This is a genomic window from Oribacterium sp. oral taxon 102, from assembly GCF_013394775.1.
Taxonomy (GTDB): domain Bacteria; phylum Bacillota; class Clostridia; order Lachnospirales; family Lachnospiraceae; genus Oribacterium.
This window is the reverse complement of record NZ_JABXYT010000001.1, coordinates 377,844-493,186: the sequence shown is the minus strand read 5'-3', so window position 1 is coordinate 493,186 and position 115,343 is coordinate 377,844. Positions and strand designations below refer to the sequence as shown.

At 45.4% G+C, this 115,343-nt stretch carries 117 protein-coding genes and 5 pseudogenes (2 of these 122 cut by a window edge); 108 read left to right on the top strand and 14 right to left on the bottom strand.

Features of this window, described 5'->3' with window-relative positions; genetic code table 11:
- From HW273_RS02255 to adhE, 9 genes are all read right to left on the bottom strand, one after another.
- Positions 1-495, bottom strand: partial view of an L-fucose/L-arabinose isomerase family protein gene (locus HW273_RS02255; protein WP_179010242.1) — the 5' end (the start) only. 1,050 nt of this gene lie to the left of the window's left edge; 495 of the gene's 1,545 nt are visible here — the first part of the coding sequence; its start codon is at positions 493-495; its stop codon lies beyond the left edge, outside the window.
- Positions 496-743: 248 nt separating this feature from the next.
- The gene (xylB, locus tag HW273_RS02250; RefSeq protein ID WP_179010241.1) at positions 744-2,216 is read right to left on the bottom strand and encodes a xylulokinase; all 1,473 of its coding nucleotides are present in this window, start codon (positions 2,214-2,216) and stop codon (positions 744-746) included.
- A gap of 14 nt (positions 2,217-2,230) precedes the next feature.
- The gene (locus HW273_RS02245; RefSeq protein ID WP_179010240.1) at positions 2,231-3,388 is read right to left on the bottom strand and encodes a sugar ABC transporter permease; all 1,158 of its coding nucleotides are present in this window, start codon (positions 3,386-3,388) and stop codon (positions 2,231-2,233) included.
- Between the two features lie 33 nt (positions 3,389-3,421).
- Positions 3,422-4,960: a sugar ABC transporter ATP-binding protein gene (locus HW273_RS02240; RefSeq protein ID WP_179010239.1), complete on the bottom strand. Its 1,539-nt coding sequence runs from the start codon at positions 4,958-4,960 to the stop codon at positions 3,422-3,424.
- Positions 4,961-5,034: 74 nt separating this feature from the next.
- A complete protein-coding gene (locus tag HW273_RS02235) occupies positions 5,035-6,216 on the bottom strand; it encodes a substrate-binding domain-containing protein (RefSeq protein WP_179010238.1) in 1,182 nt (393 codons plus the stop codon).
- Positions 6,217-6,485: 269 nt separating this feature from the next.
- Positions 6,486-7,628, bottom strand: a complete 1,143-nt coding sequence (locus tag HW273_RS02230) for an ROK family transcriptional regulator (protein WP_179010237.1) — start codon at positions 7,626-7,628, stop codon at positions 6,486-6,488.
- A 16-nt stretch (positions 7,629-7,644) separates the two neighbouring features.
- Complete coding sequence (locus tag HW273_RS02225) at positions 7,645-8,292, bottom strand: DUF4867 family protein (RefSeq protein ID WP_179010236.1); 648 nt, start codon at positions 8,290-8,292, stop codon at positions 7,645-7,647.
- A 209-nt stretch (positions 8,293-8,501) separates the two neighbouring features.
- On the bottom strand, positions 8,502-9,836 hold the full coding sequence (gene gdhA, locus HW273_RS02220) for an NADP-specific glutamate dehydrogenase (protein ID WP_179010235.1): 1,335 nt from the start codon (positions 9,834-9,836) through the stop codon (positions 8,502-8,504).
- Positions 9,837-10,055: 219 nt separating this feature from the next.
- Complete coding sequence (gene adhE / locus HW273_RS02215) at positions 10,056-12,710, bottom strand: bifunctional acetaldehyde-CoA/alcohol dehydrogenase (RefSeq protein ID WP_243206721.1); 2,655 nt, start codon at positions 12,708-12,710, stop codon at positions 10,056-10,058.
- Between the two features lie 367 nt (positions 12,711-13,077).
- Here adhE and HW273_RS02210 point away from each other — a divergent pair, with 367 nt between their 5' ends.
- From HW273_RS02210 to HW273_RS01770, 90 genes and pseudogenes are all read left to right on the top strand, one after another.
- On the top strand, positions 13,078-13,989 hold the full coding sequence (locus HW273_RS02210) for a DMT family transporter (protein ID WP_179010234.1): 912 nt from the start codon (positions 13,078-13,080) through the stop codon (positions 13,987-13,989).
- Between the two features lie 201 nt (positions 13,990-14,190).
- Entirely contained in the window at positions 14,191-14,619 is a 429-nt protein-coding gene (gene rplM / locus HW273_RS02205; RefSeq protein WP_179010233.1) for a 50S ribosomal protein L13, read from the top strand.
- A gap of 14 nt (positions 14,620-14,633) precedes the next feature.
- The gene (rpsI, locus tag HW273_RS02200; protein WP_179010232.1) at positions 14,634-15,026 is read left to right on the top strand and encodes a 30S ribosomal protein S9; all 393 of its coding nucleotides are present in this window, start codon (positions 14,634-14,636) and stop codon (positions 15,024-15,026) included.
- A 477-nt stretch (positions 15,027-15,503) separates the two neighbouring features.
- Complete coding sequence (locus HW273_RS02195; RefSeq protein WP_179010231.1) at positions 15,504-15,761, top strand: hypothetical protein; 258 nt, start codon at positions 15,504-15,506, stop codon at positions 15,759-15,761.
- Positions 15,754-15,984, top strand: a complete 231-nt coding sequence (locus HW273_RS02190) for a hypothetical protein (protein WP_179010230.1) — start codon at positions 15,754-15,756, stop codon at positions 15,982-15,984. Before HW273_RS02195 ends, HW273_RS02190 begins: the two co-directional genes overlap by 8 nt.
- Entirely contained in the window at positions 15,985-16,872 is an 888-nt protein-coding gene (locus HW273_RS02185; protein ID WP_330603887.1) for a DUF6017 domain-containing protein, read from the top strand.
- A 16-nt stretch (positions 16,873-16,888) separates the two neighbouring features.
- On the top strand, positions 16,889-17,761 hold the full coding sequence (locus HW273_RS02180) for a ParB/RepB/Spo0J family partition protein (RefSeq protein WP_243206720.1): 873 nt from the start codon (positions 16,889-16,891) through the stop codon (positions 17,759-17,761).
- Between the two features lie 91 nt (positions 17,762-17,852).
- Positions 17,853-18,131, top strand: coding sequence for a hypothetical protein (locus HW273_RS02175; protein WP_179010228.1), 279 nt, complete (start codon positions 17,853-17,855; stop codon positions 18,129-18,131).
- Positions 18,118-19,512, top strand: coding sequence for a DUF5688 family protein (locus HW273_RS11465; RefSeq protein WP_243206719.1), 1,395 nt, complete (start codon positions 18,118-18,120; stop codon positions 19,510-19,512). Before HW273_RS02175 ends, HW273_RS11465 begins: the two co-directional genes overlap by 14 nt.
- Positions 19,512-19,760 (top strand): hypothetical protein, encoded by a 249-nt coding sequence (locus HW273_RS11460; protein ID WP_243206862.1) that lies wholly within the window; start codon positions 19,512-19,514, stop codon positions 19,758-19,760. The genes HW273_RS11465 and HW273_RS11460 overlap by 1 nt, the downstream gene beginning before the upstream one ends.
- A complete protein-coding gene (locus tag HW273_RS02165) occupies positions 19,654-20,121 on the top strand; it encodes a PcfB family protein (protein WP_334298217.1) in 468 nt (155 codons plus the stop codon). The genes HW273_RS11460 and HW273_RS02165 overlap by 107 nt, the downstream gene beginning before the upstream one ends.
- Positions 20,118-20,417 (top strand): annotated as a pseudogene (locus tag HW273_RS02160) (VirD4-like conjugal transfer protein, CD1115 family); the annotation flags it as partial. The gene HW273_RS02165 and the pseudogene HW273_RS02160, both read left to right, overlap by 4 nt.
- A 60-nt stretch (positions 20,418-20,477) precedes the next feature.
- A complete protein-coding gene (locus HW273_RS02155) occupies positions 20,478-22,316 on the top strand; it encodes a recombinase family protein (RefSeq protein ID WP_179010225.1) in 1,839 nt (612 codons plus the stop codon).
- A gap of 81 nt (positions 22,317-22,397) precedes the next feature.
- The gene (locus HW273_RS02150; RefSeq protein ID WP_243206718.1) at positions 22,398-22,580 is read left to right on the top strand and encodes a transposon-encoded TnpW family protein; all 183 of its coding nucleotides are present in this window, start codon (positions 22,398-22,400) and stop codon (positions 22,578-22,580) included.
- A gap of 167 nt (positions 22,581-22,747) precedes the next feature.
- Positions 22,748-23,233 carry a GNAT family N-acetyltransferase gene (locus tag HW273_RS02145; protein WP_005541782.1) on the top strand — a complete coding sequence of 162 codons (486 nt, stop codon included), beginning with the start codon at positions 22,748-22,750 and terminating at the stop codon, positions 23,231-23,233.
- Positions 23,234-23,356: 123 nt separating this feature from the next.
- Positions 23,357-23,677 (top strand): DUF3847 domain-containing protein, encoded by a 321-nt coding sequence (locus HW273_RS02140; protein ID WP_179010224.1) that lies wholly within the window; start codon positions 23,357-23,359, stop codon positions 23,675-23,677.
- A gap of 240 nt (positions 23,678-23,917) precedes the next feature.
- Positions 23,918-25,378, top strand: coding sequence for a MobQ family relaxase (mobQ, locus tag HW273_RS02135; RefSeq protein WP_179010223.1), 1,461 nt, complete (start codon positions 23,918-23,920; stop codon positions 25,376-25,378).
- A gap of 204 nt (positions 25,379-25,582) precedes the next feature.
- The gene (locus tag HW273_RS02130; RefSeq protein ID WP_179010222.1) at positions 25,583-26,482 is read left to right on the top strand and encodes a helix-turn-helix transcriptional regulator; all 900 of its coding nucleotides are present in this window, start codon (positions 25,583-25,585) and stop codon (positions 26,480-26,482) included.
- Between the two features lie 61 nt (positions 26,483-26,543).
- Positions 26,544-26,807 (top strand): zinc ribbon domain-containing protein, encoded by a 264-nt coding sequence (locus HW273_RS02125; RefSeq protein WP_026624082.1) that lies wholly within the window; start codon positions 26,544-26,546, stop codon positions 26,805-26,807.
- Between the two features lie 6 nt (positions 26,808-26,813).
- Positions 26,814-27,356, top strand: a complete 543-nt coding sequence (locus HW273_RS02120) for a ClbS/DfsB family four-helix bundle protein (RefSeq protein WP_026624081.1) — start codon at positions 26,814-26,816, stop codon at positions 27,354-27,356.
- Between the two features lie 18 nt (positions 27,357-27,374).
- A complete protein-coding gene (locus HW273_RS02115; RefSeq protein WP_026624080.1) occupies positions 27,375-28,253 on the top strand; it encodes an SPL family radical SAM protein in 879 nt (292 codons plus the stop codon).
- 117 nt (positions 28,254-28,370) lie between these two features.
- A pseudogene (locus tag HW273_RS11825) lies at positions 28,371-29,129 on the top strand (recombinase family protein); the annotation flags it as partial.
- Positions 29,127-30,335, top strand: a complete 1,209-nt coding sequence (locus tag HW273_RS02105; RefSeq protein WP_442950857.1) for a DUF4368 domain-containing protein — start codon at positions 29,127-29,129, stop codon at positions 30,333-30,335. The pseudogene HW273_RS11825 and the gene HW273_RS02105, both read left to right, overlap by 3 nt.
- Before the next feature lie 67 nt (positions 30,336-30,402).
- The gene (locus tag HW273_RS02100; protein ID WP_023353701.1) at positions 30,403-31,155 is read left to right on the top strand and encodes an alpha/beta fold hydrolase; all 753 of its coding nucleotides are present in this window, start codon (positions 30,403-30,405) and stop codon (positions 31,153-31,155) included.
- A gap of 131 nt (positions 31,156-31,286) precedes the next feature.
- Positions 31,287-31,607 carry a DUF3847 domain-containing protein gene (locus tag HW273_RS02095; protein WP_036379254.1) on the top strand — a complete coding sequence of 107 codons (321 nt, stop codon included), beginning with the start codon at positions 31,287-31,289 and terminating at the stop codon, positions 31,605-31,607.
- 237 nt (positions 31,608-31,844) lie between these two features.
- A complete protein-coding gene (mobQ, locus tag HW273_RS02090) occupies positions 31,845-33,305 on the top strand; it encodes a MobQ family relaxase (protein ID WP_179010220.1) in 1,461 nt (486 codons plus the stop codon).
- 61 nt (positions 33,306-33,366) lie between these two features.
- Entirely contained in the window at positions 33,367-33,786 is a 420-nt protein-coding gene (locus HW273_RS02085; protein WP_179010219.1) for a nuclear transport factor 2 family protein, read from the top strand.
- A 12-nt stretch (positions 33,787-33,798) separates the two neighbouring features.
- A complete protein-coding gene (locus tag HW273_RS02080) occupies positions 33,799-34,416 on the top strand; it encodes an SAP domain-containing protein (RefSeq protein ID WP_202971301.1) in 618 nt (205 codons plus the stop codon).
- 107 nt (positions 34,417-34,523) lie between these two features.
- The gene (locus HW273_RS02075) at positions 34,524-34,688 is read left to right on the top strand and encodes a transposon-encoded TnpW family protein (RefSeq protein ID WP_006627244.1); all 165 of its coding nucleotides are present in this window, start codon (positions 34,524-34,526) and stop codon (positions 34,686-34,688) included.
- Between the two features lie 41 nt (positions 34,689-34,729).
- Positions 34,730-35,167 (top strand): annotated as a pseudogene (locus HW273_RS02070) (type IV secretory system conjugative DNA transfer family protein); the annotation flags it as partial.
- A gap of 97 nt (positions 35,168-35,264) precedes the next feature.
- On the top strand, positions 35,265-37,112 hold the full coding sequence (locus HW273_RS02065) for a DUF4368 domain-containing protein (RefSeq protein ID WP_179010218.1): 1,848 nt from the start codon (positions 35,265-35,267) through the stop codon (positions 37,110-37,112).
- Between the two features lie 98 nt (positions 37,113-37,210).
- Positions 37,211-37,804: a TetR/AcrR family transcriptional regulator gene (locus HW273_RS02060; protein ID WP_026624318.1), complete on the top strand. Its 594-nt coding sequence runs from the start codon at positions 37,211-37,213 to the stop codon at positions 37,802-37,804.
- A 19-nt stretch (positions 37,805-37,823) separates the two neighbouring features.
- Complete coding sequence (locus tag HW273_RS02055) at positions 37,824-38,411, top strand: MptD family putative ECF transporter S component (RefSeq protein ID WP_179010217.1); 588 nt, start codon at positions 37,824-37,826, stop codon at positions 38,409-38,411.
- Between the two features lie 19 nt (positions 38,412-38,430).
- On the top strand, positions 38,431-39,132 hold the full coding sequence (locus tag HW273_RS02050; protein ID WP_032462568.1) for an energy-coupling factor transporter transmembrane component T: 702 nt from the start codon (positions 38,431-38,433) through the stop codon (positions 39,130-39,132).
- Positions 39,125-40,519: an ATP-binding cassette domain-containing protein gene (locus tag HW273_RS02045; protein ID WP_179010216.1), complete on the top strand. Its 1,395-nt coding sequence runs from the start codon at positions 39,125-39,127 to the stop codon at positions 40,517-40,519. The genes HW273_RS02050 and HW273_RS02045 overlap by 8 nt, the downstream gene beginning before the upstream one ends.
- A 24-nt stretch (positions 40,520-40,543) precedes the next feature.
- A complete protein-coding gene (locus HW273_RS02040; RefSeq protein ID WP_179010215.1) occupies positions 40,544-41,899 on the top strand; it encodes an MATE family efflux transporter in 1,356 nt (451 codons plus the stop codon).
- A 285-nt stretch (positions 41,900-42,184) separates the two neighbouring features.
- Positions 42,185-42,601 (top strand): sigma-70 family RNA polymerase sigma factor, encoded by a 417-nt coding sequence (locus HW273_RS02035; RefSeq protein ID WP_179010214.1) that lies wholly within the window; start codon positions 42,185-42,187, stop codon positions 42,599-42,601.
- Between the two features lie 86 nt (positions 42,602-42,687).
- Entirely contained in the window at positions 42,688-43,062 is a 375-nt protein-coding gene (locus HW273_RS02030; RefSeq protein ID WP_179010213.1) for a hypothetical protein, read from the top strand.
- Positions 43,063-43,455: 393 nt separating this feature from the next.
- Complete coding sequence (mobQ, locus tag HW273_RS02025) at positions 43,456-45,096, top strand: MobQ family relaxase (RefSeq protein ID WP_179010212.1); 1,641 nt, start codon at positions 43,456-43,458, stop codon at positions 45,094-45,096.
- Between the two features lie 80 nt (positions 45,097-45,176).
- Positions 45,177-45,890, top strand: coding sequence for a replisome organizer (locus tag HW273_RS02020; protein WP_179010211.1), 714 nt, complete (start codon positions 45,177-45,179; stop codon positions 45,888-45,890).
- A gap of 174 nt (positions 45,891-46,064) precedes the next feature.
- On the top strand, positions 46,065-47,180 hold the full coding sequence (locus tag HW273_RS02015; RefSeq protein WP_009535425.1) for a PDDEXK nuclease domain-containing protein: 1,116 nt from the start codon (positions 46,065-46,067) through the stop codon (positions 47,178-47,180).
- Positions 47,181-47,264: 84 nt separating this feature from the next.
- A complete protein-coding gene (locus tag HW273_RS02010) occupies positions 47,265-47,450 on the top strand; it encodes a transposon-encoded TnpW family protein (RefSeq protein ID WP_026624309.1) in 186 nt (61 codons plus the stop codon).
- A gap of 11 nt (positions 47,451-47,461) precedes the next feature.
- Positions 47,462-48,271, top strand: a pseudogene (locus HW273_RS02005) (VirD4-like conjugal transfer protein, CD1115 family); the annotation flags it as partial.
- Between the two features lie 183 nt (positions 48,272-48,454).
- The gene (locus HW273_RS02000) at positions 48,455-48,670 is read left to right on the top strand and encodes a Maff2 family mobile element protein (protein WP_179010210.1); all 216 of its coding nucleotides are present in this window, start codon (positions 48,455-48,457) and stop codon (positions 48,668-48,670) included.
- 110 nt (positions 48,671-48,780) lie between these two features.
- Positions 48,781-49,074 carry a hypothetical protein gene (locus tag HW273_RS01995; RefSeq protein WP_179010209.1) on the top strand — a complete coding sequence of 98 codons (294 nt, stop codon included), beginning with the start codon at positions 48,781-48,783 and terminating at the stop codon, positions 49,072-49,074.
- Between the two features lie 199 nt (positions 49,075-49,273).
- Positions 49,274-49,774, top strand: a complete 501-nt coding sequence (locus HW273_RS01990; RefSeq protein ID WP_179010208.1) for a GNAT family N-acetyltransferase — start codon at positions 49,274-49,276, stop codon at positions 49,772-49,774.
- A complete protein-coding gene (locus HW273_RS01985) occupies positions 49,771-50,310 on the top strand; it encodes a GNAT family N-acetyltransferase (RefSeq protein WP_179010207.1) in 540 nt (179 codons plus the stop codon). Before HW273_RS01990 ends, HW273_RS01985 begins: the two co-directional genes overlap by 4 nt.
- Positions 50,311-50,460: 150 nt before the next feature.
- Entirely contained in the window at positions 50,461-50,676 is a 216-nt protein-coding gene (locus HW273_RS01980; RefSeq protein ID WP_179010206.1) for a Maff2 family mobile element protein, read from the top strand.
- A 23-nt stretch (positions 50,677-50,699) separates the two neighbouring features.
- Positions 50,700-51,566: a VirB6/TrbL-like conjugal transfer protein, CD1112 family gene (locus HW273_RS01975; RefSeq protein WP_179010205.1), complete on the top strand. Its 867-nt coding sequence runs from the start codon at positions 50,700-50,702 to the stop codon at positions 51,564-51,566.
- A gap of 15 nt (positions 51,567-51,581) precedes the next feature.
- Positions 51,582-51,968, top strand: coding sequence for a PrgI family protein (locus HW273_RS01970; RefSeq protein WP_179010204.1), 387 nt, complete (start codon positions 51,582-51,584; stop codon positions 51,966-51,968).
- A 16-nt stretch (positions 51,969-51,984) separates the two neighbouring features.
- Entirely contained in the window at positions 51,985-54,372 is a 2,388-nt protein-coding gene (locus HW273_RS01965) for a VirB4-like conjugal transfer ATPase, CD1110 family (RefSeq protein WP_179012380.1), read from the top strand.
- Positions 54,373-54,375: 3 nt separating this feature from the next.
- Positions 54,376-56,007 (top strand): C40 family peptidase, encoded by a 1,632-nt coding sequence (locus HW273_RS01960; RefSeq protein WP_179010203.1) that lies wholly within the window; start codon positions 54,376-54,378, stop codon positions 56,005-56,007.
- Between the two features lie 40 nt (positions 56,008-56,047).
- The gene (locus tag HW273_RS01955; RefSeq protein ID WP_243206717.1) at positions 56,048-56,320 is read left to right on the top strand and encodes a DUF4315 family protein; all 273 of its coding nucleotides are present in this window, start codon (positions 56,048-56,050) and stop codon (positions 56,318-56,320) included.
- Positions 56,317-57,606 carry a CD1107 family mobile element protein gene (locus tag HW273_RS01950; protein ID WP_179010201.1) on the top strand — a complete coding sequence of 430 codons (1,290 nt, stop codon included), beginning with the start codon at positions 56,317-56,319 and terminating at the stop codon, positions 57,604-57,606. Before HW273_RS01955 ends, HW273_RS01950 begins: the two co-directional genes overlap by 4 nt.
- Positions 57,606-57,743, top strand: coding sequence for a hypothetical protein (locus HW273_RS01945; protein ID WP_179010200.1), 138 nt, complete (start codon positions 57,606-57,608; stop codon positions 57,741-57,743). Before HW273_RS01950 ends, HW273_RS01945 begins: the two co-directional genes overlap by 1 nt.
- The gene (locus HW273_RS01940; protein ID WP_179010199.1) at positions 57,706-58,821 is read left to right on the top strand and encodes a JAB domain-containing protein; all 1,116 of its coding nucleotides are present in this window, start codon (positions 57,706-57,708) and stop codon (positions 58,819-58,821) included. The genes HW273_RS01945 and HW273_RS01940 overlap by 38 nt, the downstream gene beginning before the upstream one ends.
- Positions 58,822-59,006: 185 nt before the next feature.
- The gene (locus HW273_RS01935) at positions 59,007-59,462 is read left to right on the top strand and encodes an RNA polymerase sigma factor (RefSeq protein WP_179010198.1); all 456 of its coding nucleotides are present in this window, start codon (positions 59,007-59,009) and stop codon (positions 59,460-59,462) included.
- Positions 59,463-59,477: 15 nt separating this feature from the next.
- Positions 59,478-60,710 (top strand): hypothetical protein, encoded by a 1,233-nt coding sequence (locus HW273_RS01930; protein WP_179010197.1) that lies wholly within the window; start codon positions 59,478-59,480, stop codon positions 60,708-60,710.
- 306 nt (positions 60,711-61,016) lie between these two features.
- A complete protein-coding gene (locus HW273_RS01925; RefSeq protein WP_179010196.1) occupies positions 61,017-63,107 on the top strand; it encodes a DNA topoisomerase 3 in 2,091 nt (696 codons plus the stop codon).
- Entirely contained in the window at positions 63,107-63,679 is a 573-nt protein-coding gene (locus HW273_RS01920) for an LPD16 domain-containing protein (RefSeq protein WP_179010195.1), read from the top strand. Before HW273_RS01925 ends, HW273_RS01920 begins: the two co-directional genes overlap by 1 nt.
- On the top strand, positions 63,660-65,012 hold the full coding sequence (locus tag HW273_RS01915) for an ArdC-like ssDNA-binding domain-containing protein (protein ID WP_179010194.1): 1,353 nt from the start codon (positions 63,660-63,662) through the stop codon (positions 65,010-65,012). The genes HW273_RS01920 and HW273_RS01915 overlap by 20 nt, the downstream gene beginning before the upstream one ends.
- The gene (locus HW273_RS01910) at positions 65,009-65,242 is read left to right on the top strand and encodes a transposon-transfer assisting family protein (protein ID WP_179010193.1); all 234 of its coding nucleotides are present in this window, start codon (positions 65,009-65,011) and stop codon (positions 65,240-65,242) included. Before HW273_RS01915 ends, HW273_RS01910 begins: the two co-directional genes overlap by 4 nt.
- The gene (locus tag HW273_RS01905) at positions 65,235-65,768 is read left to right on the top strand and encodes a DUF4316 domain-containing protein (RefSeq protein ID WP_330603878.1); all 534 of its coding nucleotides are present in this window, start codon (positions 65,235-65,237) and stop codon (positions 65,766-65,768) included. The genes HW273_RS01910 and HW273_RS01905 overlap by 8 nt, the downstream gene beginning before the upstream one ends.
- Positions 65,765-66,097 carry a plasmid mobilization protein gene (locus tag HW273_RS01900; protein WP_179010191.1) on the top strand — a complete coding sequence of 111 codons (333 nt, stop codon included), beginning with the start codon at positions 65,765-65,767 and terminating at the stop codon, positions 66,095-66,097. Before HW273_RS01905 ends, HW273_RS01900 begins: the two co-directional genes overlap by 4 nt.
- A gap of 72 nt (positions 66,098-66,169) precedes the next feature.
- Positions 66,170-67,561 carry a relaxase/mobilization nuclease domain-containing protein gene (locus HW273_RS01895; protein WP_179010190.1) on the top strand — a complete coding sequence of 464 codons (1,392 nt, stop codon included), beginning with the start codon at positions 66,170-66,172 and terminating at the stop codon, positions 67,559-67,561.
- Between the two features lie 394 nt (positions 67,562-67,955).
- On the top strand, positions 67,956-68,162 hold the full coding sequence (locus HW273_RS01890; RefSeq protein WP_179010189.1) for a helix-turn-helix domain-containing protein: 207 nt from the start codon (positions 67,956-67,958) through the stop codon (positions 68,160-68,162).
- An 11-nt stretch (positions 68,163-68,173) separates the two neighbouring features.
- A complete protein-coding gene (locus tag HW273_RS01885; RefSeq protein WP_243206716.1) occupies positions 68,174-70,954 on the top strand; it encodes a type I restriction endonuclease subunit R in 2,781 nt (926 codons plus the stop codon).
- Position 70,955: 1 nt separating this feature from the next.
- A complete protein-coding gene (locus HW273_RS11650; RefSeq protein ID WP_207718921.1) occupies positions 70,956-71,489 on the top strand; it encodes a type I restriction-modification system subunit M N-terminal domain-containing protein in 534 nt (177 codons plus the stop codon).
- Positions 71,465-73,072: an N-6 DNA methylase gene (locus HW273_RS11645; protein WP_207718920.1), complete on the top strand. Its 1,608-nt coding sequence runs from the start codon at positions 71,465-71,467 to the stop codon at positions 73,070-73,072. The genes HW273_RS11650 and HW273_RS11645 overlap by 25 nt, the downstream gene beginning before the upstream one ends.
- 10 nt (positions 73,073-73,082) lie before the next feature.
- Complete coding sequence (locus HW273_RS01870; RefSeq protein WP_179010188.1) at positions 73,083-75,257, top strand: AAA family ATPase; 2,175 nt, start codon at positions 73,083-73,085, stop codon at positions 75,255-75,257.
- Positions 75,254-76,306, top strand: coding sequence for a 5-methylcytosine-specific restriction endonuclease system specificity protein McrC (mcrC, locus tag HW273_RS01865; protein ID WP_179010187.1), 1,053 nt, complete (start codon positions 75,254-75,256; stop codon positions 76,304-76,306). The genes HW273_RS01870 and mcrC overlap by 4 nt, the downstream gene beginning before the upstream one ends.
- Positions 76,307-76,431: 125 nt before the next feature.
- Positions 76,432-77,268, top strand: coding sequence for a hypothetical protein (locus HW273_RS01860; RefSeq protein ID WP_179010186.1), 837 nt, complete (start codon positions 76,432-76,434; stop codon positions 77,266-77,268).
- A gap of 62 nt (positions 77,269-77,330) precedes the next feature.
- Positions 77,331-78,314, top strand: a complete 984-nt coding sequence (locus tag HW273_RS01855; protein ID WP_179010185.1) for a helix-turn-helix transcriptional regulator — start codon at positions 77,331-77,333, stop codon at positions 78,312-78,314.
- A 99-nt stretch (positions 78,315-78,413) separates the two neighbouring features.
- Complete coding sequence (locus HW273_RS01850) at positions 78,414-79,910, top strand: hypothetical protein (protein WP_179010184.1); 1,497 nt, start codon at positions 78,414-78,416, stop codon at positions 79,908-79,910.
- Positions 79,911-79,961: 51 nt separating this feature from the next.
- On the top strand, positions 79,962-80,498 hold the full coding sequence (locus HW273_RS01845; RefSeq protein ID WP_179010183.1) for an adenylate kinase: 537 nt from the start codon (positions 79,962-79,964) through the stop codon (positions 80,496-80,498).
- Complete coding sequence (locus tag HW273_RS01840; protein WP_179010182.1) at positions 80,488-80,982, top strand: GNAT family N-acetyltransferase; 495 nt, start codon at positions 80,488-80,490, stop codon at positions 80,980-80,982. The genes HW273_RS01845 and HW273_RS01840 overlap by 11 nt, the downstream gene beginning before the upstream one ends.
- Before the next feature lie 12 nt (positions 80,983-80,994).
- Positions 80,995-81,612: a class I SAM-dependent methyltransferase gene (locus HW273_RS01835; RefSeq protein WP_179010180.1), complete on the top strand. Its 618-nt coding sequence runs from the start codon at positions 80,995-80,997 to the stop codon at positions 81,610-81,612.
- A gap of 20 nt (positions 81,613-81,632) precedes the next feature.
- Positions 81,633-82,040, top strand: coding sequence for a GNAT family N-acetyltransferase (locus HW273_RS01830; protein ID WP_179010178.1), 408 nt, complete (start codon positions 81,633-81,635; stop codon positions 82,038-82,040).
- Positions 82,037-82,486: an 8-oxo-dGTP diphosphatase gene (locus HW273_RS01825; protein WP_179010175.1), complete on the top strand. Its 450-nt coding sequence runs from the start codon at positions 82,037-82,039 to the stop codon at positions 82,484-82,486. Before HW273_RS01830 ends, HW273_RS01825 begins: the two co-directional genes overlap by 4 nt.
- Positions 82,487-82,626: 140 nt before the next feature.
- On the top strand, positions 82,627-83,373 hold the full coding sequence (locus tag HW273_RS01820; protein ID WP_179010173.1) for a phospholipase D-like domain-containing protein: 747 nt from the start codon (positions 82,627-82,629) through the stop codon (positions 83,371-83,373).
- A 67-nt stretch (positions 83,374-83,440) separates the two neighbouring features.
- A complete protein-coding gene (locus HW273_RS01815) occupies positions 83,441-83,665 on the top strand; it encodes a PF20097 family protein (RefSeq protein ID WP_179010171.1) in 225 nt (74 codons plus the stop codon).
- Between the two features lie 26 nt (positions 83,666-83,691).
- Entirely contained in the window at positions 83,692-84,213 is a 522-nt protein-coding gene (locus HW273_RS01810) for an NUDIX hydrolase (RefSeq protein ID WP_179010169.1), read from the top strand.
- A 224-nt stretch (positions 84,214-84,437) separates the two neighbouring features.
- Positions 84,438-85,058, top strand: coding sequence for a LexA family protein (locus HW273_RS01805; protein WP_179010167.1), 621 nt, complete (start codon positions 84,438-84,440; stop codon positions 85,056-85,058).
- A 289-nt stretch (positions 85,059-85,347) separates the two neighbouring features.
- Positions 85,348-85,554: a hypothetical protein gene (locus tag HW273_RS01800; protein WP_179010165.1), complete on the top strand. Its 207-nt coding sequence runs from the start codon at positions 85,348-85,350 to the stop codon at positions 85,552-85,554.
- 417 nt (positions 85,555-85,971) lie between these two features.
- Positions 85,972-86,259 carry a helix-turn-helix domain-containing protein gene (locus HW273_RS01795; RefSeq protein ID WP_179010163.1) on the top strand — a complete coding sequence of 96 codons (288 nt, stop codon included), beginning with the start codon at positions 85,972-85,974 and terminating at the stop codon, positions 86,257-86,259.
- Positions 86,260-86,774: 515 nt separating this feature from the next.
- The gene (locus HW273_RS01790) at positions 86,775-87,560 is read left to right on the top strand and encodes a DUF6551 family protein (RefSeq protein WP_179010161.1); all 786 of its coding nucleotides are present in this window, start codon (positions 86,775-86,777) and stop codon (positions 87,558-87,560) included.
- Between the two features lie 14 nt (positions 87,561-87,574).
- Entirely contained in the window at positions 87,575-87,994 is a 420-nt protein-coding gene (locus tag HW273_RS01785) for a type II toxin-antitoxin system PemK/MazF family toxin (protein WP_179010159.1), read from the top strand.
- 87 nt (positions 87,995-88,081) lie between these two features.
- Entirely contained in the window at positions 88,082-88,321 is a 240-nt protein-coding gene (locus tag HW273_RS01780; RefSeq protein ID WP_179010157.1) for a helix-turn-helix domain-containing protein, read from the top strand.
- A 70-nt stretch (positions 88,322-88,391) separates the two neighbouring features.
- Positions 88,392-89,639 (top strand): tyrosine-type recombinase/integrase, encoded by a 1,248-nt coding sequence (locus tag HW273_RS01775; protein ID WP_179010155.1) that lies wholly within the window; start codon positions 88,392-88,394, stop codon positions 89,637-89,639.
- A 95-nt stretch (positions 89,640-89,734) separates the two neighbouring features.
- Positions 89,735-90,979 (top strand): tyrosine-type recombinase/integrase, encoded by a 1,245-nt coding sequence (locus tag HW273_RS01770; protein WP_179010153.1) that lies wholly within the window; start codon positions 89,735-89,737, stop codon positions 90,977-90,979.
- A gap of 329 nt (positions 90,980-91,308) precedes the next feature.
- Here the strand turns inward: HW273_RS01770 and HW273_RS01765 are convergent, their stop codons facing one another.
- From HW273_RS01765 to HW273_RS01745, 5 genes are all read right to left on the bottom strand, one after another.
- Complete coding sequence (locus HW273_RS01765) at positions 91,309-91,821, bottom strand: ssDNA-binding protein (RefSeq protein ID WP_179010151.1); 513 nt, start codon at positions 91,819-91,821, stop codon at positions 91,309-91,311.
- Positions 91,814-92,959: a DUF2800 domain-containing protein gene (locus HW273_RS01760; protein ID WP_179010149.1), complete on the bottom strand. Its 1,146-nt coding sequence runs from the start codon at positions 92,957-92,959 to the stop codon at positions 91,814-91,816. Before HW273_RS01760 ends, HW273_RS01765 begins: the two co-directional genes overlap by 8 nt.
- Positions 92,949-93,266 (bottom strand): DNA ligase, encoded by a 318-nt coding sequence (locus tag HW273_RS01755; RefSeq protein WP_179010147.1) that lies wholly within the window; start codon positions 93,264-93,266, stop codon positions 92,949-92,951. The genes HW273_RS01760 and HW273_RS01755 overlap by 11 nt, the downstream gene beginning before the upstream one ends.
- A gap of 294 nt (positions 93,267-93,560) precedes the next feature.
- Positions 93,561-94,073: a bacterio-opsin activator gene (locus tag HW273_RS01750; protein ID WP_179010145.1), complete on the bottom strand. Its 513-nt coding sequence runs from the start codon at positions 94,071-94,073 to the stop codon at positions 93,561-93,563.
- A 149-nt stretch (positions 94,074-94,222) separates the two neighbouring features.
- On the bottom strand, positions 94,223-94,423 hold the full coding sequence (locus HW273_RS01745) for a hypothetical protein (protein WP_179010142.1): 201 nt from the start codon (positions 94,421-94,423) through the stop codon (positions 94,223-94,225).
- 306 nt (positions 94,424-94,729) lie between these two features.
- On the opposite strand from HW273_RS01745, the gene HW273_RS01740 reads away from it, so the two are divergent.
- The 18 genes and pseudogenes from HW273_RS01740 to HW273_RS01650 all read left to right on the top strand — a co-directional run.
- On the top strand, positions 94,730-95,125 hold the full coding sequence (locus HW273_RS01740; RefSeq protein WP_179010140.1) for a helix-turn-helix domain-containing protein: 396 nt from the start codon (positions 94,730-94,732) through the stop codon (positions 95,123-95,125).
- On the top strand, positions 95,100-96,488 hold the full coding sequence (locus HW273_RS01735; protein ID WP_179010138.1) for an ImmA/IrrE family metallo-endopeptidase: 1,389 nt from the start codon (positions 95,100-95,102) through the stop codon (positions 96,486-96,488). Before HW273_RS01740 ends, HW273_RS01735 begins: the two co-directional genes overlap by 26 nt.
- On the top strand, positions 96,478-96,810 hold the full coding sequence (locus HW273_RS01730) for a hypothetical protein (protein ID WP_179010136.1): 333 nt from the start codon (positions 96,478-96,480) through the stop codon (positions 96,808-96,810). Before HW273_RS01735 ends, HW273_RS01730 begins: the two co-directional genes overlap by 11 nt.
- A 28-nt stretch (positions 96,811-96,838) precedes the next feature.
- Positions 96,839-98,050 (top strand): three-Cys-motif partner protein TcmP, encoded by a 1,212-nt coding sequence (gene tcmP / locus HW273_RS01725; RefSeq protein WP_179010134.1) that lies wholly within the window; start codon positions 96,839-96,841, stop codon positions 98,048-98,050.
- Position 98,051: 1 nt separating this feature from the next.
- Entirely contained in the window at positions 98,052-98,825 is a 774-nt protein-coding gene (locus HW273_RS01720) for a radical SAM protein (RefSeq protein WP_179010132.1), read from the top strand.
- Positions 98,826-98,880: 55 nt separating this feature from the next.
- Positions 98,881-99,816, top strand: a complete 936-nt coding sequence (locus tag HW273_RS01715) for a restriction endonuclease subunit M (RefSeq protein ID WP_179010131.1) — start codon at positions 98,881-98,883, stop codon at positions 99,814-99,816.
- 3 nt (positions 99,817-99,819) lie between these two features.
- Positions 99,820-100,863 (top strand): Eco57I restriction-modification methylase domain-containing protein, encoded by a 1,044-nt coding sequence (locus tag HW273_RS01710; protein WP_179010129.1) that lies wholly within the window; start codon positions 99,820-99,822, stop codon positions 100,861-100,863.
- The gene (locus tag HW273_RS01705; protein ID WP_179010126.1) at positions 100,863-104,240 is read left to right on the top strand and encodes a DEAD/DEAH box helicase family protein; all 3,378 of its coding nucleotides are present in this window, start codon (positions 100,863-100,865) and stop codon (positions 104,238-104,240) included. The genes HW273_RS01710 and HW273_RS01705 overlap by 1 nt, the downstream gene beginning before the upstream one ends.
- Positions 104,241-104,295: 55 nt before the next feature.
- Entirely contained in the window at positions 104,296-106,824 is a 2,529-nt protein-coding gene (locus HW273_RS01700; protein ID WP_179010124.1) for a DUF4268 domain-containing protein, read from the top strand.
- Between the two features lie 44 nt (positions 106,825-106,868).
- The gene (locus HW273_RS01695) at positions 106,869-107,606 is read left to right on the top strand and encodes a TraX family protein (protein WP_179010122.1); all 738 of its coding nucleotides are present in this window, start codon (positions 106,869-106,871) and stop codon (positions 107,604-107,606) included.
- Between the two features lie 16 nt (positions 107,607-107,622).
- The gene (locus tag HW273_RS01690) at positions 107,623-109,122 is read left to right on the top strand and encodes an ATP-binding protein (RefSeq protein WP_179010120.1); all 1,500 of its coding nucleotides are present in this window, start codon (positions 107,623-107,625) and stop codon (positions 109,120-109,122) included.
- Positions 109,123-109,148: 26 nt separating this feature from the next.
- Positions 109,149-110,588 (top strand): GNAT family N-acetyltransferase, encoded by a 1,440-nt coding sequence (locus HW273_RS11710; RefSeq protein ID WP_330603876.1) that lies wholly within the window; start codon positions 109,149-109,151, stop codon positions 110,586-110,588.
- 1 nt (position 110,589) lies between these two features.
- Positions 110,590-111,144, top strand: coding sequence for a GNAT family N-acetyltransferase (locus HW273_RS01675; protein WP_179010118.1), 555 nt, complete (start codon positions 110,590-110,592; stop codon positions 111,142-111,144).
- A 197-nt stretch (positions 111,145-111,341) separates the two neighbouring features.
- Positions 111,342-112,232 (top strand): annotated as a pseudogene (locus tag HW273_RS01670) (type I restriction-modification system subunit M); the annotation flags it as partial.
- Positions 112,232-113,323, top strand: a complete 1,092-nt coding sequence (locus tag HW273_RS01665; RefSeq protein ID WP_179010115.1) for a virulence RhuM family protein — start codon at positions 112,232-112,234, stop codon at positions 113,321-113,323. The pseudogene HW273_RS01670 and the gene HW273_RS01665, both read left to right, overlap by 1 nt.
- Positions 113,320-113,463, top strand: a complete 144-nt coding sequence (locus HW273_RS01660) for a hypothetical protein (protein ID WP_179010113.1) — start codon at positions 113,320-113,322, stop codon at positions 113,461-113,463. Before HW273_RS01665 ends, HW273_RS01660 begins: the two co-directional genes overlap by 4 nt.
- A 6-nt stretch (positions 113,464-113,469) precedes the next feature.
- Positions 113,470-114,768, top strand: coding sequence for a restriction endonuclease subunit S (locus HW273_RS01655; RefSeq protein WP_179010111.1), 1,299 nt, complete (start codon positions 113,470-113,472; stop codon positions 114,766-114,768).
- Between the two features lie 157 nt (positions 114,769-114,925).
- A protein-coding gene (locus HW273_RS01650; RefSeq protein ID WP_179010109.1) for a DDE-type integrase/transposase/recombinase crosses the window boundary here: on the top strand, positions 114,926-115,343 show its 5' end (the start). The gene runs 527 nt beyond the window's last position; 418 of the gene's 945 nt are visible here — the first part of the coding sequence; its start codon is at positions 114,926-114,928; its stop codon lies beyond the right edge, outside the window.

Below are 115,343 nucleotides of genomic sequence, written 5' to 3'. Positions count from 1 at the left end.
CCCGATCCGGACTCTCGCAATCGGCAGGAAATCATGGATATTATCTGCTACCCCCTCCGCATCCCGCACCGGGTTCTCCGGGATCCATGCCCTCGTATTCCGAAGAGCCAGATTGTAGGAGGCGTTCAGCATCCCGCAGTAGGCATCGCCTCTTCCCGCCACGCCAAGCTTGTCCTGCGATTCCTCCGCAGCAGCGCTGAACATCACCGGCCCATCGAAGTGCTTCGCAAGCAGCGTCTCCGCGATCTCCGGCCCGAAGTTTCCCAGATAGACGCAGACCGCATTGCAGCCGTGCGCCTTCACATCCTCGAGCGCATCCGTCATATCGGTCTCGCTCTCGACGATCGTGACCGGGCACTCATAGAGCTCCGCCGCCCTGTATTTCCTCCCATACGCCTCCATAACCGCCCTTCTCCGGTTGACGGCAAGCGGCGCTGGAAAGCAGTCTCGGCTGACTGCGACAAGTCCCACCTTGATCTCCGGAATATTCTTCATTTTTGTTTTCCTCTCTTTTCCTTACTCTACTGTATAAGTCCCCTGTCAAGCGGACGAACGTGAAACAAGCTTGCTTGCACGAGCGTCCGGACATTTGACAGCGCAACAGGTATGAAAGCTCCGAGTCTGCCGGACAGAGCACGACCCGGGCAGACTCAGAGCGTACTTGACCACATCTCGAAGCGATGTGCAAGCATCGCGAATAGCTGTTAGCGATGCGAAAGCTTCGAAGAAACGGAGCAGGCTCCTCAGAGCCTCGGGAAAATGTCCCGAAGCGCCGGATACAGGCTCCTGTAATTCCGATACTTTTCCTCATAGCGGGCAGCGATGAGCGGATCCGGCTCTACCGTGCCTGTCACATGAACCAGCGCCGCAGCAGCGGCACGCACGGAGGGGTATGCGCCGCAGGCAACAGCCGCCAGAATGGCGCCGCCATAGCCCGGTCCCTGCTCAGTCTCCGGAATCGTCAGACGGATATTCAGGATGTTCGCGAGTATCCGCCGCCAGATCGGACTCTTCGCACCGCCGCCGCAGAGCATGCTGGACGACGGGCAGACGCCGAGCTTCTTCGCTGCCTCCAGCGAGTCCCGAAGTCCGAATGCCACACCCTCCAGCACCGCCTGCGTCATGGTCTCCCGCCCCGTATCCATTGTCATGCCGATGAAGCAGCTCCTCGCATCCGGATCATTGTGCGGCGCGCGCTCTCCCATCAGGTACGGAAGGTAATAAACATGATTCCGGCCGAGCCTCTCCTCCGTAATGCCCGCCTGCTCCCCGCTGTACTCCCTCGTCCGGAGGATTTCGTCCATCCACCATTTATTACAGGATGCTGCCGAAAGCATACAGCCCATGAAGTGCCAGCCTCCGTCCGCATGTACAAAAGAATGCAGTGCATTTCCGGAATCGGCACGGAAGCGCTCCGAGGAGAGGAAGATGGTGCCCGAGGTTCCGAGGGAAATATTGCAGCCTCCCTGTCCGACGACGCCGCAGCCGATCGCGGCGGCGGCATTGTCTCCCGCGCCGGCAGCCACACGAACCGTCTCCGGAAGCCCGAGCGCCTCCGCCATCACAGGGCGCAGCGTCCCAATCGCTTCATAGCTTTCATAGAGCCGCGGCAGCTGCTCCGGCGCAACACCGCAGATCCGAAGCATTTCCTCCGACCAGCGCTTATTACAAACATCCAGCAGCAGCATGCCGGACGCATCCGAATAGTCCGTAGCATGCACGCCGGTCAGACAATAGTTGATATAATCCTTCGGAAGCATGATCCTTCTGATCCGCGTGAAATTTTCCGGCTCCTGCTTCCGCATCCAGAGAAGCTTCGGCGCCGTAAAACCGGCAAAGGCGATATTTCCGGTCAGCGCCGCGAGGCGTTCCCGTCCGATCTCCCGATTCAGATACTCGGTTTCTACCTGCGTCCTGCCGTCATTCCAGAGGATTGCCGGACGGATCACCCGATCGCTTTCGTCGAGCACGACCAGCCCGTGCATCTGCCCGCCGCAGCCGATGCCGGCTATATCAGCTCTGTCGATGCCGGAAACCAGCTCCGGGATGCCCGCCCGCACCGCCCGCATCCAGTCCTCCGGATTCTGCTCCGCCCAACCCGGCTTCGGGAAAAAGAGTGGGTACTCCTTCGAAACAATATTGAGAATCGCGCCCTTTTCATCCATCAGAAGAAGCTTCGCCGCAGACGTGCCCAGATCCACTCCGATATAATACATCGCATTTCCCCTCCTCATGATTTACCTGTCTTATGGTTGGATACGACATCGAAGACAACTGCCGCGAGGAGAACAGCCCCCTTGACGACATACTGCCATTGATCGGGAAGCCCGAAAATCGACATTCCCTGATTGATGACACCCAGCAGAACCGCACCGATCATAACGCCGCCGATGTTGCCGGAGCCGCCATATGCGGAAGCGCCGCCGATAAAGCATGAGGCAATGGCATCCATCTCGTAGGAGCTTCCCATATTTCCATCCACAGAACCGATTCTCGCGGAAACCAGAAGTCCGGACAGCGCCGCGAGGAGACTCATCAGAAAGTATGCCCAGAAGTAAATCCGCCTCGGGTCGATACCGGAAAGCTTCGTCGCCTTCTCATTGCCGCCAACCGCATAGAAATAACGTCCAAACACGGTAGAGGAGGTAAGGAATGCGAAAAGAAGTACGACGGCAAGGATCCAGAGCAGCATGACCGGAATCCCCTTGTACTGCATAAGCTTGGAGGAATACCAGATGATAAGCGCATCCAGAACGGCAAGCCGCGCGAGCTCTCCGCCGAGGGAAGCAGCTGCATAGCCCTTCTTGATCCTGCTTCTCCTGCCATTGAGCGTCACGATCGTCAGCAGCGCAGCGACCGCGATTCCGGCGAACAGCGCCGATACGCAGTGCCGCGGGCTGTCCAGCCCCGGAATATTGATATAGGAGGAAAAAATATTCAGATAGCTCTGGTTCTGAATATTGACCGTTCTGGAATCCAGTACCGCACGTCCCAGTCCCCGAAAGAGGAACATTCCCGCCAGCGTACAGATAAAGGGCGGCACATGAACATAGCCGATCAGATACCCCTGCGCCAGCCCGATCACCGCGCCGATCAGAAGCGAAACGGCAATCGCAAAAAGAGCGTTCACACCGGAGCCCATCAGCTTCGCCGCCGCCGCGCCGGCAAAGCAGAGCGTAGAGCCGACTGACAGATCCACATTGCCTCCCGTAAGGATACAGAGAAGCATGCCGGATGCCATGACCAGCACATAGGCATTTTGGAGGAGCAGATTGGAAATGTTCTGCGCCTGCAGCAGCCTGCCTCCGGTCAGCGCCGTAAAGAAGAGGAATACGATCACCAAAGCGATAATCATCGTATATTTTTTTATGATTGCAGATGCCTTCATAGTCCCGTGAACCCTTTCTTAAAATCAAGCCGCTCAGACAGAGGGCTTCAGAATCGTACTCATGATCTTCTCCTGCGTCGCCTCCTCCGCCTGGAACTCCGCCGCCATCATGCCCTCATTCATGACATAAATACGGTCGCACATCCCCAGCAGTTCCGGAAGCTCGGAAGAAATCATCACAACCGCCTTTCCGCTCTTCACCATATCGTTGATGATGCAGTAGATCTCATATTTCGCGCCGACATCGATCCCCCGGGTCGGCTCGTCCAGAATCAGGATATCCGGATCGGCGAACAGCCACTTGGACAGGAGTACCTTCTGCTGGTTCCCGCCGGAGAGATTTCCGACCAACTGCTGCTCGCTCGGCGCCTTGGTATTCATTGCTTCCATATACTCCCTGGCATAGCGGTTTTCGCGCGACGCATCGACAATCCCATGCCGGTCGGCAACCTTGGACAGCTTCGCCATCGTCGTGTTTCTGGCGATGGTATCGGAAAGGATCAGTCCGTTCGTCTTCCGATCCTCCGTAACATAGGCGAGCCCATGCCGGATCGCATCCTGCTCATTTTTCAGATGAACCTCTCTGCCATGAATAAACTCCTGCCCGGAGATATGGCTGCCGTAGCTCCTCCCGAACAAGGACATCGCGAGCTCCGTCCTCCCCGCGCCCTGCAATCCGGAAAAGCCGACGACCTCTCCTCTGTTGACATGGAAGCTGATATCCCTGACCATGCATTTCTCGGTATAAACCGGATGATAGACCGTCCAGTTTCTGCATTCGAAAAGCATCTCGCCGCCGGCATTATGCTCCCGGGCAGGATAACGATTGCTCAGCTCCCGCCCGACCATCCCCCGTATGATCCTCTCCTCGTCGATATTGTGCTCCGGATTTCCCATGGTTTCGATCGTCGAGCCGTCGCGGAGCACCGTAATGTGATCGGCACAGTAGGCAACCTCATTCAGCTTGTGGGTAATAATAATGGAGCTCAGCCCCTGCTTCCTGAACTCCAGAAGCATATCCAGAAGCATCTGCGAATCCTCCTCATTCAAGGAGGAGGTCGGCTCATCAAGAATGAGCAGCTTCACGTTCTTGGAAAGCGCCTTGGCGATCTCTACCAGCTGCTGCTTGCCGGTTCCGATGTCCTTAATCAGAACGTCAGACCTTTCCTTCAGGCCTACCCTCCGCATTTCCGCCTGCGCCCTGCTATAGGTCTCTCCCCAATCAATCCTTCCGAAGCTGTTTTTCCGCTCATTTCCCAGAAACATGTTCTCAGCGATCGTCAGCTCCGGGATCAGCGCCAGCTCCTGATGAATGATGACGATTCCCAGCTTTTCCGAATCATGGATATTATGGAAGCTGCATACCTTGCCGTTATACAGAATCTCTCCCGAATATTCGCCGTGCGGAATCGTACCGGACAGGACATTCATCAGCGTAGATTTCCCTGCACCGTTCTCCCCGACCAGTGCGTGGATCTCCCCCCTCTCCACCTGGAGATTGACATGATTCAGCGCTCTGACTCCGGGATATTCCTTGGTGATATTTTTCATTTCGAGAATATAATCAGACAACCTCGCACCTCACCTTATCTGAAAATATGCGGCGGAGCCCTCCCCGCCGCATATCGGTTTTCCGCACAGCACCGTCAGGCAAGCGCCTTCGGGTATGCTCCATCCATTCTGTAGTAGCCCGTATCGATCAGTTCCTTCTGGATATTGTCCTTCGTGACGGCAACCGGCGTCAGAAGATAGGAAGGAATGACCGCCCTGCCATTGTCATAGGATGTCGTATCATAAGCGCAGTCGAAGCTCCAGTTGGAATCTACAATCAGCTTCTCGTCCGGCTTCTCGCCCTTCAGGATCGCCTCACCGAGATCCAATGTCGCGACCGCCTCATTCGCAACCGCCTTATACACGCTCATCGTCTGCTTTCCGTCCACGATATTTGCCAGATTTGCTTCGTCACAATCCTGTCCGGTGATCAGCGGCCTGCCGTCCCCCGCATAGTCTGACTCGATCGCCTGTGTGACGCCCAGCGCTGTGGAATCATTGGAGCAGAGCGCGATGTCGAGCTTTGTCCCATCAGAATAGTTGGAGCCAAGAATATTCTGCATCCGCGTCATCGCCGTAGCAGTGTCCCACTGCTTGGTTCCGCACTGCTCGAAGGTATCCTGCCCCGACGGAATGCGGATCGTTCCCTTCTCAATATACGGCTTCAGGAGATCCATCGCGCCGTTGAAGAAGAAGGTCGCATTGTTATCCGCCGGATCTCCCGCCGTGACCTCCATGTTGAAGGTACTGCTTCCTGCTTCATCAAGCTTCAGCGAGTCAATGATGAACTGTCCCTGCAGCTGTCCGACCTTGTAGTTGTCGAAGGATACATAATAGCTGATCGCATCTGTGTTTCTGATCAGCCGGTCATAGGCGATCACCGGAATGTTCGCGTCCTTCGCATCGCCGAGAACCTGAGAGAGCGACTCTCCGTCGATCGCCGCTACGACGAGAAGATCCACCTCATCCGCGATCAGCCCCTCGAGATCCTTCACCTGCTGATCCACCTTATTATCGGCGTAGGTCGTCTCCGTCTTGAAGCCCTTCTCCTGAAACTGCTTCTCCAGATAGGAGCCGTCGCGGTTCCATCTCTCCAGAGACTTGGTCGGCATGGAGATCCCGACCTTCTTCCCGTCGGATTTTGTCTCTGCAGCGGACGATGCCTCCGATGCCGGGGCTGCCGAAGAGGGTGCTGCCGCGGAGCCGCCTCCGCATGCCGAAAGCGCTGCCGCCAGTGTCCCCGCCAATACTCCTGCCAATAAGCTCTTGCGTTTCATGTCGTATCCTCCTTTTCACATGACGCTTTTTAATGTTCCTTTATTAAGTAACTTTATAATGCTTCTTTTGTTCTATTTTGTCAATAATTTGCAAATATATTTTTCATCTTTGTAGCACTCGCACATATTTTATTTCGAAATTTAGGCAGAATTTCAGTTCATGTGTTGCCATTACACTGCAAAAAAAGCGTACGAAGAAACGCTTTTCGCAGCTTCCTCGTACGCTCCTGCAATGGACAGCACCCTGCTCCTCCGCGGCAGAGCATTGTTTACAGAGAATGAATGTACTGCCGGATGAAATGTCCGGCGGCGCCGATCATCCCGGCATAATGCGGACATTCGGTGATATGCAGATAGGTCTCGCAGTCCTCACTCTGATCCAGCCGTTTCAGCTTCTCCCTCAGAACATCGAGATACGGCGGCAGAAACTCCGTCAGCATCCCGCCCAGAACTACCTCCGTGTCAAACGCCATGTGCAGGTTGTGAATGGCAAGTGCCAGATAGTATAAGATATCCTCCCAGACCTCCGCGAAAGCAGGACGGCGCTCCCTTTCCAGAATCGAGAAAAATTCCTCGAGAGAGACGGCAAAATCCGTGCTGATCCGCTTCGTGCTGAGATACGCCTCCGCGCATCCGTTCCTGCCACAGCTGCACGGCTTCCCGTTCGGCACGAGGATCATGTGTCCGAACTCGCCGCAGCGGTTATGCTCTCCCCTCATCTCGCGTCCGTTGACGACGACCGCTCCGCCGACGCCGTTTTCCAGGAAAAGATAGGTGAAATTCCGAAGCGCCGTCCGATTTTCCGCCGCGGTGATCTCCACCTGCGCCGCCGCACTCCCATCATTTTCGATAAAAACAGGCAGCTCGAAACGGCTCTTGAAGCCGCCGAGATCCACATTCTGCATATTGAGCGTCGGAGACTGGACGATGTATCGCTCGTCCTCTGAAATAATCCCGGGAAATGTCACTCCCAGTCCCAGAAGCCGCTCCTGCGGAATCCCATATTTTTCTGTCAGGGCATAAATACGCATCTGCAGCATTTCCGCGATGCGGTTCAGATCCAGTTCCGAAATCCGCACGATATCGGAAGCTGTTTCCTTCCCTTTCAGATCCAGAATCACGATCCGGATATGGTTGGCAGATACTGCCGCCCCGATCGAATACTTCGACTTTGCGTCTACATAGTAGCCGATCGGCGGACGCCCGCCGGTCGACTTCTGCAGCTCGCCCTCCGAAACAACTCCCGCCTCCAGAAGCTCTGCGAGATTGGGCTGCACGGCAGGCTGGGATATCCCGACCCCCTCTGCGATCTGCGGCTTCGTCACCGGCTCCGCCGAGCTGTAAATGAACCGGTAGATCCGATTGCGCGTCTTCCGCCTGCGCTCGGTCGCAGGCACTGTCAGCTTCTCCATCCTGTCCTTCCTGCGGTCAGTCCGCGATATCCTCCCGGATATCTATATTTTCTCCATACAGCCCTGTGAGCGCGCCGCGCTTCGCCTCCCCGGACTCCGGGTGCGCGAGGAGCCACTTGTTGACCGCCGTGAGATAGCCATCCTCCTTCGAGCTTCCCGCCCGCTCCGTCATCGCGGCATTGGTTCCTCTCGGAAGGATAACCGCCACGCGGAAGCCTCTCGACCGCTGCGCCTGACAGGGCGCGTAATGCAGGGTCGTGGCATAGAGCTCCACCAGCGTCCCTGCCGGAACCAGAAATGCCTTCACTCTGGCACTGTCAAGCCGATAATCCGCATCTACCTCTTCCTGCTTCGCCAGCAGGAGCACGATATCCCCGGAGGGAAGGTTAAATTCGCTGCTTCTGTGATATTCCAGACAGTTCAATCTCGTATTGCGTCCGTTGCACCAGCCAAACTGCGCCGCAGCTCCGCCGAACAGAGACAGTGCCAGTCTCTTCGATGTCGGAAGCCCCTGCAGCGCCGGCTCCTCCGGCACATATTCCGTCCTGTCCTCAGGGCACGGCGTATGGGCATCGAGCGCCTCCAGCAGCTCCCTCACATCATAGTCCGCAAGGACTCTTCCATAAGCGCGAAACGCCGGATCATTTACATGATAAATCTTCACCGTTCTTTCCTCCATCCCGTTACCGTATCCGTCATAAAGATCTGCATAGCTTATTGCTTAAACAATACCGCAGAACGCGAAAAATGGAAAGCACTTTCTTTAGTTCATTTCAAAAGTCTGCCGTGCGGACAGCTATTTAAAAGCGCGCGGCCGTTTCCGACCGCGCGCTGATTTCCCGAATTCCAAACGATATTTCAAGCTATATTTCCTTATACCAAGCCCTGCGCTATCATCGCGTTGGAAACCTTCTCGAAGCCGGCGATGTTCGCACCCACGACGAAGTTCCCCTCATAGCCGTACCTTGCAGCGGTTTCGGAAACGTTTCTGTAAATATTCACCATGATCTCCCGAAGCTTGCCGTCCACCTCCTCGAAGCTCCAGGAAAGCCGCTCGGAATTCTGCGACATCTCCAGCGCGGATACCGCCACGCCGCCGGCATTCGCAGCCTTTCCCGGCATATACAGAATCTTCGCGGCGAGAAAGGCATCTACCGCCGCCGCGTCAGATGGCATATTGGCGCCCTCTGCCACACACCAGCAGCCATTTTTGATCAGCTGTCCCGCCTGCGTACCGTTGATCTCATTCTGGGTCGCGCAGGGAAGTGCGATGTCGCAGCGAATCCCCCACGGTCTCTCTCCCTCGACATACTTCGCCGTAGGAACCGCCTCGAGATATTCCCGGATCCTGCCGCGGCGAACCTGCTTGATCTCCTTCACGATGTCCAGCCGGATCCCGTCCGGATCATAGATATACCCGTCAGAATCGGAAAGCGTCACGACCTTCGCACCGAGCTGCTGCGCCTTCTCCGTCGCATACTGCGCCACATTGCCGGAGCCGGAGATCACGACCGTCTTGCCCGCGAGCTCCCTGCCCGCGGTGCGAACCATTTCATCCACGATATAGATCAGGCCATAGCCGGTCGCCTCCGGGCGCGCGAGTGAGCCGCCGAAGCTCAGCCCCTTGCCGGTGAGCACGCCCTCATAGAGATTGGTAATCCGCTTGTACTGTCCATACATATAGGCGACCTCACGTCCTCCCACGCCGATATCGCCCGCCGGCACATCGACATCCTTGCCGATGTACTTATACAGCTCCGTCATGAAGCTCTGACAAAAGCGCATCACCTCCGCATCCGACTTTCCGTGCGGGTCGAAATCCGCGCCGCCCTTGCCGCCGCCGATCGGCAGACCGGTCAGTGAATTTTTCAGGATCTGCTCCATGCCGAGAAACTTCAGGATAGACTGGGTCACAGACGGATGAAAGCGAAGCCCGCCCTTATACGGTCCGATCGCAGAGTTAAACTGCACCCTGTACCCGAGGTTGATGTGGTTCACGCCCTTATCATCCGTCCACGGAACCCGGAAGGTAATGATCCGCTCCGGCTCCACGAACCGCTCCAGCAGCGCGTTCCTGCGGTACAGCTCTTCATTGGCATCTACGATCGGCTGCAGGGATTCGAGAATTCTCTTGACAGCCTCCAGAAACTCCGCTTCATTCGCATGCTTTCTTTCCAGCTCGGCATATACTTCGCTTACATAGGACATGGTATTCTCCTCCTCTTTCGGAATGTCATTCCCTCCATGCTTCGGACCGCTTCCTCATCTCGCGCTTCCCGAAACGCTTCTATGAACTTAAATAATATAACACAGGAATATTATAACCCGCAACAAAAAATCGCTCACATAGCTTTTTTCTATGTGAACGAAGGAAAACAGCCGAACGCGAGGCAAGCTTGCCTCCCGTTCGGCCGCTTGACAGGGGACTTATACCGTATAATCCCGAAGGCCGGACATGATTTCTACCGGTGTCAGCTCATTCTGCTGATACTTCTTCCCGTAGAACGCCATCCTGTACATCTCCTTCAGATCCGATACCAGCGGATAGCGCGGATTTGCACCGGTACACTGGTCGTCAAACGCCTGCAGCGCCATCTCGTCCAGCGTCTTCAGGAAGTCTTCCTCAGAGACATTGTAGTCCGCGATGGTCTCCTTCACGCCGACTGTCCTCTTGAGCTCCGCGATCTTGTCGCAGAACTTCTCGACTGCCTTCTGATCGTCCTTCTCGGCAATGCCGCAGAAGCGCGCACAGTCTGCATAACGGGCAAGCGTATGCGGATACTCATACTGCGGGAAGGTTCCCATCTTCGGCGGCTTCTCGCAGGAATTGTAGCGGATAACCTCATTGAGCAGCAGCGCGTTTGCCAGACCGTGCGGAATGTGGTGGAAGGCTCCGAGCTTGTGTGCCATGGAATGACAGATCCCGAGAAAAGCATTGGCAAAGGCCATACCCGCCATACAGGACGCGTTCGCCATCTCGTCACGTGCCTTGATATTGCTCGGCTCATTGTACGCCGTCGGCAGATAGTCGAAGACCCTCTTCATTGCCTGCAGCGCAAGTCCGTCCGTATACGGCGTCGCCATCATGGAGGCATAGGCCTCGAGCGCGTGTACCAGCACATCAACACCGGATGCCGCCGTCAGTCCCCTTGGCTGCGACATCATATTATCGGTATCTACGATCGCAATGTTCGGCAGCAGCTCGTAGTCCGTGATCGGATACTTCGTATTGGTTTCCTGATCTGTGATGACAGCGAACGGCGTCACCTCAGATCCGGTACCGGAGGAGGTCGGCACAGCGATAAACAACGCCTTCTCTCCCATCTTCGGGAACTGATAAACCTTCTTTCGGATATCGATATAGCGCATCGCCATATCCTCGAACTTCACATCCGGATGCTCGTACAGCACCCACATGATCTTGCCGGCATCCATTGCCGAGCCTCCGCCGAAGGCGAGGATGCAGTCCGGCTGAAAGGCAGCCATCGCAGCGGCTCCCTCCTGCGCATTGGCAAGCGTCGGATCCGGCTGCACATGAGAGAATACCGTATAATCGATTCCCATCTCATGCAGGCGATCCGTAATCGGCTTCGTATAGCCCGCGGAGGCGAGGAAGGAGTCTGTCACGATGAAGCACTTCTTCTTGCCGTAAACCTCCTTAAGCTCCTGCAGCGCCACCGGCATGCAGCCCTTCTTGAAATACACCTTCTGCGGTGTTCTGAACCAGAGCATATTCTCTCTCCTCTCCGCAACCGTCTTGTAGTTCAAAAGATGCTTCACGCCTACATTCTCGGAAACAGAGTTTCCGCCGTAGGAACCGCAGCCAAGCGTCAGAGACGGCGTCAGCCGGAAATTGTAAAGATCTCCGATCCCGCCCTGCGAAGACGGCTGATTGATCAGAATACGGCAGGCATGCATCACATGGGCATGCTTCCGAATCTTTTCCTGCTCTCTCACATCAATGAAGAGCGATGCGGTATGTCCGGGCCCGCCATCCATCAGCAGCACCTCTGCATGCGCGACTGCCTCGTCGAAGTCCTTCGCCTTATACATCGCAAGCACCGGGGAAAGCTTCTCATGCGCAAAGGGCTCCGCCTTTGTGTAGTCCGTCACCTCGCCGATGATGACCTTCTTATCATGCGGGATCGAAACGCCCGCCATCTCCGCGATCTTCCATGCCGGCTGTCCGACGATCTTCGCATTGAGGGAGCCGTTGATCAGAATGGTCTTCCGCACCTTCTCGATCTCATCCTTCTTCAGGAAATAGGCACCGCGGTACTCAAACTCCTTCTTCACCTTCTCATAGATCCCGGCGAGCACGGTGACAGACTGCTCGGAGGCGCAGATCATCCCATTGTCAAAGGTCTTCGAGTGCAGAATAGAGGAAACTGCCTCCTGAATGTTCGCCGTATCATCGATGATACACGGATTATTGCCCGCGCCGACACCAAGCGCCGGCGTGCCGGAGGAATAGGCAGCATTCACCATGCCCGGACCGCCGGTCGCGAGAATGCAGTCCGCGTCATGCATGATCTCCGTCGTCATCTCGAGAGACGGCTCGTCGATCCAGCCTATGATATTCTCCGGCGCGCCTGCCTTGACCGCTGCCTCGAGAACAATGCGGGCTGCCTCGATCGTACACTTCTTCGCGCGCGGGTGCGGGCTGATAATGATGCCGTTTCGGGTCTTCAGGCAGACGAGCGTCTTGAAGATCGCGGTAGAGGTCGGATTCGTCGTCGGGATCACTGCCGCCACAAGTCCGAGGGGCTCCGCCACGGTCTTCGTACCGAATGCCGGATCCTCTGCGATCACACCGCAGGTCTTTCTGTACTTATATTTATTGTAGATATACTCTGCCGCATAGTTGTTCTTGATGACCTTGTCCTCGACAAGCCCCATCCCGGTCTCCTCTACTGCGAGCTGTGCCAGAGGGATTCTCTGCAGATTTGCCGCCGTTGCCGCAGCGTTAAAGATCGCGTCTACCTGTTCCTGCGTATAGGTCGCAAACCTTGCCTGCGCTTCCCTCACCTGCCTGATCTTCTCCGCAAGCGTATCCATGTCTTTCACGATAATCGTTTCCATCTTCTCTGCTCCTTCTCTCAGCCCGGACGCCGGTTCCACGGCTTTAGCTTCCTCAAAAAGCATTGACAAAGGATAAACTATCAGTTAGGGTGGCTGGCTCTTGCGAGTTCGCGTTTTTGTTAATCTTTTATCAATGCAATTGCATTATACGCCATCGTTATTTTCATGTCAACATCTCGTCATTTTTTTATCAAGCTGTTTTTACAAAAGCACAATGTACCGGAGGGCTTTCCGCCGCCGCTGTTTTCCGCTATGCTAGAGCTGTCGGCGATACGGGCATCCCTGCAGCTCCCGTCCTGCCTTGTTTATATGTTTTATATGATTTTTATTTATATTGTTTATATTATTATATAGAAAGGAACCTACTATGCCTGATCTGAAGCAGCTCCCCGAACCCGGCCCGCACAGTCGGCGGCTTCGGGGCATCCTGTATATCCTCTGCGCCGCCTTCTTCTTTTCCCTGATGTCCTTCTTCGTAAAGCTTTCCGGAGATCTGCCCTTCTGGGAAAAAGCATTTTTCCGTAACTTCGTCGCAATCTTCGTCTCCCTCTATCTGCTCCGACGCTCCGGTCATAATCTCCGGGAGCTTCCGAGAAGCAGCCTCTCCGCTCTCTTCCTGCGCTGCCTCTTCGGCACAGCCGGGCTCTTCCTGAACTTCTATGCCATCGGGAAAATGTACATCGGGGACGCCAATATGCTGAATAAAATGGCTCCCTTCTTCTCCACCCTGATGTCTGTTTTCCTGCTGGGAGAAAAGCCGAGCCGGATCGACCTCCTGACACTGCTTGTCGCACTTCTCGGCGCTGCCTTCGTTGTGAAGCCGGGCTCCGGAATCGCGAGCCTTCCCGCTCTGCTTGCACTGCTCGGAGGCTTCTTCGCCGGCACTGCCTACACCTTCATCCGAAAGCTCGGAACGCACGGTGTTTACGGTCCGATCATCGTATTTGCCTTCTCGCTCTTCTCCGCCCTCTCCAGCATTCCGATGACGCTCCTGCATTTTGCACCAATGACGGCAGCCCAGCTTCTTTGCCTGCTGCTGGGCGGCTGTGCCGCCGCAGCCGCCCAGCTCGCTGTCACCGCCGCCTATACCTGTGCACCGGCAAGGGAAATCTCCGTCTTCGATTACACCCAGGTACTCTTCGCCTCCCTCCTCGGTCTCCTTTTCCTCGGCGAACGCCCCGACCGCTGCAGTCTGATCGGCTACCTGCTCATCATCGGAACTGCCGTCGCAAAGTGGGGATATGGAATGCGGAAAGAGAAAATGCGAAAGCAGGTCTGAATTTCAACGGAAATTCGCGAAAATTCACGGACACTTCCCAAAGAATGGAATTGACAGAGAGGAACTTTTCCGCTAGAATGAATAGGCTTTGCAGATTTTCTGCATCGGAACATTAAGCAGGGCATAGGCCCGGGCTACATTAAATACTGAAATCAGTCCTGGACTGGACCAGAGTAAGTAGCCTGCACACAGGAGGTTGTTATGAATTCATACGTAGCAAAGGCTTCTACTATCGACAGAAAATGGTATGTAGTAGACGCAGAAGGCAAGACGCTGGGACGCCTTGCATCAGAGATCGCTGCCGTTCTTCGCGGTAAGCGCAAGCCGACATTCACTCCGTTCCTTGATTGCGGGGATTATGTCATCGTTGTAAACGCAGAGAAGATTCACACTACCGGTAAGAAGCTGGAGCAGAAGCTTTACCGCACGCATTCGAAGTATGTCGGCTCCATGAAGGAGACCACGCTTCGCGACATGAAGGCAAACAAGCCGGAGCAGGTAATCGAGCTCGCAGTTAAGGGTATGCTTCCAAAGGGACCGCTCGGAAGACAGATGTATAAGAAGCTTTTCGTATACGCTGGACCGGAGCACAAGCATCAGGCACAGCAGCCGGCTGCGCTTACATTCTAAGGAGGGATATCTAAATGGCTACAAATAGAAATTACGGCACCGGAAGAAGAAAGAGCTCCGTAGCTAGAGTCTACATCATGCCGGGCACTGGCAAGGTCACCATCAACAAGAGAAGCATGGATGAGTACTTCGGACTCGAGACCCTGAAGACCATCGTGAAGCAGCCGCTCGTAGCTACCCAGACCGAGGGCAAGCTGGACATCCTCGTCAATGTAGGCGGCGGCGGATATACCGGACAGGCCGGCGCGATCCGTCACGGCATCGCCCGCGCTCTCTGCGAGATGGATCAGGAGTACAGACCGCTTCTGAAGAAGGCAGGCTTCCTGACCAGAGATCCGAGAATGAAGGAGAGAAAGAAGTACGGCTTGAAGGCCGCGCGCAGAGCGCCTCAGTTCTCGAAGCGTTAATCAGACCCAACAAGAGTCGAAAAACCTCGGAAATACGCCATTTCCGGGGTCTTTTCATGCCCGTGAATCTTTGATGGCTTTTGATGGCGAATCATGGATTTTGCCGGGAATTTAGTAGTTAATACTGAGACAATAGTTAATGAATGAGACAAAAAAATGAAAATGAGCGAGAGCAAGAAGTGTCCTTGTGCTCATTTTAGACCCAGATCACGTCTCGCAGATAATTTGTCTCAAGCTACCCAAATGACCTCATATTACGGAACAGGAACGTTTGACGGATTCTGACGGAACCCGACATTTCTAATCCGGTTTTATCCGTGTTTATGGCGCTCAGCAGAAAGCTCTTCCTGCCGGGCGTCTTTGTCTTCCCAGAAGAAAAGCCTCCATACATAGCCCGGTTGCTGTACGAAACGGTAGCCGGGCTTTTTTCATTTCTGCAGGCTCTGCAGAACCATCATGAAAAAGGAGGATTATTCGATGGAAAAAGAAACGATCGTGATTGACGGCGTGCGTTACTACGCTGACCGTCCTACAAGCTGCAGAGGCTGTTTCTTCTGGAAGAACCGAAAGGCAGGGTGCTCTCTCAAGAAGGAGAACTGTTACTACCTGGCCGAGTCTCCGAAAAAGAAATCGCCCTGTAATGGCTGCTGCTATGGCCCCTGCGTCAGCTTCTGCATGAAGAAATGCATGAACGAGGTCTTTAAGACGAAGATGGAGGTGCCAGTCAATGCGTGAGAATGGAGGATTGAACTTCTACAGAAACCTCATGAAGCACAAGGTGACAGTGGACCGGAACAAGACGGCTCCCAGATGCAGGAACTGCTGCTATTTCCATCCGGACTTCAAGTACCGCAGATGCCTGTTTGCCACATGTCCTTATGGGAAGACCGACAATGAGGTGTTCCGGCAGAAGCCGCTTCCGAAGGATAAGTTCCCATGCCGGGAGGTGGTGATATGAGTGCTTGACTATATTTATGACATGGAGGCTGAACAGTACTCATTTATCAGAGTTCCAAAGATCCTTCTGCAGCATGAGACCTACCAGAGGATTTCTTCAGAAGCAAAACTGCTGTACAGCCTTCTTCTGGATCGGGTCGGCATTTCACTTCGGAGTGGCTGGAAGGATAAGCAGGACCGCGTTTATATCATCTATCCGATCGCAGAGATCATGGAAGAGATGAATTGCGGCAAGAACAAGGCAGTGCAGCTTCTGGATGAGCTTGAGCAGAAGGCCGGTCTGATTGAAAGAAAGCGGCAGGGACTCGGAAAGCCCAACCTGATCTATGTGAAAAGCTTCTACCGGACTGTGGATAACTCTGGGGAAAGACACTTCTTGAAGTTTGAAAATAAAACTTCTGGAAGTCCGAAAACAAAACCTCCGGAAGTCTCGGAATCAAACTCAATTAATAATGATTCAAAAAAGACTTATAAGAATCATACTGATCTTTCTTTCCTTCCGGGAAGCGAAGCGAAGGGAATCGATGATTACGAGCGATACGAGGATTATTTTATGACAGAACTTGAGATCCCTATCCTGATTCAAAACTACCCGACAGAGAGAGAAACCCTGGAGGGTATACTGGATCTCCTGGTTGAGACCTGTTCATCAAAAAGGAAGTCTGTTCGAATCGCCGGAGACGATAAACCCTTAGAGGTGGTAAAGAGCAGGCTGATGAAGCTGAATTCCATGCACATTCAGTTTGTTCTGGACTGTTTGAAGGAGAATACCACCTATGTCCGGGATATGAAGCAATATCTGCTGACAACGCTGTTCAATGCCCCGGTAACGATTGACTCCTACTATCGGGCCAGGGTCAATCACGATTTCCCAGGCATCCATGCTTAAGGAGGTGACATTACCGATGGATGATGAAAAACAGATGGACCGGGTTCAGAAGATCCCGATCAGTGAATTGGTCCCATTTAAGGACCATCCTTTCAAGGTGGTTGAGGATGAATCCATGCTCAGGACCACGGAGAGCATTTCGATGTTTGGCGTTCTGACGCCGCTGATCGCACGGCCTGCCGAAGACGGTAAATATGAGATTATTTCAGGCCATCGGAGAGCTCATGCTGCTGCGGCTGTCGGCCTGACGGAGGTGCCGGTCATTGTCCGGGATATGGATGATGACATGGCCAGGATCCTTGTTGTGGACAGTAACCTGCAAAGAGAGAACATTCTCCCGTCTGAGCGTGCGTTCGCCTATAAGATGAAGGCGGATGCCATGAAGCATCAGGGAGAACGAACGGATTTGCAGAAAGAAGGAACTTCAGTGCAAGTTGCACCGAAGTTGACCACAGCCATTATTGGTGAGAAAGACGGCGTAAGCAAAGATACAGTAAAGCGCTTTATCCGTCTTACCAACCTGATCCCGGAGCTTCTGGAAATGCTCGATCAGAAAAAGATCTCCTTCAATCCTGCGGTGGAGCTTTCGTACCTGAGGCCGGAGGAACAGAGAAACCTGATCGAAGCTATGGATTTCACGCAGGCGGCCCCTTCCCTCTCCCAGGCGATGCGTCTAAAAAAGCTCAGCCAGGAAGGAGAATGCAGGCTGGATGACATGTGCGAGATCCTCGGTGAAATCAAAAAGGGTGATCTGGAACGGGTCGCTTTCAAGAGCGAACAGCTCCGAAAGTATTTTCCCAAGTCCTATACGCCCAGGCAGATGAGCGATGTGATTCTAAAACTGCTGGATCAGTGGCAGAAGAAACGTCAGCGGGACAAGGCACGATGACAACTGAATACGTACCCCCAAGGCAGCGTCTTTGATGAGAATCAGAGGCGCTTTTTATTTATCAAAAAACATTAAAAGGAGAAACGAACAAATGATGAACGAAGATTCCAAGAAAAGACTGAAGGCTATGGCGGAGGCCGTTGCAAAGCTTATGAAGGAGCAGGACGAGCAGAAAGCCCGTGAGACAGCAGAGGCTGAGGACGATGATATGGATCTGGCTGCCGATATGCTTATGGAGGCGGCAAATCTTATCGAAGATGCTGCCGATCTGCTTGTACAGGTCTCTTTTCTGTTGAGAGACAAAGACATCGAAGCTGATTCCTGCTTCCCGTGCTGTGTTGTGGAGGTGAACTGCGATGATGAACTTTGATGAATTCCTGGAAGCTACCAGAACCCGTGTTCAGGAGGAGCTTCCTGATACGCAGGTGAAGATCCAGCAGGTAAACAAGCTGCAGGGTGAATCCTATGTCGGTATCTCCGTACAGCCGGAAGGCGCAGTTGCAGCCGCCACGTTCAACATCGGCCCTGCTTTTGAGCGTTACCAGGCGGATCCGTCCCAGGAGAGCGCCATCCTCGATAAGATCGCCTCTGATGCAAGGCAGGTGTCTGCCGCCATCCCGGTCTTTGAGGTCAACAGCATCACGGACTACGAAAGCGCGAAGAGTCATCTCGTAATGCAGGTTGTCCCTGTGGAGCCCAACAAGGAGATGCTGGAGAATATCCCGCATAAGACCGTTGAGGACATCGCGGTCGTGTACCGAGTGGAGCTTCCTCATCCCGAAGACAGCTCCGCTACGACCCTGGTTACGAACCAGCTGCTGGATCAGTACGGCGTCACTTCGGAACAGCTCCATGCAGACGCGGTTGCCGCCCAGCTGGCCAACCATCCTCCGGTCCTTAAGAATATGTCTGAGATGATGGCTGAGATGTCCGGCGGCATGTTCGATATGCCGGAATCGCCCATGTGGGTGGCGACGGTTGAAGGCGGCATGAACGGTGCTTCCGTGACCCAGCTCCCGGATTTCCTTCAGGAGGCTGCGGACAGGCTTGGCGGTGACTACTTCGTCCTGCCTTCCTCTGTCCATGAGGTCCTCTTTATCCGCGATGACGGATCCTTTGAAAGGGACCAGCTGGAAAGTATGGTCCGGGGTGTGAACGCCACTGAAGTCAGCGAAGCGGATTTCCTCTCCGACAGTGTTTACCACTATGACAGTGATGATCACATCTTTGAGAAGGCTGTCACCTTTGAAAGCCGAGTGGCAGAATCTCCGGAACTCTATGGCGCAGAACCCACGAGGGACACCATGACCGTACTTCTGGTTGAACCTAATCAGCATCCTCGTCCTGTGGAGATCGGAACAGAGCTGGAGGATCTTCAGGCTGCTGTCGGCGGCTATATCGAGGTGGTGTATCCGTTTGATGAGCCGGTCGGACTGGTCATGAATGAGGAAGGAAAACTCGATGGTCTGACTCTGAACAGAGCCCTCCGTGATGATAACGGCGAGATCTACGATGTGGTAGCAGGCTCTTTCCTGGTGGTCGGCCTGACAGACGAGGACTTCGGTTCCCTTTCTCCGGATCAGATGAAGGCCTTTGAAGAGAAGTTCCATTCCCCGGAAGTCTTTGTCCGGATGGGCCGTGGGATCATGGCTGTCCCCCTCCCGGACGAGAAGGTCGAGAAACAGCAGGAAAAGAAGCTAGATGTCCCCGAGCTGAAGCCGCACAAGAAAGTGAAGGAGGAAGCCCTGTGATGAGATGGATCATCCCGATGCTGTGCTTCTTCGGAGGGGCCATGTTCGGCATGCTGACCATGGCCCTGATGGTGGCAAGCAGCCGGGAAGAAGGAAAAGAGGAGGTGATGACGGATGCAGGAGGAAGTCGAAAGCAGGACAGTGAATCTGGCGATCAGCACATCGAAGCTGAGCGCACGTACCATTGTCTCGGCAGTCAAGGCCTACCTGAATCACAGGAAGAATGTGAAAGTAAAGAAGGAGCATGAGGCAGAGATCCCCACGCATGGCAAGCAGACGGTCAAAGAACTGATCGGCCAGGGTCAGGGCGTCACCAATATCGACATTGCCAAAACGGACCTCCGGGGCTTTGAAAAAGTAGCCAGGAAGTACGGTCTCGACTATGCGATTCGGAAGGACTCCTCCGTGGAACCGCCTCACTATCTGGTATTCTTCAAAGCAAAGGATGCGGATGCGATGACCGCCGCTTTCAATGAGTATTCTCAGAGAGTTCTGAGGAAGGAGGAACGTCCGAGTGTCCTTGAACAGCTCCGTAAGATCAAGGCAGCTATCCTGGCTCTGCCTGGAAGAGTCATCAACCGTGACAGACAAAGGGAGCAGACACGATGAATACGAAGAAGCTGAAAAAGATCATCATCAAAGCTCTGCCGTATGTGCTGGTGGGCCTCGTCTGTACCAATCTGGGCGAGGCCTGGCGGCTGGCCGAAGGCGCTGATGCCAGTAAGAAGCTGCTGTCGTTCTTCAGCACTCTGGGAACGGCTTTCGGAAATCCTCTCCCGAGTTTCCATCCAGCAGATCTTCTGGTCGGTGTCATCTGCGGTGGTGCTCTGTACCTTGCTGTCTATATCCGTCATAAGAATGCCAAGCACTTCAAGCACAACCAGGAATACGGTTCCGCCCGATGGGTTGCATAATATTAACTGAACAGGAGTGATATATAGACATGGAAAAAGGAGGATAACGCCATGATAGAATATGCAACCAAAATCACTGCGCTATACTCCCGCCTTTCAGTTGGTGATGAGGACAGGGACGGTGGCGAAAGCAACAGTATTGTAAATCAAAAGGCATTTTTAGAGAGATATGCAAGACAGAACAAATTGATGAACATTCGCCACTATATTGATGATGATGAAAGCGGCAGGTTCTTTGACCGTTCCGCCTATACACAGATGATAAGTGATGTAGAAAGCGGAAAAATCGGCATTGTCATTATGAAAGATATGACAAGGTGGGGACGAGATTATCTTCAAGTAGGAAACGCTATGGAAATATTTAGAAGAAATAATGTACGGTTTATTGCCATCAATAACGGTATCGACAGTAAAGACCAAAATACATTGGAATTTGCCCCATTTATCAATATCATGTCAGAGTGGTATGCAAGAGACATCAGCAAGAAAGTAACAACAGGCATTAAGACCAAAGGAGCAAGCGGAAAGCCAGTTGCAACAGAAGCCCCCTACGGCTATATAAAAGACCCTGATAACAAAGATTTTTGGATAGTCGATAAAGAAGCTGCCGAAGTCGTAAAACTCATTTTTAGACTGTTTATGGATGGAAAAAACAGAAATCAGATAGCCGTTTACTTGAAAGAGAAAGAAATACTAACCCCAACCTTTTATATGAAACAGCAAGACAGAGGAACGGCGAAAAACAGAAAGCTGAATGAAGAAAACCGTTATAACTGGAACAAAGCAACCCTAACACACATACTGAAAAGGCAGGAGTATTGTGGCGATGTAGTCAACTTCAAGACCGAAAAGCATTACAAAGACAAACGAAACCACTATGTAGATAAAGATAAGTGGCAGGTAATCAAAAATGTGCATGAGCCAATCATAGATCGAGCTACTTATGAAAATGTACAACGGATATTAAAAAACGCACCTGTAAAAAGACCAAACGGAGATGGAGAAATCCACGCTTTATCCGGACTGATGTACTGTAAAGATTGCGGTACAAAAATGCACATCCGTACCATACACAAAAGCGGAAAAGTGCAACATGTAACCTATTGCAGCGAATATGCCAAAGGAAAATCCAAACACCCGAAATGCCATTCTCCCCACCGTATTGATGTCGATGATGTGATGGAAAATCTCACAGAGGTTTTGCGAAAGATAGCACAGTATTCATTGGCAAATAAAGAAGAATTTGAAGCACTGGTAAAAAGCAGTCTTGCCAAAGAACAGACGGAAGAAATCAAAAAACAGAAAAAACGTATACCACAAATCACAGACAGAATGGAACAGATAGAAAGAGTTATGAATAAGCTGTATGAGGATAATGCACTGGGAAATATTGAGCCGAAGCGTTATGAGCAATTATCGGGGAAATATGCAGAAGAATATTACAGCTTAAAAGCAGAACAGGAGCAAATAGAGGAACGCTTATCCGAATTTGAAAACGCCAACCAAAGAGCAAAGAACTTTATCAAACTGGCAGAAAGCTACTCAGATTTTGAAGAACTTACCCCCACCGCCATCAATGAATTTATCAGTAAAATTGTAGTACATGAACGAGATGTCAAAAGAGCAAAATATGCCGTTCAGCGTATTGAAGTCTATTTCAATTATATCGGAAAATTTGAAAATGAACTTACAAAAGAGATAGAGCCGACAGAACAAGAAATGATACAGATGAGGGAAGAAATCGAAGAAGCCAAGAAAGAAAAAACAAGAGCATATCACAGGGCATATTCCAAAGAATACCGATCTAAAAATATTGAAAAATTCAGAGAGTATGAACGGATAAAAGCACGAGAATACAGGGCAAGAAAGAAGCTACAAGCGGTAACCTAAAATTAAATATCAATCAAAATGAAAAGAGGTTTCCTAGATTACAGGAAATCTTTTTTTGTGCAAGTAAAAAGGAGGAATTGAATGACAGAAAAACAAGAAGCACAGACTAAAGGTGAACGAGTCATGTCCCGAAAACCTGATGGCATTTTAATAAAAAAGATTAGAGGAAAGACCTTTGTAAGCGAGATATATTTTGATAAAGAGAGCAAGGATACCTTTCAAGATAAGCTGTTAAAGATAGTGCAAGCGGAACGGAAAGAATAAAGGAAAAAGATAATTTTTGTATCTATCTTTTCTATTATTTTTCTGTATGTCTTGATGAATTCCTGAGGGCAAGTAGGAAATCTGACAGTGGAAAAAAGCCATTGAAAATGGTATAATATTTTCAGATGATTTATAGAAAAAATTTGAAATTGTGAAGGTAAATAATAATGTTGAGATTAAAGCCTTATAATATAAACGATGCAGATATAATTCTTTCTTGGATTAAAGATGAAATAGATTTTTATAAATGGTCAGCAGGTGTTTTGGGCAAATATCCGATAACAAAAGAGAAGTTTGGGTTTGTTAATAATCTAATGGCTTTTACAGCTATTGAAGATGATAAGATAGTAGGTTTTTTTACAATGAGAAGACCTTCAAAAAGCTTTGATGAGTTGAGGTTTGGTTTTGTAATTATTGCCCCTTCAAAGCGTGGCAAAGGATATGGCAAGAAAATGCTTCAGTTAGGCTTAAAGTTTGCATTTGAAATTTATGGTACAAAAAAGGTTTCATTAAGTGTTTTTGAAAACAATGAATCTGCATATTTCTGTTACAAGGCAGTTGGTTTTGATGATGTAATTTTTGATAAGACAGAAACATATTATATTTTGGGAGAAGAATGGAAATGCAAAGAATTGATGATTGAAAATCAGTAAATCCCAGTTTTTATCTAACTTAAACAACTAAATACAAGCTGTAACATAGCAGTTCACAAAACAGTAAATCAAATCGGTTTACTGTTTTTTATTGCTCAAAATTAGAAAGAAAGGACAGGAAAAATGAAAAATATAGATGAAAAAATTTTAATGGCAGAAGAAGAAATCAAGCAGTTACAAAATAAAAGAAAAAAGCTCATCAGTCAGCAGAAACAGGAAGAGAGAAAAAAGAGGGATAGACGGCTTTATGAAAAAGGAGGAGTCTTTGAAAGTATATTTATCGAAAGCAAGGATTTTACCAAAGATGAATTCTATCAGCTAATCACATTCCCAAACATCAAAGAAGCAGTCAATCAAAAAATCCTAAAAATTATTGAGAAGCGAGAACAAAGCGAAAATCAAAATACAGAAAACCAAGAGGAAGAAACAGACACAGAGGAATAGTCCCTTGTTTACAAGGGCGCACTTATACACCCTAAAGGGTGTGTGCGTTCTCCGAAGGCTCTTGCAGAGAGCATATCAGCTAACGCTGATACAGGGGAGCTACACTCCCCTACGGAAATAAATTTCCTACCCCTTGTGTACTTCCCAAAAGAAATCGGATAAAAAGCTATCCGATTTTTTTAGGAAGTCTTATTCATCGCCACACCAAAGTATCAGAGAAACGAAAGGAGGTGTTCCCTTATGGCGATATATCATCTCAGTATCAAAATTATCTCAAGAGGCAAAGGCAAGAGTGCAGTTGCAGCTTCCGCCTATCGAAGTGGCGAAAAGATAAAAAATGAATATGACGGCATAGTCCACGACTTTACAAGAAAAGGTGGAATAGCCCATACTGAAATTCTATTACCACAAAATGCACCACAGGAATTTGCAAACCGTTCTGTCTTATGGAACAGTGTCGAGAAAATAGAAAAAAGTAAAAACTCACAGCTTGCAAGAGAAATAGAAATTGCATTGCCTAAAGAATTAGACAGGGAAAAACAGATTGAACTTGTAAGGAACTATGTGAAAGAAAATTTTGTAGATGTCGGTATGTGTGCAGACATTGCTATACACGATAAAAATGACGGAAACCCACACGCACATATCCTACTTACCATGCGACCGTTAAATGAAGATAAAACATGGGGAGCAAAATCAAAAAAGGAATATATCTTTGATAAAAATGGCGAGAAAATAAAACTTAAAAATGGAAATTACAAAACAAGAAAAATAGATACAGTAGATTGGAATGAGCAAGAAAAAGCAGAAGAGTGGCGAAAAGCATGGGCAGATATTACAAATAAATATTTGGAAGAAAACAGCATACAAGACAAAGTAGACCATCGTTCCTATCAAAGACAGGATATAGAGCAAATACCGACCATTCATTTAGGAGTATCAGCAAGTCAAATGGAAAAGAAAGGCATAGCCACTGATAGAGGAAATATCAACCGAGAAATCAAACATCAAAACAAGATACTAAAAGAAATTGCAAGAAGAATAAAAGCTTTGCTGAATTGGATAAGAGGAATAGGAAAAGAAGAAAAAGCAGAAACTGATAATCTCAAATCCACTCTCCCACCCAAAGAAAATTTGCTATCCGTTTTTGAAAATCTTATCCGTAAAAATGCAGATAACCATAATACAGATTTAGAACAATACATCGAAAGCTATCAATTCTTAAAAGAGAAAAATATCACTTCCGTATCTGAACTGAAAGAAAGTATAGTTATTTTAAGAGATAAGAACTATAAGACCACAAGAGCTATAAAAGATACCGAAAAGAAAATAGATGATAGAGTACAACTTATCGACCATGCCGAAAAATATTTGAAGCATAAAGATACCTATACAGCCTATACCAAGCTAAAGAAAAACAAACAAGATACTTTCTACAATGAACATACAGCAGAGATTATTTTATTTGAAAGTGCCAAAAAATATCTGAAAGAGCATTTAGGAGAAAACAAGACCCTAAATATATCCAAATGGAAATCAGAAATAGGTACTTTGAGGAAAGAAAAAGATACTCTATATTCTCAAATGATAGATATACGAAAAAAGGTTGAACAAGCTGAAAGTGTTAGAAGCTGTATAGATAAATTACTGCAAGAAAAGAGAGGATTAACACAGGTAAAGAAGCAAGAGTTAGGGTTGTAAAACTTAGTAAAATATAAATCTAACAATAATAATATTGGGTGAAATAAATTTAATTTTAGCGAGACGGAAGAATGAACTTTGACTATTTTTATAACAGTGAATAAGAGAGATAAGTAGTACTACCATGATTTGGAAAAATATTTAATAATATGACAACATATGTCAAGTTATTGTGGTATAATAATTATAGGAGATGTTAAAACGATGAAAGATAATAGGCTATTTAGGATACTATATTATATTTTAGAAAAGGGAAAAGTTACGGCAAGTGAACTTGCAGATAAATTTGAGGTGTCAGTCAGGACAATATATCGAGATATTGACTCTATCAGCAGTGCAGGTATTCCCATCTATGCGTTGCAAGGAAAGGGTGGTGGAATAGAAATTGCTGAAGATTTTGTGCTTAGTAAATCACTACTGTCTGAAAACGAGAAACAACAGATTATGTCAGCCCTTCAAGGATTGGATAATACCGCAATACAGCATGAGAATGAGCTTTTAACAAAACTGTCCGCACTCTTTAAAATGAAAAATACCAGTTGGATAGAAGTTGATTTTAATAATTGGCAAAACAATAAGATGTATGAAAAAACATTTAATGATATTAAGTCCGCAATTTTAAGTAAGAACATTGTTTCATTCACATATTTTAGCAGTAATGAAAAAGAAACAAGCAGGAGAGTTAAGCCTGTGAGATTACTTTTCAAGAGTCAGGATTGGTATCTATATGCTTTCTGTTTACTTAGAAATGATTTTAGATATTTCAAATTGTCCCGGATAAAGAATTTAGACATCCATACTGAAAAATTTAATGACAGCTTTGAAGATACAATACTCAAAAAAGAAATGCCATACGAGAATACAGTGCATATAAAAGTCAAGTTTGATCGTAAAGTTGCCTTCAGGGTATATGATGAGTTAAACGGAGAAATTATAGAAGATAGTGACGGAAATTTATATACTGAAATAGAAGTTCCAAATGATTACAACTTATACAATTATATTTTTTCTTTCGGAGATGGAGCAGAAGTATTAGAGCCAAAAGAGATACGAATGCAGATTAAAGAAATGATAAATAAAATGGCAGAAAAATATATAACTTGACAAATGGTGTCAAGTATATTGAGGTATAATTATCTTAAATAAAGATAAGGAGGAATAAACAATGGATATGAAGTATTGTCAGTGTTGTGCTATGCCTATGGGAGAGGGAACAGAGCTTTATGGTACAAATTCAGATGAGAGTGTAAATGAAGATTATTGTAAGTACTGCTTTGAGAAAGGCGAATTTACTTTTAAAGGAACAATGGAGGAAATGATTGAGATATGTGTTCCTCATGTAGTCGAAGCTAATAAAGATATGAATGAAGATAGTGCAAGAAAAATGATGATGGAGTTTTTCCCCACTCTAAAAAGATGGAAGGAGTAAAATGTTATGCCAAGACCAACGACAAAAAGTGATTTGATGACTGCTGCTAAGGAAAACTATGAAAAGTTAAATTTACTTATTTCAAAGATGACAGAGGAAGAGTTAAACACACCGTTTGATTTTTCAAAAGATGAAAAGAAAAAAGAAGCTCATTGGAAAAGAGATAAAAACTTAAGAGATGTTTTAATCCATCTCTATGAATGGCATCAGCTTATTTTGAATTGGGTACATTCCAATCAAAAGGGAGAAGAAAAAATGTTTTTGCCTGAACCATATAACTGGAAAACTTATGGAGATATGAATGTAGAATTTTGGAAGAAACATCAAAATACTTCTCTTGAAGACGCTACGGATATGTTTCATAAATCCCATAGTGATGTATTAGCATTAGCTGAAAAATTTACAAGTGAAGAATTGTTTTCTAAAGGTGTCTATAAGTGGACAGTAGGTAGTACGCTTGGTTCCTATTTTGTAAGTACAACATCAAGTCATTATGATTGGGCTATGAAAAAGTTAAAAGCTCATCAGAAAAATTGTAAATCAAAATAGCCGGAATAGGATAGTAAAGTGCATTTTACAAAAGTAAAAGGAATACTATCTTCAAAGAATGGAATGAATTTGTTCAGAGGCTGTACTCATGGCTGCATTTATTGCGACTCAAGAAGTAAATGTTATCAAATGAACCATAAATTTGAAGATGTAGAAGTAAAGGAAAATGGAATCAGTCTTTTGGAAGAGAGCCTAAAACGAAAGCGAAAAAAATGTATGATTGGTTTAGGCTCTATGACTGATCCATACATTAAAGAGGAACTTGGACTAAATTATACAAGACAGGCACTTGAGATAATAAATAAATTTGGCTTCGGTGTAACTCTTATAACAAAGTCAGCTAATGTTTTAAGGGATTTAGACTTGTTGAAAGAAATAAATTCAAAAGCAAAATGCGTAATTCAAATGACACTAACAACTTATGATGAAGAACTTTGTAAAAAGATAGAGCCAAATGTTTCAACAACAAAAGAAAGGGTTGAAGCATTAAAAATATTGCGTGATGAGGGAATACCAACAGTAGTTTGGTTAACTCCGATACTGCCATTTATCAACGATACGGAGGGAAACATTATTGGTATTTTAAATTATTGCAAGGAAGCAAAAGTGTTTGGAATAATATGCTTTGGTATGGGAGTTACACTCAGAGAGGGAAATAGAGAGTATTTTTATTCGCAGTTAGATAAAAAGTTTCCAAAGCTGAAAGAACGATACATCAGAGAATACGGAAACAATTATGTAGCAAACAGCGTAAACAATAAAAAACTAATGGGTGTATTTCACGAATTCTGTGAGCGGAACGGTATCGTTCATGATAATGAAGCAATATTTAACTATTTGGGACTATTTGAGGGAAAGGACATCTCAAAGCAGCTTAGTTTTTTTGATGAAGTTTGACTAACGGAATTAAATATCTATGATTATGAGGCGATAGAAAAATAAAAATCTATCGTCTTTTTCTTTGCTTAAAATTAAAAAGAAAAGCGTCAATAAATCAAAAAAGGTACTTGACAAAACGCTTACTGGGGTACTCACGCTGATATCGAGCCCTTCATGGATCCCAAGTTTGAGAACAACGTGATCCTGACGGCAACAGAACGACTGACCATGAGCAACCGTCCAAAGAATCCGGCAACAGCGAGGAACAAGAACGTCCTGATTGTCGGCGGATCCGGCTCCGGCAAGACCCGATTTTGGCTGAAGCCGAACCTCCTTCAGATGCACAGTTCCTATGTAGTGACGGATCCGAAAGGATTAACCTTTTAGGGACAGAGAAAATAACAAAAACTTGGAAAGGAGGTAATTCTCATGTCAAATACGAAAAGAACAGGACAAACAGCCCTTTATGAGCGTTTAAGTCGAGATGATGAAATGCAAGGAGAAAGCAATTCCATCACCAATCAAAAGCAACTACTTGAAAGCTATGCCAAAAGAAACGGCTTTGTAAATATCTATCACTATACCGATGATGGAGTAAGCGGAACAACCTTTGATAGAGAGGGATTTCAAAAAATGATAAAAGCAGTAGAAGAAAACAAAGTATCTACTGTGATAGTAAAAGATATGAGTAGGTTTGGCAGAGACTACCTCAAAGTAGGTTTTTACACCGAAATACTTTTCAAAGAAAAGGGAGTAAGGTTTATCGCCATCAATAACGGAATAGACAGTGAAAAACAAGCAGAAAGCGACTTTACCCCATTTCTAAATATCATGAACGAATGGTATGCAAGAGATACATCAAGAAAAATACAATCTATCTTCAGGGCAAGAATGGAAGAGGGGAAAAGAGTATCTCCAAGCGTACCATACGGCTATTACAGAAACCCAAAGAACAAACAGGAGCTACTTGTCGATAAAGAGAGTGCAAAGGTCGTAAAACGCATTTACAGGCTTGTAATAGAGGGATATGGAGTAACACAGATAGCAGATATACTAACCAAAGACAAAGTCCTTATCCCATCAGCCTATGCAGAAACCCATTATCCCGAAAATAACCATAGCTCAAAGAAAAGAGGAATAGAAGACCCATATTTTTGGACACCGACCACAGTAGGTTATATCTTAGAAAAAAGAGAATATATGGGGCATACTGTATTAGGAAAGACAATTAGTTTAGACTATAAAACCAAAAAAAGAAGAAAGGCAAAAGAAAATGAACTCATTATCTTCAAAAATACCCACGAAGCCATCATTGACGAAGAAACATGGAATAACGCCCAAAGGTTAAGAAAAACAGTGAGAAGAAGTCCAAAGTATGGTACAACCTCACACCCATTCACAGGGCTTTTAATCTGTTCCGACTGTGGAGGAAAGCTAAGCTATAGAGAGCCGGCAGAACATAAAGAAAAGAAGTACGATTGCGATTATTGTTTTGTATGTCAACATTACAGACACAGAAAAAGCTCTTGCAGTATGCACTACATCAAAGTAAAAACAGTAAATGAAATTCTCCTAAAATCAATCAAAGAAATCACAGACTTTGCAAAAGAAGAAAAGCAAGAGTTTCTAAAAGTGATGAACAAGTTATCCGACGAAAAAAGAGAAGAAAAGTATCAAGAGGATAAAGAAAAGTTAGAAAAACTGTCATCAAGAAATGCAGAGCTAACAACACTCATTACAAAGCTGTATGAAGACCACGCACTTGGTAAAATTCCTGTAAAACATTTTGACAGATTATTTAATACCTATGATATGGAGCAACAAGACTTAGAAAAGCAAATACAGTATTTTGAACAAGAAATAGAAAGCTATCATCAGAGAAAAGTTGATACCGATAAATTCTTAAAGATGATAGAAAAATATACAGATATTGAAAAACTTACAGTACCAATGATAAATGAGTATATAGAAAAAGTTGTAGTCTACGAAGCGACAGGAGGAAGACAAGGCAAATATAGAAAACAACAAGTTGATGTGTACTTTAACTTTATAGGTAACTGTCAAGTGCCACAGAAAGTAGATATAGAAAAAATGGCTTAAAAGTGGTATAATGTTACAAATATTGAGTGAAGTAAATTAGAATTTGTACACAGGATGGATTAGACTAATGAATATACATGAATTTGGAAAAGGTAATGAACAAGCAATTCTGCTGATACATCCTTCTGTTGTAAGATGGGATTATTTTGAACATTTAATTCCGCTTCTCAAAAACAAATATCATCTGATTATTCCGGCTCTTCCCGGATATGATTCTGAGGATGAAAGTGACTTTACAAGCATTGAGAAGATCGCTGCCGAATTGAATGAGTGGCTTCAGGCTGAAGAGATTGCCGAATTGTATGCAGTATATGGGTGCTCGATGGGCGGCTCCGTTGCTTTAATGGTAACGCTTGGACAACTTATTCCAATCAGACACTGCATTATGGACGGAGGCATTACACCATATCAGCTACCATGGCTTGTCACACGCTTTATCGCCTTGAGAGACTATCTCATGATGATGCTGGGCAGGACAGGTGGAGTGCGCTTGCTTGAGAAGGCTTTTGCTACCGATGAATATTCGAAGGAAGATCTTCAATATGTTGCAGATGTTTTGAAGTGCTCCAGTAGAAAAACGTTATGGAGAACTTTTGACTCATGCAACAACTATAAGATTCCACAGCCCATTCCGAAGGTCGATACGCAAATGCATTACTGGTATGCCGATGGCGAAGAAAAGGAGCGAAAACTTGATATCGCCTACATGAATCAGCATTTTCCGCAAACAGAATTCAAGGTTTTGCCTAAACTGGGGCATGCAGGTCTTGTTTTATTGAAACCGGATTTATTTGTGACAATGATAAACGAATTGTTTTGAGACAGACAAATTCCAGTTTGTCGAAATGAAATAATTAAATAGAAACAATAGTATAGCAGCTTACGAAACAGTAAATCAAATCGGTTTACTGTTTTTTCTTTGCTCAAAACATAAAGAAAGGAAAACAGAAGATGAAAAACATAGACGAAAAAATTTTAATGACAGAAGAAGAAATCAAGCAGTTACAAAACAAAAGGAAAAAACTTATCAGTCAGCAGAAACAGAAGGAACGAAAAAAGAGAGATAGACGGCTTTATGAAAAAGGAGCAGTCTTTGAAAGTATCTTTACTGAAAGCAAGGACTTCACCAAAGATGAATTTTATCAGCTAATCACATATCCAAATCTCAAAGAAATAGTCAATCAAAAAATCAAGAAAATCATAGACAGCAGAGAAGAAAGTAAAAATCAAAATACAGAAAATCGAGAGGAAAGAATGGAAACAGAGGAATAGTCCCTTGTTTACAAGGGCGCACTTATACACCCTAAAGGGTGTGTGCGTTCTCCGAAGGCTCTTGCAGAGAGCATATCAGCTAAAGCTGATACAGGGGAGCTACACTCCCCTACGGAAATAAATTTCCTACCCCTTGTGTACTTACCAAAAGAAATCGGATAAAAACAATCCGATTTTTTTAGTAAGTCTTTATCATCGCCACCTTGCCCACATCAAAAAGAGAGGAGGTTTTTTCTTATGGCGATATATCATCTTTGCATAAAGATTATCTCAAGAGGTAAAGGCAAAAGTGCAGTAGCAGCTTCCGCTTATCGAAGTGGCGAAAAGATAAAAAACGAATATGACGGCATAGTCCACGACTTTACAAGAAAAGGCGGAATAGCCCATACAGAAATCCTATTGCCTCAAAATGCACCACAGGAATTTTCAGGCAGAGGAACATTATGGAATAGCGTAGAGAAAATCGAAAAGAGTAAAAACTCACAGCTTGCAAGAGAAATTGAAGTTGCCTTACCCAAAGAATTAGACAGGGAAAAACAGATTGAGCTTGTAAGAGAGTATGTAAAAGAAAATTTTGTGAAAGTTGGTATGTGTGCCGACATTGCCCTACATGATAAAAATGACGGAAACCCACATGCACATATTCTATTAACTATGCGACCGCTAAACGAAGATACAACATGGGGAGCAAAATCAAAAAAGGAATATATACTTGATGAAAACGGAGAGAAAGTAAAACTTAAAAATGGCAACTACAAAACAAGAAAAATCAATACAGTGGACTGGAACGAACAAGACAAAGCAGAGCATTGGCGAAAAGCATGGGCAGATATTACAAATAAATATCTTGAAGAAAATAGCATACAGGAAAAAGTGGATCACCGTTCCTATGAAAGACAGGGCATAGAACAAATACCGACCATTCATTTAGGCGTATCAGCCACCCAAATGGAAAAGAAAGGCATAACTACCGACAGGGGAAATATCAACCGAGAAATCAAACATCAGAATAAGATATTAAAAGAGATTGCAAGAAGAATAAAAGCCTTACTAAATTGGATAAGAGGAATAGGAAAAGAAGAAAAGGCAGAAACTGATAATCTCAAATCTACCCTCCCATTCAAAGAAAATTTGCTATCCGTTTTTGAAAATCTTATCCGTAAAAATGCAGATAACCATAATACAGATTTAGAACAATACATCGAAAGCTATCAATTCTTAAAAGAGAAAAATATCATTTCCGTATCTGAACTGAAAGAAAACATAGTTACTTTAAGAGATAAGAACTACAAGACCACAAGAGCTATTAAAGATACCGAAAAGCGGATTGACAATAAAGTACAACTTATCGACCACGCCGAAAAATATTTGAAGCATAAAGATACCTATACAGCTTATACCAAGCTAAAGAAAAACAAACAAGATACTTTCTACAATGAGCATACCGCAGAGATTATTTTGTTTGAAAGTGCCAAGAAATATCTGAAAGAACATTTAGGAGAAAGCAAGACCTTAAATATATCCAAATGGAAATCGGAAGTTGCCAATATGAAGAAAGAGAAAAATAGCCTATACAATCAAATATTAGAGATACGAGAGGAAGTAGAACAGGCTGAAAAAGTTAAGACTTGTATTGAACAGTTACAGGAACATTCAAAGCAACTAACACAGGTAAAACGGAACGAGTTAGACCTATAAAATCAAGCGAAAAAATGGTATAATATTAGACAAGTATTTGATTTTGGAGGTGCTTAAATTCATGGATGAAAGAGAGAAAATCATTCGTTTATGGTTTGATATGTGGCTTACACAACAAGACTTAGGAATAGATGATATTTTTTTGGATGATGTGATTTATATTGAGAGTTGGTGTCCTAAGTATGAAAATCGGCAAACAGTAAAGCGCTGGTTTAATGAGTGGAATACAAGAGGAAAAGTTCTTGCGTGGGATATAAAGCAATTTTTTCATAAGGATAATCAAACTATTGTAGAATGGCACTTCAAAAATAAAATGAATGAGGGGAAAGTTGAAGAATTTGACGGTATCTCTTTGATTGTTTGGACAGCCGATAATAAGATAAAAGCGTTGAAAGAGTTTGGTTGTAATTGTAACAACTACAATCCTTACAAAGAGAGTGAAACACCATTATTTAGAGATGAAAAAGTAAATTGGTTTTGAGGAGATAAAATATTGATGGAAAGTAGACCTGAGTTTGACAAAATTACATCGTTTGATGAATTTACTAAATACTATTGGTATCGTGAAGAACTTTCACAGATATGCAAGTCATTAGGATTAGAATATAGAGGCACAAAACAGGAACTCAATTATATTATTGAGCAATACTTTAAGGGCAATTTGATTAAAAAATCATCAATAAAAAATGAAAAGAAGCAAGTGGAAAATATTACTTTAGATACACCATTACTTGAATGTGGTTTTTCTTTTAATGCAAAGTTCAGAGAATATTTCGCTGTTTTAACAGGTATCTCACCATTTAAATTTACTGCTGATATGGCAACAGTTTGGAGAAAAGTAAAAAGAGAAAATGATTTGAGTTTTACAATTCAAGATATGCTAAAAGTTTATTATGGGAAATCAGATTATGCAAAGTATGATAATTCGGTTTGTCAATGGAATCAATTTTTAAAGGATTTCTGTGCAGACGAAAATAGTTGCAACTACTCAAACAAATTAAAAGTAGCTTCTATTCTTTGGAAAGAAGTCAGAAATTCAAGAAATGAAAAAATTTATTCAAAGAATCTTTTGACTGAATATGCCGATAAAATAAAAGAGTATTGCAAGTAGGATATTTTTAGCTTGCTAAACTAACAATTCAATAAAAGCTAACATGAAAGCAGTAAATCAAAAAGGTTTGCTGTTTTTTCTTTGCTTAAAAACGGAAAGGAGGACACATGGAAGAAGAAAAAAGAGTAATAAAAGAACCACAACATAAACAGTTAATAATGGATATTGGAAAAACAAAATACACCGTAAACCTACATTTCAAGCAAGGTACAGGGGAAACATACAAGGATAAAATACTAAAGCTAATCAAGAGAGAAACAGAGAAGATATAAATTTATCAAAAAAATTTTGTTTATGTCCTTGACAAATCTTCCCAAAAGGCAGCATTTTAGTCGAGTGCGGTTATGCGCTCCAGAAGATTGGAAAGTATGAGGTGAAGGTGTTCAACACCATCAATTTCAGCAAAAGTATGCACTACAATCCTTTCGCCTATATCCACAGCGAGAAGGATATCCTGAAGCTCGTGACAACACTGATCGCCAACACCAAGGGTGACGGCAAGTCCGGAGATGAGTTCTGGACCAAGGCGGAAACACTGCTTTACTGTGCGCTGATCGGGTATATCCATTACGAGGCACCGGTTGAGGAGCAGAACTTCGCCACACTGATTGAATTCATAAACGCCATGGAAGTCCGGGAGGATGATGAAGAGTTCCAAAATCCAGTGGATATCATGTTTGAGAACCTGGAAAAGCGGAACCCCAAACACTTCGCAGTCAGGCAGTACAAGAAATATAAGCTGGCTGCAGGAGTAATAGAATTAAGAAGAACACTTCATCACTACTTGAGTGAAAAATGTTTTGCTTAATTCTTTTTTTATTGAAGAATTTGAGCGAAAGGAGGTAATCATGAGAAGTTATGAGAAAATAACCGCTTTGTATGAAAGGTTAAGCCGAGATGATGAACTACAAGGCGAGAGCAATTCGATCGTCAATCAAAAGAAAATTCTTGAAGAATATGCAAGCAAAAATAATCTATTCAACATCATTCATTTTACCGATGATGGAATCAGCGGGACGCAGTTCGATCGTCCGGGATTTATGGCAATGATGAACGGAGTCAATCAAGGAAATATCGGTTGTATCATCGTAAAGGATATGTCAAGACTTGGCAGAGATTACCTCAAAGTCGGTCAATGTATGGAGATATTAAGACAAAAGGGAGTAAGACTCATTGCCATAAACGACAATGTAGACAGCTTTTACAAAGACGATGATTTTACTCCATTTCGAAACATTATGAACGAGTGGTATGCGAGAGATACCTCAAGGAAAATCAAGTCCACATTCAAAGCTAAAGGCGAAAGCGGAAAGCATACAGGAAGCAGTCCACCCTATGGCTATATAAAAGACAAGGACGATAAAAATCAGTGGATTATCGATGAAAAAGCGGCAGAAGTTGTCCGAAGAATATTCCATCTGACAATGGATGGAAAAGGACCCTATGCCATTGCAAGGATATTAGAAGCCGACAAGATAGATATACCCGCCTATCATCAGCAGAAATTGGGATATGGACTACATCAAAGCAAAGTGTTTGAATATCCATATCGTTGGTGCAGTTCCACGATTGCAAGTATCTTGAAGAAACAAGAATACTTAGGGCATACGGTCAACTTCAAAACCAGAAAGCATTTCAAAGACAAGAAAAGTAAATATGTATCCGAAGATAACTGGCTCATCTTTGAAAACACCCACGAGCCGATTATTGACCAAGAAACCTTTGATAATGTGCAGAGAATACGAGGAAATGTCAAACGGTATCCTGACGGTTGGGGCGAATACCACCCCCTTACAGGACTGATGTATTGTGCCGATTGTGGCAGTAAAATGTATGTTCACAGAACGAGCAACTACAAGAATATCCCCTATTATACTTGCAGTGCCTACACAAAAGTACCTTGTGGAACACTTTGTCCATCCGCTCACAGGATAAAAGCAGAAGCAGTCTTAAATCTCATTCAAAGCACCTTACAAGACATTAAGAAAAGCCTTGATGAAGATAACGAAGCCTTTCTCCATTCCATTCAAAACGAAATGGAAGAAAGCGAAAAAATGGAAATGGAAAAGAAAAGGACAAGGCTCATAGATAGTAAAAACAGACTTCAGGAACTGGAACGCTTAATGTGTCGGATATATGAAGATATGATACTGGAGAAGATACCGAATACCCGATATGAAATCTTAAATAATCAGTATGAAACAGAGCAAAGAGAACTCAGCAAAGAAATCGATGGGTTGGAAAAAGCCATCAAGCGATACGAAAAAGAAACCGACAGAGCCAAGAAGTTTATCCGGTTGATTGAACGCTATGATAACTTTGACGAACTGACACCAACCATCATTAACGAGTTTGTAGAAAAAATCTTAATTCACGAACGAGATCGAAAAGGCAGTCAAACCGCCAATCAGAAAGTCGAAATCTACTTCAACTTTATCGGGAACTATGAACCGCCAAAAGAAGAATTGTCCGAAGAAGAAATGCAGAAATTAAGGGAGGAGGAAGAAAAAGAACGAGTAAGAAAAGACAGGCTTCATCAAAACTACCTCAAGCGTAAAGCAAACGGCAAGCAAAAAGAGTATGAGGATAGATATAAGGCAAGGCGAGAGGAGAAAAAACAGGAAAAGCTAAAGAGTTTGAAAAGAACAGGGATACCGGTAAGTGAGTATAGAAAAATATTTAAAAAACAAAAATGATATACAATAGTTAGTTGACATTAACTATCATATAGTATATAATAAAAACCGACGACATTGTCGGTTTTTATTTGTTGAGTAGAAAAGAGGTCTTTAGCTTGAAAGAAGAAAAACAAAAAGTAGGACAAATCAAAAAAAAGAAAATTAGAGAAGCTGCAAAAAAATGTTTTTTAACAAAAGGCTTTCAAAGCACAACGATGGAAGATGTTATTACAGAGATAGGTATGAGTAGAGGGGGTGTTTATCATCATTATGCAAGTACAAATGAAATGCTTAAAGACTTAATGCTTGATGGTAATGATTATAGAAATAGCTTGATAAATGAGTATTTGGAAAATAATCGAGGCAAAGATAAATATCAGAAAATGGGTGATATTTTGGTTGATAAGTCACTGGCTGATACAGATTTGATGAGATTATATACGCTCCTTTTACAGGCAAAAAAATATAATGAGGATTTGGAAAAGTTGTATCAAGAATTGAAACTTAATACGACTAATGAGCTGAGTTTAATCGCCAAGCAGCTTGGAATTAAAGCAGATATATTTGGTGACGGTTTTTTAGTGAATTATATCAATGGATTGATATTAAGTTCAGAAATTTTAGGTGCGAGAAAGTCTTATAGCGAGCATAAACGATATATAAAAGAAACAATGATAAATTATATTGTTGATGTAGAAAAGAAAAATTAAAACAATTAGGAGGTTTCAAATGAGCAAACGATTAGAGGTAAAGGATTTAATCAATATAGGATTATTTTCCGTATTAGGATTCATATTTATGATGATTGGATCATTTTTAGCAATGGTTCCGGTTTTAATGCCGGTTGTCCCATTTGCACAGGGAGTTTTGGTAGGACCTGTAAATATGCTATATTCTACCAAAATTAAAAAAAGAGGAATGATTTTTATTCAATCATTATTGATTGCATTGATATATGTTGCTATGGGACATGGACCTTGGGCATTATTAACTGCTGTTATTGCCGGTATTATTGCTGAAATAATTTTGAAATCAGGAGAATATACCAATGTAAAGAAAGCAAGATTAGCATTTTCAATTACTCCTCTTTGCACGTTAGGAAATTGGCTTCCAATTTTTATATCGAGAAATGAATATATTAAGCAAATGTTAGAACAAGGATACAATCAAGAGTTCATTGATAAGATGCTTAGTGTTATGCCGAATTGGATTATTGTTGTAATGGCAATAGTAGGAATTATCGGTGCATATATAGGTTGCAGCATTGGAATGGCATTTCTAAAAAAACACTTCAAAAAAGCCGGTATGGAAAAATAAGATTTCATGGAGAGTTAGGATGATAATCAAACTTGATTTTCGTACAAAACTTTTTATGACGATAGTTCTTTCATATGTGATGGTATTAGGCAATATTCAAACAAAGTATTTCGTGCAAGCCATTTTAATATCCACAATTCCGATAATACTTTTAATTCACGCAAAATATACAAGAGTAGCTATTATTGGAGTGGCTACTCTTTTGTTTGTTTATGCTGCTGATAAATTTCTGATAGGGCTTAATTACAATCCTATGGTTGCAATTTTATTGATAATAGTAATGGTTATTAAAAAAATTCTTCCTGCATTTTTGATGGGGAGATATACCATACTTACATCAAATGTTGGAGAAAGCATTTACTCATTAAAAAAAATGAAATGTCCTGATGAAATAGCCATTCCCTTGACGGTAATGGTACGTTTCTTTTATGCAGCAAGGATTGATTATAGTCATATAAAAAAAGCTATGCGTTTGAGAGGATTGACGCTTAAAAAGTTAATAAAGAGTCCAATTTTATTATTTGAATATAGATTTGTGCCATTATTGATGTGCTTGTCAAAAGCAGCAGATGATTTGACGGTATCAGCTATGACGAAAGGGTTGGCTGTAAATCAAAAGAGGACAAGTATTAGTGAAACATATATGGGACTTATGGATTATATATTTTTCTCAATAATGGTATGGATAATCTATCTGTATATAAGGGGGAAATATGCTTGAATTACAAAATTTAACAGTGAGTTTTGACGGCGAAAGCATATTGAAAAATATAAATATGATTTTCAAACCCGGTGAAGTAACCGTCATTACAGGACATTCAGGAACAGGAAAAAGTAGCTTACTAAAAGTTATCAATGGAATTATTCCGGAATACAATAATGCAGAATTAGAAGGAGATATTGTATTTAACGGAAAATCACTGTTTGGCTTGACGATATTGGAACGATCTAAATTTATATCCACAGTGTTTCAAAATCCTAAAACACAATTTTATTGTATCAATTCAACCGATGAACTGGCTTTTCAGTTAGAAAATAGAAACATAGATAAGAATTTGATTTTAGATAAAATTAGGTATTATTCAGAGGTTTTAGGTACAAAAGAATTATTGGACAGAAATATTTTTGAATTATCCGGAGGCGAAAAACAATTGATTGCAGTAACGGCTTGTGGAATTTCTGAAAATGAAATTATCTTATTGGATGAACCCTCTTCTTCTTTAGATCAGGCTGCAATAGAGCATTTACAGAAAGCCATTGAGGAACTGAAAAAAAGAAAGAAAATTATCGTCATTGTGGAGCATAGATTGTTTTATCTGAAAGATACGATTGATAAGTTGTGTGTGATAGAAAATGGAACTTATAAAGAATATACAAAAGAGCATTTTTGTGATGATTTCTTTGAACAGGTTTCTGAAAAACACAATCTAAGGAGTTTTAATGCAATTTCTAAAAACAAATTTTCAAACAGGAAATATGAACAAGTAGAATTGTTAAAGAAAAACTCTTTAAATCTTGATTATAAAGCATTATCTTGTTTGAATTTCAAAAAAAAACATGAAAGAACCGCAATCTTTGATTTCAGTATTGCCTTTGAATCCGGTATCAATTTCATCATTGGTCAAAATGGTGTTGGGAAAAGCACTTTTATCAATTTACTGATGGGACTGACGAGAGGAACAGGTGAGGTTTTTTATAACGGAGTAAAAGTAAAAAAACAATGTGACAATATTTTTGCGATTATGCAAGATGTTAATTATCAACTTTTTACAGAGTCTGTATGGCAAGAAATTTCAACTATTACTAAGGAGAATGAATTAAAAAATGAAATTTTGAGAACAGTAAACTTATTTGATAAAAAAGAAATGCACCCAAACTCATTATCGGGAGGTGAAAAACAACGATTATTACTTGCTATGTCAATGCTAAGCAAGAAGCCTATCATAATTTTCGATGAACCGACAAGCGGACTATGTAAAAGGCAGATGGATATTTTGATTGGATTTCTTAATAAAATGACCGAACAAGGAAAGATAATTATCATAATCACACACGATTATGAATTTATAGATAGATGTAACGGAAAAGTATATGAGTTTATGAAATAAATGTAGGTAAAGGAGAATGATACAATGAAAGAAGATATGAAAACACAACTATTAACCAAAAGTCCTAAAGAACTGTTATTTAAGTTGGCAATTCCCGGAATAATTGGAATGATTGTTATAGGGTTGTATCCATTTATGGATGGAATATTTGCAGGATGGTTGATTGGTGATTATGCTATGTCAGCAATTAGTGTATCTATGTCCTTAACGATTATAAATGGAGGAATATCGGCATTGATAGGAGTCGGCAGTGCCTCAATACTATCAAGAGCGATTGGAAAAGGGGACAAAGAAACAACAGATAAAATATTCGGGAATTTTTGTTACTGGGTAATATTTTTCTCTGTAATTATTACAATATTGGGTTTAGTTTTTGCACCTCATTTTTTAGATTTGGTAGGAGCTAAAGGAAATATTAAAGAACTTGGTGTGAGATATTTAAGAGTAGTTTTCTTCGGCTCAATATTTGTGAATTTTGCTCAAGCCGGCAATATGACAATGCGTGGTGAAGGTGCATTAAAGCAATCTATGAAGATTATGGGAGCAGGAGCTATATTAAATATCATTTTAGACCCTATTTTTATGAAGTTAATGGGAGAATATGCGATTGAAGGTGCGGCTATTGCCACTGTTATATCTCAAATTGTACAAGCTATATTGACTTTCAGTTATTTTTCAAAGAAAAGTGCTTTTGTGGGTATCCATAAAATTCAAAAATACAAGGCAATTTATAGCGAAATGTTCAGTATAGGAAGTTCGGCAATGATGATGCAAATTTTATTTGCAGTACAGCAAACATTTTTGTTTAAGCAAGCCTTTGCGTATGGAGGAGATGATTGGGGAATTTTGATGTCTGCTACAATGAGATTATATATGTTTTCCTTTATTCCATTGTGGGGGATGAGTCAAGGGTTACAACCTGTTATTGGAGCTAATTTCGGAGCGAAACAATACGGAAGAGTAAAAGATACGATGAAGATTTTTATGTATGGTGCAACAATTCTTGCAGCAGCTTCATGGATACCATCAATGTTTTGTTCAGAAAAATTACTATCATTATTCAGTGTAAGAAGGGAGATTATTGAAGTTGGTGTTGTAAATTTTAAGATGTTTTATTCTACATTCATCTTATATGGAATTATGATTATGACACTCACATTTTTCCAATCCATAGGAGATGGGAAAAAAGCAGGTATGATTGTAATGTTTAGACAGTTAGTTTTATTTATTCCTGCAATATTATTATTTCCAAAGGCATTTGGAGCGTCAGCAGTTTGGTGGACAGAACCTATCGTAGACTTTAGTATGATTATGTTTGGGCTGTTTTTAATGCTTAATGAACTTAGGAAAATGGGAAAACAGCAAATTACAAAAAGTTAGGTAGCTCAAAAGACAAAAGAAAAAATGAGAAAGGTTTGATGTATGAACATTATTTAACTATAAGGGATGGGTGATTAAGATGAAAAAATCTTTATATACAAAAGAAATAAATAATAAAAATTTCTATTTGCCTTATAGTTGTCTATTCTCTCAAACAATTAAATACATCTAAAGAAAAGGTAAACTCTTTTCAATTCGGAGGACTATTTACGCCAAAGTGTAGAAGTCCTCCTTTTTTTATTCTCAAAAAGCAAAAACAGAGAGCAGAAAAAGGAGGATTACACAATGGACAAAAAAGAATATTTCCTTTATGTCAAAGGCAAAGCGGTTAAGGTAAGTGAAGAAGTATATAAAGCCTATTGGAAGATAACCGAGCATGAAAGATACCTTATTAAGAAAGATTGGAAAAACAATGTAATACTATTTTCAGCACTGGATTATGACGGACACTTTGTAGACAATATCATAGATGAAAGAATAGACTTAGAAAAAATTGTAGAAGTCAAAATGCAAATTGAAGAATTAAACAAGGCATTAGCTACACTCACAAAAAAAGAAAGAGAGTTAATGGAAGCCATCTTTTACAGAGAAGAAAGTCTAAGGTCAATCAGCAAAAAAGAAAAAGTAAGCTATCAAGCAATCGGAAAAAGGAGGGATAAGATTTTAGAAAAACTAAGAAAACTTTTAGAAGATAAATTCTAAAAAATGCTGAAAGGTTAAGTATCAAAGAAAGGTGCTTAGCCTTTCTTTGTTTGGAACACAACAATATTGAAACGGAGGAATGAAAAATGAAAGAGTTAGAAAATGTAATGAGCCAGTTGGAAAAAGAAACTAAGAAAAAAGAACAGGCGGAAAACAAAATCAAGCAACTAAGACAAAAGAAATCACAGCTAAAAAGAAAGGCGGACACGAAACGAAAAGTAGAAAAAGGTGGAGTATTTGAAGCCTTTGAAAGAGAAATTACAGGTATGCAGGAAGAAACAAATAATGATTTAATCTATGCCTTTTTAGATTATGTACTTTCTGATAATCGAAATAGAGAAAAGCTAAAAGAACTTACAGAAATTCATTTAAGAGAAAAAGAAATCTCCTTAGAAGAAAATCCAAATCTTGAAGAAGAAAACGGAAATGATGATTTTGAAGAACCGGAAGATGAAGAATAAGAAAAACAGAAAATGTATTAGGGATTGAGATGGAGCAAAGTGAGAAACATTTTAACACTTTGCTTTTTTGTGGATTTGAAAAATCTACAAAAAACAAAGTTCACAGGGGTCTAAGGGGGAGTAACCCCCTTGAACAAATAAAAATGCTTTAGCGTTTTTGTTTCCTTAGCGGAGCTAATAGCTTTCCGCAGGAACGCAAAGCACCGTAGTTAAACGGTGTATCTTTGCGCCCTTTGAAAAAGGGAGTAAAGATACCTTTCAACATCAGGATATTAAAATATGAAAATTAAATAATGGATAAAGATAAGCAGATGGAAAATTATTAAAGAAAATCTATCTGCTTTTCTTATGCCCGAAAATACAAAAATCATAAATCAAAAGGAGTGAAAGACAATGGAAATCAAAAGTTTGCATACCCATGTAGATATTGTTACAAGGTCAAAAGGAGCAAGCGTAATTGCAAAAGCTGCATACAATGCAAGAGATAAATTACAAGATGAATACTATGGAAAAACACATGACTATTCTAAAAAAACAGACCTTGTATTCTCAAAAATATTTCTGCCGGAACATATCCCGAAAGAGTTTTCAAACAGAGAATACCTATGGAATGAAGTTGAGAAAATCGAAAAAAGTAAAAACTCACAACTTGCAAGAAATCTACTCTTTGAACTGCCAAGAGAATTAAATGAACAGGACAGAATAAAGTTAATCAGCGAATTTATAGACGAAAACTTTACCTCTAAAGGTATGATAGCAGACTGTAGTATTCATAATCCTATGGCAAGCGATCATGAAGAACAACCACACGCCCATATCTTACTTACCTTAAGAGAAATGGATAGTGAGGGAAAATGGAAACCGAAATGCAGAAAAGAATATATCCTTGATGAAAACGGAGAAAAGATAAAGCTGAAAAGTGGAAACTACAAATCAAGAAAAGTAAATCTGAATGATTGGAACGAACCTGACAAAGCAAAAGAGTGGAGAGAAAACTTTTCAAAGAAAGCAAATGGATATTTGGAAAGGAACAATATCCAAAAGAGAATAGATCCACGCACCTTTGAAGAACAAGGTAGAGAAGAACTTCCGCAAATCCATTTAGGAACAAGCAGTTACCAAATGGAGAAAAAAGGCATACAGACAGAAAGAGGAAACCAAAACAGAAAAATCATCGCCTTGAATTTAGAATTTAGAAAATTAAAAGAGGAGCTATCCAAACTTACATCTTGGATAGGCTCGTTACTTGGAAGTCTGCAAGTAAAATATGATGAATACAAACAGGAGAAAAAAGAAGAATATGAGAACAAGGCGGAACTCTTTAATCTCTATGAGTACATCAGTATTTATTATGACTTACAGGGAGAAAAAGCAAGAAAGTTAAATCCCTATGCAAGCAACAAAAAGATAGGTGCAGACCTAAGACGATTTTCAAAAGCAAGGATATATTTATCAGATAACAAATTGCAGACCATTGCAGACCTACAAGAAAAGATAAGTACATTACAAGAAAAAAATAAGAAGATTAGTCAAGACATTAAGGCAAAAACCGCAAGGATAGAAAGCTTAAATAAATGCTTCACCTATGCGGACATCATCAAAGATAACAAACAAGTCTTTGAGGAATGGAACAGTAAATCCTTATTCAAAGATAGCTTTTACAATTCCCATAAAGATGAGATAGATAAATATAAAAGAGCAAGGGCAATCCTTGAAAAGATAACAGGCTCATCGGCGATTAAGTCTAAAGATTGGAAGAAAGAAATCCAAAGTCTTGAAAGTGAAATATCAAAACTCAACAGACAATCTCAAAAAATCAAAGAAGAATACGAAAGTATCAATCATATCAAGTATGCCGTAAAAACGGTCAATGAGGATTATGGCATAGACCTATCTATTGAGATTGACAAGGCAATTAAGAGAGGAGAAAAACCAAGTGTCATTGCACAGATTAAGAAATATCAGGAGCAACAAGAAGCCTACGAAAAACGAAAGGAAAAGACAAAGAACTATTACAGGAATGAGGAAAGATGAAGTCCTAAAATGGGATAACATCAAAAACGAAGGGTGCCGTAAATCACGACATCCTTAAAAAACTAAGAGAGGAGAGAAAAATGGCAGATAAAAGAATGTTTTCACTCAAGATAGTGGATAGCGACTTATTTTTAGACATGCCTTTAAGTAGTCAATGCCTATATTTTCATCTATCAATGAGGGCAGATGATGACGGCTTTGTAAATAACCCTAAAAAAATCATCAAGATTATCGGAGCGAATGAAGATGACCTGAAAATACTTATTGCCAAAGGCTTTGTGATTGTCTTTGAACAAGGAATTATCGTCATTACCCATTGGAAAATCAACAACTTTATCCGTAAAGACAGGTACAAGCCGACCCTTTATGAAAATGAGGTGCAGAGCCTATCCCAAACTAAAAACGGAATGTATATCAAAGAGGTTGGTTGTCATTTGGTTGACCAAAGGTTGACAAATGGTCAACCCAGTATAGATAAGGGTAGATTAGATAAGGTTAGTATAGATAAGGGGAGAGTAGAAAGTACCCCTCTCCCCAATTCAAAAAAATATGGAGAATATCAAAACATTATCCTTACAGACGAACAATATAAGGCATTACAAGAAAAGCTACAAAGTCATACCGACACGATGATTGAAAAACTGTCAAGATATATCAAGAGTACAGGAAAGACATATCAAGACCATTATGTAACTATCCTTAATTGGTATGAGCAAGACAAGGATAAACTATCACAGAAAAAGACCGGCAAGATTCCGACTTTTGAAGATTATGACAAGGGGGAACATTTATAGCTATCATACAAGGCGGTGTAAAGGCGTTTTTAGAGCGTTAAGACTAAAAGAGGTATCAAAGCATGTCTATGGATAAAATCAGTCTTAAAACTCAACTTGAAGGAAATTAGCAGATGAAAAATATTGATAAATTTGGTATAATTAAATATTATTATGAGTGAGGAGGTATGACCTTTGGATAATAAAGAGCTGTCTATCACAAGTGATAGTGAGTATAAAAAGCTATTGTCAGAGTTAAAAGAGAAAGTAAGAAGTAGCCAACTTAAAGCTGCAATAAAGGTAAATTATGAGTTGTTAGATTTATATTGGACTTTGGGAGAATACATTGTAAAAAATCAAGAACAACATTCATGGGGAGATGCCTTTATAAAATCGTTAGCTAAAGATTTACAAAAAGAATTTCCTGATATGAAAGGTTTTTCTGAAACAAATATTAAGTATATCAGAAGATGGTATTCATTTTATATAAAAGGGCTACAAGGTGTAGCCGAAATAGAAAATAACGACAGCAATTCAAAAGGACTACAGCCTGTAGCCCAATTTGATGAAAGAGTTATCAACCATATTAAACAGATACCTTGGGGACATAATCAAAGAATAATAAATAAGTGCAAGACCATTGATGAAGCCATATATTATGTTGATAAAACTATTGAGAACGGATGGAGTAGGAATGTACTTGTACATCAAATTGAAAGTGGATTATATGGCAGGGAAGGAAAATCTATAACAAACTTTGAAAAAAGGTTACCCGCTCTGCAATCAGATCTTGCAAGACAGACATTAAAAGATCCATATAATTTTGATTTTCTTACCATTCGTGAAGGATATGATGAAAGGGAACTTCAAAAAGAACTGGTTGACAAGATTTCTGATTTTTTACTTGAACTTGGCGAGGGATTTGCCTACATAGGCAAAGAATATCACATAAATATAAATGGAGATGATTTTTATATTGATTTACTGTTTTACAATTTGAAACTCCATTCTTACATTGTTATAGAACTGAAAGCGGAGAAGTTTAAGCCGGAACATTTAGGACAGCTTAATTTCTATGTAACAGCAGTGAATAGAGAGCTAAAAACTGATAGAGATAATGCTACGATTGGACTTCTTATTTGCAAAGATAAAAACGATGTCGTTTGTGAATATTCATTAGAACAAATATCGCAACCTATAGGTATAAGCAAATATGAGATTACTAAATTACTTGAAGCAGAATATAAGAGCAGTTTGCCGAGTATTGAAGAAATAGAGAAAAAGATCAAAGAAATAGATACGGATAATTAAAAACATCAAAAAAATGAATAAATATTGGCTAATGACGATTGGAAAAAATCACTAATCGTCATTTTTTATTGCAAAGGAGAGAATATGCAAGAAAAAAGAAACGAACAAACTACAGGAACAAAGACGATAAAGAAGATTGGAAAGACCACTTATGAGGTGATTGTCCATTTTAATGATAAAAGCAGTGAAACTATGCAGGATAAACTAAAAAGGATAATGTTGAGGGAATTTTGGAGAAAATCGGACGAAAAAAAAGATGATTTTGATTAAAAAGTCCTTGACAAGTAGCAACAGGTAAGACCGCCAAGTCGATCCTCATTTCATGTGGGGCAAGGCTGGCGGTCTTTGATATTCAGGAACTCAGAGAGATCACAGCCTACGATGAGCTGGAGCTGGATACCATCGGAGACCGGAAGACAGCACTGTTCCTGATCATGTCGGATACGGATGCCACCTTCAACTTCCTGATCTCCATGATCTACACCCAGCTATTCAACCTGTTATGTGAAAAGGTGGATGACGTGTACGGCGGCAGGCTTCCTGTCCATGTCCGGTGCCTGATCGATGAGGCTGCAAATATCGGCCAGATTCCTAACCTGGAAAAGCTGGTGGCCACGATCCGAAGCCGTGAGATCTCAGCATGTCTTGTCCTGCAGGCCAGATCCCAGTTGAAGGCGATCTACAAGGATAATGCCGACACTATCATCGGCAACATGGATTCCCAGGTCTTCCTCGGAGGATCTGAGCCTACGACACTGAAGGAGCTTGCAGAAGCCCTGGGCAAGGAAACCATTGATACGTTCAATACTTCTGACACCAGAGGCAACAGTCCGAGCTACGGCACCAACTACCAGAAGCTCGGAAAAGAATTGATGAGCCGGGATGAACTGGCTGTCATGAACGGCAGCAAGTGCGTTTTGCAGCTCAGGGGCGTCAGACCGTTTCTGTCGGACAAGTACGATATCACCCAGCACCCGAACTACAAGTACACGTCCGATTATGACAAGAAATACACTTTTGACATCGAGAAGTACCTGAACCGGCGCATGAAGCTGAAAGCAGATGATGAGTACGATGTCATAGAGGCCTGAAGGCAGCCTCCGGGCTGCCGTACATAGCGGTTCGGATCAAAAGCCCGGATCGCTTTGCTGTCTGATCAGAGGATCAAGCACCCACTGCCTGTAGAGGCGATTGAGACGAGGGGCTCGCTCGTGAACCGGAATATCAGACAAAACCTATTCCACCCCGTATGGGGAACATTTAAGGAGGCCTTTATGGCATTTTTCAACAGTGCAGTCGGCGTACTGCAGACGCTCGTCATCGCCCTCGGTGCCGGTCTCGGTATCTGGGGTGCCATCAACCTGCTTGAGGGTTACGGCAACGATAACCCCGGCGCGAAGTCCCAGGGCATGAAGCAGCTGATGGCCGGCGGCGGTGTCGCTCTTATCGGCATCACCCTGGTGCCTCTTCTTTCCGGCCTGTTCGGCTGATCAAGCCGGAAAGGGATGCGGGATACGTCCCGCATCTTACATAGTCGGTGACATCCTTGAATCACTGGAAATATCGACTACAATGGAACTAAAGATAGGAGGACTCTACGATGTTTCTGATAAAACTGATTGGGAAAATACTTCTGCTGCCGGTTGTACTGCTTCTTGCCATCCTCCGACTGCTGGTTAAGATAGGTATGGAAGTTTCGTCCTTTATTCTCGGCGCGCTGATGTTGATCGTGTTTGGCTGCATCATCTTCACCATCGTGCAGCATACCTGGAATTCCATGGCGATCCTAATCGTAATGGAAGTCTTTCTGATCCTGATCACTGCCGGAACCGGAGTGATCGAAGGCGTATTACAGATGGCCAGTGAGAGCATTGGAAGCTTCATGCGGTCTTGATTCTTCTTGAAAAACTGCGATTTTAATGGTATAATAATTTTATAAATCAAATATCAGTCACCGGAGGGCAGTGTGCCGTAGCACAGGGGATCGTAAAGCGAAAGCTTTGCAGGCCGCCTGCCAGATAAGGTGTCGAGTGCGCTCGGTTTTTCGTAACGATAGTTGCGTAGAAACCGGGCTATTTATTTAGGAGGCTGTCATGCATTTAGAAGTACAACCATTGAAAAAAGAAGAGGCCGATCTGTTTAACAAAGCAGATGAGGCTGCTTTCAATGTCCACGCCAGATACTTTCCTGACGGTATCGTTCCCGGAGCTGCTGAGGATGACCGGGGTGAATATGATCTGAAAAAGATCATGGATGATCCCCAATATACGGTTCTGTCCATAAAAGATGACGGCCGCTTCGTCGGCGGCGCGATCGTAGAAGAAACGGGTAAAAACAGCCGAGAGATCGAGATATTCTTTCTCATCGTCGAGTATCAGAGCAAAGGCACCGGAAAGGAAGCGCTTGCTTTGGTGGAGGGCTATTTCCCGGACACAAAGGTATTCCGGCTGATCACTCCGTCGAACGTCGTAAGAAATACTGTATTTTATGTCAATAAATGCGGATACCGGATCGTAAAAGTCGTCGGTTTTGACCGGGAAGCCAATACGGCAGACTATGTGTTTGAGAAACGGATAAGGAGAAAAACAAAATGATCATTACCCTTACCCGGCTTACTGAGGATGACCGGGAGCAATTCATTCTCGACAACCAGTACGCTTTCAAATACGGGGCAATGGAAGAATTCGGAGAACGTGACAATCATTTTGAGGAAGACGGCGAGATCATTTCCCGCAAAACGATAGAGAATAGTATCGACCACGGTACAGCCTATGTTATTCGGGAAGATGGAAAAATGGTCGGCGGTCTTGTTCTGAAGATCGACGAAGCGACCCAGCATAATGAGCTGGAACTGCTGTTTGTCCATCCCAGGGCACACAGCAAAGGCATCGGCTATGCTGCCTGGCAGGAAGTTGAACGCCTGTATCCGGAAACAAAAGTCTGGGAGACTTGTACTCCCTACTTCGAAACACGGAACATCCATTTCTATGTCAACAAATGCGGGTTCCATATCGTCGAGTTCTTCAACAGCCATCATCCGGATCCTCACGATCCGGAAACCGGCGAAGAAAACAATTATGAGGGTGAAGGGTTCGACGGGATGTTCCGCTTCGAGAAGCAAATGAAATAAACTAAATACTGATCTTTACATAGCCGGGAACTGACTCGCGAATCAGTCCCCGGCTTTTTTTATGCCCTTTTCCTGCAGGTGCACATGTGGGAGAAGGGATTTTTCATTATCACCCGCTTGAAGCGGAGCAAACAAAGGAGGAAACGTCTTATGGCATTTTTCAACAGTGCAGTCGGTGTACTGCAGACGCTCGTCATCGCTCTCGGTGCCGGTCTCGGTATCTGGGGTGCGATCAATCTGCTCGAAGGCTACGGCAACGATAACCCCGGTGCCAAATCCCAGGGCATGAAGCAGCTGATGGCTGGCGGCGGTGTCGCTCTGATCGGCGTTGTACTGGTGCCTCTTCTTTCCGGTCTCTTCGGTTAAACGGATAAAGGAGGTGCCAGCCCTTGGGAGCGCTATTAGAGCAGATCGCTGAATGGCTCAAGGGTATGCTGGTAGACGGCATTATGAACAACTTGTCAGGTATGTTTGATGCCGTCAACAGGCAGGTGGCGGATGTAGCCACCCAGGTCGGAAGCACCCCGGCGAGTTTCTCGCCGGAGGTTTTCGCCCTGGTGCGGAATATCTCCGAATCTGTCATCATTCCCATCGCAGGCATGTTTCTCACGTTTATCGCCTGTTATGAACTGATTCAGCTGATCATCGAACACAACAACCTGGCAAACTTTGAAACCTGGATCTTCTTCAAATGGATCTTCAAGACCTTCGTGGCGGTCATGCTGATCACCAACACCTTCAATATCGTCATGGCGGTCTTCGATGTCGCCCAGTACGTGGTGAATTCCAGCGCAGGCCTGATCTCAGGATCCACGGCGGTCGATGCGGCAACGCTTGAAACCATACGGGAAAGCCTGGAGGCAATGGAGCTGGGAGAACTATTGGGGCTGTTCCTGCAGTCCTTCATCGTCCAGATCTGTTCCACGATCCTGTCCGTTGCGATCTTCGTGATCGTCTATGGCCGTATGATGGAGATCTACCTCATGACGAGCCTGGCACCGATCCCGTTCTCCACCTTCGGAAACCGGGAACAGAGCCATATCGGCCAGAACTATCTGAGAGCCCTGATGGCCCTTGGCTTCCAGGGATTCCTGATCATGATCTGTATCGCTATCTATGCGGTATTGGTGCAGACAGTCGCATTCTCGGATGACATCATCGGAAGCATCTGGGGCGTCCTGGGATACACGGTCCTTTTGTGCTTCTCACTCTTCAAGACCGGATCCCTGGCGAAATCCGTTATGAGTGCCCATTAAGGAAGGAGGTCCAAAATGGCAGCATATATCCCCGTCCCGAGGGATCTTACCCGGGTCAAAACCAAAGTATTTCTCAATCTGACCAAAAGGCAGCTCATCTGCTTCGGACTGGCGGCACTCATCGGTGTGCCGTCATTCTTTTTGATCAAGAGCGTCGGCTCAACGAGCCTCGCCGCTATGAGCATGATCATCATCATGATTCCCATGTTCCTCTTGGCAATGTATGAGCGTGACGGGCAGCCTCTGGAGGTCATTGCAAAGCACTTTATTCAATCAAAATTCATCCGGCCAAAGGTCCGGCCCTATCAGACGGACAACTACTACGACATCCTGAAGAGGGCTGCGCAGGCGGAAAAGGAGGTAGACAGAATTGTTTCAGCTGTTCAAAGGAAAAAGAAATGAGAAACGGTCACTGAAGATTCCCCCGGGACTGTCCAGGACGGATCAGAAACGGGTCCAGGAAGTCATTGACCGTGCAAAGAAAAACGACGGGATCCCCCGGAGCGCCCAGCAGTCGATTCCTTTTGACCGGATGTTCCCTGACGGCATCTGCCGTATCGGAAGCTTTTACACCAAGACCATCCGGTTCCAGGACATCAACTACCAGCTGGCACAGCAGGAAGACAAGACGGCCATCTTTGAAGAGTGGTGCGGGTTCCTGAACTTCTTCGACAGCTCCATTCATTTCGAGCTCAGCTTCATGAACATGACGACTGACGCGGAGAGCTTCGAAGCCGGGATCCGGATCCCTTATCGGAAAGATGCGTTCAACAGTGTCCGTGACGAGTATTCCGAGATGCTGAAGAACCAACTGGCCCAGGGCAACAACGGTCTTACCAAGACCAAGTTCCTGACCTTCGGGATCGAGGCTGACTCCATGAAGCAGGCAAAACCGAGGCTTGAGCATGTGCAGAACGATCTTCTGAATAACTTCAAGCAGCTGGGCGTCCGGGCCGAGGTCCTGAACGGTTACGAGAGACTTAAGCTCATGCACGACATGTTCCACATGGGGGATCCGGAGGACAAGTTCCGCTTTGATTGGAAGTGGCTGGCGGAGTCCGGCCTTTCCGTAAAGGACTTTATTGCTCCGACGGCCTTTGCCCTCCCCGGCAGCCGTACCTTCCAGATGGGATCCCTGTACGGTGCCATGAGCTACCTGCAGATCACGGCATCGGATCTTTCAGACCAGCTTCTGAAGGATTTCCTGGACATGGATTCTTCCCAGATCATTACGATGCACATCCAGTCTGTGGACCAGACGGAGGCGATCAAGACCATCAAGCATACGATCACGGAGCTTGACCGTTCGAAGATCGAGGAGCAGAAAAAGGCAGTACGTTCCGGTTACGACATGGACATTATCCCCTCAGACCTGGCCACCTACGGCAAGGACGCCAAGTCGCTTCTCAAGGAGCTGCAGAGCCAGAATGAGCGTATGTTCATGCTGACAATGCTGATCATGAATACCGGCAGGACCCTGCAGGAGCTGGACACCAACGTGTTCCAGGCAAGCTCCATTGCTCAGAAACACAACTGCAACTTAAGGAGGCTGGACTTCCAGCAGGAAAACGCCCTTATGAGCTGTCTTCCGCTGGCCAGCTGCCTCATCGACATCCGCCGTGCTCTTACGACTTCGAGCACGGCGATTTTTGTACCCTTTACCACCCAGGAGCTTTTCCAGGCTGGCAAGGAATCCCTGTACTACGGACTGAACGCTCTTTCCAACAACCTGATCATGGTGGACCGGAAGGCCCTGAAGAATCCGAACGGCCTGATCCTCGGTACCCCCGGTTCCGGTAAATCCTTCAGCGCCAAGCGCGAGATCGCCAACGCCTTCCTGGTAACGGATGACGATGTGATCATCTGTGACCCGGAGGCTGAGTACACGGCTCTCGTGCAGCGCTTCAACGGCCAGGTCATTCATATCAGTCCGGCCAGCACCCAGTACGTGAATCCGATGGATATCAACCTGAACTACTCCGAGGAGGATAACCCGATCGCGCTGAAATCGGATTTTATCCTGTCTCTCTGCGAGTTGGTTGTCGGCGGTAAGGAAGGCCTGCAGCCAATCGAAAAGACAGTCATTGACCGCTGTGTCCATCAGATCTATCAGAAGTACTTCGAGAACCCGGTTCCGGAGAACATGCCGCTTCTTGAGGATCTGTACAACGCTCTTCTGAAGCAGGAAGAAAAGGAAGCCCATCATGTAGCAACCGCGCTGGAGATCTACGTCAAAGGTTCTCTGAATCTGTTCAATCACAGGACCAACGTGGATATCGACAACCGCCTGGTCTGTTACGACATCAAGGAGCTCGGCAAACAGCTGAAAAAGCTGGGTATGCTGATCGTCCAGGACCAGGTCTGGGGCCGTGTCACCGCGAACCGTGAAGCCGGAAAGGCCACCCGATACTATATGGACGAGTTCCATCTGCTTCTGAAGGAGGAGCAGACGGCGGCCTATTCCGTGGAGATCTGGAAGCGCTTCAGAAAGTGGGGCGGCATCCCCACAGGCATCACCCAGAACGTGAAGGATCTTCTTTCCTCTCACGAGGTAGAGAACATCTTCGAGAACAGCGACTTCATCTATATGCTGAACCAGGCGGCGGGAGACCGTCAGATCCTGGCCAAACAGCTCAACATTTCCCCTCACCAGCTGTCCTATGTGACGCATTCCGGCGAAGGTGAAGGCCTGCTGTTCTACGGCAACGTGATCCTTCCCTTTGTAGACCGGTTCCCGCAGGATACCGAGCTCTACCGCATCATGACCACAAAGCTTTCGGAAGTGGTCGAAGCAAAGGAGGCGTAACCCATGGATAAAGAAACAAGAACCGGAAGGACCGGCCAGGGCAGCGCCTCCGGCCGGTCTTCTCCCGGCAGGAAACTGAAAACGGAGGAAACTGCCAAGAAGGCTTCCGGAAAGAAGCTTCAGGGCGAAAAGGCTTCCCAGGCGGCAGCCGGTGAGAAGCTCCGCTTTGATAAGGCGGTTTTTTCGGATGAGAGCGTAAAGGAAGCAACAAGCCACGGCAGGAAGACGCCCAAAGGCAGCCATGCATCCACGCTGATCTCAGATACGGTCCATCATAAAATCGACCAGGAGGCTGATGATAATGCCGGTACCGATGCCCTGAACAGGAGCAGCCAGTTTGCCGAGCATACGGCGGAGAACGGGTCTAATCTGTTCTCCCGCTGGCGTCAGAAGAGCGAGATCAAGAAGGAGTACGCGGCGGCGAAAACCGGAAAGAACGTAGGCACTGCAGCATCCGGCGCGGCATCCGGCAGCGCGGCGACAGCGAAGAATGCCGGGAAAGCCGCCAAAGAAACAAAGAAGGTGTCGGAACGGGTCGGTGAGTTCGTGTCCAAACACTGGCACGGCTTGCTGATCGGAGGCGGGATCTTGCTGGTGGTCATGATGATCTCCGGCATGATAGGTTCCTGTTCCGTGATGTTCCAGGGCGGATCGGATGTAGTAGTCGAAACATCTTTTACGGCTGAGGATGAGGATATCCTCGGAGTTGAAGCGGACTACTGTGCTCTGGAAGCAGCCCTGCAGGCCCGGATCAATAATCTGCAGTCTGAATTTCCTGGTTACGACGAGATCAACATCACCCAGGACCAGATCGGCCACAATCCCTATGAACTGGCATCGTATCTTACAGTCGTATTCGAGAATTACACCCGTTCCCAGGTACAGAGCACTCTGCAGCAGATCTTTGCCGCGCAGTATGAACTGACCTTCGATTCGGTTGTGGAGACCCGGTACCGGACGGAGACCCGGACGAGGACTGTCACTTATACCGATCCGGAGACCGGCGAGTCGTATGACGAAGAGGAAGAATACGAGGTCGAAGTCCCGTATGACTACTATATCCTCAACGTCACGCTGGACAACAAAGGTCTTGCCAACATCCTGCTTTCGGCAGGCCTCACGGATGACCAGATGATGCGCTATGGGCTCCTGATGCAGACGCTCGGCAACAAGCCGGACATCTTCGGGGACAACCCTTACGCCATAGCCATTCAGGATGTGCTGCACTATGACATCCCCGGTGAAGCCCTGACGGATGAAAAGTTCAGGAAGATGATCACGGAAGCGGAGAAATACCTTGGCTATCCTTACGTCTGGGGAGGATCTTCTCCCTCCACGAGCTTTGACTGCTCCGGCTTTGTCAGCTGGGTCATCAATCACTGCGGAAACGGCTGGAATGTCGGAAGACTGACAGCGGATGGACTGAAAAACATCTGTGCCATCATCCCAAGAAGCGAAGCCAAACCTGGGGACCTGATCTTCTTCCAGGGCACCTATAACACCACTGGAGCTTCACATGTGGCCATCTATGTCGGCAACGGCATGATGATCCACTGCGGAAACCCGATCCAGTACGCGAGTATCGATACCGCTTACTGGCAGGCTCATTTTTATTGCTTTGGCCGTCTGCCTTAAGTCCAGGCAGGCGATCATTTCATCCAAAAGAAGGATGCAAATGGACGATTCAAGACTTGTGAAGCTCCGGGAGGAGCTTGAGAAAGCCCGGAAGAAGCGGGACGACTGGGAGGCGAAGGTCAAGGACCTGGAACGCAGGTACAACGAAGCCGAGAAGGTCTATGTTTACAGCATTTTCCAGACCGCAAACATGACCCCGGAACAGCTGGCGGACCTGATCCGGTCCAAGGGGATCCTTCCGCAGATCCCGGGCGGCTATGCAACTGAAAACGATGACAGCGAAACTTATGAGAAGGAGGATCCTGAAGAATGATGAAAAAGAAACTGACTGCGATGATCGCGGTCCTGCTGGTATGTGTGATGCTCTTCCCGATGACGGCGTTTGCCTATGCCTCAGACGGAGAAGACGCACCTACTGAGACCCCGGCGGCTCAGAACACCGACGCGGCTGCACCTTCCGATGATGCAGAATCGGCTGATCCGGCTGAATCCGGCGAAGACAACACATTTCCCTTTGATACTGATGCTCTGACCACACTGCTTGCCGGTATGGATCCGGAGATCTTGGAGGTGCTGAAGGAACATCCAAAGCTGATCGCCATGCTTCTGCCGACGCTGCATGTCACGGTAAGAGAAGGCTCTGTGATCATCTCCATTGATAAGCAGGAACAGGACGATCCCGGCAGGACCGGGACTGTTACCACCCAGGGCGGCAACCTGAATGTCCGGACCGGCCCGAGCACCGGCTATGACATCATCACCCAGCTGGGGAGCGGATCCAATGTAAAGGTCCTCGGTGAAAAGGATGGCTGGTACCAGATCGAGATCCCTGCAAGATACGGTTACGTCTGTGGCGAATACCTGAGGGTCAATGACATCCCCTCCACCCAGACAGACGACGGTTATTCCTTTGATATCGACCAGGCCACGATCCTGAGTTTCCTGGAGCTCTTCCAGGGCATGATGCAGCCTGCGGAGACCCAGACCGGCCATGGCCTTACTCCCTCCGGCAACCTGACCTTGGTGGATGACTTCGGAGAAAGGAACGGTGAAGGCCAGCAGTTCGTCACCCTGGTTACGAAGAACGGCAACTACTTCTATCTGATCATCGACCGTGATGAGAAGGGCGAGGAAACCGTCCATTTCCTGAACCTGGTGGATGAGCGTGATCTCTTTGCTCTGATGGAGGATGATGAGAAGGCTGCCTATGAGTCCCAGCTGGCTGCGGAACAGGCAGCAAGAGAGGCTGCTGAAAAGGCTGCGGCTGAAGCTGCTTCCCAGACCGGAGAATCCGAGACCCAGAAGCCGGAAGACGAACCGGCCAGGGAAGGTAAAAAGACCAACATGGCCCCGGTCCTGATCATCATCGTCCTGATGGCGGCGGCAGGCGGCGGATGGTTCTTCATGCAGACGAAGAAGAAAAAGAAGGCTGCTGATGCCCCGGATCCCGACGCCGACTACACCGATGAGGATGAGGAAGATTACGGTGCCGGTACGGATACGGAGGATATCGACTCTTACGATGTCGGGGATCCTTATGAGAACGAGATCCTTGATGATCCGGATGAATCCGCTGATTCCGGCGAGGAGGATGTGTAATGGTGATCGAAATGACGCCGCAGGAGCTGCGGGATTATATCCGGTTCATGCCGGATGATGAGGTGCTGAAGATCACCATCGAGTTCAGGGAGGACAGCCATGAGCGAGATGACAGAGAACGGGCCGAAGCGGTATAAGCTGAAAGAGGTCTGCATCCGCCTGGCTGAGGGGCATCCGCTTTATTCGGATGTCCCGCTTTCCTCCCCGACAGCAGCGCTGGATGTGATGCGGAAGGAACTCTCCCAGTATGACCGGGAAGTCCTCTGCGTGGTGAACCTCAACAACAAGCTGAAGCCCATCAATTTCAATATCGTCAGCATGGGCAGCATCAACGGGTCCATCGCATCGATCCCCAACATCCTGAAGTCCGGTATCCTCTCGAACGCCTACGGCTTCCTGCTGCTGCACAATCATCCCAGCGGCGATGTGACACCTTCCAGAGAGGATATCCAGACCACCAGGCGCTGTATCGAAGCCGGAAAGATCATGGATATCCCCTGTCTGGACCATGTGATCGTAGGCGGCGGAAACAGTGATTATTACAGCTTCTGGGAGTCCGGAATGGTGGATTTCACAAATGAAAAGATCTCTATGACAGCGGAGCAGATCCTGCGTGTCAATGAAAGCGATTCAACCTATAAAGGAGGAACTGAAACAATGCCTGAGAACGGAAGAAAAGATGATCTGTTCGTACCTGATTTCGTAAAGGAAGCCGAGGAACAGATCGCCAAGGGAGTAAAGCTCCCGACACAGGAAGAAGTAACGATCAAGTTCGGCAAGGGTCTGGCGGAACCTTTCCAGTCAAAAGACGGTAGGGAGTTCATGAGGATCACGATTCCCAACCAGGATCCGGCGGACAAGACACCTTGGGCAAGCTTTGTGCTCCCCGCGAAGGCCGTGCATGAGAACCAGTACGGTAAAGGCCTCTGGGCCAAAATCCCTGCTGACGGAACCACTGTGGTAACGAAGCCTACCCTTCAGGGCCAGGACGATAAGGGGAAGAACATCTGGCAGGACGTGAAGACCCAGGTTCCGAACACGGAGCTGAAAGCGATGGTCGAGTCCTACAAGACCAGAGATCCGCAGTCCAAAGAAACCCAGCACCGTGCGTCTGCCAGGGATGAGCTTAACGCTCTGGTGAAAGATACTGCGGCGAAGGTCGCTGCGGACAAGCCCAAGGTCAAGACCAAAACGAAGAAGGGTCCAGAACTGTAAGCCGGGAGAGGCAGTGAAAGCTGCCTCGTACATAATGATTTATTGGTACATTTTCATTTTTGGTCATAGTTTCATCAGAAGGGTATGGTATAATGCCAAAGCATCGAAAAAAACTGCAAAAAAATAAAAACACTTTGCCGTTCTCAAACGTTATAAGAGTGAAAGCTGAAGGAAAGGAGGGTGCCATGATCACAGAGCTATATACCGTGTATCGGATAGAGCTGTTGAAATACTGCTGTATGATATGCGGAAATGTCAGTGATGCCGAGGATCTACTGCAGGAGACCTTCATGAAGGCACTTTCCAATCTGGATCTTCTGGAAGAATTGGGAGAGAAAGAACGACGTGCCTGGCTGTATAAGGTGGCAAGGAACCTGTTCTATGATGCCTGCCGAAGGCGAACCGTAGAGCAGAACAACCAGATGCAGGCCGAGGAAGAAACGGACGGCGGCTTCTCAGAAGTCGAAACAGCAATGATCCTCTCCTCACTGCCGCCGGATCTGTCCCAACTCTTTATCAAACGGTACTTTGACGGATACACCTCAAAGGAACTTGCAGAAGAATACGGGCTGTCACCATCAGGAGTCCGGGCTGCTCTAAGCCGCGCCAGAAAGCTCCTGAGAGAAAAACTGAAATCATAACGGAGGACGAATCTCATGAAGAAGAACAAAATGATCAATGCCGCAACCTGCGATGCGAGAGCCGTAACAGAAGAAAGCCTTGCCGTGTATGAAAATATCACCATCAATGCCGCGATTCTGATTGTCAATGAGCGTTCCAAGGAACTGTTGAACAAGTATCCCGTGACCATGAATGCGGCGACTGTGCTGGAAATCCCGGATGGAGAGAATGTTTCTGTGCAGAGCATCAACGGTAAGGGTGAGATCGGCCCGGACGCGGACGGAACCGGTGTTTTCCTGATGGTCAATGGCAAACTGGTTATTGCCGACGGCAGCCAGGAAGCTGTGAAAAGCTATTACAGCATCATGGTGAACGGAAAGGTCCTGATGCCGAAAAGCTTTGAGGGCCGGTTTTCGAATATTCAGGTAAGAGGAAAGACCGAATATTATCCGGACGGAGCAACGATCCTGAAGGCTGATACGGAGATCGACGATCTGTTTATCGCAAGAGCAGCGAACACTCTGTACTACTGCTCCGGAAATCTCTTCTTCCTGGATACCGGGATTGACTCAGAGAAGCTGCTTTCAAAGGGCCTGAAGTTTACCGCAAAGAGGGTCGTGATCGCAGAAAGCCTGATCGGCAGGCTGGTTTCTCTGTTTGATGAAGAAGCCGAAATCGTGAAGGTCCCTGACGGCACAAAGCTCATCGATGACGATCTGGAACTGAAGCCGAAAACCATCAAAAAGTATGGAACCAGGCTCTGTGTCACAGGCGACGTTTCCATCAAAGATGCCGAAGCCCTCTCTTCTCTGGAATACCTGTTCGCAGATGGTACTGTCAGCGTAAACAAGGAGTTGGAAGACGCTTTTGATGAAATCGAAAGTGTATATGACGAGCTGCGGGTCATTGATCCGGATCTGGGCCTTATCGTAGATCGTCCCATGGTCAAGGTCGGTGCTGCCGTACTTGGGAAGTATCCGAAGGGAGTGCGGGTCGAAGACTGCGCCAAGGTCACTCTCTCCGAGGATCTGAGCGCTGAAGACATCATGGAAAAACTGCATATCGTGGATTGCGCTATGGTTATCTGCTCGAAGGAGCAGGAAGAGGCCGTCAATATGATTGCTGAGGATGTAGCCATGATTCAGGTGTCCGGGCAGGATTCGGATGATGAAGATGGTGAGGATGGAGGGGCTCTCGGAATGTTCGGCTCCTTCCTCGGCAAGCTGAAAGATACCCAGATAATTAACGCTGCCGAGTATAAGATGTAAGAGCTTCGACAAGCGATTATTATGGACCATATGGAGCAGATGATGCTTCGAATGACCGAACTCCAACCCAAAATCCCATCCTGGGCAAAGGCCGAAAACATGGAGGCCTGCACTCCGCAGAACGAACTCTGGAAATATGCAGATGAGCCTTTCCAAATGACAACCAAAAAGCGCAAAAGAATCCAGGCGGGAGAAGTCTCATAAGGGGCTTCTCTTTCCTGGCGAGGAGACGCATTACATAGCGCCAAGGATCACAAGTCCCTGGCGCTGTTTTTATGCCCATTTTTGAAGAAGGAGGATGCACGAATGAAACTTGTTATTGCCGAGAAGCCCAGTGTGGCCCAGTCCCTGGCCAGGGTGATCGGTGCAGACAAACGCCGGGACGGTTACCTGGAAGGCGGCGGATATCTGGTCAGCTGGTGTGTCGGCCATCTGGTGGAGCTTTCCGCGCCGGAACGCTATGATGAACGCTTTGCCAAGTGGCGGCTGGAAGACCTGCCGATCCTGCCGGAGCGTTGGCTGTATGAGGTCTCTCAGGCCACCAGGAAGCAGTATCAGATCCTGAAGTCTCTGATGGAACGCTCCGATGTGGAGAGCCTTGTCTGTGCCACTGATGCCGGGCGTGAAGGCGAACTGATCTTTCGTCTGGTCTACAACCAGGCCCGATGTAAGAAAACTTTTGAACGGCTGTGGATCTCCAGCATGGAGGACTCAGCCATCCGGGAAGGCTTTGAGAAGCTAAAACCGGGAACACAATATGACCTCTTGTATGAGGCAGCCCTTTGCCGGGAACGTGCCGACTGGATCATCGGAATGAACGCTACCCGGCTTTTTTCATGCCTGTACGGTCAGACTCTGGCTGTTGGCAGGGTGATGACGCCGACGCTGGCCATGGTTGTCATGCGGGACGCCCAGATCGCAGCCTTCAAGCCGGAGCCTTTTTGGACTGTCCAGCTGAAAGCCGGAGATCTAGACGTGTCCAGCCGACGTTTTTCGACAAAAAACGACGCCGAAGCAGTCCTTCAGGAGTGCCGGGCTGCCGGAGAAGTCATGATTGAAGCTGTTGAGACGAAGGAAAAGCTGGAGAAGCCGCCTCTTCTGTATGACCTGACGAGCCTGCAGAAAGACGCCAACCGCATCCTCGGCTTTACGGCTCAGCAGACACTGGATCACACCCAGAGCCTTTACGAAAAGAAGTTGGTCACTTATCCCCGCACCGACAGCCGGTATCTTACCGATGATATGCGGGAGATGCTGCCGGAGCTGATCAATGCAGTTGCACGCAAATTCAAATACAACGGCAGTGCGCTTCGCAGTGAGCCGGTCCGCCCTGCAAGCATTTTCAACAGCAGCAAGGTCAGTGATCATCATGCCATTATCCCGACAAAGACGATGGCAGGAAGCGATTTCAGTGAGCTTTCCCTTGGAGAAATGGCAGTTCTGCAATTGATTTCCGCAAGGCTTCTCTGCGCAGTTGCTGAAGATTACCGGTATGCGGAATCAACTGTAAAGTCATGCTGTGGAACTGAAGAATTCACCAGGAAAGGCAGGACAGACCTTCAGCTTGGCTGGAAAGCCATCTGGCAGCATTTTTATCCGGATAAGAAGAAGGACGAGGATTCCATTCGACAGATCCCGGGCCAGGGAAATCGGCTTCAAATCGATTCTTCAGCGCTGAAAGAGGGCAAGACCTCCCCGAGCAAGCACTTTACTGAAGACACCCTTCTTTCAGCTATGGAGACTGCCGGCGCCGATGAAACGCCGGAGGAAGCGGAAAGCAAAGGCCTTGGGACCCCGGCCACCCGTGCCGCCACCATCGAAAAGCTGGTGCAGCGTGGCTTTATCGAGCGTAAAGGCGATAAGAAAACGAAACACTTGATCGCCACGGACAAGGGCAATGCCCTGATCACCGTCATGCCGGAGCAGATCCAGTCGCCTTCCATGACCGCCGAATGGGAGCAGAAGCTCCTAGGCATTGAGCACGGCGAATACGATGCTGCGGATTTCATGGATGGAATCTCCGGGATGATTGCCGGGCTTGTGACAACCTATGAAAAAGCGAAAGGAGCAGATGCGCTTATGAGCAGAAACAAAGTGATCGGCACCTGTCCCCACTGCGGGTCCGAGGTGCTGGAAAAACAGAAGGGCTGGTTCTGCAGCAACAGCGAATGCCGGTTCATTCTCTGGAAGGACAATGCCTATTTCACAAAGATCGGAAAACGACTGACCTCCCAGATCGTGGAGAAGCTTCTGAAGGATGGCCGCGCCAGACTGAAGGGCTGCAAGAGTCAGAAGACCGGCAAGACCCATAACGCGGATATCGTGCTTTCCACGGAGGCGGACGGCAGACCGCAGTTCTCCATGGAATTCGATAAACGCAAAGGAGGCGGTAAGTGATGGACGAGAAAGAACACAGTATCCGTTTCATTAACAGCAGCTATGATACGCTCTTTCGAATCCCGGACGGCGGCACAGTGGAAGTTCAGTTCCCTGATCGGAAGTTCTCCGCAAAATGCGAGTATATCGACGACTATCACACGCTTGTCGGTGACTCTGTGTTCCACATCTGCGAATTTGCCGAAATGGTTGAGCATCAGCATGGCTCGGTTCGCCCTGAGCCGGAGACCGAATTGGATCAGGCAGCCTGGCAGCTCGGTCACAGAGAGTACCTTGCACTGCAGACTACGGATTCCGGGTACGATTATACGATTTACAGTCAGCAGTTCAAGCTGATGGATGGAGGCCAGCTCGATAACCCTGATCTCAGCATAAATCAGGCACGGGATCAGATCATGGAGATGCATGGGTTTGGACGCAGGAATCGACGAGCTGTTCCTTTTGAGCACGTTATGGAACAGGCTGAGCTTGTAAGCGGCTCTGTTCTGAAACAGCTGGACGATCTGAAAAGCCACTCCGCCCAGGGACAGAAAATCGGAAAGGAGGTGCGCCATGTCGGAAAAGAAAGATAAGGCCTATCCTTCCCAGTTCGATAAGGTCAAGGAGATTACAGATAAGCTGGAAGCCGGTATCCAGGCGCTGTTTGAGAGTGAAGCTTTCAAGAACTATCTGAAGACGCTCTCCAAATTCCACGATTATTCCCTGAACAACACGATTCTGATTGCCATGCAGAAACCCGACGCCACACTGGTTGCCGGGTACACTGCCTGGCAGAAGAACTTCGGTAGGCAGGTCCAGAAGGGCGAGACCGGGATCCGGATCCTTGCTCCGACGCCTTATAAGAAACAGATGGAAGTGGACCGGCTTGATCCTGTCACGCAACAGCCGGTCCTGAATCCGGACGGCAGCACGGCAAAGGATTTAAAGGAGATCATGGTCCCAGCCTTCAAGGTCGTGAACGTCTTTGATGTCAGCCAGACGGACGGGAAGCCCCTACCCACCATCGGCGTAGATGAGCTCTCCGGTAATGTCACAAATTACGAGATGTTCTTCGAAGCCCTGAAACGGGCCTGCCCGGTTCCTGTCGGCTTTGAGGATATCCCTTCCGGGGCCAAGGGCTACTACCACACGGTTGATCAACGGATCGCCCTGCAGGAAGGTATGAGCCAGGTCCAGACGGTCAAGACAATGATTCACGAGATGGCCCACCAGAAGCTGCATGCCATTGATCCGAAGGACCTGCCTCCGGAGGAACCGAGGCTCACCCGAAACGCCAAGGAGGTCGAGGCGGAGGCTGTCGCTTACACCGTCGCCCAGCATTACGGCATCGAGACAAGCGATTACAGCTTTGCCTATATCGCCGGATGGTCTCACGGAAAGGAAACACCGGAGCTGAAGGCTTCCCTTGACAGGATCCGCAAGGCTGCCGATGAGATGATCACGAGCATCGATGACCACATCATGTATCTTCAGCAGGAAAAAGGAATTGACGTGAAACCGGAGATTTCGCCGAATCCTGCTCCCGGTCTTCAGGAGAACGGCAGGTACCGTTATTATTCCACCCAGCGTCCGGTCGATATCGACACTTTCCCGAAACCTGCCGGTAATGCTCCTGTGGAGATCCACAACTATGATAATCGGCAGCTTGTTGAGGGTGGCACGATGCAGGCCTGGGGTTGGCTGGAATACGCTAAGCCTCTGACTGAAAAGGAAGCCGGTGATTACGAATTGAAACCAGCCCCGTCTGCGGAGAAAGCTAAGATCGCCCCGGAACAGTCAGAGTCCTCTTCCGAGAAGAAGCATTCCGTCCTGCAGGATCTGCAGACGAAGGCTGAAAAGGCCAAACAGAAATCCACACAAAAAAGCACACAGAAATCGCACAAAAAGAAGGAGGAATCACGATGATCTTTACCGTAGAAGAAGCTGCTCTGGTCAGCTCATTTGATCATTCCAACCGGAATGCTGCCCTTTTGAAAATGGCAGCGCATCTGAAGTTGATCGAGGATGCTGAACTGAAGGAGCTCACCCGTCGCACCGTCAGGAAGCTGAACAAACTGACAGACGCAGAATTCGCCAGCATCGATTTTACTGTCTACGACAGTGATGCTGAGAACGAGGAGGCAGATCGTGAGTAAATGGGATGAGGCTCACACCGAGCCGATGCATGATCACCCGGCTGAGAAGGATCAGCTGGTGGCTGCCATGGAGGCTGCCGGATATGTGCTGGATACTGCGGAAAGCACTGAAGACAACCTCCGTTTCTTCGGAGCATATGGCAATGTTCTGACAATGGGCGGCTGGCATGAGTGCGAGGAGTGGCTGAACGGAGTCGTATTTGATGACCCGCAGGTATCTGATCGCGTAGAGATCATCCTGCATCCGGAACGTTTTCCGGAACGCGATCCGCAGAGAGCCGCGCTTCGTGCTGTGGAGGATGCGGTGGAGCAGAACGACAACAACTTTGACGGCATCATCAACAACATGCCGCAGCCGGATCCGGCAGAAGCACTCAGAGCCCAAGCCAGACAGTCCGAGCAGACAGCAGTCAGAGATTCCGTCCTGGAAGATCTGAAGGCTCAGCGTGAACGGGCTGAACAGCTCGAAAAGGCAAAACGTCGTCCTCACATTCTTCGCCATCCGGAAGAAAGGGAGCGTGTATGAGGACCAAAACGAGAAGTCTGGAAGTCCTTTTCTCCCCGGAAGAGTACAAGCTGCTTTGCCAGCGTTCGGAAGAAGCAGGCGTCCGCTTTCTCGGACCGTTCATCCGCAAAATGTCTCTGGACGGTTATATCGTCAAGCTGGATACTTCCGATATTCACGAGATGACTTCGCTTCTCAGACGCTGCAGCAACAACCTAAACCAGATTGCGAAAAAGGCAAATGCCACAGGAAGCATTTACGGCGCGGATATTGCTGAGATTCAGGCGAAGCAGGATGAAATCTGGGAAATGGCAAAAGAGATCCTAGCGAGACTTTCATCCATTCAGTAAACGACACCGGGGACCGTATCGGATTTCTGTCCGGTACGGCCCCGGCATTTTTCATTTTCAGGAGGAACACAAATGGCAGCAACACGACTGATTGCTCTTCACCAGAGGAAGGGACAATCGATAGCCCACAGCCTCAGTGAGCGAACGGATTACGCAAAGAATCCGGAGAAAACGGAGAAAGGCGAGCTTATTACCGCCTACGGCTGTGATCCGATGACTGCAGATGAAGAGTTCATGCTTCAAAAGAGACAGTATTATCACATCACTGGCAAACAACCCCGGCACGATATCATCGCGTATCAGATCCGGCAATCCTTCAAACCCGGCGAGATCACGGCAGAGGAAGCTAACCGGATCGGCTATGAGCTGGGTCTGCGCTTCACGAAGGGAAACTACTCCTTCATTGTGGCCACGCACACCGACCGGGCTCATATTCACAACCACATCATTTTCAATTCCACAAGCATGGACGGAACCAGAAAATTCAAAAACTTCTGGCTGTCCGGCCGGGCACTTCAGAAAGTCAGCGATATGATCTGCCTGGAAAACGGCCTCTCCGTGATTAAGCCTCTTCCGTATTCGGACAGACCCAGACGGACCACTTACCCGCAGCGTGAGAGTTTCCGCGACATGATCTGTCGTGATATCGATACGATTGTCGCAAAGAAGCCGAAGGACTTTGCCGATTTTCTGCAAATGCTGGAATCTGCAGGATATGAAATAAAGCAGGGAAAGAACATCGCACTCCGGGGAAAAGACCAGAAGCGCTTTATCCGCCTCTCTTCTCTCGGGGACGGATATTCGGAGGAAGATCTTCGTGCGGTCATCATCGGCACCCGTAACCATAGGCCGAAAAGCAAATATGCGCGTAGTGAGCAATCTGTCAATCTGCTTCTTAATGTACGGGAAAAGCTTCAGGAAAAAGGAGCCGGGTATGCCCATTGGACGAAGGTTTATAATCTGAAGCAGATCTCAAAAAGTATGCTTTTGTTCCACGAACGTGGCGCGGAAACGCTGAAAGAGATCAATGCTCTTGTCGATAAAACAGTAAAAAGGCGGGATGAGCTGCAGACCCAGATTGCAGAATCCGAGAAACGTCTGGCAGAGATCGCCACGCTGAAAAAGAATATCATCAATTATTCCAAAACCAGAACCACATATGAGGCCTATCGCAAAGCTGGTTACAGTAAGAAATTCTTCGAGGAGCATCGTGAGGAAATTACGCTGCACAAAGCCGCCAAGAAAGCCTTCGATGAGCTGGGCATCGCCCGTATCCCAAAGGTAAAAGAGCTTAGTGCCGAATACGCCGAGATCTTAACTTCGAAGAAACAGGCCTACACCGAATTTCGAAAAGTTCGAGATGAGGCACAGGAAATGCTCATTTCAAGACAGAACCTCATTTCCTTTAGTGAAGCCGAACCGCAGGAACAGGAGAAAACCAAAAAGACCGAAAGGGCCAGATGACTTCACCGGGCAATCGCATCTTTTTCAAGGTGCGGTTGTCCGGCTTTTTGCATTTCAGCGTTCGGCACGAACGCGCAGCCATCACGAAGTGATGATCTGGACGGGGCTTGGGGCAGCACCAACGCGCAGTTCCGGAAGGACTATTTCAGTGAAAACTGAAATCGATCCGGATCGGAACACTGCTCGCCAAGTAGTGAAATGAAGAAAATGGCCTGTGTTGATGCTTGAAACCGTCAGCATGCCTCTGCGACACATATTCAATCTTGAAAAAGTGCGTGATTTTGTGTATAATCCAAAATGTTGAATTGTATCCTGAAGGATCTGCAGGATTTAGACGATATAATCAGGTATTACAGCAACACCGACTATGTTTCATCAGAACAGGGGGTTGTCAATGGCAGTCAGTTACAATAAGCTCTGGAATCTCGTAAGGCAAAATAAAATGAAGAAAGGTGATCTCGCCAGAGCTGCAGAGATTAGTAATTATTGGATGTCCAAGTTGAACCACGACGAGCCGGTACAGATGGAGGTAATGCTGCGACTGTGCAAGGTGTTTCACTGCGATATTGGAGACTTGATGGAAGTCATCGAGGAAGAGTAATTATTCGTCTTATGGAGAAGAACAGAGAAATGAAACCTGAAGAACGAGCGCGAGAAAAAATCGATAAGCAGCTTATTAATGCTGGCTGGGACATCGTGTCTCGAAATGAGTATATCCCCAAGTCAACATCAGCTGTGAAAGAAGGCCTTATGCAGGGAAACACAGAGAGTGACTACCTGCTTTTTGTCGATGATAAGGCTATTGCCGTAGTTGAAGCAAAACGTGATGACAACCCACTTGGACCTGAGGTTGAGAAGCAGGCTGAAGGTTATGCCAGAAGCCCGCAGAATTGGTATGGCCTGTGGTATCAGGGGCTGATTCCGCTTGTGTATATGGCAAACGGAAAGAAGATCTACTTCAAGAACATGCTTACGGACCCTGATGGCGATTATGTTGAACTTTCAGAGATGCATTCTCCAAAGAAGATGTTGTCGCTCATCAATAAGGTGTCTGAGTATGGTGCTCTTCCACGTCTTGAAAAGAAGGGGCTTCGTGATTGCCAGTATAATGCTGAGATCGAACTTGAAAAGTCGATGAAGGAGGGCAAAAAGAAAAACCTTGCCATCCTTGCTATCGGTTCCGGTAAAACTTATCTGGCATGTCTGGCAAGCTACAGGCTTTTAAACTATACGCCTACAAAGAGAATTCTCTTCCTTGTAGACAGAAATAACCTTGCAAGGCAGACAGAAGCTGAGTTCAGCCAGTTTGACCGTACCGAAGGTCAGGTAGAAATGAGCTCTCTGTATGAGATTAAGCGTCTGAAGAAGGAAAACGATATAAAGGCAGATATCGTTATTTCCACCATTCAGAAGCTTTTTGCTGTGCTTACAGGTCAGGCTCTGTCGGATGACAGTGAAGATGCCGAAGACGAAAAGACTATGACGGATGAAGAGAAGGAATCGAAGGAAATCATCACGCTTGGTGATGATCTTAAGCTTCCTCCGGATCACTTCCAGTTCATCGTTGTAGATGAATGCCACAGATCCATCTATGGCAAGTGGAGAGCTGTTCTGGATTACTTCTCTGGTGCAAAGGTTCTGGGACTTACAGCGACACCTACGCCAGAAGCATATGCTTTCTTCAATAACAACATCATTGAAGAATACACTTATGATGAATCTGTTGTAGACGGTGTTAATGTTCCGTCACGTGTTTACCGCATTGCTACGGAGATCACGGAGCACGGTGGAGCTATCAGATCCGGCACGAAGGTTACGGAGACAGTCCGTAAGACTGGTGAGACCACAACGTATGATGCACCGCAACGAATAGATTATGACAATATGCAGCTGGATCGGTCTGTAGTAAACAGAGATCAGATCAGGAAGGTGCTGACAGCATATAAGAAGGCAATTTATGAAGAACTGTACCCTGAGCGTGAAAAGAGCTGGGAGTACATACCGAAGACATTGATCTTTGCAAAAGACGATAATCATGCTTCAGAGATCGTGGAAGGCGTGAAGGATGTTTTCAAGAGTGAGTTTGATAACGAAGAAGTTCCGGAGCATTTTGTGCAGAAGATCACATACTCTTCCGGAGATTCTAACGGTCTGATCAGGGATCTGAGAACAGAAAAGGATTTCAGAGTTGCTGTTACTGTTACGCTGGTTGCGACCGGTACCGATGTTAGACCGCTGGAAGTGGTTCTGTTCATGAAGGATGTCCGTTCGGACGTGCTCTATACACAGATGAAGGGGCGTGGTTGTCGTATCATCAGCGATGATAAGCTCCGTGAGGTTACTCCTAATGCCAACACGAAGGAATGTTATTACATTGTTGATGGTGTAGGCGTAACAGAGCATGAAAAGATCATCCCGCATCCGATAATCAATCCGGGCCCGGGAAAGAAAATCCTTTCGCTGGAACACCTTATGGAGCACCTGGCACACAATGAAGTGAGCGATGAGAACCTGTGGCTGTTAAGGGATTACTGCTCTACCATCAACAGGCGGTATGAGGATAATCCGCTATTTGGCAGACACCTGGACTACTTCATCACGACCTACGGATTTGCTCCGAGAAAAATTGCAGGAAACATCCAGAATGCTACAGATCAGGGCTTGTTAATCGAGTGCCAGTATATTGATCCATCGCATGACAACAGTGCGCGTATGGCATTGATATCAAATCTGATCAGTAATATAGCAGCCAGGAAGAAACTGCTTGAAATGCAGCGCGGCTATATCCTGAACACAGAGGAAGATCCGGATGAGGTTATCTATGCCGGATTCTCCAAAGAAACTGCGAAGAGCTTCATAGAGAATTTCGAGAAGTACCTTGATGACAATAAGGACAGTATCGAAGCGCTCAGGATTATTTACAACTCCGAAGACACCATCATCACACATGAGATGCTGAGTGAACTGCGGGATAGACTCCTGGCTGAGAGCAGGCAGTATGGCGTGTACCAGATCTGGAAGAACTACAAGGTGCTGGATACCGAAGGCAATGTGGATGATCTGGATGTGAAGACGAATGTGAATGCTCTTACGAACCTGATCCAGATTGTTCGGTATGCATACAAGAAGAACCAGAAGCTTACAAGCCTGATTAATGGATATGCAAAGCGTTTTGCTCTGTACTGTGGGCAGCAGCAGCGTGTCCTGACAGAAGATCAGGTTGAGATTATGAAACAGGTTGCGGAGTTCGTAATTAATGATGGCGGAATCTCTGTAAAAGAACTGAACGAGATCGACACAGATCTTTGGAGAAAAGGCGTAACGAGTTTCGGAGGCAAAGTGCTTGCGGAAGAGATGCAGGCATTATCAAGGTTTTTATTGAAGGTGGCATAATATGGCAAACCAGAAAACAGAAGGTGCATTACTGAATAAAGTATGGAATATCGCAAATGTCCTTGCGGCAGCAGGCGTGGGTTTTACCGACTATATCACGCAGCTGACATATATTCTATTCCTGAAGATGGATGATGAGAAAGAAGAACTGGGACTGGGAAGTTCTATTCCGGAAGGATACAAGTGGGCTGATCTTATAAAACTCAATGGCACAGATTTGGTGGATAAGTATGAGGAAATCCTGGAAGAACTTTCAAAAGATGAAGGCTTGATCGGAACCATCTTCACCAAGGCGACAAATAAGATCGATCGCCCAGTAATGCTGAAGAAAGTTATAGATATGGTATCAGAGGAAAACTGGTACATGATGGAAGGCGACTTTAAGGGCGCTATCTATGAAGGAATTCTTGAAAAGAATGGACAGGATAAAAAGAGCGGCGCCGGTCAGTATTTCACTCCAAGAGCGCTGATCAATGCGATTGTGGATGTTATTGATCCCATTATGAGCATATGCGTAAACAGAGTAAAGATGTAGAGAAGCAGAAGTTCCTGAAAAATAATGCTCTTTACGGAGCTGATAATACATCTCTGGTTGTAACGCTGGCATCCATGAATCTGTATTTGCATGATATCGGCGTGAACAAGAGCCCAATTGCATATAAGGATTCTCTGATTGAGACGACGGATGATCTATATCAGGTGGTTATGACAAATCCTCCATTTGGAACAAGACCTCAAGGAAGTATCGAAGTGTCAGCAAATAGGCCGGAGTTTATTAAGACTTCAGATAATCAGGTCAACTTTCTTCAGCATATCATGTCTATTGTAAAGACAGGTGGTCGAGTAGGCGTTGTTTTACCCGATAGTGTTCTTACGGATGGAGGTTCTACTGCAAAAGTTCGAGAAAAGCTTATGAATGATTATAACCTTCATACCATTTTGCGTCTCCCAACGGGTATATTCTATGCCAATGGAATCAAGACTAATGTTCTATTCTTTGACAAAGGCGAACATACAGAAGATATATGGGTTTATGATTATCGGACGGGCATTAAGCATACGATGGCAACAAAACCAATGACTAGAGCGCATCTACAAGAATTTGTAGAACTCTACTGCTCTGGACATATGCAAGATAGAAATGAAACATACTCGGAGAAGAATCCAAATGGGAGATGGAGATGTTTTACTAAAAAACAGATTGCGGAAATGTCTGATCTCGACTTTAAGTGGCTTGACTTAGAAGAAAAAGACGATAGACCAATTGATGAGGTTATTGATGAAATTGAATCTATATCTAATGGGTTAGCTAAATCTATTAGCTGTCTTAAAGATATGTATACCAATCATAACATCGTTGAAGATATAGAAAAACAAGAAGGCACGCTATCAATTTTTGAATCAATAGATGGATTAGGAACAAGTATTCTCGCCTTAAAAACCAAAATCATCGAAGCGGCAGTAAGCGGCAGGTTGATTAATCAAATATCAGAAGATAGCGATGCGGATAGTTTATACAAGAGTTTAGTACAAGAGAAGAATGCTTTAATTAAGGCGGGGGTCATAAAAAAAGAAAAGGCTATGCCTGTAATAGATAAAGCAGATACCCCGTTTGAAATACCATCTTCATGGAGATGGGTTTATCTTGGCGATGTTTTTAAGCACAATACTGGCAAGGCATTAAATGCATCAGACAATAAAGGAACTTTGCTTGAATATATTACAACATCAAATCTGTATTGGGATCGTTTTGAGTTGGATAATCTGAAGAAGATGTTTTTTTCGGATGAAGAAATAGAGAAATGTACTATTTCCAAAGGCGACTTATTAGTATGCGAAGGTGGAGATATTGGTAGATCGGCAATTTGGCCATTTGATTATGAAATGAGAATACAGAATCATATTCATAAGCTTCGTGGATACTTACCAGAAATAAATGCAAAATACTACTATTATGTTCTGTGGTTATATAAGCAAATCGGGATGATTGATGGAAGAGGAATAGGACTTCAGGGATTCTCGTCTAAAAGGTTACATGCACTGGTTGTTCCTCTTCCTCCTGCTATAGAACAAAGAAAGATTGCAGACATTATCGATGAGTATATGAGATTCTGTTAGGAGGATTGCAATGAGTGAGCAAAATCAATTTGACTGGGTGGATTTTTACAAAGAACTATCCGGCAAATTATTACAGTATAAGGATAACAGAGAAGAACTTATCGAGAAGGTGCGTAAGATTTACGAGATCACTGGTATCAATCTTCCTACGCTGGAGAAAGATAACCAGATTGTAGATATCGATCCGTTCACGTTCTTTGGATTGTTTAATAAGAAACTGACGGATGCGAATCGTCTTTCTATTCTAAAGGCGATAGCGGAGCTTTTTGATGTGAAGGCTCCGGTGCCGACAGCTTTTGATAGTATTCCTGTGCTGAATCCTCAGAATGTGACCTTCTATTATTTTATTCCGGATCGAGGGGATAATGATATTCAGGATCTTTGGGAGCTGTTTGATACAGCATTGGCGTATGCAAAGGATCCTTTACCCGATACGATTGCTAAAGTATCAAAGTATTTTGACTTGTGTATAAACAAGAAGGGCAATGGAAACAGTAAGATTACTATGGGATTATACTGGATTGCTCCGAATGCTCTTTTGAATCTGGATCAGCGGAATACATGGTATATCTATGAATCCGGAAAAATTCCGGAAGAACTTGTTAAGACGCTTCCGGAAATTGAGGCCAAGATTCCCTCTGATAAATATTTTGATATTGTTGAAAAACTGCGTGCGTATCTCCAAAGTGATGCCAGTCAGCTGAAAGACTTTAAGGAACTGAGCTTTGAGGCATGGAAGTATTCAGAACAGGTCAATCAGGAACAGGCTGCTGCCAAAAAGGTGGAAGCACAAAGAGAAAACAAAGGCGCAGCAATCGCTGATGAGGGCGTTGAAACAGTACATTATTGGATTTATGCACCTGGTGACGGTGCTATGTATTGGGATGAGTTCTATTCTGCAGGGATAATGGGAATTGGCTGGGACGATATCGGTGATCTATCTGCTTACAATACCAAGAGTGAGATGAGGCAGGCAATGCAGGAGAAGATCGATCCGTCCAGATCTTTCAAGAACGATGCTCATGCAACATGGCAGTTTGTAAATGAAATGAAGCCCGGCGATATTATCTTCGCAAAGAAGGGGATGCATCAGGTAATTGGTCGCGGCGTGGTTGGGTCCGATTATGAATTTGATCCTCAGCGTGATCATTATAAAAACATTCGTCAGGTGAAATGGACACATAAAGGTGAGTGGCAGCATCCAGGACAGGCCGTGATGAAGACGCTTACTGATATTACAGCATATACCGACTATGTGGAAAAATTAAATTCTCTGTTTGAGAGTGAGATCGAAGACGACATTGAGGAACCTGTAGAAATTGATCTGAAGCCTTATGATGCAGACATGTTCCTTGAAGAAGTCTATATGGATAAGACTAAATATGATACGTTGGTCGCCTTGGTAGAAAAGAAAAAGAATGTGATACTCCAGGGGGCTCCGGGCGTCGGAAAGACATTTGCTGCAAAACGACTTGCCTATTCCATCATGGGCGTGAAGGATCCATCCCGTGTGATGATGGTGCAATTCCACCAGAGTTATTCCTATGAAGATTTTATCATGGGCTTCCGTCCGACACAGGAAGGTGGATTTGAGCTGAAACACGGCGCATTTTATGATTTCTGTAAGTCTGCTGAAGTAGACAGTGAGGATACTCCGTATTTCTTTATCATAGACGAGATCAACCGTGGGAATCTCAGCAAGATTTTCGGTGAGCTGTTCATGCTGATCGAATCGGATAAGAGAGGTATTGAACTGAAACTCCTATATGCAGATGAGAAGTTTTCTGTTCCCAAGAATGTTTATATCATCGGGATGATGAATACCGCCGACAGAAGCCTTGCAATGATGGACTATGCTCTTCGTAGAAGGTTTGCATTTTTCGATATGGAGCCAGGGTTCAACACCAAAGGCTTTAGACAGTATCAGGAAGCTCTTCAGAGCGAAAAGTTTAATAAGTTGATTGATCGTGTGGAAGCTCTTAATGCAGATATTGCCTCTGATGATTCTCTTGGAGAAGGCTTCTGTATAGGTCACAGCTATTTCTGCGAACTGAAGGAAACATCCGATCAGACTTTATCAGGAATTGTGGAATTTGAACTTGCTCCATTGCTTAAGGAATACTGGTTTGACGAACCGGCAAAGGCTAAGACATGGATCGAGGATTTAAGGAGTGCGATTAAGTGATCCCAATTCAGAATGTGTATTATATGCTCTCATACGCCTTTAGGGTGCTTAATGAGCAGGGATACAAAAGCATAGAGACTGAAGAATTTCATAATGTGGCGGAACTATGCGCGTCCATTCTGACAAAAGGGGTTTCGCTTCAGCTTAAGCGCGGTCTTGGAAAAGAATATATTTCCGAGACAGAGGCGCTTTCTTCGCCACGTGGAAAAATAGATGTGACAGCTTCTATCAAAGATCTAAGCAAGGTCAAGGGACAGCTGGTTTGCACTTATGATGATTTCTCCGTCAATTCATATATGAACAGGATCATCAAGACTACGATGGAGCTGCTGCTGAAATCAAAGATATCTCTGGCAAGGAAGAAGGAGATCAAGAAGCAGCTGGTCTTCTTCGGAGAAGTCGAGACGCTGGATGTTCATACGATTAACTGGTCAATGCGGTTCAATCGTAACAATCAGAGTTACAGAATGCTGGTTTCTGTTTGCCATCTTGTAATCAAGGGATTGTTGCAGACAAAGTCGGACGGATCCACGAAGCTGATGGACTTCCTGGACGATCAGCAAATGCATCACCTGTATGAGAAGTTCATTCTGGAATACTACAATACGGAGTATAAGCACCTGAAGGTTAAGGCTTCAGCTTCCATGATGGACTGGCAGGTTGATGACGGCTTCCATGATCTTCTTCCAAAGATGAAAACAGACATCACACTGACCTGCGGAGATCGGACGCTCATCATTGATGCCAAATACTATGAACGGAACCTGCGGGAACAGTTTGGTAAGGTATCGATACCTACGGGCAACTTGTACCAGATTTTCACCTATGTTAAGACAAAAGAGAATGAGCTTGCTGAAGTGCCGCATGAGAAGGTTGCAGGCATGCTCCTGTACGCTCAGACCGAAGAAGAAGGTAAGTTCAATAATGAGTATCAGATGATGGGAAACCGTATATGTGTCAGAACGCTGGACCTAAGCGGTGATTTCCAATCTATAAAAAAGCAGCTGGATGAGATAGCGGAGAAATATCTGTTGGTGAGAGCGGCATAGCCCATCACAAATGGTAGTCTATCTGTTTGGAAGGGACGTAATTAACTAATGGAAACGAGTGGTAATAGTTTCGAAACCTCAGAAAATGAGTGTACAGGAAGCAGTGAACGGTAGGTGGATTCAAGTTGGATGCCTGGGTATTAGCAAGATATCTGATAGATGCTAAAAAATGTGTGGACAGCATTATTTATATCTCTGATAATGCAGAAAAACTACAATACATTAATTTAAGAGACAGAATTAATCAAGCACGTGATAAGTTTTATATCAATTGTGCAATTGTACTCGATGACTATATTTCAAGTAAGCACATAGCCAAGAGAACACTGTGTGATGAAGACAATATTGTAAATGCTGTATATTATGAACGGGATAAAAACGTTGCTCATAAAGATGGTAATTATGAAGCTGTAGAGTTTAACTCGTTATCAGAGATGATTGATCTAATGAAACAGCAAATCTCGCATATTAAAGCTGTTTGTAAAGATATTTTGCCAGAAGTACTGTCCCTTGATTTTGTCTCACATGATAGGGAGTTATTTAGATTGATTCATCATCTTACTAAGGATGAGGAAGACGAGATTTATAAACGTAAGTATCCTCTTCGTGGGACAATAGAGAATACAAACCATGATCAAGTTATTATCAAAGAGATCTTGAATGATATAGAAGACCTAAAGAAAATCCCTCAGGATAAAATCAAAGACTATGCTGTTGTGATGGAAGATGGTGTTTGTTTCGAGGAGGGAATTCAGACCAGGCAAGATGCATGTATCCGTATTAATACATTATTCGGATTAAATATGTGGTGCAGTGTAAATGCGCATGAGTTTGTTGAATTAAAGGAACTACAGGCTCTGGGGTGCTTTGATGAATATGGGATTATTCAAGCACCGCCAGACGATCCAGAAAAGTTAAAAACAATCCTTGAATATATGAAGAAGAACGATCAAAGTAACTAAGAGCTTTTTGCAGTTATGTTGTGTGACTAAAAGGCTTTAATCTTGGTCGAGGAGTACCCAATATGGACAAAGATCCCAAACTTCGCCCGTTATATCTGGCTCAAATACTATATGAACGCACTGACGAGGACCATTATCTGACCACTGCTGAGTTGATGGAGATTCTCGAAAAGGAATATGACTTCAAGGTCCACCGGCAGACGATCCCTGCCGATATCGCTGCACTGCGCTCTTTTGGCATGGAGATTCAGGAGGTGATGTCCTCCCAGAAGCGCTACAACCTGATCAGCCGCGAGTACGACACCGCAGAGATAAAGCTGCTAATCGATGCTGTGGAATCCTCCAAGTTCATTACCAAAAAGAAAAGCGAGGAGCTTGTGGCCAAGCTTTCAAAGATGGCTGGCCGGAACCAGGCTGAGAACCTGAAGCGGAACATCGCTGCGGAGGATCGTATAAAATACGATAATGAGAGCATTTACCTGATCATTGATGGCATCAACGAGGCTATCAATGCCGGAAAGAAAATCTCCTTCCTTTACTTCAAGTACGATGTCCGGAAGGAGCCCAAGCTGCGCAACGATGGGAAACCGTGGATCTTCAGCCCTCATAAGCTCGTATGGAATGGCGATTTCTATTACATGGTTGGCGTGTTCGACAACGGCAAGAGGGTCGGCACCTTCCGCGTGGACCGGATCATGAGGCGTCCAGATATCCTGGAGGCCGATGCGCTTCCCTTCCCGGCAGACTTTGATTTCGACAAATACCTGCAGACCAGCTTCCGGATGTACGGGACGAAGTTCACGACCGTGGATCTCATCTGCAAAAATGATGTCATGGACGCGATCCTGGACAAGTTCGGCAAGGATGTCACCACCTACTGCTATGACATGGAGAATTTCCGCGCGGAGGTGGATGTCGTGCCCAGCAGCGTATTCTACTCCTGGGTGTTTGGCTTCGGCGGCGATGTCGTGATTAACGGCCCGGCCAAGGTCAAAGAGGAGTATAAGCAGCTGGTGCAGAAAGTAGCGGAATCTTTGCGTGGATGATAGGCAGTATGGATCAAGACAGCTTATTATCGACAATCAACTTTGCCGGAACATATTAGTCAAAACGCGAGGATTATAGAGAGACGAAAGGAAATTGTTATGCCTAAATCCGTAACACAGTATAGTCTTCTTATTTCTTGTCCTGGAGATATAAAAGAGGAAATCACCAGCGTTGAAGAGTGTGTTAAGCAGTTTAATACTCTGTATTCAGACGCATTAGGAATCGAGATTGTCACAAAGCATTGGAGGAAGAATTCATTTGCACAGTCAGGCGGGAAACCACAAGAACTTTTAAATAAGCAATTTGTTAATGATTGCGATACAGCAGTCGCCATCATGTGGACAAGATTTGGAACGCCAACGGATGAATATGGGTCTGGGACAGAGGAAGAAGTCGAAATAATGCTCTCTTCAGAGAAGCAGGTTTTTATGTACTTTTCGGATAAGCCCCTCTCCCCTTCGCAATTAAACTCTGATGAGTATAAAAAAGTACAAGCGTTTAAGGAACGATATAAAGATAGGGGCTTGTATTTTACCTATACATCAAGGGAAGACTTTAAAACTCTTTTCTTTGCACACTTATCCCAATATTTTTTAAGTGAAAAGCGAGTAGCAGAGGTAAAAAAGGAACGTAATGCTGAACTAAAACTTGTTGGGATTAACGCCCTGCGACGGATAGATGACGCTGCACACGTAATGGATTTTCTTCCCGACGTAGAAATAACAAAGGATCAGTATATAGACAAAATCAATAGTTTGATCCAAGACATTTCCGCGATGAAACTTGTAAAACAAAATGAACAAATGAAAGGTATATCGACACTTTCCTTTTCATTAAGTAAGTCTGTAACTATAAGCGAAAATGATCGCAAATTGATTCAGGCCATTGCTGATACGTTGAAGATCGATCTCTCTGAGAACTTTTTTAATCTTGGTAACCTATCGCAAAGTACTATTCCCTCTGGTATTTTCGGAGGAGGTCCCCTGGAAGGGACTTCTCAAGAAAAACTGAAATACAAAAAAATAGAGGAATTAACTGAGACTATATCAAAGTGTCTAAGTTGGGCACCGATTGAAACTGCTTTTTCAGGTAAGAAATGTATAAAACTTGCTCTTCAAAACTATGGGACCGCTATTGACGAGGATGTTGAAATAACTCTTTTGTTCCCACGTAACTGCTTAATAACACTTAAAGACTTCCCAGTATTTGACAATGACGAGATGGGGTACTTGTTAAATGAATGTGATATGGAAGAGATGTTTGGGATTGGGAGCACATCAGAGTATCTTGACTACAGCGCATCTATTATAAACAGGCATTTTACACCACATATGCGTTCGAGCACAACATTTCCGGGTTATACACCGGATTATAGCGATGACTACATAAATGAGCTTGAAGACGTATTTTGTTATTCAGTATTCGAAGAAGGAGATCTGTGCATCGTAAAACTGAAGGTAGAGTATATTAAGCATAATACGACGATTGCATTTCCATCGGTTATTTTTATACAAGATGCCTTTAGCAGTATTGACTATACAATTACATCGAAAAATTCACCCGAGGTAACTCAAGGGAAAATAGCGATTGAATGAGAACGACATTGCCGACTACAAAAAAAGATCATCTTTGGCAAAGGATAAAACATGATCATATTAATTACCGGTGCTTCCCATACAGGGAAAACGCTTTTATCGCAGCGGCTTCTTGAAACCTGTCACTACCCATATCTCTCCATTGACCATCTGAAAATGGGGCTGATTCGGAGTGGAAACACAAAGCTGACCACCGAAGATGATGATGCTCTCACAGAATATCTCTGGCCCATTGTGCGGGAAATGATGAAGACGGCAATTGAGAACCAACAGCATCTGATCGTTGAAGGTTGTTATGTGCCTTTTGACTGGCGGAAGGATTTTGACGAGGACTATCTATCATCGATTCAATTTATCTGCCTTGCCATGACAGATTCCTATATCGACGCTCACTTTGAGGAGATCAAAGATCATGCGTCCGATATAGAATCCCGCCTGGAGGATTCGTACTGCACGATCGACAGCATGAAAGCAGAAAATTGGAAATACATAGAGGGCTTTCAGCAAGCTGGGGAGAATATCGTGTTGATCAATACGGACTATGAAAAGGCAATAAGAGCTGTGTTGGAGAAGAAGGATGATCAATAATCTCGAAATAAAAAAGATGGAATCAGACGATGAGATCAGAGGCAAAGCCTATGTCCATTGGAAGTCTTGGCACGATGCTTACCCCGGTCTTGTGGATCAGGAATATCTCGATGCCCTGACGCTTGAAAAGTGCGAAAAGATAGCCTACAACTGGCCGGATAATCTCATCGTGGCAAAAGATAATGGCCGCGTCATCGGTTTTGTCGGATATGGTGATCGTGGTGATGAAGCCCCTAACACCGGAGAAATCTTTGCCCTGTATGTGCTTGCAGAGTATTACGGAAAAGGTGTGGCACAAAAGTTGATGAAAGCAGGGCTTCAGCAGCTTACGAACTACCCGCAGGTCTGTCTTTGGGTACTGAAAAAGAATAAAAGAGCCATCCGCTTCTATGAGAAGTGCGGCTTCGTCTCAACCGGAGAGGAACTGGTCAGTTCAAATATCGGAGCCACGGAAATCAGGATGATCTTAAAGTGTGAAAGTTAATTTGGAGGCTTTATGCTTGACAATAAAGGTTTCGACTTATGGGCAGATGGATATGATAAAACTGTAGGCGTATCTGATGAAGAAAACACCTACCCCTTTGCCGGATACAAAGATGTGCTGGGAACCATCTATAAAACCATTATGGAGAAAGCGAACGCCGTTGTCCTGGACATCGGCTTTGGCACCGGAACGCTCACAACAAAATTGCACGAAAACGGCTGCACGATCTACGGCCAGGATTTCTCGGCCAGGATGATTGAGCTGGCTTCCGAAAAGATGCCGGGTGCTCATCTATACCAAGGTGATTTCACGCAGGGATTGGTGGAGCCGCTTCAGACGCAGAACTATGATTTCATCGTTGCGACCTACTCTCTTCACTATCTGACCGACGAACAGAAAGTTTCCTTCCTGAGGGTGCTGCGTGATCATCTGAATCCCGGTGGACAGATTCTGATTGGTGATGTTGCTTTTGAAACCAGGAGCCAGTTGGAACAATGCCGGATGGATGTTGGTGACGAATGGGATGACGATGAAATTTACTTCGTCGTGGATGAGCTGAAGAAGGATTTACCACAACTCACTTTTTCGAAAATCTCTTATTGCGCCGGTATTATTGCGTTAGTTATATAAATCTAAGATGGTGAGACTGAATGAAAATCAGAGAGTATATAGATTTCAACATAGATGAGATCAGGCGTCTGTATTCTGAAGTGGGCTGGACTGCGTATACGGAAGATATGCCTGTTTTGGAACAAGGCTACAAAAACTCAATGCTGGTTCTGGCAGCGTATGAAAACAATGAACTGCTTGGAATCATCAGAACTATCGGCGATGGATTTACCATTGTTTTTATTCAGGATATTTTGGTGTTCCCTGAGAAACAGCGCCAAGGTGTTGGTACTGCTCTGCTGAAAGCTGTGCTTGACAGATATCCCAATGTGCGTCAAATAGAGCTGGCAACTGACAATACACCCAAAACAGTGGCTTTCTATAAGTCCTTAGGCTTCTCTGAATTTTCAGAGATAGGCTGCTGTGGTTTTATGAGGATAACTGTATGAGAAAGACAGAGACTGTTGAACTGACAGTATTGTGCCTTATTGAGGATGGCAATAGGATATTGCTTCAAAACAGAGTAAAGAAGGATTGGCAGGGATATGCTTTACCGGGCGGTCATGTAGAGCCCGGAGAATCCTTCGTTGATGCAGTGATCCGGGAAATGAAGGAAGAGACCGGACTTACAGTCATAGAGCCAAGATTAGCAGGAGTAAAACAGTTTCCAATAGAAAACGGGCGATATGTTGTCCTACTGTTTAAGGCAACGCGGTGGTTCGGCGATCTAATCTCTTCTGATGAAGGGCAAATGGAATGGATCGAATACGACAGCATTCCTTCGATCAGAACAGTTGACGATTTTGATGAACTTCTGAGAGTAATTAATTCTCCTGAGCTGACAGAGTTTCAGTATCTAGTCTCAGGGGATGAGTGGAAGGTTTCAATTAGATAAATCGCAATTTGTGATACCGATTTATATTCTTGGCGTTGTTGCGCTTAATGCGATTCTTATACCTGCATTAAATAAAATTGTTCCTTTCAAAAATGGCAATAAAGACTTTCCTCTTTTGGAGAGATATAAGTGAGGGTATTATGACGGAAAAAGAATTCCATTCACTCCTTCTTGAAATGATTAAAAGAGATCATCACCCACAGAAGACGAGAATAATAGATCTGCTGGAGCGATCATCTTTATCGTGCGATAAGACAGAGAAGTTTACTTATAGAAAATGGAATCATTATAAGGAATACATTTACCTGACGTTTGAGCCCAGCGATCTATCAGAGGCACTACAGTTTAAAGATTACATTGCCAAACTGATAGAAAAGATATATCCGGTGAATGACGAATACAGCTATGAGCTTTTTGGCGTTGAGTTTAAGCCGGGACGTGTTTCCGGATCCGAATTCACGAGCCAGGAGATCCACTTTGATGATATTCAGAATCAGATACTCGAGGAGATTCGGAAATCCAAATATACGATATGGATAGCTATGGCGTGGTTTACAAACAAGATCCTTTATGATGCATTGGTGGAGAGAAAGAAGCATGGGGTCAATGTCCAGATAGTTCTTGACGATAATGATAGAAATACCAACGCTCCTTTCAGGTTAGAAAATGAATTTGAAACATACCGCGTCAACATCCAGTCATTATATCCGAACATCATGCACGACAAATTCTGCATAATTGATCTGGCAACTGTCGTTCACGGAACTTTTAACTGGACCAATGCTGCAAACTATAATCGCGAGACGATAAGCATCGACAAGAACTCAACGACAGCGAGAACGTTTGCTGATGAGTTTATCAAACTGAAGACGAGAGTTTATGGGTGATGCTTTCTATCTTTGGAGCATCCGTGACTGAGCGATAAATCGATAGCTGGCGAAGGAGAGTGGTTGTATGAAATGCCCTTATTGTGGTAACGAAATGACAAGTGGTGTAGTTCAGAGTGCCCGTCAGATTTTCTTCACAACCAAAGCACATAAGAACTGGTTTACCCCTGACATAGCAGGTAGTGAAGAAATCATATTGAGTTCTCATAATTGGACAAGACCTACTTGTTCTGCTTATCATTGCCCGGATTGTAAAAAAGTGATCGTTGATTATGAAACTGCACAGCAGTAAATACTCTTTTGCGGAGCTATAAGTAAATGAGACTACTGTTTGAAATGGATAAAAAGGATTATGGTGGATGTACACATTTTTTTGCACGGGATTCTGCCAGAAGTATCATTATCAGAAGCGGTAAGATCGCCATGATCCACAGTCTGAAGTATGACTACTACAAATTCCCAGGCGGGGGAATCGAACCCGGGGAAAGTACCGTTGATGCGCTGATCAGGGAGACAGCCGAGGAAGCAGGCTTAATCGTGATCCCAGATTCTATAAGCGAATATGGGTATGTCCACCGGATCCAGAAGAGCACGGTGAAAGATGACGAGTATTTCATGCAAGACAATTATTATTACTTGTGCGACACGGAAGAGGGTATCAGGCCACAGAAACTGGATGACTACGAATCAGACGAGTCGTTTACTCTGGAATATGTTATGCCTGAAACAGCCATACTCTGCAACCGAACCAAAGACCACGGACCGAAGGATCCGGTAATGTTAGAACGAGAGGCGAGAGTCCTCGAAATGATCCTTTCAGAAGGACTGATAGAGTTATAAATTCCAGATTATCAAGACGAGCAAAATAAAGAGAGTAATGTAGCATAAGAGGCTTTGGTGCATTATATTCCAAGGTCTCTTTTTGCGTTGACGCCTGCAACCGTCAACGCACGTATCTGGAGCAAAAACTGCCTCTGAACCTATTGCAATCTTCGGAATCCTGAGTATAATAGCCTTATCTGGAACAAACCGTTCTCGATAGGCTCGATGAAAGGAATACCGCCATGAGATCCAAAAGCCAGCAGCTGATGAATGAAATCAGCGCGTACGTTGATCAGTACTATAGCGAGAGGCATACTGCCCCTTCGGTGAATGAGATCGCCAAGGGTGTCGGGATTGCCAAGACAACCTCCTATCGCTACCTGGTTGCCATGAATGATCTCGGTATGCTGCGTTACGATGGTGCGTCTCGAACCATCACAACGCGGATGATCAGCAAGTTCTCGGAAAGCACTGTTCCGGCACCGGTCGTAGGGGCTATCCCCTGCGGAACCCCGGAAGAGGAAGAAGAGAACATTCAGGAGTATGTAAGCCTTCCCGTGTCCCTTTTCGGGAAAGGTGAATTCTACATTCTGAAGGCGACAGGCGATTCCATGGTGGATGCGGGCATTGAAGACGGGGATCTGGTCGTTATCAGAAAGCAGCCGGAAGCAATGATAGGTGACATCGTTGTTGCACTGGACGAAACAGGCTCCAATACACTGAAGAAATACGGCGGACTTGATCCGGATTCCCACTCCGTGATCCTGCTGTATCAGAACCAGGAAAGGTATCCCAACAAACAGATCCTGGTGAAGGAACTCACTGTCCAGGGAATTGCACAGCATGTTATCAAGGCGCTTTAAGCTGCGACGTTCAATCTGCCTGATATTCAGGCAATCCGAAGGGAGGGGTTGACCCATGAAGTCATACGACTTACGCTGTCCGATATGTGGCACAGTGAACCGCGGTCTGTATCTGGAAGAGACGGACGGGTGGATGGAATGCGAGAAATGTGGAAATGTCACACAGAGCATGGAACATAGGCAAACCGTTCTGATACCGCTCATTCTGAAAACGCAGAGCCGCAGCGACAATAAGAATTTAGACCGTCTTGCGGTAGGCATCTGACATCAGAGAAAGAGAGGATCAGAAGTGGATGAATGCAAGGATACCTGGTATCCATTCTCCTGGTACTGCCCAAATTGCGGTACCCAGCTGATTGGATTCAAAAATGCAGAAGGCATGATCAAGGTTGAATGCAAGCGCTGTCTTGCAGTATCGGTTCGTAAGGTGATGGGGCGTCGCCACAACCGGATCGATGTTTACGCCCCGAAAGGACAGGAAACAGTAAAAATCTGAACTGCGTTTCTGAACATACAATTAAGCGGCATCCGACGGAAAGGCTGAGATGAAACAGACTGCATAAGTCCTTCTCCAGGTCAATACCGAGATATATAAACCGGAAGGTTAAGCCAGACACTACTTGAGAGGCCTCCGGCACGGAAGGGATAACCATATCTTTTGATTGGGACTCCTTCCTGCCGGGGGCCTCATTTTCTTTTCTCCAAGTTCCCCGGCAAATACACACAAACAAAATATCGAAAGCCTGACATGCATTAAGGGCTGAGGATACATATGCCAGCGGTTTTGAAAGATCATTTTCAAAAATTGGCATCGGTACCCTTTCTTTAGTGCACCCTTTTCAGGCAGCTAAGGGCGGTCCGGATCCTGGCAATGTATCTTCTGCTCTCCGCAGCAGGCGGAAAGGACAAAGATATGTACTATAACCCGGTGGAATTCGGCAGGCGGCTCCAGGAATGCAGAAAACAGAAGGAGATGACTCAGGAAGAACTGGCAGAGATGGTCGGTGTTGAAAAACAGCACATCAGCAGGATTGAGCGTGGCGTTACTGCCTGCTCCATTGATCTGCTTCCGTTGCTGTCTGTAGCGCTTCAGGTCAGCACCGATTATCTGCTGATGGGGAAAAGCATCGACAAAGAGTTTACTAGAACACAGCTCCTTTCGATAATCACTCAACTGACGATGATAACTCAGGGCCTCTAAAGTGAAAAATGGCCCTACGAGGGCTACTCAATAGCCCTGCCAGGCCCACGGCAAACAGCTTTTTCTCCTCTAAAATATGACTCGTAACAACCGAGTTGTTACACGAAAAAGAAAACGAAGCACCTTGACAACTGAATAGACATTCATCAGGTACGAACCTGTGATGAAGAGCCACATCAGCAGCCAACGCGAGGACGGTCGAAAGACCAGAGCGGCAACTGGCCTGTAAGAACCGGACAGCTCCCGGATTACGGCGAAGATCCATCACAGCATAATGAGACTTCCGTCGAAGGACGGCTCGGTGAGAACCACGGAGGGGTAAAACGGCCCATGGATCCGGTAAGCTGCCGGACGCCTGATAGATTTCCCAGGCAGGCAAAGCGCCTGTGTTTCCGGGGGTGTCGAGGACAAATACGGAAAGATCATAAATGAAATAATCGTCCCCAGCTTGAGGACGTTTTGAGTGGGACAGGCAAGGGCCTGTCCCGTACATATCAGACAAGGAGGAACATGAAATGCCTGAAACAATTATCAGACCATATAAGGAACAGATGGTCAGCAGCGCTCTTCTGGAGATTCCTCGCAATACATACCAGAGGGGCCTGAATCCTGAGAGAGTCAAACGGATCTCACATTCCTTTGACGAGAGAATTGCTAATGAACCGAAGGTCAGCCTGCGGGACGGCCACTACGTCGTATTCGACGGTCAGCACATTGTAGCCGCCAGAGTAGATCACAACAGCGGCGCGGAGCTTCCGATCCGATGCAAGGTGTATTCGGATCTCACAGAGCAGGAAGAAGCAAAGCTCTTTGCGAACCAAACCGGCTTCGGAGTCCCGCCCAGCATTGGAATGAAATTGAGAGCTATGGTTTTTGCCGGAGATCCGGAAGCGGTAAATTTCTTGAAAGCCAATGAAGAGATCGGGCTTAAGGTCGATTATGGCCAGCATAAAGGCAGAAAGCGTATTGCCTGCATCGCTGCCGCCCTTACTGAGTTCCGAAAGCTCGGACTCGAAAAGTATCAGATGGCCATGAAGATGATCCTGGACGGTTGGGATGGTGATCCGGATTCTCTGAGAGCTGAGACCGTAACCGGCGTCTGCAGGTTCGTGGATCTCTATCGCGGAGAGTTCGATCCGAAACGCGCTGTAAAGCGCTTCCGTTCCGTAGATCCCCTGAAGATCTATCGCGATGGGAAAGCGATGGGCGACAACCTGCCCGGCTATAAGAAGTATCTGTACCAGGTGCTGCTGATCTACAACGGGGCCAGTAAAAAGGCTGCGCTGCCGATGAAGTTCTGAGGAGGAAGATCCAGATGAGATATGCGTATAGAGAAAAGCCTTATCGCCAGCCCGGAACCGTGAAGAACTGGATCTACCATCGCGGCGATATTTACCTAGCAAACCTGAATCCCTTCAAAGGGTCGGAACAAGGGGGCGTCCGTCCGGTTTTAGTCCTCTCCAACGATATCGGCAACTTTTTCAGTACGCTGATTACCATTGCTCCGATCACTTCACAACTGAAGAAAACAGAACAACAAACACATGTTCTTCTGAATAATGTGAGAGGCTTGAGCACAGAGTCAATGGTCTGCTTAGAACAGATCCATGCGATAGATAAGCTGAGGATCCTGAAGTATCTCGGGAAGATCAGTAAAGATCAGATGTCGGCGGTTGAAGACGCGGCGATGGAAAGCCTAGGTATGCCGATTCCGGAGTGTGTCGATGCTCCATAATTGTTTTCTTTCCTTTCTCTCCTTTCTGAAGGGGGATGCAAAAGCAGCATCCCCCGGATACATAAACAAATGGAGGTGCCAATCATAATGGAAAAACTGCTTACGAGGAAGGAGGCGGCGAAACTCCTCGGCATTAGCATTGACACGCTGGATGCTGCGAGGACAAACGGCCAGGTTTCCTTCGTTCAATATGTCGAGAACGGCTGCGTTTACTTTACGGAACAAAGCCTTCAGGAATTCATAGCCCGGTCAACGCACAGAGCAAAGCCAAGGGAAGTCAATACAGGCATGACCTTCAGAACTCCGAGAGTTCCGGCACGAAGGTGACATCCTTGATATAAGGTTTGGAGTCTTGAGAAAATGTAGCCACAATCAGCCAGACAAGGAGGTTATAGATATGCCCAAGAAGAGAGTTCCCTACTTCAACTACAATACTGTGACGATCAATGGGCATCAGTATTTTAAAGCTTACGCTATGAATGCTGACAAGAAGCTGATCATCGTTTACGGAAAAACCATTGATGAGCTTTGCCAGAAATATGAAGAGGCGGAACACCGAACAGAAGATGACCTGTTCAGCCTTCGTTCCCCCACTGTGAAAGAATATTGTGAAAAATGGCTGCTGATGCAGTCAGCAAATGTAAGATCAACCACACTGATCGATTATACATCCAAAGTGAATCTACATATCATAAAACCGCTTGGCCATATGAGAATGACAGATGTCACCGCTGATGATATAAAGCTGGCGCTGGTTCCTGTTTCACAAAAATCCGCTTCAGTATTTAAGTCGGTGAACATCTTGCTTAAATGCATTTTTAACTCTGCCGAAGACAGCAAGATCATCACCTATAATCCTACGAGGTTCCTCTCACAAAAGGGTGGCGGGATCCCGCAGAAGGACCGGGAGTCTCTGACAGATGAGCAGGTTGCGCTCCTGCTGAAGACAATCCGCGATCTGCCGCCCTATGTGTTTGTCATGTTGGGCTTGTATGCAGGGCTTCGTCGGGAAGAGATACTGGCGCTGCAATGGGATTGTGTGATTCTGGATACGGATGCTCCTTATATTAAAGTTCGCAGGGCATGGCATACCGAAAGCAACCGTCCTGTTATCATGACAGAGCTTAAGACTCCCGCAGCCAGAAGGGATATCGCTATACCAAAAGGTTTGGCGGACTGTCTGAGGGAGGCAAAAGAAAAATCGACATCAGAGTATGTTGTCGCCAACAAAGAAGGAGGCCCTCTGACTTATACGGAGTTCAGAAGCTTGTGGCGGTTCATCGTTGTCCGGACAGCCAAGCCCAGGAAGGCCAAGAAAAAAGTGGGTGGAAAGTATGTGAAATATATGCTTTACCCCCAGCTTGGTGAAATGGCCAGGAATAACGGGAAGGTTCAGTATGTTCTGGATTTTGAGGTGACGCCGCATCAGTTGCGTCACACCTATATCACTAACCTGATTGCCGCCGGTGTGGATCCTAAAACGGTCCAGTATCTCGCCGGTCACGAAAAGAGCAAGATCACAATGGATATCTACGCAAAGGTGAAATACAACAAGCCAGAGGAACTGGCCAAGGCGCTGACAGTAGCCTTTGATCAGTGGAAGAAGCCAACAGACATAAAACAGAAAGATCAGGACGGGGAGTGATCCTCGTCCTTTTTCTATACATAAGGGTGACATCCTGGATTTGGTTTTTCTCTTTTGAGAAAATAGCATCACCATAGGCTAAGGAGGAAAGACATATGGCAAAAAAGAAAGCTGATCCCACACCACTTCCGGCATTTACAAAGGTGAAGCGTGGGAATTATCTTTATCTCAGGGCGTTTATCTATGACTCTGACGGGAAAAGAATTGCTATTTATGGAAAAAATGAAGAGGAACTGGCCGGAAAGATCCTTCAGGCTCGAAAAGAAATCGAAGATATGATATTTCGGAAGGCGAATCCTACCGTAAGCGAGTATTGTGAGAGATGGCTAGAAATGCAGGCAGCACATGTAAGGCCCAGCACACTCAGGGGTTATACATTGACCGTCAGAAAATACATCATTGCACCCCTCGGGGAGATGTATCTGTCTGAGGTGACGGCCGATGACATCAAGCTCGCAATGGTACCGGTATCAAAGAGATCCGAGGATGTGTACAACAAGGTCAATATGCTTTTTAAGAGCATTTTCTACTCTGCCGAATACAGCAACCTGATCAAGGACAATCCTGCCAAGAATCTCAACGCCAAGGGAGGCATTCCGAAGAAAGAAAAAGAAGCTCTGACCGACGCGCAAGCCGAGCAGCTGCTGGATACGATCAAAGATCTGCCGCCTTATGTATTTGTGATGATTGGTCTCTATTCCGGGCTGCGTCGGGAAGAGATACTGGCGCTGCAATGGGATTGTGTCCATCTTGAAGGAAATACTCCGTATATTTCAGTCCGAAGGGCATGGCATTCTGAAAAGAACAGGCCTGTTGTTTCAACGGATTTGAAGACTCCAGCAGCCAAAAGAGATGTGCCGATTCCGGAGAATCTGGCTGACTGCCTGAGAAAAGAAAAAGAAAAATCGATTTCTGAGTATGTGATTGCAGACAGGCGCGGACAGCCGCTTTCATACTCTCAGTTTGTCCGGATCTGGAACTATATTAAGGTCCGCAGCACAAAGGAGCGAACGCTGTATAAATACGTGAACGGGCAGGCCATCAAGAAGAAGTTTAAGCCTGAGCCTGGCCAGAAATGCGTAAACCGGGAGAACATAGTGTACTCCCTGGACTTTACGGTGACGCCTCATCAGCTACGCCACACATATATTACCAACCTGATTTATGCCGGAATAGATCCGAAAACAGTGCAGTATCTGGCTGGTCACGAGAACAGCAAGGTTACCATGGACATCTACGCCAAGGCAAAGTATAATAAGCCTGAAGAGCTTTCATCAGTAGTTAACAGCGCATTGAAAAAGCCTGTTAAATCAGAGTCCGGGGCAAAGACTGGGCAGTGACGAGAAAAAAGAAGTAGTTAATGGCTGAGACAAAAAAATCGGCCATCGCTCGAAACACAGTAATATCAAGGGTTTCAGAGTTAGATATCTGTTCAGTACGGTCTCAAGGCAGCACGTCGCGCTCCGCAGTTCTCCAAGAGATAATTTCTCTTACGAAAATGCTTACAAAGCCCGGAAAGATCAAGCTTTCCCGGGCTTTTTTCGTGCCCGAATTTCTGACGGAGCTGTCCGATTTTGATGGGGTTTGAACAGAAATCAGATTTTTTGCCTCTTACATAGAGCTTCAGCTCATTCTTTTTATAGAGAGCGGGTTGGAGCTCTGTGCTTTTTTATTCTAAAGACAGACCGCCCACATCCAGACCTGCAATGCCGGACTGCGGAAGCGGCTGGCAGTGTTCAGCAAGAAGCACCCCGACCTTTGCCGCTTGGAAAAATCCTTCGCCCAGGGCGGCGTGATCTATGTGGAGGATCGGGTTAAGATCCGCATCCACGATGCCCGGAGCCGTAGCGGAGTTAGCGTTGATGAAGTAGCTGCCTGCATAGGCCAGATCGTCCGGACGCTCCTTATCGCCGTCACGGAGAGGCGTCTTGATGGCCGAAAGTGCCGGTACGCTCTTGGAGCTTCCCTTGAGCTTGGACTCGCCCTCGGCGTAGGCTGCCTCGATGGCCGCCTTGATCTTGGCGATGGTCTTGGTGTCGGACTTCGGAATGATCAGGCTCACGCTGAACTTCGGTGCGCCGCCGTTGATGGACTTCGGCTCCCAGACGTTGGCATAGCTCCAACGGGTATCCGGGCCGGTGATGACCTTCATGGGATTTTTTACTGTGTTGTTCTTAGACATAATCTTGTCCTCCTTCGTTTTCACTGAAATCTGATTTTGCGTTGTTCATGGCTGATCTCTTGTCGCTTTCCGGGACGAGAGTCGGCTTGCCCTGCGGCTTTTCAATCAGTCCTGCAAGGACTTCTTCAAAGCGGGCTTTTCCGAGGAGCTTCTGCATGGCAGTAATGCCGAGGAGCTTCTGCTCGTAGGGATCAAAGCCAGCCTTCGTGACTGCCTCTGCCACGGCAGCATCGTTTACGTACTTTCTGTTGGAGCGGCCTTCGACCAGCTTGAAGCCTGTCCAGACCTTACCGCTGATTGCCTGCTGCAGGGCATATTCTTTGATGTCGGATGCCCATGCCACGAGGTTGTCCACCCTACCGAGAATGTCCTCCACATCCTCATCTGTCAGAAGAGGCGGCAGCTTGAAGTCATACTTTGCAAGCTCCAGATTGGCGGCAGCCCTGGCTCGGCAGGAATTCTTCGCCTTGCAGAAGCCGCACCACTCGCCGCAGAGGAAGTTACCGTCACCGGCGAATGCCAGATCGGCAGCGGGCTTTAAGGTCTCATCCGCCCAGCGGAGCAGCTCGTCCTTGGAAAGCTCGTAGGTGAAGAGGTTATCCCGGCGCGGCTGGTAGATGGTCATACGGACGGTATCAATCTCATAGAGACAATCGAAGATCTCCAAAGCACCGAGGCCGTAGCACATCATCTGCGGATTTTCCTCCGCACTGACCAGCACACCGAGGCCGTACTTGAAATCGACAATCTGGAGCGTGCCGTCCGCGATGATAATGCAGTCGGCGGTGCCGAATCCCTGTTCCACCCAGCGGGAGAAATCCACACGCTGCTCGATCAGGACTACGGGATCGCTGCAGACTTCCTTTGCCGTCTCGACCTGCTCCAATACGAAATCGGCATAGCCGGTAGCGCAGTCCTCCATCTCCTGGTTGAACCAGCTGAGACCTTCGGTAGGATCCTCCGCTTCGATGCCCAGAGCCGACTTCAGCTTGTACTCGCAAAGGGCGTGTGCATCCGTGCCTTCGGCGGCATAGTCACTGCCTTTGTCCTCGTAGCTTTCGCAGAGCCTTGCGGACGGTGGGCAGTGCAGCCACCTGTCTGCGGAGGATGCAGAGAGTAATGCGTGTTTATTTGCCATCGCCAAGTCCCTCCACATCCTCAAGCAGTGCCTGATAATTTGCCGGATCGACCCCGGACAGCTTTGATGCGCCGTACTTCTGGAGAAGCTCGCGGATCTTAGCCGTGTATCCCTTGCGGAATTTCTCTGCCAGCACCGCCCGGACGTCCTCCATTGTCAGCTCCGGCTTTTCATCGATGATTTCTGTCGGAAGATCATCGGCATCGGAGCTAAACTGCTGTGCCAGCCAGTCCGCCGCGTCCTTAATAACGGCAGCAGCACTGCGGAGCTCTTCGATGGTCTGTGCCATATCGCTCATCTTGCTCATTTGTTTTTCCTCCTTCCTCGGATTGTCTTTGTGCGGACAGGGCTGCAAGCTTCCCTGCCAGCCTTGCGGATACATGGCTGATTGCTATCAGCACCTCGATGGCTTCCTGATCCGCAGGACTTCTGTTACGTGTCTTGTTCATCGCTTTTACCTCCTGTCCGGAGCTTGTCGTTTTGTGCTCCTTACACTTCCCAATGGAGGTGAGGGAGGCGATTTGACGAAGGAGAAGGTAATTTTTTTTGAAAAAATCTCCGGCCACCACGAAGGCAGCCGGAGCAGGTACAGATAAGATAATTACTTGAGGCGATCAGGAAATTCCTTAGCGAGCTTTTCTGCAGCCTTATCAAGACGGGAACGAAAGGTTGTGCGCTTGATACCGATGATCTCGGCGATAGCTTCATCAGTAAGCTTCTTAAGGCGAAGTCTTCCAATCTCAGCGGCTTCCGGCATGATCTCGTTCAGACGCTCAAACAACTGGTCAAGCTCAGCTTTATCGCAGATGACATCCTCTATAAGCGGAGAGGGATCTACGAGAGTGTCTGCCAGAGTAGTCTCATCGCCGTCCTCGTTTGCGACCGGTTTATCGAGGGAGAGGATGTCTCCAGCGGCTTTAAATTCGCAGTCGTCGCACATGCCGTCACACAGCCACCATTTGCTTCTCGGACAGGTGCAGCGACCGTGATTCTGCATACGCTTTCTGGTGCGGGTGCGCCAGCGGTCAAACTCCTGATACTGTTCCGGGGTGACCTCGAACCATGTCTTGGTCTGCTTGTCAAAGATGCTCTTTACATTGTCGTTGTTTTTCATTTGTCGGCTCCTTTCGATTTCCGAATGTCTGAAACCTCAGAAGCCGATTTGCGTCATCCCAGAAACGCAAAATGGCCAGAATGATGCTTAGAGAAAATGTCTCCTCGCATCCTTCTGGCCATCGAGCAGCTCTGAGGATTCGCTGTTATTTACTTGTTGTTGGGATTGATGGCATCCTTTTTCTTAGGATGTTCTTCGATAATCTGATATGAACTTTGGATTTTGTCGCTAAGAAGCTTTACCCGGTAGAACATATCTTTGCGAACGATACCGATTGTGTTCAGGGTGGGATTCCACTCAAATAAGAGTTTTCCATCCTTACCCTGACACTTGATGTTTTCGTCGTCCAAGGGTTTTGTACCTCCTTCCTATTAGATTCATGGATGATCACCCCCCTTTTTTTGATTTAATTATTAAGTTCTTGATATGAGTTGAATAAGAACTTATAGGTTCAATCTCCTGTAAAAATTAAACCGCCAAGAAAAGTTCAAATAGCAGTCGGTACATGAACTTAAAAGTTCAATACGATTATACAGGTGTTGGGATTAAGGGTCAATAGCAAATTGAACCTTTGGGTGTAAAAATATTTCGATTATACTTGTCTTTAGGTTCAACTTGTGTTAGAATAAGTATGGTCTAATAGTGGAGGTGAAATCATGACCTTAGGCGAATTTATAAAAACTAAAAGAACTGAATTAGGCATGAGCCGAAATATGCTTGCTACAAAAACGGGAATCAGTCACACAGAGGTTCAACGCATTGAGACCAATGAAAGGAAAATGCCTTCACTTAAGGTGCTCTGTTCCTTGGCATCAGCATTAAATATTCCGCAGGAAGACCTACTTAAGGTTGCGGGATACGTTCCGGGCGATGACATGACTGCTGTCGAACGCGCTTTCCCGGGCTTAAAAACTAAAAAGCAACAGGAAACCGTTGAGAAGATTGCAGACGGACTTTCAAGAAATGCAGACTTGAAAGACGAGGATTTGGACGACCTTTATAAGCAAGTGGAGATGTTTATTGAGTATGCAAAGAGAGAAAAAGATTCCTGATAAGCCGCGATTTGATTATGTCACACAGACAGCATATAAGTTTCTGCTCGAATGCGGCTATACCAGGTTTCCAATTTCTCCTTACGATGTCCTCGATGAACTGAAGGACTACGTCGTATGTCTTCCATGGTCAAAGGCCAAGAAGGTGATGAAGTCCGAGGATCCGTTCCATCTACGTCAGCTACAGGCAGAAGGCAGAACTATCAGGATGCGCGGGAACGGTATGTACTATATCGTATATGACGATATCACGGTTAACAGTCCTGATCGGATAGCGTGGACTATTATGCATGAGATTGGTCATATCATTCTCGGTCACTTGGTCGAGTTTAGTGAGACTGCCTTGAATCGAGGAGGAATGGCATCAAAACAGTATGGGGTGCTGGAAGTTGAAGCTCATTATTTTGCTGCAGAGTTTCTGATGCCGACGGCTATTCTGAAATACTTTAAAGGGATCACTGTCGATGAGATAGCTCTTCTCTTTGGTGTTTCAGATAAGGCGGCTGAAAAAAAGTATAAGAGAGTATTTGAGAGTGACTACCTTCCTGCAGGTGAGTACGATAAACAGGTAATAAGGAATTTCTATAAGTTTCTTATTACAGAGACGGACGAGGCAATTTACAGGAGTATCTACAGGACTTGGGGAATACCGTGGAAGGTAAGATACGTATCCGTATGCCGTAAATGTCCGGATTGCTATTCATATGTAGATGATCCGAGTGCTCAGCATTGTTCCTATTGTGGATCGCTTATTGAACGTTCCGAGATGTACAGCAGTATGTTCGAACGAATGAGAGTAAGAAGCGAATTTACAAAGATTCCGGGGACAAAGCATCACGGATACCCATATGGGGAACCATTCGTAGTCAATGGTCTGAAACATACAAAACTGACCATATGTCCCATATGCCTGAACCACGATTTTTCAGACGGCGGGACGTACTGCCGCATCCGCGGTACGCCTCTGATTAACGAGGCTGATCACATAGAGGACTGTTTTTCGAAGGAAGACGGGCAAGAAACCAATGCCAACCAATGGTATCCATCTTTTGAAAGGCGGTATCAGCGATTGGTGACATATAGAGGCTTACTCTTTGAAAATGATTGGATAGACTATGATTATTGGGAATTTACGAAATTTATGATGAGGGGAACGAGATCAAGGGTATCAATGGATTTGCATTCCGCCATCTTGTATTCTCACGCTTTTGCGGATGACAATGATGATGTCTATATTTTGACTGACACTGTTGTGGCGGCCGAGATCATGAAAAACGAAAAGGAAACCATCCTGTCATATTTGAAGGAGACAGATGATATAGAAAGAAGTCGGTTGGAGGTGCTGGTAGCGTATGATTTATAACGATGGATACGAGGTTGATGAGAATCTCAAATTTGTGAAATGTCCAAAGTGCGGCAATGAGCAATACTCCGACGGCGCGCGGTATTGCCGTATTTGTGGGTTTTATGTGTACAACGAGTGCGAGGGTGATTTTGATCGCGATGAATATGGCAATCAGGGAGAGTATCACATTCATAGGAATCTCGGCAATGCCAGATTCTGTGAATTCTGTGGTCAGCCTACAATGTTGTTTAAAGAGAAGCTGCTGAAACCATATACAGAGGTGCAAACTGAAGAGGATGAGGATTCATTTCCTTTTGACGAGGCACTTCCGTTTAACTGATAGAGGATACAATTAGGGGTAAACGCACGTGGCAAAAAAGAATGATGATTTTTTCGTAGAAAAGAAGCCGTGGTCAAAGGTAAAAGACGAACTCTTGGGGTGCTATCTGAAGCCTTACGTGGCAAAAATCCTATACACGCGCAAGCCTTTAGCGTATGTTGATTGTTTTGCTGGAAAAGGCAAATTTGATGACGGTAATCCCGGCTCGCCGCTGATTGCGCTTGATATTTTTAAGCAAGGCCTGGCATCTACAAAATTGGATGGCAAAGCCAGAATTGGCGCAGCCTTTATTGACCTGAACTATGCAAGTGATTTGGAAACTAATCTCCACGACTATCCGGGCGTAAAAATTGTCCCAGGCGCATATGAAGATACAATCGAGGATTTATTAAAATCTAAAACAGGATGCAATGTATTTCTTTATATCGATCCATATGGAATTAAAGCTCTTGATTGCTCAAAGTTTGATGCGTTTGCAAACGGACAGTTTAACACAATAGAACTTCTAATCAATATGAACTCTTTTGGATTCATCCGAGAGGGATGCCGAGTTATGGGACAAAAATTTAAAATGGATGATACGTTTTTTGATGACCTTGTCGAATATGACCCTACTCGGCTGGAGGCGTCAGACAAATCTGTGGAAGCACTGAATCAGATAGCTGGAGGCGATTATTGGAAATCAATTATAGAACAATATGCCAGCGGCAAAATCGATGGCTATAAAGCTGAAGAATATTTTTCGGAACAGTACTGCCAAAGACTAAGCGAGAGCTATACATATGTCCTTAATATGCCGATTCGTATTCAACAGAATCAGCATCCAAAATATAGGATGATTCATGCAACGAATCATCCTGATGGTTGTGTACTTATGGCAGACAATATCTGTAATCGTTGGGAACTATTAAAAGATATTCAGACGGGTGGACAGATGTCTCTTTTTGAGACTGACATGAATAATCAGATAATAGATGCGGCTCAGATAAGGGATCAGGTTATTGATCATTTTTCGCAGTGTGACTCTTGGACATCACTTACTGAGGCTGAAGCTGTATTCTTTGTAAAGCACGGTGCAATCTGTAAATCGGGAGAGATTGGCAAAGTTCTAAAATCATTAGAAAAAGAAGGTCGTCTTGCAGTAGATAGAACACCAGCTTTTTCTGAAAAGACAAAAAAACCGACAGCGTTTATGACTGAAGGTCATGGACAAACTGTATCGGTAAAGTGGGTGAAATGATATGAAAGTGGCAGGATACATAGAGAGGAAGAGCATGCTCTACCAAACCGGTGTCGAGTACGGGGATTATACAATGAATCATGTGCTCGGGTGTTCGCACGGATGTAAATATCCGTGCTATGCCTTTTTGTTAAAGAAATGTTTTGGTCAGGTCAAAACATATGAAGAGTGGTGCCGCCCGTTTCTTGTATCCAACACGCTGGAGCTGCTTGACAAAGAAATACCCAGATTAAGGGATAAGATACAGTCTGTTCAGCTATGCTTTACCACCGACCCTTTTATGTACGGATACCCGGAAATACAGCAGATGAGCCTTGCTGCAATTAGAAAATTGAATGCGGATAATATAAAATACTGTGTTCTCACAAAGGGACTTTTGCCAATAGAACTGAAAGACCTGTACGCTGAGAATGAATACGGAATCACGCTGATTTCGCTTGATGAGGATTACCGTGAAAAAATAGAGCCTGGCGCAGCGTCGTATGCGGACAGGCTCGCCGCATTGAAAGCTCTCCATGATGAAGGTTGCAAGACGTGGGTAAGCATTGAACCGTACCCTACGCCGAACTTGATAGACCAGAGCCTTACCGAGATTCTTGAGGCGGTCAGCTTTGTGGACAGAATTATTTTCGGCAGGACAAACTACAACAAGACGGTCTCTGACTATAAGGAACACAGGCATTTTTATAATAAATGTGCAGAGGAAGTCATCGACTTCTGCACAGAGCGTGATATCAGTTATCACATAAAAGCAAAAACGATGACCGAGGAATAACCGCTCTGACTTCGATACGGTTATAAAAGAAATTGGAAAGGAGGGACTCCCTCTGGTGGAGAAACTGATAGACATCAGCAGCTATCCGGTCGCAAACGTGCTTGACCTGCTGCTTCAAGATAAATCGACAAAAAAGAATATCATCTGGGCGACGGACACATACGAGGAGTATGGAGAAGGTTTCACCGACAAGGTACAGATGGATGCGAATGCGTTACTACGGCGAACCGATATTATCCGACCGCGGATACAGAAGTCGCTGGAGGCTCAGGCACAGAGAACTCGTAAGAAAGCGGAAGTGTTCACTCCGGCATGGCTGTGCAATCGGATGAATAATCATTGCGACGAGGACTGGTTCGGACGCACGGGTATATTCAATACGGAAAATGAGGATCACACATGGATAGTTACGGAGAGAAAGATTGAATTTCCAAAGCGGAAAAAGTGGCAGCACTATGTGGATTCTCGCCGACTTGAAATCACTTGCGGCGAGGCTCCGTATCTGGTTTCCCGGTATGACGTATCAACAGGAGAGCTAATTGTTCCACCGATACGGCGCATCGGAATGCTTGACAGAAAACTAAGAATCGTCAATGAAAATACCGATACATATGAAGACTGGCTGAAGTGGGCGATTCGTGCCTTCGAGGCATCTTATGGGTATGAATATCAGGGAGATAATGTGTTGATTGCACGAATCAATCTTCTGCTGACATTCCTTGATTACTACGATGAACGCTGGGAACGGCTACCGGACGAAAAGCTTTTGCAGCAGATGGCAAATAAAATTGCTTGGAACATTTGGCAGATGGACGGTCTGAAGGATACCGTTCCGCTCGGCAAGCCATATGAGGAATACAAACAGATGTCGCTCTTTGATATTTTCGGCATTGAGGATGAGAATGATGACACGCCGGAAGCTGTGCCGTGTAGGATTTTTAACTGGAGAAGCAATGCCTCTCTGAAGTTTATGGATATAAAGGAGATGTGAGTCATGGGAAAGAAACTCTTTGATTATGTGATTGGAAATCCGCCTTATAACGAGGATTTTGAAAATTCGGGTGACAATGGCAATTTTGCAAAGCCCGTATATAACCAATTTATAGATGCCGTGAATGGTGTGGCAGAGAAAGTAGAACTCATACATCCTGCACGGTTCCTTTTCAATGCCGGAAGTACTCCAAAGGCATGGAATGAAAAGATGCTTAGCAACCCCCACTTCAAGATTTTGTCGTATGAAGCTGATAGCTCGAAGGTTTTTTCTAATACGGATATAAAAGGTGGAATTGCTATTTCCTATTCCGATTCCACGAAGGATTTTGGCGCAATAGGTACATTCACCGCTTTCTCAGAACTTAATGGTATTGTAAGAAAATGTCGCGCAAAAGATGAGGAGTCCAGCCTTTCCGCAATCATTTATACACAGGTTAGGTTCAATCTTGAAAAATTATATGAAGATCATCCTGAATATAGAGATATCATAGGTTCAAATGGAAAAGATCGTCGATTTCGTAATAATGCGTTTGAAAAAATCAGACTGTTTTCTGAATCCAGAACTGGTGATGACGATATACAAGTTCTTGGCGTTTTGAAAAATAAAAGGACATGGAGATATATTTCTTCCAAATATGTGGATATGTCACATGAAAATTTGAAAAGATGGAAAACACTCTGTCCAAGAGCGAACGGTGCAGGTGTTTTTGGCGAGTCTCTAAGTCCTTTGGTCATTGGGGAACCAGGCATAGGATATACACAAACCTTCATTGGCATTGGCGCCTTTGAGAGTCAATTTGAAGCTGAGGCAGTGATGAAGTATGTAAAATCAAAATTTGCTCGTGCTTTATTGGATGTACTCAAGGTAACACAAGATAATGATCGCGGAGTTTGGAAATTAATTCCTATTCAGAACTTCACAGTATCTTCTGACATAGACTGGTCAAAGCCTATTCATGAAATTGACTTGCAGCTTTATCGCAAGTATGGGCTTAGCGAGGAAGAGATAGAGTTTATTGAGACACACGTAAAGGAGATGGCGTAATGGCAGCGATTAATATTAAAACAGCCTCAAAGGTCGTTCCACAGTGTTATGCCTATACCACTCCCGGAGTACCGGCGCATGACGGCTGGACAAAGATAGGTTTTACCGAGCGTGATGTGGAGACCCGAATCAACGAGCAGACACACACGGTAGGTGTCGCACATAAGACCTGGTGGGCGCTCCGTGCAGCATTTATGACGGAGCCTTACGGAACGTTTACAGATAAAGATTTTCATGCCTATCTGAAAAAGCTCGGAATCTCCCGTGAGGCGGGGACGGAGTGGTTCCTCATTGAGCCAAATACTGCCCGTGGGAACTTTATCGACTTTACACAAAATCATGGTGTAGTGTCGGAAGATGATGCCGATGCTGCAATTCCATACAAGCTCCGCGATGAGCAGGCGGAAGCTGTGCAGAGAACGGCGGATTATTTTACCGGTCGGGAGAATGCTGAATTCTTGTGGAATGCAAAGCCCCGCTTCGGCAAAACGCTCTCTGCCTATGATCTATGTATGAAGCTCGGTGCGCAGAACATCCTCATCGTGACGAACCGTCCGGCAATTGCAAATTCCTGGTATCAGGATTATGAGACCTTCTTCGGACCACAGTCAGGCTATATCTTTGTGAGCAATGTGGACGGAATCAAGGACAGAAAATTCGTCTACAGCCGTGAAGAGTATATAGCAAAGCTCGATGAGAACACAAAAGGCTGTATTGAATTTGTCAGCCTGCAGGATTTAAAGGGCTCCATCTATTTCGGTGGCCGCTATGATAAGCTCTCGGAAATTAGTGCCGAAAAAGGTCTGACCTGGGATGTCTTGATCGTGGATGAAGCTCACGAGGGCGTGGATACCTATAAAACCGATACTGCATTTAATCATATTCGCCGCAAGTGGACTCTGCACCTTTCCGGCACGCCGTTTAAGGCTCTGGCGAATGACAAGTTCCCGGAGAGTGCCATCTACAACTGGACTTACGCTGACGAACAGAAAAAGAAGCGAGATTGGGATGCGTCAAGCGAGACGGAGAATCCTTACGCTAATTTGCCGCGCCTTTCCCTATTTACCTACCAGATGTCCGACATTGTTCGTGACAGAGTAAAAAAGGGTATCGAACTTGCGGATGACGATATTGAGGAATTTGCCTTTGACCTGAGTGAGTTTTTCAAGACGAACGAGTCCGGAAAATTCATTCATGATGCGGATGTGGACAAGTTCCTCGATGCTATGACCAGACAGGAGAAATTCCCGTTCTCCACTCCTGAGCTTCGTAATGAACTGAAGCACACATTCTGGATATTGAACCGTGTGGCAAGTGCGAAAGCTCTCGCAAAGAAGTTAAAGCTTCATCCAGTATTCAAAGATTACGAGATTGTTCTCGCCGCAGGTGACGGCAGACTGGACGATGATGACGAGAATGAAAAGGCCTTTGATAGAGTAACAAAGGCCATCTCCGAATACGATAAAACCATCACGCTTTCCGTAGGTCAGCTCACTACAGGCGTGACGATTCCCGAATGGACGGCAGTCCTTATGCTCTCCAACATGGCAAGTCCTGCACTCTATATGCAGGCGGCTTTCCGTGCCCAAAATCCGTGCTTGTTTCACGATTCAGCGGGCAATTCGTACAGGAAACAGAATGCCTATGTGTTTGACTTTGACCCTGCTCGCACTTTGACTATTTTTGAGCAATTTGCTAATGACCTTATTCCTGAAACATCCGGCGACAAGGGTGACTTTGACAGTCGTAAAAATCATGTCAGGGAGCTTCTTAACTTCTTTCCGGTATATGGCGAGGATGACGAAGGTTTGATGATAGAGCTGGATGCTGAAAAGGTACTCACTATTCCGCGCCATATCCATGCACGAGAAGTTGTGGAGCGCGGCTTTATGTCGAATTTCCTGTTTGCCAATATCAGCGGCATTTTCGCTGCACCGAAGGAAATTATAGACATCATCAACAATATGCAAGTCATTGAGGAGCCGAAAGCACTCGCCCCTGCTCCTGTGGATGAGACTACGGCAGACAGTCTGAATCTGAACGAAGACGGCGAGGTTGAAATTCCGAGGGAACAGGTTATCGGAACTGCCAGCGAACTTTTTGGCGATAAGGTCTATGCGGACGTGGAGGAACAGCTGGAAGCAGCGGTTGAGGAAATTCAAAGGCAAGCGGAAACAACACCGAATCCTAAGAAGGATGAGCTAAAAGCTCTCCGCGAGCAATTCTCAAAACCGATTGCTGATACCCTTATGGATTCTGCCCGAGTACAGTATGGTGGTGATTTGAAAAAATCTACGCAGAGCCAGTTGGAACGTAAAATCCAAGAGACCACGGACACTGTTGTAAACCGCGAGTACGGTGACTATACGATTCGAGATCATCAGCTTGTTAAAGAACGCGATGATAGAATTCACGAGGCGCAACAGTCTGGTGCTACTATGGTAGAAATTTCGCAAATTGATGAGGAATACGCTGCCAGACGACTCCAAGGCTATCGTGACATGGTGGATAACATAAGCAGAAAGCTCCACAGCGAGGAGACCGTGAAAAAGGCTGCGGAAACCATTGTGGAAACAGTAGAAACCGAGAAACTGAATGCTCAGAAGGATTCTATCGAAGGAAGTGTCCGTGACCATTTGCGCGGCTTTTCTCGTACCATTCCAGCATTTCTTATGGCTTATGGTGACGAAGGTACGACGCTTTCGAACTTTGACGCACTTGTGCCGGAGGACGTGTTTTGGGAAGTTACAGTCAATCCACAGAACGGTCAGGGCGTGACGCTTGACCAGTTCCGTATGCTGCGTGACGGAGGGAACTATACAACCGAGAGTGGCGAGAAAAAGCATTTTGACGGTCATCTTTTCGACGAAGTGGTGTTCAATGACGCTGTGCAAGAGTTTATGAAAAAGCGTGTCGAGCTTGCGGATTACTTTGAACCGGATCACAAGGGAGACATCTTCGATTTCATTCCGCCGCAGCGTACTAACCAGATATTTACGCCGAAAAAGGTTGTGAAGGATATGGTAGACAGACTCGAACAGGAAAATCCCGGTTGCTTTGATGATCCGAATGCGACGTTTGCTGATCTCTATATGAAGTCGGGAATGTATATAACAGAGATCGTTACGAGGCTATATCAGAGCAAGCACATGAAGGCACTGTATCCTGATGACGCCGAAAGGCTGAATCATATCTTTGCCGAGCAGGTATATGGCTGCGCTCCGACAGAGATTATATACCGCATTTGCCTGCGATATATTCTTGGATTCAGCGATGAAATACATATAGAGAAAAACAATATTCGTCTTTGTGATACCTTAGAGTTCGCGAAGAGCGGAACGATGGAAACTGAAATGAAAAAACTGTTTGGCCTGTAACCTCCCAGTTTTTCATAGCAGGGTATTGGTAGAAAAATCGTAAGGAGGTCAGCGAATGAAGGGCTCAGAATGCAAATTTGTGAAGTATATGGAGGGATCAGATAAGCGTTTTGTGATTCCGGTTTACCAGCGCAACTATGACTGGAAAACTGAAAATTGCAAGCAGCTTTATGATGATCTCGTAAAGATAATCAAAGAACATCGAAAGAGCCACTTCTTTGGCAGCCTCGTTTCCGTCTATAATCCGGAAGGGCACAATGAGGAGTTTCTTATCATAGATGGGCAGCAGCGTCTGACAACGGTGTCGCTGCTGTTCCTTGCTATGTATAATCTGATTGACCGGGGATTGATCGCTCTGGAGACAGCGAATTTGAAGCAGCGGATTTTTGAGGAATACCTCGTCGATAAGTGGAAGCCAGAGGATACCCGTATCAAGCTCAAACCGGTAAAGAATGATCAGACGGCATTCGGGAAGCTGTTCTCTGATCCAACGGAGCATATCCGCGAATCCAATCTGACTGTGAACTACGATTATTTTTATGACCGCATTCAGAAACAGGAAATCACCATCGACCAGCTTTATGACGCAATCTGCTGTCTGGAGATTATAAACATCCGGCTGGATATGGACGACAATCCGCAGCTGATTTTCGAGAGTCTGAACTCGACAGGGCTTGACCTTAGTGAAGGTGATAAGATCAGGAACTTCATCCTGATGGGCTTGCCTTCTAAGGAGCAGGAAGACTTCTACGAGAAATACTGGAACAAGATTGAGGTTTGTACGAAATATGATGTCAGTGCATTCATCAGGGATTATTTAAGCGTGAAGCAGCAGGCTATTCCGCAGCAGAAGAAAATTTACACCAATTTCAAAGATTATGTGGAGCTTGGAAATATAGAAACAGAGCCTCTGTTAGCTGAAATGCTGGCATACGCAAAACGGTATCAGATCCTTCTGGGAAGCAGTACGGGCAACAAAGCACTTGATGCCTGTATTGCACGTTTGAACAGGCTGGAAACAACGGTCACGAGGCCGTGCTTCCTGGAGGTACTGAGACTATACAACGAGAACAAGATTACGCTCAGCCAGGTTACAGATATCTTCTTGACAACAGAAAACTATCTTTTCAGAAGGACGATGTGCGATCTTCCTACGAATGCTCTGAATAAGATTTTCCTGATGCTTCATCGGGAGATTATCAGATACGATGGTACAGATGATAATTACGTTGAAAAGCTTAAATTTGCGCTGCTGTCCAAGAAAGAGCGTGCCCGCTTCCCGGAGGACGAGGAATTTGCCGCTGCGTTTGCAGACAGGGCAGTGTATCTGATGAACAGCAAAAACAAAATATATATCCTCGAACGTATCGAAAACTTCGGCACCTCTGAGGATAAGGATGTGTATCGCCATTGCGATGACGGTACGTATTCGATTGAGCATATTATGCCACAGCACCTTACGCCTATATGGCAGAAAGAGCTTGGCGAAGATTACGAACAGATTCATGAGCAGTGGCTACATAGGATTGCCAATTTGACGCTGACTGCCTACAACTCAAAATACAGCAACAGCTCCTTCACAGAAAAGAAAACTATGGAGAATGGTTTTGATGACAGTGGCATCCGCATGAATACCTGGATTGGAAAAAAGGACAAGTGGACGCTTGCGGAACTTGAAGAGCGCAGTGAGTATCTTACAGGCAGGGCTCTGGATATCTGGTCTATGCCGAGTACGGATTATAAACCGGAAGAAAAGCAACTTGATACATATACGCTTGAAGACGAGGATGAACTGACCGGAAGGCTGATAGCGAAGTTTACATTTAAGAACACGGAGCAGCCGGTTTCAAGCTGGGTGGAGATGTTCCAGAAGGTGATACAGATTCTGTACGATGAGGATAAATCGGTAATCACTAAGCTGGCTCTTTCAGATGAGGAGAATATTGCTCTCCATTTCAGCACAAATAAAGACGCTTTCACGAAGTCTCTGGAAGTGGGTGACGGCATTTATGTATGGACGAACACAAGCACAGCAAGTAAGCTTTCCGTCCTGAACCGGCTGTTTAAACTATATGATGAGGAACCGGCAGATCTGGTATTTTATCTACGGGACGAAAACGAATCTAACTCAGACGAGCCTGGAAGCCGATATGAGCTCAGAAGGAAATACTGGACATATGCCCTTCCGGTCATCCAGAAGGCACATGGTGAAGGAGGCTCCTTCTCCAATGTGAATCCGTCCAGAGATAACTGGATTAATGGCTTCTTTGGGATAGGTGGTTTTTATCTTTGCTGCGTAGCAAATTATGATGCAGCCCGTGCGGAGGTCGTTTTCAGCAGAAGCGACAAGCAGGAAAACAAGAACGCCTTCGATAGCCTTTACACGCACAAGGCAGAGATTGAGTCGGAACTGGGAACTGCCCTTCAGTGGAATAGAGGCGATGATATCAAATCGTCGAAGGTATATATACAGCTGAATAATGTCAGCATAGAGAATGAGACTGACTGGCTTCAGATGGCAAACTTCCATGCTGACTGGACGAAGAAGTTCTACGATGTGATTGTGCCGTACATAGCGAAGTAAGATTTAGTGGATATGAAACAAAATTCTTAACGGGAGATTCAAGTATGGAAAAGAAGCTCAACGCAAATCAAATAAAGCTGATTGCTATTGTTGCCATGACGATAGATCATTTGACGTGGGCTTTCTTTCCGGGAACACAGGCGGTGTGGTATGTATTTGTATTGCATATCATCGGCAGGCTCACGGCTCCTATCATGTGGTTCTTCATTGTGGAAGGCTGCCATTATACCAGAAACATGGGTAAATACATCGGCAGGTTGTTCTTGTTTGCCGTCATATCGCATTTTGCATATGACTTTGCATTCGGCATACCCTTCCTGCCGTTATCTACAGGTACATTTAATCAAACAAGTGTTATGTGGTCTCTGGCATGGGCAGCAGTCTTGATCTGGATATGCAATCAGGATCGAATACCACAGTGGGTTAAGATTATAAGCATCATTGCGATATGCCTGATCTCCTTTCCTTCGGACTGGTCGAGCATTGCGGTCATGTGCCCATTTGGCCTGCATGTTCATAGGGGAAAGTTTAAGCTGCAGGCGAGGGATATCGTTTTATGGAGCTTTATCTATGCGGCGGTATATTTCCTGTTCCTTGACAAGCTGTATGGGGCTCTGCAGATGTTCACATTCCTTACGATTCCGATTCTCGCACAGTATAATGGCGAGCGTGGAAAGTGGAAGAGAATGAAATGGTTTTTCTATGTGTATTATCCGGCGCACCTGGTGATAATAGGAATTATCAGAATTGCGCTTCATGGCGATATCTCAATTATATTTTAAAGGCAGGTGACGGCTAATGACGATAGATGAAGTTCTTAAAAAGAACGAGAAGCAAATATTTGACCGCAAGAGCATACAGATCAAACCGGCAGATCTGTCGGATACCATCTGTGCTTTTGCCAATGCGGACGGCGGCACGATTGCCATCGGCATCTCAGACAAGCATCGCAGGATTGAAGGCGTTGATTACCATGAGGAGCAGCTGAACGAGATCCTGCGGACACCGATAGATTTCTGCAATCCGACGGTTCCGATAACCACGGAGATGGTGGAATGCACAAACTACAAAGGACAGCCGGATCATGTGCTTCTGATGCATATTGAAGCCAGTCCGCTTCTCCATGCCAATCAGGCGGACGAGGCATTCCTTCGTGTCGGGGATAAAAGCAAGAAGCTGGATTTCAATGACCGCATGACGCTGATGTACGCTAAGGGTGTGCGATATTACGAGGACGAGCCTGTGGCGGATGCTTCCATCGACGATCTCGACCTGGACTTTGTGCGGAGCTACTGCAGGCGGATTGGCTATAGCAAGTCACCGGAGGAATATGTCCGGGAGAATAAGAAGTTCGTCACCGTGAAGGATGGCAGGGATCAGGTTTCCGTGGCTGCAATCCTGCTGTTTGGCAAAAATCCACAGCTGTTCTTCCCTCGTGCGTTTATCCGTTTTATTCGCTATGACGGCACAGAGGCTAAGGTGGGCAAGGATATGAACGTGGTCAAGGACGTAATCTTTGAAGGTCGTATCCTGGAGCAGGTGGAAAAAGCTGTCGATTTCATCAAGATCCAGATGAAGGAGAAGACCTATCTTGGTCATGATGGCATTTTCGTCACTGAGGAAGAATACAGCGAGTTCGTCCGCACCGAGATCGTGGTTAACGCAGCTACCCACCGCGACTATGCCATCAAGGGCACGGATATTCAGATCAAGATGTTCGATGACCGGCTGGAAGTGGACAGCCCTGGTACCTTTGCCGGTATGGTGAAGAAAGAAAATATCCGTTACACCCACTTCTCCCGGAATCCGAAGATTGCCGCATTCCTGAAGGATTATGGATATGTGAAGGAATACGGCGAGGGCGTTGACAGGATGTGCAAGGAACTGGAGGCAGTCGGTTTGCCCGATCCGGTCTTCAACAACAGCACTTTCATCCTCAAAACGACGGTGATGAGCGCGTCCTTTGAAGGTAAATCGACGGATGCTGCGTCGATTCAGGCTGAAAACGCGTCGATTGAGAGAAACGACGCGTCGATTCAAGGAAAGGACGCGTTGATTGAGATAATGAAAAAGAGAGAAATAGAAGGTCAGGTATCTTCTAAGGACGCTGCGGATGCAGGGCTGATTATCGAAGAAGTGGATATCCTGCAGGTGATCTCGTCAAAAGAGGTGATGAGGATTCTTTCCTGCCAGACCACAAAAGCGAGGCTGGTTTTGAAGATGATGGAGGAAAATGGTCTGATTAAAGCTATACAAGGAAAAGGAAAAGGGAAGTATATTCTGAATGTATCGGAATAACCGAAAAAGAAGAAGTGAGAACGCATATGCTTAGGTTAGAGAAAGTCAATGTAAAAAACGTATGGGAGCTTCTGAAACTGAAGGTTTTGGATGACCAGAAAAGTTTTGTGGCGAGCAATGATACAAGCATAGTTGAGGCTTATACAGCAATTACAGCAAATGGGTATGCATTTCCATTTGGCATTTATGATGGTGATGTGCCGGTTGGATTTCTTATGATAGGTTTTGATATCGATGATTATTGGGACGATGCGCCAGAGATAGCTAAAGGAAACTATAACCTGTGGAGGCTTATGATTGATAAGGCTTATCAAGGAAAAGGATTTGGCAAGGAAGCCGTTAAACTTGCTTTAGACTTTATCAGGGCATTTCCTTGCGGAGAGGCTGAGTATTGCTGGCTATCTTATGAGCCTGAGAATGACGTTGCACGTCGATTATATAGTTCATTTGGATTTACCGAAACTGGTGAAATGGATGGCGAAGAAGTAATCGCCGTAATGAAACTACAGAGGGAAGTAATCAAGGAAGCAGATGTGAATGGATGGACAAAACTTGTGGCTGAAAATCGCTGTAAGAAAGATGGTGAAGAGAATAATAATGTTCAGTATGATCTGGAGGATAATAGGATGATACAGTTCAGGATGCCGACACTTATTGAGAATAAGACACTGGAAGATAATGGAGCACTTTGCAGTAGTCTTGGTCTCAAATTCATTGAACTGAATATGAATTTCCCAGAGTATCAGGTGGATCGGCTGGAGCATATAGATCCTCTGGTTAAGATAGCGGAACAAGCAGGAATCTACTATACCATCCATCTTGACGAGAATCTGAACATTGCTGACTTCAATAGGCTGGTGTCAAATGCATATCTGGAAACAGTTCGCCGGTCAATTGCGGTGGCAAAAAAGTTGTTGTTCTTGCGCGATCAGTATGGAGACAGCAGTCAGCCGTTTACTCTTAATATGCACATGAACCACGGCATATACATTACTTTACCTGATCGGAAGGTACAAATGTATGATCGTGATTTCGACACTTATATGATGTCCATTGCTGATTTTCGTACCAAATGCGAAGAATGGATCGATGGCAGCGATGTGATGATTGTCATTGAGAACACGGATGGATTCCGGGATTACGAGAAAAAGGCCATCAATTATCTGCTTAAAAGTCCAAAGTTCGGTTTGACCTGGGATATTGGACATTCCAAGTCAATCGGTGAGAAGGATGTTCCGTTTATCAGGGAACATCAGGAGCATCTGATACATTTTCATATTCATGACGGATCAGAAAAGCCGCCGAAGAATCACCTGGCTCTCGGAGATGGGGAGATTGATCTTTTGGACAGGCTGAAGCTGGCAGGGAGAAGGAATGCCAGATGTGTACTGGAAACCAAAACTATAGAAGCATTAAAAAAATCGGTTATGTGGCTGGCTGGTCATCAGAGATTGGAGACTGAATAAAATGATTTTATCCGAAGAAAAATACGAGCTGGACGGAAAAGAGATATTGCTACGCAGTGCAAATGAAACTGCTGATGATGCCAATATGCTGATTGACTATCTGAAAACCGTCACAGGAGAGACAAGGTTTTTGATGTGTGCGCCGGATGAAGTCAAATACACTACGGAAGACGAGCTTATTTTTATTAAGGAACACAATGAATCTGAGAACGGCTTATTGATACTCGCGTTCGTTGATGGCGAGTATGCGGGAAACTGTTCTTTTGAGGGAAAAACAAGTAGCCGCAGGATAAAACATCGTGCGGGTATAGGGATTGCTCTGTTTCAGAAGTATACGGGTTTTGGCTTGGGAAGACTCTTGATGGAAGTCCTGATCCGAAAGATAAAAGATCAAGGGTATGAACAGGCTGAGTTGACTGTGGTTGGCGGAAATGACGGGGCTTATCATCTTTATGAAAGCCTGGGCTTTAAGGAGTATGGTCGTATACCAGATGCGAACAAATATGATGATGGGACATATAGCGATGACATTTTGATGGTGCTGCCGTTAAAGTGAACAGCCGTGATATCTTTTAACGATTTTATACTTTTTAACGATTACAGAAAGGGGTGTCGCTTTTGAGCACAGCAACAGCAACAGCTTACAATTTCATACCGGAAAGACGCACCTCTTTCGGTGTGCCAAAACGCAGAAAAGCCCAGAAAGTGCGCGGTTTCAGGGCTGATTCCGCACATAACCTTTGTATCAAAGATAACGTCTTGATAGACCCCGCCTGCGGCTCTGGCTCCCTGCTTCTGAAAGCAGAGAAAGTTTTAGGCAGAGATGCCGTTAGAAATGGCTTTTATGGGCAGGAAATCAATATCACTACTTACAACCTTTGCCGTATCAATATGTTCCTGCATGATGTTGGCTTTGATAAGTTTGACATTGCCTGTGAGGATACATTGACCGCACCGCAGCATTGGGACGATGAACCGTTCGAGCTGATCGTTTCCAACCCTCCCTATTCCATCAAGTGGGCTGGCGATGACAACCCTCTGCTGATTAACGTTCCTCGTTTTTCTCCGGCTGGCGTTCTCGCACCGAAGTCTAAAGCCGACCTTGCCTTTATCATGCACTCCCTTTCATGGCTGGCAACAGGCGGCACAGCAGCAATCGTCTGCTTCCCCGGCATTATGTACCGTGGCGGTGCAGAACAGAAAATCAGAAAGTATCTGATCGACAACAACTTTATTGATTGCATTATCCAACTGCCGAGCAATCTGTTCTTTGGAACTTCTATTGCGACCTGCATTATGGTGCTGAAAAAAGGCAAAGCCGACAACAAAACCCTTTTTATTGACGCTTCCGCTGAGTGTATCAAGGTAACGAACAACAACAAGCTGACACAGGCGAACATCGAAAGAATCGTGGACACCTTTGCCAATCGATCCGAGGAAGCACACTTCTCTCATCTGGCAGGCTATGAAGAAATTGCGGACAATGATTATAATCTCTCTGTTTCCACCTATGTGGAAGCCGAGGACAACAGAGAGAAAATCGACATTGTGGAGCTTAACGCTGAGATCGAAAAAATCGTTGCCCGTGAACAGGTTCTTCGTGATGAAATAGCAAAGATTATTGCAGAGATCGAGGTGGGATGATGAAGAAGGACAAGCGTGAAATCAGCATCGTTCGTTCCTCCGCTGCGGAATATCTGACATTTGTTGCCTCCACAGGTGCAGACGAAAAAAGCATAGAGATGCGTTACGAGAACGAAAACATCTGGCTGACGCAAAAAATGATGGCCGCTTTGTATGATGTGGATGTACGAACCATCAATGACCATATTAAAAAAATATATTCTGATTCAGAATTGGAACAATCGGCAACTATCCGAAAATATCGGATAGTTCAAACGGAAGGTTCCCGTGAGGTTGCTCGTGAAGTAAACCATTATAATCTGCAAATGATTATTTCGGTTGGCTTCAAGGTGAATAACGAGCGAGCGGTGCAGTTTAGAAAATGGGTCAACTATATTGTAAAAGATTACACCATTCAAGGCTGGGTTATGGATGATAACCGTCTGAAAAATGGTGGAACAGTGCTGACAAAAGAATATTTTGAAAAGCAGCTGGAAAAAATCCGTGAGATTCGTCTTTCGGAACGAAAATTCTACCAGAAAATCACCGATATTTATGCCACAGCTTTGGACTATGACCCTTCTGCAGCGGCTACAAAACGCTTTTTTGCAGCGGTGCAAAACAAATTGCATTACAGTGTTCATGGGCAAACAGCAGCCGAGGTTATCTACAACCAAGCAGATGCAGGAAAGGAACACATGGGGCTTACCACATGGGACGGCTCGCCAAAAAGCAAAATTCATGCCTATGATGTTGTGGTAGCGAAAAACTACTTGACCGAAAAGGAGCTTTCCCAGTTGGGACGCATTGTTTCGGCATATCTGGATCTGGCAGAAGCACAGGCAGAGCGGCACATTCCGATGACAATGGCAGATTGGGAGAAGCGGCTCGATGGCTTTCTCACCGTGTGGGACAGAGAGGTTTTGCAGGATGCCGGAAAGATATCCGCAGAGCTTGCCAAGGCTCACGCCCTGAGCGAGTTTGAAAAGTATCGCATCGTGCAGGATCAGCTGTATCAAAGCGACTTCGACAGGATATTACTGGAAGAAGCAGCGCAGAGCCTGCCGGAAGCGATTGAAACAGAAACCGGGAAGGATGGTGAGGACAAATGAGTAAGCTGGATGAACTGATTCAGCAATACTGCCCGGATGGGGTGGAGTATAAAAAGCTGGGCGTAGCGGTTTCAATCGAACGGGGGAAAAGACTGGTTCGAGATCAACTTTCAAACGACTGTGGCTATCCCGTGTTTTAAAACAGCATGACCCCTCTTGGATACCATACGGATTATAATTACCCAGAAAATACCGCCTTTGTTATTGGGGCAGGTGCGGCTGGCGAAATTGGCTTCAGTTCCGTAAAATTTTGGGCTGCTGATGACTGCTATCCAATGGTATGCAGAGAAGATATTTCCAGTAGATACCTGTATCATGCGCTTCTAAGGATTCAGCCACAAATTAAATCGAGAGTTCGAAAAGCCAGTATCCCAAGATTGTCAAGGGCATCAATTGAGCAACTTGAAATCCCCGTTCCCCCTCTGCCTGTGCAGAGTGAAATTGTCCGTATTCTGGACAATTTCACGGAGCTTACAGCGAGAAAGAAGCAGTATGAGTTTTATCGGGACAAGCTGCTGACATACAGCTATGATGTCGAGCTGTTTACCATTTCTGATATAGCTGAGACAAGCATAGGACTTGCTACTTCTGTCAGTCAGCACAAAAGAGAAAACGGCGTAATTCTTTTGCACAATTCTGATATTCAACAGAATAAAATTGTACTGAAAACTGTCGAATATATTAGCAAGGAGTTTGCACAGAAAAACAAGAAGAAGATTTTGCGTAAGGGCGATATTATAACCGTCCATACAGGTGATGTTGGGACATCGGCTGTAATTGATGATGAATACGATGGTGCAATTGGGTTTACTACAATAACGACGAGAATCAAGGATACTGCACGGGTTAATCCATATTTCCTTTGTCATTATCTGAATTCCCATAAATGCAAACAAGATATTGCGTCAATGACTATAAGTGATAGGAACAATTTGAATCAAAAGAGCTTTGATACGATACAGATACCTGTTCCGCCGCTTGAAATTCAAAACCGTATTGTCAATGTTCTCGACAACTTCGATGCTATCTGTTCTGACCTGAAAATCGGTCTCCCTGCCGAGATCGAAGCAAGACAAAAGCAGTATGAGTTCTATCGTGATGCCCTCTTGACTTACGCCGCAACTGGCAAGACAATCTTAACAAACAGACAAACAGACAAACAGACAAACAGACAAACAGACAAACAGACAAACAGACAAACAGACAAACAGACAAACAGACAAACAGACAAACAGACAAACAGACAAACAGACAAACAGACAAACAGACAAACAGACAAACAGACAAACAGACAAACAGACAAACAGACAAACAGACAAACAGACAAACAGACAAACAGACAAACAGACAAACAGACAAACAGACAAACAGACAAACAGACAAACAGACAAACAGACAAACAGACAAACAGACAAACAGACAAACAGACAATTATAATGCGCTGATTCGGCTGTGTCAATATGTTTTTGGTTATGTCACTGTTACTTTTGTAGGATTACAATACATGTGTTACATCACAACTAAATAAAAAAACGGAAGAGCCTGTCTTGTGTTAAAGTTAGTTCACCACAAACAAATCCAAACATAAGGAGGTCTTCCGTTGTGGCTACTATAACACAGGATATGCGCTTTAGGCTATCTCTTATCCGTTACGCACAAAAACATGGTGTCACCAAAGCTGCGGTCCGTTATCGCGTTAACCGACAGTTTATCTACCGCTGGATGAAACGCTATGACGGCTCCTGGGAGTCTCTCAGTTACCGATCCAGGCGCCCCCACAGTCATCCCAACCAGCATACCCCGGAGGAGTTGAAGCTCATCTCCGACATGCGCCGCAGGAACCAAAGCGCCGGCCTTGTCACCTTCTGGGTAAAGCTCATGCAGCGCGGCTACAAACGCTCTGTTACCGGCCTTTATCGCGTTCTCAGGCGCCAGGGAATCATGGCAGTCAAGCCGCAGAACCCTAAGTATGTACCTAAGCCCTACGAGCAAATGCTCTATCCCGGCCAGCGGTTCCAAA

Coding starts and splice junctions, on each gene's coding strand:
- HW273_RS02085 (WP_179010219.1), top strand. CDS start 33,367: ATGGATGAAAGAGAGAAAATCATTCGTTTATGGTTTGATATGTGGCTT.
- HW273_RS11460 (WP_243206862.1), top strand. CDS start 19,512: ATGAGATGGATCATCCCGATGCTGTGCTTCTTCGGAGGGGCCATGTTC.
- HW273_RS02045 (WP_179010216.1), top strand. CDS start 39,125: ATGCTTGAATTACAAAATTTAACAGTGAGTTTTGACGGCGAAAGCATA.
- HW273_RS01765 (WP_179010151.1), bottom strand. CDS start 91,821: ATGTCTAAGAACAACACAGTAAAAAATCCCATGAAGGTCATCACCGGC.
- HW273_RS01850 (WP_179010184.1), top strand. CDS start 78,414: ATGCCTAAATCCGTAACACAGTATAGTCTTCTTATTTCTTGTCCTGGA.
- HW273_RS02105 (WP_442950857.1), top strand. CDS start 29,127: ATGGAAGAGGGGAAAAGAGTATCTCCAAGCGTACCATACGGCTATTAC.
- HW273_RS01675 (WP_179010118.1), top strand. CDS start 110,590: ATGATTTTATCCGAAGAAAAATACGAGCTGGACGGAAAAGAGATATTG.
- HW273_RS01840 (WP_179010182.1), top strand. CDS start 80,488: ATGATCAATAATCTCGAAATAAAAAAGATGGAATCAGACGATGAGATC.
- HW273_RS02125 (WP_026624082.1), top strand. CDS start 26,544: ATGGATATGAAGTATTGTCAGTGTTGTGCTATGCCTATGGGAGAGGGA.
- HW273_RS02075 (WP_006627244.1), top strand. CDS start 34,524: ATGGAAGAAGAAAAAAGAGTAATAAAAGAACCACAACATAAACAGTTA.
- rpsI (WP_179010232.1), top strand. CDS start 14,634: ATGGCTACAAATAGAAATTACGGCACCGGAAGAAGAAAGAGCTCCGTA.
- HW273_RS02010 (WP_026624309.1), top strand. CDS start 47,265: ATGCAAGAAAAAAGAAACGAACAAACTACAGGAACAAAGACGATAAAG.
- HW273_RS01835 (WP_179010180.1), top strand. CDS start 80,995: ATGCTTGACAATAAAGGTTTCGACTTATGGGCAGATGGATATGATAAA.
- HW273_RS01895 (WP_179010190.1), top strand. CDS start 66,170: ATGGCAGCAACACGACTGATTGCTCTTCACCAGAGGAAGGGACAATCG.
- HW273_RS01870 (WP_179010188.1), top strand. CDS start 73,083: ATGAGTGAGCAAAATCAATTTGACTGGGTGGATTTTTACAAAGAACTA.
- HW273_RS01825 (WP_179010175.1), top strand. CDS start 82,037: ATGAGAAAGACAGAGACTGTTGAACTGACAGTATTGTGCCTTATTGAG.
- HW273_RS01910 (WP_179010193.1), top strand. CDS start 65,009: ATGATCTTTACCGTAGAAGAAGCTGCTCTGGTCAGCTCATTTGATCAT.
- HW273_RS11465 (WP_243206719.1), top strand. CDS start 18,118: ATGATGAACTTTGATGAATTCCTGGAAGCTACCAGAACCCGTGTTCAG.
- HW273_RS01915 (WP_179010194.1), top strand. CDS start 63,660: ATGTCGGAAAAGAAAGATAAGGCCTATCCTTCCCAGTTCGATAAGGTC.
- HW273_RS01730 (WP_179010136.1), top strand. CDS start 96,478: ATGATTTATAACGATGGATACGAGGTTGATGAGAATCTCAAATTTGTG.
- HW273_RS01655 (WP_179010111.1), top strand. CDS start 113,470: ATGACCCCTCTTGGATACCATACGGATTATAATTACCCAGAAAATACC.
- HW273_RS01955 (WP_243206717.1), top strand. CDS start 56,048: ATGGACGATTCAAGACTTGTGAAGCTCCGGGAGGAGCTTGAGAAAGCC.
- HW273_RS01830 (WP_179010178.1), top strand. CDS start 81,633: ATGAAAATCAGAGAGTATATAGATTTCAACATAGATGAGATCAGGCGT.
- mobQ (WP_179010212.1), top strand. CDS start 43,456: ATGGAAATCAAAAGTTTGCATACCCATGTAGATATTGTTACAAGGTCA.
- HW273_RS02145 (WP_005541782.1), top strand. CDS start 22,748: ATGTTGAGATTAAAGCCTTATAATATAAACGATGCAGATATAATTCTT.
- HW273_RS02020 (WP_179010211.1), top strand. CDS start 45,177: ATGGCAGATAAAAGAATGTTTTCACTCAAGATAGTGGATAGCGACTTA.
- HW273_RS02235 (WP_179010238.1), bottom strand. CDS start 6,216: ATGAAACGCAAGAGCTTATTGGCAGGAGTATTGGCGGGGACACTGGCG.
- HW273_RS01985 (WP_179010207.1), top strand. CDS start 49,771: ATGATCATTACCCTTACCCGGCTTACTGAGGATGACCGGGAGCAATTC.
- HW273_RS01820 (WP_179010173.1), top strand. CDS start 82,627: ATGACGGAAAAAGAATTCCATTCACTCCTTCTTGAAATGATTAAAAGA.
- HW273_RS01700 (WP_179010124.1), top strand. CDS start 104,296: ATGAAGGGCTCAGAATGCAAATTTGTGAAGTATATGGAGGGATCAGAT.
- HW273_RS01755 (WP_179010147.1), bottom strand. CDS start 93,266: ATGAGCAAGATGAGCGATATGGCACAGACCATCGAAGAGCTCCGCAGT.
- HW273_RS01900 (WP_179010191.1), top strand. CDS start 65,765: ATGAGGACCAAAACGAGAAGTCTGGAAGTCCTTTTCTCCCCGGAAGAG.
- HW273_RS11650 (WP_207718921.1), top strand. CDS start 70,956: ATGGCAAACCAGAAAACAGAAGGTGCATTACTGAATAAAGTATGGAAT.
- HW273_RS01785 (WP_179010159.1), top strand. CDS start 87,575: ATGAGATATGCGTATAGAGAAAAGCCTTATCGCCAGCCCGGAACCGTG.
- HW273_RS02050 (WP_032462568.1), top strand. CDS start 38,431: ATGATAATCAAACTTGATTTTCGTACAAAACTTTTTATGACGATAGTT.
- HW273_RS01770 (WP_179010153.1), top strand. CDS start 89,735: ATGGCAAAAAAGAAAGCTGATCCCACACCACTTCCGGCATTTACAAAG.
- HW273_RS01780 (WP_179010157.1), top strand. CDS start 88,082: ATGGAAAAACTGCTTACGAGGAAGGAGGCGGCGAAACTCCTCGGCATT.
- HW273_RS02140 (WP_179010224.1), top strand. CDS start 23,357: ATGAAAAATATAGATGAAAAAATTTTAATGGCAGAAGAAGAAATCAAG.
- HW273_RS01960 (WP_179010203.1), top strand. CDS start 54,376: ATGGATAAAGAAACAAGAACCGGAAGGACCGGCCAGGGCAGCGCCTCC.
- HW273_RS01925 (WP_179010196.1), top strand. CDS start 61,017: ATGAAACTTGTTATTGCCGAGAAGCCCAGTGTGGCCCAGTCCCTGGCC.
- HW273_RS01935 (WP_179010198.1), top strand. CDS start 59,007: ATGATCACAGAGCTATATACCGTGTATCGGATAGAGCTGTTGAAATAC.
- HW273_RS01920 (WP_179010195.1), top strand. CDS start 63,107: ATGGACGAGAAAGAACACAGTATCCGTTTCATTAACAGCAGCTATGAT.
- HW273_RS01705 (WP_179010126.1), top strand. CDS start 100,863: ATGGCAGCGATTAATATTAAAACAGCCTCAAAGGTCGTTCCACAGTGT.
- HW273_RS02150 (WP_243206718.1), top strand. CDS start 22,398: ATGACAGAAAAACAAGAAGCACAGACTAAAGGTGAACGAGTCATGTCC.
- HW273_RS02190 (WP_179010230.1), top strand. CDS start 15,754: ATGCGTGAGAATGGAGGATTGAACTTCTACAGAAACCTCATGAAGCAC.
- HW273_RS01980 (WP_179010206.1), top strand. CDS start 50,461: ATGGCATTTTTCAACAGTGCAGTCGGTGTACTGCAGACGCTCGTCATC.
- HW273_RS02195 (WP_179010231.1), top strand. CDS start 15,504: ATGGAAAAAGAAACGATCGTGATTGACGGCGTGCGTTACTACGCTGAC.
- HW273_RS01940 (WP_179010199.1), top strand. CDS start 57,706: ATGAGCGAGATGACAGAGAACGGGCCGAAGCGGTATAAGCTGAAAGAG.
- adhE (WP_243206721.1), bottom strand. CDS start 12,710: ATGGAAACGATTATCGTGAAAGACATGGATACGCTTGCGGAGAAGATC.
- HW273_RS01995 (WP_179010209.1), top strand. CDS start 48,781: ATGTTTCTGATAAAACTGATTGGGAAAATACTTCTGCTGCCGGTTGTA.
- HW273_RS01890 (WP_179010189.1), top strand. CDS start 67,956: ATGGCAGTCAGTTACAATAAGCTCTGGAATCTCGTAAGGCAAAATAAA.
- HW273_RS02030 (WP_179010213.1), top strand. CDS start 42,688: ATGAAAGAGTTAGAAAATGTAATGAGCCAGTTGGAAAAAGAAACTAAG.
- HW273_RS02000 (WP_179010210.1), top strand. CDS start 48,455: ATGGCATTTTTCAACAGTGCAGTCGGCGTACTGCAGACGCTCGTCATC.
- HW273_RS02055 (WP_179010217.1), top strand. CDS start 37,824: ATGAGCAAACGATTAGAGGTAAAGGATTTAATCAATATAGGATTATTT.
- HW273_RS01810 (WP_179010169.1), top strand. CDS start 83,692: ATGAGACTACTGTTTGAAATGGATAAAAAGGATTATGGTGGATGTACA.
- HW273_RS01710 (WP_179010129.1), top strand. CDS start 99,820: ATGGGAAAGAAACTCTTTGATTATGTGATTGGAAATCCGCCTTATAAC.
- HW273_RS01945 (WP_179010200.1), top strand. CDS start 57,606: ATGGTGATCGAAATGACGCCGCAGGAGCTGCGGGATTATATCCGGTTC.
- HW273_RS11710 (WP_330603876.1), top strand. CDS start 109,149: ATGCTTAGGTTAGAGAAAGTCAATGTAAAAAACGTATGGGAGCTTCTG.
- HW273_RS01665 (WP_179010115.1), top strand. CDS start 112,232: ATGAAGAAGGACAAGCGTGAAATCAGCATCGTTCGTTCCTCCGCTGCG.
- HW273_RS01660 (WP_179010113.1), top strand. CDS start 113,320: ATGAGTAAGCTGGATGAACTGATTCAGCAATACTGCCCGGATGGGGTG.
- HW273_RS01795 (WP_179010163.1), top strand. CDS start 85,972: ATGTACTATAACCCGGTGGAATTCGGCAGGCGGCTCCAGGAATGCAGA.
- HW273_RS02210 (WP_179010234.1), top strand. CDS start 13,078: ATGCCTGATCTGAAGCAGCTCCCCGAACCCGGCCCGCACAGTCGGCGG.
- gdhA (WP_179010235.1), bottom strand. CDS start 9,836: ATGTCCTATGTAAGCGAAGTATATGCCGAGCTGGAAAGAAAGCATGCG.
- HW273_RS02130 (WP_179010222.1), top strand. CDS start 25,583: ATGAAAGATAATAGGCTATTTAGGATACTATATTATATTTTAGAAAAG.
- HW273_RS01740 (WP_179010140.1), top strand. CDS start 94,730: ATGACCTTAGGCGAATTTATAAAAACTAAAAGAACTGAATTAGGCATG.
- HW273_RS01790 (WP_179010161.1), top strand. CDS start 86,775: ATGCCTGAAACAATTATCAGACCATATAAGGAACAGATGGTCAGCAGC.
- mobQ (WP_179010220.1), top strand. CDS start 31,845: ATGGCGATATATCATCTTTGCATAAAGATTATCTCAAGAGGTAAAGGC.
- HW273_RS02245 (WP_179010240.1), bottom strand. CDS start 3,388: ATGAAGGCATCTGCAATCATAAAAAAATATACGATGATTATCGCTTTG.
- HW273_RS02095 (WP_036379254.1), top strand. CDS start 31,287: ATGAAAAACATAGACGAAAAAATTTTAATGACAGAAGAAGAAATCAAG.
- HW273_RS11645 (WP_207718920.1), top strand. CDS start 71,465: ATGCGTAAACAGAGTAAAGATGTAGAGAAGCAGAAGTTCCTGAAAAAT.
- HW273_RS02065 (WP_179010218.1), top strand. CDS start 35,265: ATGAGAAGTTATGAGAAAATAACCGCTTTGTATGAAAGGTTAAGCCGA.
- HW273_RS01930 (WP_179010197.1), top strand. CDS start 59,478: ATGAAGAAGAACAAAATGATCAATGCCGCAACCTGCGATGCGAGAGCC.
- mobQ (WP_179010223.1), top strand. CDS start 23,918: ATGGCGATATATCATCTCAGTATCAAAATTATCTCAAGAGGCAAAGGC.
- HW273_RS01805 (WP_179010167.1), top strand. CDS start 84,438: ATGAGATCCAAAAGCCAGCAGCTGATGAATGAAATCAGCGCGTACGTT.
- HW273_RS01885 (WP_243206716.1), top strand. CDS start 68,174: ATGGAGAAGAACAGAGAAATGAAACCTGAAGAACGAGCGCGAGAAAAA.
- HW273_RS01775 (WP_179010155.1), top strand. CDS start 88,392: ATGCCCAAGAAGAGAGTTCCCTACTTCAACTACAATACTGTGACGATC.
- HW273_RS02180 (WP_243206720.1), top strand. CDS start 16,889: ATGGATGATGAAAAACAGATGGACCGGGTTCAGAAGATCCCGATCAGT.
- HW273_RS01720 (WP_179010132.1), top strand. CDS start 98,052: ATGAAAGTGGCAGGATACATAGAGAGGAAGAGCATGCTCTACCAAACC.
- HW273_RS02100 (WP_023353701.1), top strand. CDS start 30,403: ATGAATATACATGAATTTGGAAAAGGTAATGAACAAGCAATTCTGCTG.
- HW273_RS02035 (WP_179010214.1), top strand. CDS start 42,185: ATGGACAAAAAAGAATATTTCCTTTATGTCAAAGGCAAAGCGGTTAAG.
- HW273_RS02120 (WP_026624081.1), top strand. CDS start 26,814: ATGCCAAGACCAACGACAAAAAGTGATTTGATGACTGCTGCTAAGGAA.
- HW273_RS01690 (WP_179010120.1), top strand. CDS start 107,623: ATGACGATAGATGAAGTTCTTAAAAAGAACGAGAAGCAAATATTTGAC.
- HW273_RS02175 (WP_179010228.1), top strand. CDS start 17,853: ATGATGAACGAAGATTCCAAGAAAAGACTGAAGGCTATGGCGGAGGCC.
- HW273_RS02230 (WP_179010237.1), bottom strand. CDS start 7,628: ATGGAGAAGCTGACAGTGCCTGCGACCGAGCGCAGGCGGAAGACGCGC.
- HW273_RS01735 (WP_179010138.1), top strand. CDS start 95,100: ATGCAAAGAGAGAAAAAGATTCCTGATAAGCCGCGATTTGATTATGTC.
- HW273_RS01970 (WP_179010204.1), top strand. CDS start 51,582: ATGGCAGCATATATCCCCGTCCCGAGGGATCTTACCCGGGTCAAAACC.
- HW273_RS01760 (WP_179010149.1), bottom strand. CDS start 92,959: ATGGCAAATAAACACGCATTACTCTCTGCATCCTCCGCAGACAGGTGG.
- HW273_RS01750 (WP_179010145.1), bottom strand. CDS start 94,073: ATGAAAAACAACGACAATGTAAAGAGCATCTTTGACAAGCAGACCAAG.
- HW273_RS01815 (WP_179010171.1), top strand. CDS start 83,441: ATGAAATGCCCTTATTGTGGTAACGAAATGACAAGTGGTGTAGTTCAG.
- HW273_RS01950 (WP_179010201.1), top strand. CDS start 56,317: ATGATGAAAAAGAAACTGACTGCGATGATCGCGGTCCTGCTGGTATGT.
- HW273_RS01855 (WP_179010185.1), top strand. CDS start 77,331: ATGGACAAAGATCCCAAACTTCGCCCGTTATATCTGGCTCAAATACTA.
- HW273_RS01990 (WP_179010208.1), top strand. CDS start 49,274: ATGCATTTAGAAGTACAACCATTGAAAAAAGAAGAGGCCGATCTGTTT.
- HW273_RS02155 (WP_179010225.1), top strand. CDS start 20,478: ATGATAGAATATGCAACCAAAATCACTGCGCTATACTCCCGCCTTTCA.
- HW273_RS01845 (WP_179010183.1), top strand. CDS start 79,962: ATGATCATATTAATTACCGGTGCTTCCCATACAGGGAAAACGCTTTTA.
- HW273_RS01695 (WP_179010122.1), top strand. CDS start 106,869: ATGGAAAAGAAGCTCAACGCAAATCAAATAAAGCTGATTGCTATTGTT.
- rplM (WP_179010233.1), top strand. CDS start 14,191: ATGAATTCATACGTAGCAAAGGCTTCTACTATCGACAGAAAATGGTAT.
- xylB (WP_179010241.1), bottom strand. CDS start 2,216: ATGTATTATATCGGAGTGGATCTGGGCACGTCTGCGGCGAAGCTTCTT.
- HW273_RS02040 (WP_179010215.1), top strand. CDS start 40,544: ATGAAAGAAGATATGAAAACACAACTATTAACCAAAAGTCCTAAAGAA.